Source organism: Streptomyces sp. NPDC001732, from assembly GCF_053596315.1.
The window spans coordinates 1-84880 of record NZ_JBSFFY010000033.1 but is presented as its reverse complement, the minus strand read 5'-3'; the positions used below and the strand labels follow the sequence as shown (position 1 = coordinate 84880).

Sequence of the window (84880 nt, the reverse complement as noted above, 5' to 3'; positions counted from 1 at the left end):
CTCCAACTCGACCTTCCAGCAATCGACTTCAGGTATCACGTCCATACCCGAACAACGATAACCAGCAGCTCAGGACACGAAATCTGACTGGAGTATTAGGTGACACGGCCCTCACGATCGGTGCGGTGTGGCTGGTGATCGGCATTGTCTACCTGGCGTTCCTCACCAGGGGCTTCCGCCGCCCGGCGCCGGAGATGACCTTCGACGACGATGCCGAGGGGCCGGCCGAGGACACGGCCACCGCGACCTGCTGATCTCCCACGCGACCGGGGTGGGCACGACAGCCGGCCACTGACTGGAGCCCGCACCCCGCGGGGAGGGTGCGAGCCCCAGTCCGTGGGGCACCGGCTGTCCGCCCAGCCCACAGATCACCACCGGCACGTGCCGAGTCGGCCGAGGTCGGCGTGCCACCGCGGGACCGGCCCGGCGGCGCGGAACCGAAGACCGAACAGGCCGCCGCGGGGCGAGCACGATCGCCCCCACGAGGAAGAAATCCCCTCGCCTTCCCTTCCGATTCCTCCACCGGCCGCCGCGCACCGGGCCGGCCGTTCGCTGCGGGCCGCGTCAGTCGTCCATGGCGCCCACCGCCTCCGGTGTGGTCTCCGTCAGCTCTCCCTCCTCCAGCAGCAGCCACCGGGTGATGCCCAGCGAGGCGAGGAACGGCAGGTCGTGGCTGGCCACCAGCAGCGCGCCCTCGTACGACTCCAGGGCCGTGGTGAGCTGCCGGACGCTCACCAGGTCCAGGTTGTTCGTCGGCTCGTCCAGCAGCAGCAGCTGCGGCGCCGGATCGGCCAGCATCAGCGCTGCCAGCGCCGCCCGGAACCGCTCGCCGCCGGACAGGGTCGCCGCCTTCTGGTCGGCGCGGGCGCCCCGGAACAGGAAGCGGGCCAGCCGCGACCTGATCAGGTTGTTGGTGGCGTCCGGCGCGAAACGGGCCACGTTCTCCGCGACGCTCAGCTCTCCGTCGAGGAGGTCCAGCCGCTGCGGCAGGAACCGTGCCGGCACATGCACCGTCGCCTCGCCCGACACCGGAGCCAGCTCCCCGACGATGGTGCGCAGCAGCGTCGTCTTGCCCGCGCCGTTGCGCCCGACCAGTGCGATGCGCTCGGGGCCGTGCAGGTCGTACCCGCCGGCCACGCGCGCACCGTGCACCAGCTCCAGATCGCGCAGCGTCAGCACCGACCGGCCCGGCGGCACGGCGGTGTACGGCAGGTCGACGCGGATCTCGTCGTCGTCCCGCACGGCCTCCACCGCGTCGTCGAGCCGTTCCTTGGCCTCGGCCAGCCTCTCCTCGTGCATCACCCGGTGCTTGCCCGCGGACTCCTGCGCCGCGCGTTTGCGCAGCCCCATGACCACTTTTGGTTCGCGCTTCTGGTCCCACATCTTCTGGCCGTACCGCTTGCGGCGGGCCAACTTGACCTGGGCGTCGACCAGTTCGCGCTTCTGCTTGCGCAGATCGGCCTCCGCGACGCGGACCATGCGCTCGGCGGCCTCCTGCTCGACGGCGAGGGCCTCCTCGTACGCCGAGAAGCTGCCGCCGAACCAGGTGATGCCGCCCGCGCGCAGGTCGGCGACCTGGTCCACGAGTTCCAGCAGCTCCCGGTCGTGGCTGACCACGATCATGACGCCCGGCCAGGAGGCGACGGCCGCGTGGAGCCGCCGCCGCGCGTACAGGTCGAGGTTGTTGGTCGGTTCGTCCAGCAGCAGGACGTCCGGGCGGCGCAGCAGCAGCGCCGCGAGCCCGAGCAGCACGGATTCGCCGCCGGACACCTCGCCGACGGTGCGGTCGAGGCCGATGTGCCCGAGGCCGAGTTCCCCGAGGGCGGCGAGGGCGCGTTCCTCGACGTCCCAGTCGTCGCCGACGGTCTCGAAGTGCTCCTCGGCCACGTCTCCGGACTCGATGGCGTGCAGCGCGGCCCGCCGGTCGGCGACGCCGAGCGCCTCGTCCACCCGCATGGTGGTGTCGAGCGTGATGTTCTGCGGGAGGTAGCCGATGGTGCCGGCCACGCGGACGGTGCCGTCGGCCGGGGCGAGCCTGCCTGCGATCAGTTTCAACAGGGTTGATTTACCCGACCCGTTGACGCCGACCAGCCCGGTTCTTCCGGGGCCGAAGGCGGCGTCGAGTCCCTCAAGGACGGTTGTGCCGTCGGGCCAGGCGAAGGACAGGGACGTACAGGTGACGGAATGAGCCATACGGGGTCTCCACGGTTGCGTGATGTGGTCAGGGCAAACGTGTATCGAGACACCGGGAGGCGGCGACCCGCCGTCGGCAGAAGATCGACAGGAGCGAGGTGACGCCCGAGGAGCGCGGGACAATACCAAAAGCCCTGCTCCGCAAGGACGGCTCTGACGCCGAGGTCGCACGCGGCATCCCCACATGGACAGGGGGACACGGTGTCTCAGGACCTCAGACGAGCAACGTCCTTCTCCAATCGGCGGCAACAGAAGCCCCCACAACGTAGCAGGACGCCGGCTCGCACTGTCAACGTCCTTTTCGAGTGCCCCGCCCCGCCGATGCCCTGGACGCCGGGGCCCTGATCACGCTCCGCGGTGTCCAGGCCGTCGGCACCGGGGGCCGTCGGGACAGGCGAGGGCGAGTTCCCCCTCACTGGGTTCCAATACGTCTCGCGCTCCACCTCGTAGACCTCGCGGACGGGTTCGGGCGGGGCCTGGCGCCCGAGGTGGTGCGCGTCCCGCTCTGCGACCGGCATCCCCTCCCGGAAGCAATCGAGAACCGGCCCGCCATGCCTCGCCCCGGGTCCACGAGGAAACGATCACGCCTGCAGAGAGGTGCGGTTGCCCTTGCCTCTCCGGTGCGCCCGGGGCCGGGCGGCCCGGCGGGCTCGGCGGCAGGTCACGACCAGGACGCGGCCACCAGCGAACGTTCCGCAGCCGCCAGGTGCACGGCCGAGGCGAGCCAGGCCCTCGCGTAGGCGTCGGCCGAGGGGTCGGTCAGGCGGCCGAAGGCGTCGCGGGGGCGGCGGGTCGCCTCCGTTGTCAGGGCCTGGGCGAGGTGGGCCGCCACGCCGAGTTCCGCCCGGGTCAGGCGGGCGAGGAGCGAGGCCGTGTCCGTCCCCCGGCCCGCCTCGGCCACGGCACGGCGACCGCCCGCGACGCCCGTTTCCAGCAGGCGCCGGACACGCCACAGCGGTGCCTCCGCCAGCGGGTCGGGGCCCGCGGTGACCGGCCCCCGGTCAGCGGATCTTGCCGTCCCGCGGGGGAAGTGCTCGCCCTGGAGCCGGTCGTAGCCCAGGTCGGCACGGCCCTTCCACGCTTCCGGCAGCCGCAGCGTGGCGGCCTTCCCCGGCACCGGACCGACCGCCAGCGGCCGGAGCGTCGCCGCCCGGTCCAGGTCGGGGCGGCCGAGCACACGCAGGGCGAGCCCCGGGTGTTCGGCGATCCGGCGCAGGTTGGCGGCGTGCGGCAGCTCCGGGTGGGGGTGTGCGGGGCGAAGCCGCAGCAGCGGTCCCTCACCGACGACGCGGACGACGACGGAGTCGCCGGCCGCACCGATCACCTCGACGTCGCAGCCCAGCAGACCCGACCCCGTACCGCCGGGCCCACCCGCCTCGGGCGTGCCGTCGGCGAGCACGGCGGCCATCGCCTCCCGCACCGGTCGGGTGAAGAGGTCGGCGGCGGGTTCCTCGGACCAGTCCACCCCGCGCAGTGGCGTCGCGGCGACCCCCCGCCCTGCCCCGAGCCGCCCGTCCGCGGAGACGGTCGCGCCGACGATCCGCAGACCCCCGCGCGCCAGCCCGGCGTGGTCGAGGACGGCACCGCCGAGCGCCACGGACGCGGACCCCGCACCCTTCACGCGGGCGAGGCCACCGGGGCGCACGTCGAACACCGAGTAACCGGCGCCGTCCGAACCGACCAGGTGCGTGGTCACCCCGCCGTACCCCGTCGCGGACAGCACCGGCTCCCGGCACAGGCCGTACACCCGCAGGCTGCCGCCCCGTTCGTAGACCCGGCGCGCGGGGCCCGCCGCCTCCGTGTCGGCCGACCCGGAGGCGAGCAGGGCGGTGCCGGCCAGCAGCTCGCGGAAGGCTCCGGTGAGGTCGGCGAGACGTTGTCCCGCGCTCCGCTCCCGCGCGGCCCTCAGGCCCCGTACGACTCTCAGCGCGGCCGCTTCGGCCCGTGGCAGGCCGGCCAGCCGCGCAGTGTGGGCGGCGCGGAGCAGTTCGGCCTGCACCACGGCGCCGCCCGCCGTGACGCCGACGGACAGGGCCTCGGCGGCGGCGTCCCACAGCGCCGTGGCGGCCAGGACCTGCGCCGCGGTGAGGGCGGCCGGCGGGGCCGCCGTGGCCGCGACTTCGGCGGGGGCTGTGGGTGCGGCCTCCTCGGCGCCCGCGCCCGTGCCGGAGGCCGTGCCCGAGTCTGCGGCCTTGCCCGTTCCCGAGTCGTCGCCCCCGCCCGCGTCGCCCTCCCCATCGGCGATGGGTGCCGCGCCCAGGACCGCGGCCCGGTGCAGGCAGCGTGGGGCCAACAGGCAGGTGCACACGGCTTGTTCCGCGTTCGTGACCGTGCCGGACGGACCCGGGCGCAGCGTGACCGCGGCGTCCTCGCCGAAGTGGACCTCGACCGCTCCGTCGGCCGTGGCGGAGGCCTGGTCGGCGCAGCCCGAGATCGCCGCGTCGAGTTTCTTGCGCAGCCGTGCGCTGAGCTGCTCCACGGCGTCGGCGAGGACGTCGGGGGCGACGGGAGGCAGGAGTTCGGTACTCAACGGGTTTCTCCACGGAGGCGGTCGCCCACCCAGCGGGCGAGTTCGAGCGGGCTGAGGGCGGCCACCGGCATACCGGCCGCGACGAGTTGGCGCGCCACGGACACCGAGTAGCGCGGCGTGCCGGTGTCGTCGAGCGCGGCGCAGCCCAGCAGGTGGGCGCCGGAGGACGCCAGGGCACGGACCTCGCCCAGCAGCCCGCCGAGCGGTGCGCCCTCCTCGAAGTCGCTGACCACGACGACCAGCGTGCGGCTCGGCACGGTGATCAGCGAACGCGCGTGCGCGAGACCGGCCGCGATGTGCGTACCGCCGCCCACCCGGACCTCCAGCAGCAGCGACAGCGGATCCTCGACCCGGTCGGTCAGGTCGATCACCTGCGTGGAGAAGGCCAGGAAGTGCGTGGACAGTGTCGGAACCCCGCCGAGGACCGCGGCTGTCAGCGCCGACCAGATCACCGACGCCTCCATCGAGCCGGAGACGTCGACGACGAGGACCAGGCGCCAGTCCGCCTCCTTGCTCGCCCGCGTGCTGAACAGCGGGCGCTCCGGTACGACGACGAGCCGGCCGTCCGCCGTCCGCCGGGTGTGGGCGAGATTGGCCCGCAGGGTACGGGCGAGGTCGAGGCGCCTGCCGGGCCGTCGGGTCGGGCGCGGGGTGGCCAGACCGGTGAGTGCCGGGCGCAGGCGGGTGGCCAGCTGCCGGGACAGCTCGTCGACGAGCCGCTTCACCAGCGGACGCAGCCGGGCGAGCTGGGCCTCGGGCATGCCTCCGGCCAGGGACAGCACCGAACCGAGCAGCTCCACCGACGGGCGTACCGACGCCGGATCGAGCTGCGCGAGCACGTCGGTGCGACCCGTGTCGGCGGCCTCCGCGAGGACCTCCTCGCGTACGTCGGTGCCGAAGAGGGCCTCCAGTTCCTGTGCCCATTCCCGCGCGGTGGGGAAGGACGGGTCCTGGCCGCCGCCCTGACCGGGTGCGCCGCCGTCCAGGTCCTGGGCGCCCTCGCCGCGCCCGCGGCCGTAGAGCTCGTCCAGGGCGTGGGCGTAGCGGCGGGCGTCGGCGGTGAGGCGTTCCTTGTGGCGGCCGAGCAGCAGCCGCCAGCGGTCGGCACGGCCGAGCCGCCGGTCCGCCTCGTCCGCGGCGGTGCGGTCCGCCGCGGCCGGGGGTACGGGGCGGGGGTTGTCGGCCGGGTCCGGGCCCCGGTCCGTTCCTGCGTCGGTGTCCGCGCCCGGCAGGCCCAGGGCCTTCAGCGCTGCCGATCCGGCCGCGTCGGCCGCCGCCCACAGGGCCAGCAGCTCGGGCGGGGCGTCGAGTGACAGGTCGAGCCGGTCGCCGAGCCGCTCCGTCACGGTGGTGAGCAGCCTGTCGCGCGCGGCCGGGGCCAGCGTGTCGAAGCCGCCGCGCAGGGCCGGGAGCCGGTCGAGGAAGTCCTGGTCGGCCAGCGTGTCGACCCGGTCCATGAGCGCGGCGAGCGCGTCCGGCGACGCCTGGAGCAGGGGGCCTGCGGCCGTGAGCAGCCCGGCGAGGCGCTTCGCCAGCGCCCGGCGCGTGTCCGGAGCCGTGGCCCCGTCGATCCAGCCGGCCGTACGCTCGCCCAGCCCGGCCGCGTCGTCCAGGTCGAGCAGCACGCGTACGGCCAGGGCCGCGCCCTGGATGAGCGGGGAGCCCTCGGCCGCCAGCTCGGCGAGCGCCCTGTCCAGTCGCAGGCCCAGATGCCGGGCGGCCGTCCGGTCCGCCAGCGCCACCAGCGCCGCGGCGTCGGCGCCGCTGTCGCTCCCGGCGAGGCCGGGCAGGGACCGGACCGCGGCCTCGAGGAGTTCCTCCGTGAGCGCACCGGCCGTCGTGCGGGCGTCCTGCGTCGTGTCGGGGTAGTGGCCGCGCCGCAGTCCCTCCAGCAGGTCCAGGGCCTGGAGGAGCTCGGGCAGGTCGGCGCTGTCGGGCAGCACGGCGGAGGCCTCGTACAGGCGTGCGTCGACCAGTTCGGGCAGGCCGCAGCGCGCGGCGGCGGTCAGCCCGGTGAGGATCTGGGCGGGGGTGGGGCCGCCCTCGGCGGCCTCGTGGCGCGCGGTCGCGGCGAGCGTGCCGGCGGCGGCCTGGGCCGCGGTCACCCCGCGCACGCCCGCGAGGTCGAGGCGTGCGGGCACGGACGGCGTCCACGTCAGACGCCACTTGGTGCCGAGCGCGGTGCCGTCGCCCGTGCTCGCCACGTCCAGGGGTTCGCCGTACGAGGCGCCGATCACCAGCAGCCGCTGGAGCAGTACTTCGCGGCGGCCGTCCAGCGGTGAACGGAGCGGGTCGAGGCGCAGGTCGCGGCGGTCGGGGTCGTCCGGTCGGGGCAGCCGCAGTTCCGCGAGTTCGGCCTCGACCGAGGGGCCGAGACCGGACCGGGGGGCGTGCGGGCCGATCCGGCCGCGTGCGGTGCCGACGAACACGGCCTCCAGCGCGCGGGCCAGGGCCCGGCCCCGGCCGAGGGGTTCGCCCTGGCCGAGGACGGTGGTGACGGCCTCCAGGAGTTCGCCGCGGCCGGGCGCGGGCAGTCCGCGCAGTGCGGCCAGGTCGCAGGCCAGGCGCAGCGTCTCGGCGGCCTCGCCGGTCCCGGCGGTGTGACCGCCGCGGCGCATCTCGCGGCACAGGCCGGTCACCGCGTCGGCGGCCGCCTCCCGGATCCGTTCCGGGTCACCGGCGGCGGTGAGCACCGCCTGCTGCCACAACGGGTCGCGGATTCCGGCCGGGTAGCCGGACCGGGAGTCGAGCAGGTCGAAGGAGTACGGCACGAGGGAGGTCACCGCCGAGCCCTCGGTCGTTGCGGTGCCGCCCTCCCCGCCGCCTGCGGCGGGCCCCGGCCTTGCCGCGTCCGTACCGGACCCCGCCGCACGGGAGCCCGCACCGCCCGACCCGGCCCGGTCCGGGACGGCCGCTCGCTCCGTAGCGTCCAGGACGCCCTCCGGCCGCGCCTCCACGCCCGCGGACCCGAGCAGCGCGGGTGCGTGGAAGGCGCCGATCACGGCTGCCACCCGGCGCCCGCCCGCCGAGGCGGAGGCGATCACCTGCCGCATCCGTTCCTCCCGCGCCAGATCGGTGGCCGGTACGGCGGCGTCGGCGCGCAGGGCCCAGCCCACGCCCAGTGCTGCTCGGCGCACCGCCTCCGGAACACACCCCGGAGCCAGGACCTCCACCGCGCGGTCCCACAGGTCGTCACCGTCCCGGCCCGTACCGGCGGCGGTGAGCGCTTCGGCGTACGAGCGCCGCACCGGACCGTCACCGGGAGCCGCGCCGGGCCCTGCGCCGAGGGCGCCCGCAGCACCTGCGGCCCCCTCGGTCTCCTCGGCCGCATCGGTCTCCGGTCGTACATCTCCGCTCCCGTCCGGTTCCCGCACCGGACCGAGCGCCGCCGCCGACCAGCCGGGATCGCCCAGGGGAAGATCGCAGCACACGACCTCCACCCCGCGGCTCCTGGCCCAGCGGACCGCGGCGAGCTCCGGCGAGAAGTCCGCGAACGGGTAGAACGAGAGCCGTCCGCCCTCGCCCGCCCCGGCCAGGGCGACCGGGGCGACCGTCTCGGGGTCCGCCAGGTGCTCCAGCCAGGGCTGGAAGTCGGCCGGCAGCTCGACGCAGACCACCTCGGCCCGCGCCTCTTCCAGCAGGGCGGGTACCACCGCGGCCAGCGCCGGACTGTGGTGGCGCACTCCCAGCAGGTACGGCGCACGCGATGCGGCCAGTGCGTCCACGGCCGTCCGTGGATCGACGGTCGTCAACGCAGGCTCCCGCGCAGGTCCCAGAGCCGGCGCCACATCGCCGAGCCGTTCTCGGCGCGGCGGCGCACCGGGCCGTCCCAATAGCCGAGGAGTCGTGCGTGGTCGGCCGGGTCGTCCTTGCGGACCACGCCGAGCAGATGCCCCGGCAGCAGGTCGAGGACGTCCCCGCCGGGCAGATAGGCGGCCGCGACCCCCAGCGAGGCCGCCACCTGCACGGCCTCGGCGGTGGACATGACCGTGCCCGGCCGCTCCACGTCCCAGCCCTCGGTGGACCGGCCGGAGCGCAGGTCGCGGAAGACGGTGACGAGGGCGTCCAGGACGGCGTCGTCGACGGCGAAGGCCGCGCCCGCCCGCTGCACGGCGGCGACGGCCTGATGGCGGATCAGGACCGCTTCGGCGTCGGCGTCGGCGATCGGGTCGACGGTCTCGAAGTTGAAGCGGCGTTTGAGGGCGGCCGACATCTCGGAGACGCCCCGGTCGCGCAGGTTGGCGGTGGCGATGACGGTGAAGCCGGGGGCGGCGCGGACGACTGCGTCCTCGGTGGAGGTCAGCTCGGGCACGCTGATCCGCCGGTCCGACAGGATGGAGACGAGGGCGTCCTGGACCTCGGGCAGACAGCGGGTGATCTCCTCGACCCGCACCACCCGTCCGGCTCGCATGGCGGCGAGGACCGGGGAGTCCACCAGGGCCTGCGGGGTGGGGCCCTGGGCGAGCAGCAGGGCGTAGTTCCAGCCGTAGCGGAACGCGTCCTCGGTGGTGCCCGCCGTGCCCTGCACGGTCAGGGCGCTGGTCCCGCTGACGGCGGCCGCGAGCAGCTCCGACAGCATCGACTTGGCCGTGCCGGGCTCGCCGGTGAGGAGCAGCCCGCGCTCTCCGGCGAGGGTGACCACACAGCGTTCGACCAGCGCGCGCTCGCCGACGAACTTCGGGGCGATCGCCAGCTTCGACGGCAGACCGGCGCGGCGCCGGGGCAGGGCCAGCTCCACGCCGTCGCTGCCGCAGACGAACGTGACGACCGCGCGCGGGGTGAGCGCCCAGCCGGGCGGCCGCGGCCCGGGGTCCTGGGCGGCGAGGAAGGCGAGTTCGGCGGCGTGGCGCTCCTCGGCCGGCCGGCCCTGCCGGACGGGGGCGGTCTGTTCGGTGACGGTCATGCGGGTTTCCTTCGTCATGGTGCGACAGGTGCGTGCGTACGGGGACGGGAACCGGTGCGGCGCACCCGGGGCGGGTGCGCCGCACCGTGCTGACGACGGGCGGCCGGTCAGCAGCGGCTCGGATGCCGTTCGACGGCGGGTCGGTGACGGTGACTCAAGTACCGTTCGATGGTGGATCGGTGACGGTAGCTCAAGTGTTGTTTGACGGCGGATCGGTGACGGTGCCTCAGCGGCGGCGCCTCGTACGCCGCACCTTCAGCTCCTCGAAGCGCGGGAGGTCGCCGTCGAGGATCCGCTGCCAGGCCCGGGTGAACAGTTCCGCGGCCGGTTCGGTCGGCACCAGGGTGCCCAGCACCGGCCGGCCGCCCGCGGCCACCCCGTACATCGGCAGCTTCCACTGCTCGACGGGCAGAACGGGCGCCGACTGCTCCGCCCAGGCGCCCGGCAGGACCAGCGAGCGTCCCGCCCTGGCCCGTACGACCGACACCACCAGGTCGGTCTCGGCCAGTTCGGCCCGCGCCGCCTTGAGCCGGGCCGGCTTCCACCCCGTCCAGCGCGCGGTGTTGCGGTCCGTCGGGTCGGGCATGGCCAGCAGCATCAGGTACAGCGTCGCCGCATCGGCTCCCAGACCGCGCGCCTCGGACACCTCGGCCACCAGCTCGGGCACCGAACGCGACGGATCCTGCGGCCACCACAGGCCCTCGTCGTCCGCCGTGCCGGCCGCGGGCGCGCCCGGGTCGGCGAGGAGTCGTGCGAACGCCGGGTCGTGTGCCCGCCGCAGGGCCGTCTCGACCCCGGTCGGCTGCTGATCGGCGCCGCGCAGCGCCACCAGGTACGGGTCGGACCCGGTTGAGTCCAGCAGGGTGGGCCGGACGGCCGGCTGCGGCTGGCCGTCCTGCGTGGCCATGAGCACCGCGCCGTACCGCTCGTGGTCCGGAGCCGTCTCCGTCGGCGTGCCGGCCACCTTCCGGAAGTCCGCGAGGCTCGTGTAGTGCCCCACGGACAGCAGCAGTTCGGGGGCCGCAAGACGCTGACGCACGGCGGTCAGCGCACTCGGCAGCGCCGCCCGTACCGGATCGCCGGCGGGCAGCCGGTGGGCCAGCCAGCCCAGCAGGCTCATCGAGCCGGCCAGCACCGCCGAGGTGAACGGCGCATCTGCGGGGGTCGCCGTCGCCGGGTGATCGCCCTCGATGCGCCACGGCACGTCGACGCCGAGTTCCGGCGACCCCGCCGGGTCGAGCAGCGCCGGGAGCGCCCGGTGCACGGGCCAGCCGCTGCGCGCGGCGCGCGCGGCCTCCGTTGCCAGCCAGTCGGGCACCTGTCGGCGCCGTCCCACCTTCTCGTTCCACACGGCGGCTGCCGACGCCGCGTCCGGTCCCTCGCTCCACAGTCGTGCCGGGTCGTCGGGCAGGAGCGCCGCGAGCACCGCCCGGCGTACCTCGACCGGGAGCGCGCGCAGTTCGTCGCGGGCGTGTCCCGCCTCGGCCACCTTCAGCCCGAGCACCTTGCGCAGTTCGGTCGGCAGGAAGTTGTTCTCCCAGCTGTCCACGTCGGGCATGCCCGCGAGAACGATCCGGGCAAGCGCCCCTGACACACCGGTGAGGCGGCTGAACTCGTCGGCGGCCCCCGGCAGGAAGGGCGCCGCCTCGCGGGACCGCGCCTCCCCGAGGAAGCCGGTCAGCCAGTCGGCGCCGCGCACCCGGTCGCCCACCGGCGCGTCACTGCTCACGGTGTAGGGGCCGGGCGCCTCGAAACGGCCGCTCGGGTCGTGGAGCAGCGCGCCGAACTCCCATCCGTCGTCGATGCTGGAGTTGTGCTCGGTGATGCCGAGCACGGCACCGCCGCCCAGGGGCAGCACACTGCGGTGCGCGACATTGCGCCGCTGGCCGTCCGGCGTGTGCAGGTGGGGCGTGGCCAGGCGGACCAGGACCCGGCGCCAGTGACCGGCCGAGGCCGCCGTCGAGGCCAGCCCCAGCGCGTCCAACCGGTCGAGGACTTCGAGCAGGGCTGCCCGGTGTGCCGGGTCGCTGCCGGGCGCGACGGCCCGGTAGGCGATCGCGGCCGGCTCGTCCAGGAGCGAGGCGAACGGCAGGCCCGAGTAGGGCAGTGACGGCAGATCGAAGTGCAGCCGGCCCGGCAGCGCCGTGGCGGCCCTGTCCGCGCGCACGGACGCCAGCGTCTCCAGATAGCGGCACGTCACATCGCTGTCCGCGCCGTAGCGGTAGTAGCCGGTGTCGACGATGCCGTTCAGCGCCTTGGCGAGCACGTGGTCGCTCGGTCCCTGGACCCGGGCCTCCGTGGGCTCGGCGGCGGGGTCGAGCCGTGCGGCCACGGCGTCCAGCGCTTTCTGCTGTCGTACCGCGAAGCGCAGCACCTTCACCACGCCCGCGACCAGCTCGGGTGCCGAGATCTGCGGCAGCGCGGCGCTCACCAGCTCGGGCAGGTCCGCCGCCCGCTCCGCGAGCACGGCCGCCTTCAGCAGGACGCCGGCCGACTCCGCGTCGGCGCCCCGCAGCGCCGCCGACCCCTGCGGATCACGTGCGCGCAGCATGTGCAGGTACGGCAGCGGCGGCAGGGCCTGAGCCGCGGTCGCGTACAGCTCGTTGCGGTGGTCGCACCGGGCCGACGCCGTGACCGTGCCCTCCGGGTCGCTGAGGGACAGCTCGCGCCACTGCTGGGTCAGTGCCCGTGGCCGGTCGTCGCCGGGGAACGTCAGCGCGGCGACCGGCCGGTCGGCGCCCTTCGGCAGGGTGACGACCCGTCCGGTGGTGTCCTCGCCGTGGTGGCCGCCGTCGGGCAGCCGCACGACCCGCCAGCCGAGGAGGCCGTCCGCGGACGTCCCCCGGGCCGAACCCGCCACCTCCGGGGCGGGCCGCAGCAGGCACGAGCCGGCCACCAACTCGGCCCCGGGGGCGTGCCGCAGCAGCGCGTCGGCGAGGAAACCGGGCTGTGAGCGTCGGCCGTACGCACCGCTCACGGGGTCGTATTCGAGCCAGCCGCCCTTGTCCTCCCCGTCCCTGTCCTGCCACACCCAGTACGACGTGCCGTCGCACAGCAGCGCGCGCTCCGCGGGCAGCTTCGTGTCGCCGCTGTGGAGGACGCCGCCGCCGGTGGTGCGGCCGCCGCCGGGCAACTGCAGGCTGAGGTGATCCGAACGCATGGCCCAGGAGTCGGCTCCGGCGAGAGCGAACACCGTGTCGGGCGCGGTGTGCCAGTAGCCTTGCGACTCGCCGCGACCGTACGTGCTCCAGAACACCAGCAACGCGCCGTCCACGTAGTGGAAGCCCGTCCGCCACACGGATGTGGTGGGCACCCGCAGGTCATGCACGAGAACGGTGGAGTCGGCGTCGATGACGCGCACCTGCGTCGCGTTGGCCACGATCAGATACGGCCAGGCCTCGACGACCGTCAGACCCTCGGTGGTGTGGGGCCCCGGTGCCAGCTCCGTCAGCGCCTCCTCCCACGCCGGCCAGCGCAGCTCCTCCCACAGACCGCCCCGAAGCGTGCGGGCCAGGACCTCGCCGAGATCGGCGCCGGCCGCGGCCGCGACCTCCTTCGGCGCGAGCGCGAGAGCCTCGGAGGGCAGCCACGAAAGCCGCTCGATCGACTTCGGCAGTCCGGGCAGCCCGGCCGCCACCGACGAGGCGGCCACCTCGCGCATCCACTCGGTGAGCATCGGGCGACCGCCGGGCGAGGCGGCCAGCCGCCGCATCACGTCCGCGCCGGAGGACGCGCTGTTGTAGCTGTTCGCCCCGCGCCCGAAGGCGGGCCGAAAACGCGGGTCGGCCGCCAGCGCGACCAGGTCCCGCGGCTCCTCGCCGCGCGCCCAGTCCGACAGGTTCAGGGCGTTGTCGCGCCGGTGGGCGGACTTCTCCTCGGGGTCGGCGACCGCGATCTCCAGCGAGAGCAGGAGGTCCAGCAGGTTCACGTCCTCGACACCGATCCGCAGGAACCGCTCGCCCTCGGGCCGCGCCGCCAGATCGGCACGCAGCCGGCCGGCCGCCCGCTCGACCAGCTCCAGCAGGGCGGGCGGCGTCGGGCGCGGCCCCCAACCGCGGTGCCGGGCGCCGTGAAAGCGCTCCAGCCAGCCCGCCGCGCCGTCGGAGCACTGCTCCTCCTGCGGCAGGTCGGCGTCCACGAGACCGGCGTCGGCCCCCGACTCCGCCAGGATCCCCAGCCACAGCTCGGTCATCTCCCCGTTGTCCCCGGGCGGGATCATCGCCAGCAGCGTGCCCCGCACGGACGGAACGCGCCGGGCCAGCGCGACCAGCGCGCCGCGGTGCGACTTCCACCAGCCGGCGGCGGCCCGCAAGGTGGCCGGCAGCGGAAGGAGCTCGGCGAGGTAGTCCTGCTCCGCCTCGTTGCCGGACAGGGCCGCGGCGCGGGCGAGCCGCTTCAGCTCCACCGCGGCCTGGGCGGACGGCGCGAGACCGCCGGCGGTCCGGCGCACGCACAGCCGCCGGAACCGCTCGTACGCCTCGACGGGCGCGAGCCGGGCCGACAGGTCCTTGCCGTAACCGGTCAGGACCTTCACCGGCAGCGCGCCGGCCAGGGCGAACTCCAGGAACAGGGCGTCGAGCCGGTCCTCGTCGACCGTCAGCCCGTGCTGCGCCTCGCTCGTGCGGGCACGGCCGAACAGCTGGCCGGCGTACGTGCTGTTCTCGACGCCGAGGAAGACCCGCGCGGCCTGCTCGTAGAAGACGGGCAGGAAGTGCGGGACGGCCGAGGCGAGCCGCCCGGCCAGCTCGTGGCAGGCGTCCAGGGCGGCCTTGGGCTTGGTCTTGGCCTGCCGGGCCAGCCGGTCCAGCTCCGGCACGACCGCCAGGGCGTGGTGCCCGTCCTCGGGGTGGTGCACCAGCACCCACTCGGGAAAGCCGAGTTCCTGACGCCGGCCGAGACCGACCACGGCCGGTTCGCCCTGCGGTTCGAGTCCGAGGAAGCCGGCGGCGAGGTCCTCGGCGGGGCCCAGTTCGGCCGCGGCCAGCCGCACGACGACCCGATCCTCGCCGAGCACCGCGTGGCGATAGGCCCGCGCGGTCAGCTCGACCGCCGAGGGGCCCGCACCCCGTGCGTCGGCCGGGAGGACCGCGCCTGCCGCGAGCAGTTCCTTGTTGTCGTTACCGACCGTCCCGGTCATGCGTCCCCACCCTTTTCGATCGTGCGGCCGGCGTACAGCGCAGCGGCCATGCGCATCCCCTCGGACCAGGCCACCGGACCGACCTCGGTCAGCCGCACCGCGCGGCCGTCCTCGTCGTGCCAGCTCAGCCCGCCGGTCTCCGACTCCCCGTCCCAGTACGGCTCGCCGATCCACACCGACGCCTCCGTGCTGCGACCCCCATCACGCACCTTGCACGTGGCGTAGCCACCGGAGACCCGGTATCCGAGGGTCGTGGCGCGCGCCGCGAGACCGAACCGCGAGGCGAACTTCCCGCCCGCGTAGTCCCGTACCTCCGTCGCCGTCTCCGGACGCCCGGCATCCGGCCCGTCCGGCCTGGTCCAGGTCGCCCGGTGGATCTGCTCCACCTTCTGGGTGATGCCGAGGTCGGCCGCGAAGTCCCGTACGTCGTCCAGGTCCGGCAGGAGGACGGGGTGGGGAAGCGTCACCGTGCGCGGCGACAGCCGCACGGTCTCACCGTCGAGGTCGACCACCTTGAGCTCCCCGTCGCCGGTGACGTCCCGCAGGAAGCCGACCTCGTCCGGATCGTCGCCCACGACGGCCATGTCCCGCAGCGCCCCCTGCCACGCCTCGTCCGGCCACACCCGCGCGATCAGCTCGGTCGGAACCGGAAGCGACGACACCATCCAGGCATCCACCTGGGCCACGCACGAGGCCGCGTGCCGGTCCAGCCACTCGGCCAGCTGCCTCAGCCGGTCGACCTCGGGACTGTCGCGCAACGCCTTCGGCAGCGCCTTCAACTGCCGCCCCCCGACCCGCCGGGCGACCACACGCCCGTCCTCGAGGGTGGTCTCGTACCCCTCACCCGCTGCCAGCCACGCCATCAGCCGTGCCCCTCCGCCTGTCCATCAGATGTCAGCGCAGCCCGAACCAGGGGCCACGAAGCCCCTGAACTGCGATATGAGAGGGAGACTAACGAGGGCCACTGACAACGCAGGTCGGTCCGCGGTGCCCTCGCGACGGCCCGGCAGGGATCCTGGTGCTGCCGGGGGCGGCAGGCGTCGCGCCGGACTGCGGGAGGCGGGATGGCCGACAGCACGTCAGCGGGGCACTGCCCGGCTGCGAGCAGCCCGGATACAACCTTCGCGGCCCGCCGCGAGTCAGAAGTGCCGCGATGGGGTGAGGGCCTTCGCGCAACCGTGTCACAGGAATGTCATATGATGCGCGCAATCTTCATAAAGATCACTTAAAGAGGATGTACACGTCATGGCAATCCGTACCCCGCATCGTTCCCTTCGCGGCATATCCGCCATTGCTGCCCTGCTCGCGATCGGTGCAGCGGGATGCTCGGACGTCTCCGACGCCGTCGACAGCGCCAAGGACGGCGCGAAGAAGGTGGCTCGTCAGCGCTCGGTGTTCTCGCTGGACATCGGCGACTGCTACAACCCGAACGGCAAGGCCGAGGGGACGGCGTTCGCCGTCGAGATCGTGCCCTGTGACGAGGCGCACCAGGGCCAGGTCGTCGGCGAGTTCGCGATCGACAAGGGCAAGGAGTACCCCGGCGACGACGGAGTCTCGACGATCGCGGACAACCGCTGCCCGGTCGAGGCGCAGAAGTACGCCCCGGACACCTGGGCGCTCCCCAAGGGCGTCGCCCTCTTCTACTACACCCCGACCAAGGAGAGCTGGGTGACGGGTGACCGCGCGGTGAGCTGCACCTACACCGCGGAGAAGGGCACGTTCAGCGGCTCGCTGGGCACCGCGAAGTCCCTCAAGCCCGAGCAGACCACGTACCTCAAGGGATCGAACGCGGTCTACGAGGCCCTGTGGGCGAACCAGTCCGAGAAGGACACCGTCGAGGACGACCTGGCCGGCTACAAGGCGCAGGCCAAGGCCGTCGCGGCCGCCCTCGACGCACACCTCAAGGGGCTGGAGGGCATCAAGGGCACCGAGGTCGGCAAGCTCCGCGCGACGCTGACGAAGGCGGCTGCGAACTGGAAGAAGGCCGCGAACGCCGCCGATGCCGACACGTTCTACGTCTCCTACGACCCGGCGTTCACCGGCATCGACCCGAGCAAGTCGGTTGCCGCCCGCAAGGAACTGGGCCTGGCCACCACCGTCCCGGCCGACGAGGCCGAGGTCTGGGCGGGCTGACCCTCCGTCAAAGCGGCGGGGCCGTGTCCGTCGAGGATCCGGCCGGATGGCGGCCCCGGCACCGTCCGAACGGCGCCGGGGCCCCGTCACCGGGATCGGCCGTCTTCTCGGTCGGGATCCCGATGTCGCGGCCCGGCCCCTTCAGTCCCTGCGGAAGAACCGCGACACCGCCCTCGCCACCCCGGGGACGGGCGAGGGCGGCGCGGCCTCTGCCCCGGCCGTCGGCTCCGCGGCGTCGCGTCCCGATGTCGGTCATCGGCGCTTTTCCGCCCGAAGTTCGCCGGGGGCCCTTCCTCCGTGGTCCAGCACCCCGGTCACGACGGCGTGCAGGTGGTGACGGAAGCGGTCGAGTGCAGCCAGGTCGCGTGGGCCGAGGCGGCGTCCGGCGGGGTCGATGACTCCGGCCTGGCGGAAGGAATGAGTGGTCCAGACGATCGTGAAGACCAGCATCTCGACGTCGACCCCGGCGCCGATACCGGCGCGGTCCAGCACCGTGCGGACGCCGGCGGCGACCTCCGCGACGAGCGGGCCTGCGAACTCCGTCTCGATCTCCGCCAGTTCGGCTCCCTCGGAGAGCCAGCGGCGCATCCACAGCGCAGGGACCTCGGGGTGGCTCAGGCAGAAGGAGAGATACGTGTCGACGAAGCCGAGCAGCGCGGCACGGGTCTCGTCGACCGACGTGCCGCAGGCGCGCAGTTGCTCCAGTGCGGCGGTGGCCACGTCCCGCTGAGCGAGGTGGGCGCGGCGCATCACCGCGCGGTACAGCTCGAACTTCCCGCCCACGTGATAGGCGACCGTCGCGATGTTGAGGCCGACGGCCTCCCCGATCGCGCGGGTGCTCGTGGCGTCGTACCCGCGCTCGGCGAAGAGCCGGGTGGCCGCCTCCAGGATGCGTTCTCGGCTGGTTCCATCGTCGGCACGGGTGCTCATGTGCCCGAGGCTATCCGATGTGCTGGAGCGGTTTCAATCAGCTGCTGGAGGATGAAAGGGCAGGTCAGAGACGATTGCACTCTTCTCCATCATTCGATTGAATGAGCGCCCTCGCAGAAAGGTGGGCGCGGCATGGGTTCGACGAGGGTTGCGGTGATCGGCGCCGGGGCGGCGGGACTGGCCTCGGCCAAGGCGCTGCTCGACGACGGTCTGGACGTCACCGTTCTGGAGAGGGGCGACCGGCCCGGCGGCCTGTGGGCGCCGGACGACGACGGGACGCCCCCGGCGTCCTTCCCTTCGACGCCACCCGTACCGCCGACACCCTCTACTGGGACACCACGGCATCCGACGACCCCGACCAGTGGCCGGTCGTCATGCGCTGTCAGGACGACGAGAACGCGGGCCGCGACCCCTGGCGGCGCTTCGCGACCCCGCTCGTGCCGACGCTGGCCCGGCTCGTGGCCGACGGCGTGCGCCCGGTGGCCGCCCGAAGCGGTATGCAGACCGAACTGGAGCGCACCCCGTGGACACCGCCGCCCCGACCCCCGAGATGGCCGCCCTGGGCATCGCCATAGGTCTGTTCTTCTCCTTGCTGTGCTACCTCACCACCAACCTCTCCCCCGGTGGCATGATCACGCCGGGCTGGATCGCTCTGACCCTCATCGAGGACCTCCAGCGGGCGGCCGTGGTCGTCGGGGTCACGGCGCTGACCTATGCGGGCACCCGGGTCATGCAGCGCCTCGTGATCCTCTACGGAAAACGGCTGTTCGCCGCAGTCGTCCTGCTGGGCGTCCTGCTGCAGTCCACGGTGATGATCGTCCTGTCGCTCGAGTTCCCCGCTGCTGTACGGCAACCAGACCCTCGGCTTCATCGTCCCCGGCCTCATCGCTTACCAGCTGGTCCGACAGCCCAAGGGGCCCCTCCTGGCGACGGCCTCCGTCTCCCTCATGGCCTCCATCGTGGTCGCCGCCGGCCTGCTGCTCGGCGTCATGCCCGCCGTCCGAGAATCGAGGACACCAATGACCGCGAAGAAGAAGTCGCGCCCGCTCCTGTCGGGCCTCATGATCCTCGGACTCGTCGGGGTCTCGGGATACCTCACCGTGGAGCTGCGCAAGCAGGAGGACCAGGGCGTCACCGAGGTGCGCGACGTCGGCGTACTCGACGGGTTCGGCGGACGGGCCGATCCGACCCGGCACACGTCCGGGGAACGGTGGTCCCGGCTGGAGAACCCGGCGCGCAGCGTTCTGCGAAGTGCGGACGGTCAGATCAAGGCAGTCCTCACCGACGGGGCACAGACGGCGACTCTGACAGGCCCCGCCCGCACTTTCGCGGAGCCGACGTCGACAGCCTCCAAGGTCTCCACGACCGACTGGGTCCGCTTCATGCCCAAGCCCTGGTCCAAAGGCGCGGAGAACAAGCAGTGGTTCAAGGACTGGTACAAGAAAGCCACCGCGAGCAAGGAGGACGACATCTTCGCTTCGCGTTCCAGTACGTGGCCGGTGCACCGCAGCGCAAGGACGACCAGGGTGTCCCATACGCGGGCGACGCGAACTTCGGTCCCCTGAACAGTGCCGGGTCACTGGGCAATGACCTGCGCCTGGAACAGTCCGACTTCTACGACTACCTCGGCATTCCGTACCCGTTCCGAGACGGTGTCGTCGGCAGCCCCGAAACCATGCGGGCCCGTTCCTTGGACTGCTCCGGTTTCATCCGCATGGTCCTGGGCTACCGTGCGCGCTACCCGCTGATGTCGTCGGACAAGTCGGGGGACGGCCTGCCCCGCACCGCCAACGGCATGGCACGTTCCCGGCTGGGTGTGAACGTCCTGCCGCTCACCGGCATCACGGTCAAGGACCGCCCCACAGCCATCGACCAGCTGCAGCCGGGCGATCTCGTCTTCTTCAAACTCGACGCCCGGGGAAGCACGGGCCGGGAGGCTTCCCGGAACGTCTGTCCGGGCCCGTGCGCTGGATGCCATGAATGTCTGCACGCATTGCCAAGGACCGGAGAGCTCGCACGGGCCACAGTAGAGACGCATGAACTCCAGAGACCGCACACGGTGCGACGAGCAGGGAAGGGACTTTCATGATCTACCGGAGATGGGCAGGGGTTCTCGGCGGTGCGCTTCTTCTGGCAACTGCAGGGACGGTGGCTCCCGCAGCGGCCTCGGCAGCACCGAGCAGCTGTCCGCGGGAGCTCCTTTTCAACGGGGAGGGCAGTGCCGATGTCAGTGTGTGCGACGGCGTGCACGCGGTGGGATGGGTCCAGGACGACGCCGCGGACGGAAGGTGCCCGTTCGTCCGCTTCTGGATGTCGGACGGTCAGACCCGTATATCCAACTGGGCCGGCCCGAAGGGCGACTACAGCCCTATAGACGTCTGGGCCCCGCCCGGCACGACCATCATCAACTACTACCTGGATTCCATCAGTTGCTGAGAGGTGCTGCGCCATATCCCTCCGGCGCAGCTCTTCTTGCGGGCGGCCTGCCGGGTACGGACATCGCGGTCGGCATGCGGGGCGACGCCGAAGAAGACCAGGGGACGGGCGTAGCCGCTCCATGAATCGGGGTCGGTCGACGGGTGGCCATCGTCCGTCCGGCCGAGGGCGATGCCATCACTCTCCTGAACCCTGTGGTGGTCGAGGAATCATCAGGCACCGATGAGCAGTTCGAGGGGTGCCTGTCGTTCCTCGACATCCGCGGCGAGGTCCCCCGCCCGCGCATGCCGGGTGTGCGGCATCAGGACTTCGACGGGCGGGGGCAGACGGCGAGCTTCAGCGATGGGCTCGCCCGACTGGTCGCACACGAAGTCGATCACCCGGACAGGGTGCCGTATGTCGCGCGAGGTCCGGCGGGAGTGGGAGCCGGAGGACCCGGTCGAGGTCTGGACGTTGCTCAAGGAGTGCCAGGAGCGGCTGCGGAACAGGTCGGGGGCGAACGATTGGGGGCGCGGTCACCCATGCCGGTCGGCGCCTAAGCCTTCTTCCAACTTGCCGAGATTACTTGCCAGTTGGCTCGGCAACGCGGTGAAGGTCCCGGTAGAGGGGTTTCGACCCAGAAGAACCGTCTTCACCAGAGACTTCGTGTGCTCGTCCACCCATCGGGCATCGACGTGTCCGGCTCTGCCCCGCGCTTCCTCGCGGAACGACTCCGGCCCAGGTGGAGGCGGTCTCGTCGGGCAGATCCTCGGTGCAAGCGAGGCGCGTGTGATCGTCCGGGGCGGTGGGCGGGCAGGCGTACTCGGCACCCTCGCGGCGTTCCTTGTTCGGGCTGCCGGCCGCCCGGCCCAGTGGATCGGTGCCGGCGGTTACCCACCGGACCGAAGAGGCCGGGGGTCGCGTCGTCAGCAGCGGGCAGCATGGTTTGCACGCTGTACGCCACGGGGCGAAGCTGAAACTGTCGGGTGGAGCAGCGGGAGTGCCAGGACGGCAGGGTCACCCTGGCCAGACACTCGGTCCGTCCCTTGGTCATGGTCATGGCCCACCCGGTGGCCGGGGGCACCCTGCGGGCCGCGTACTCCCCCGGGAAGGTACGTGAGTGCGTCATGGGCAAGAAGAACGAGGCCGTGGTTCGGGCATTGCTCGATCGACACGGCCAGACCTACGCCGCGCAGGCAGGCATCAAGCTGCGGAACACTCCTGCGCCGCTGTACCAGCTCCTGGTCCTCTCGTTGCTGCTGTCCGCCCGTATCCGGGCGGACACCGCGGTGGCGGCGGCCCGCGCGTTGTTCGCCGCCGGGATGCGTGATGCCCGACGGATGGCGGAGGCCACCTGGCAGCAGCGTGTCGACGCGCTCGGCGAGGGCGGATACCGCCGCTACGACGAACGGACCTCCACCCAACTCGGCGACGGAGCAGAGCTACTGCTGGAGCGCTACAAGGGCGACCTGCGCCGCCTGCGCGAGGGTACGGACCCCGAGAAGCTGCTGCGAGAGATCCCCGGCATCGGCCCCACCGGGGTGAGCATCTTCCTGCGGGAGGTCCAGGCGCTGTGGCCGGAGTTCTCTCCCTACCTGGACCGCAAGGTTCTGGATGGGGCAGAACGGCTCGGGCTGTCCACGTCTCCCAAGACACTGGCCTCACTCGTAGAAGCCGCCGATCTGCCACGACTGGCCGCAGGACTTGTCCGAACGGCCCTCGACAAGCGGATAGCCGAGAAGGTGCGCTCCGCGGCTTCGGACTGAACGCATGTCGGGTACGGGGACGGCACGTTGCACAAACGTGGGAGCCGAACTGGTGGCCGCCATCGTCTTCCCCGCGGACAAGCGGGGGCACTTGTCGGCCCACTCCTGTGCGAGAGGAGTTGCAGACGATGTCCGGCAAGGCCGAGGACGCCCTGGAGAAGTACCGTTCCAAACGGCATGCCGACCGGACGCCCGAGCCGATGGGCGGCAGCTCGCGCAGAGCGGGCAGGCGGCGCTTCGTCGTGCAGAAGCACGCTGCGTCCTCCCTGCACTACGACTTCCGGCTCGAGGCGGGTGGCGTGCTGAAGTCCTGGGCCGTACCGAAGGGGCCCTCGACCGACCCGCGCGAGAAGCGCCTGGCCATGCGCACCGAGGACCACCCGGTGGGCTACGTGGACTTCGAGGGCGTCATCCCGGAGGGCGAGTACGGGGCCGGACCGGTCATCGTCTGGGACACGGGCACATACCGGAACCTGACCGAGCGCGACGGCAAGAAGGTTCCCGTGTCCAAGGAGGTGGACGAGGGGCATATCAAGGTGTGGCTGGAGGGGAAGAAGCTCCGCGGCGGCTACGCGCTGACGCGTACGGGGCGGCGAGGCGGGCAGGAGCGGTGGATTCTGGTGAAGGTTTCCGATGCGGAGGCCGATGCCCGTCGCAACCCTGTGAGTTCCCAGCCGGCGTTGGTGCAGTCCGGCCGTACTGTGGAGGATATCGCTGAGGACGCCTGACACATGATGACCGGGCAACCGCTTGCAGTCGGTGATCGACGGCGCCCATGGGGCAGTCGTGGAACCTGTTCTCGCGTTCCGCCCTCGGTGAGCCGTAGATCATGTCCACGAACTGCGCGAGCCTTCGCCCGGGAGCGCCGAGGGGAGCGCAGGCCGACGCAGTTCGCTGCATCCAGACTGCCCGGTCCTTCCCCCGGCCAACTCGATTTGCGGCACCGGCCGATGAGCCCGGCGCGCACGTCTCACCACAGGTGTGCCCGGCCTTCACGTACGGTGACTGGCCGGCCGGCTGGGGCGGACCGGCACGTGAGAAGCACCCTCAAGTCGCTTGCAGGGCTGAGGAGGGTCAGCATGGAAGGAGCAGATGGTTCTGCGACCAGGCGCGGAGGGGCGAGGCGCGATGACGCTACCCATACGACACCGACACGGCAGCATGACGGAGCGTGCATTCCCCTGGCGGGAGCCGTTGGCGTTCGACATGGAGGAACTGTTCGAGCGGATGAACGAGTACCTGGGTTCCAGCGCGGCCAGGTCGCCCCTGGCCGGGGCAATGGCCTGGGCTCCACTGGCGGACCTGCACGAGACCGACGAGTCATACGTGGTCGAATGCGAGGTGCCGGGCATCCGCCGCGAGGACATCGACGTCGAGATGTCCGAGAGCGAGCTGTGCATCTCGGGAGAGATGAAGGAACGCGAGCGTGAAGGCGTGACACGCCATCGTGGACGTCCCACCGGACGGTTCGAGTACCGGGCGACCTTGCCCACCAATGTGAAGGCCGAGGATGTCCATGCGAGCCTCAGCGAGGGTGTCCTGACCGTCGTCATCCCGAAGGCGCAGGGGACCAGGCCTCGACATATCGAGATCGAAGGCTGACCCCATACGGCCACGTCACCCCGCCCGCCAGGGCCGGCCGTCCAGGACAAGGAGCCTGCCGACGGCGGTGGGCCGACCCGCCCGACACGGTCCGCACCGGCCTTGCCGTGCTTCCGGCCGCCGGGCTGCGGAGCGCTGCACGAGCAGGAAGGGTCCGAGGCCGATGATCGCAGCTGGTTGGCAGGAGGATCTGTCCGAACAAGAGCGCACAGCGCTGCGGGCCGCCGCTCGGCCGCGCACCGTAGGGCCCATGCTCGCGACACTGACCAAGGACTACTTCTCCGATCCCGGATGGCTCTTCGAGCGCAAGCTGGACGGAGAGCGGTGTCTGGGATTCCGCGACAGCGACAGGGCACGGCTGGCGTCCCGCAGCGGAGAGGACCTTACGGACACCTGCCCCGAGGTTGCGGGGGCCCTCGCCGGTCAAGGCTGCAACGACTTCGTCGTCGACGGCGAGATGGTCGCCTTCATCGGCACCCGCACCAGTTTCGCCCGGCTGCAACAGCGCATGGACATCCACGATTTGGCTGAAGTTCAAGTGCAGCCAAGGGCAGGAACTGGTGATCGGCGGTTTCACCGAGCCGGCGGGCAGCCGTACCGGCTTCGGCGCGCTGCTCGTCGGCTACTACGAGGGTGACCAGCTTCGCTACGCGGGCAAGGTCGGCACCGGATACGGCCGCAGGACCCTGGCCGGGCTGCGTGAGCGCCTGGACGCGTTGGAGCGCGAGCAGCAGCCGTTCACCGGTGGCACGGTCCGCGAACGCGGCGTGCCCTGGGTGCGGCCCGAGCTCGTCGCCGAGATTGTCTTCACCGAGTGGACCGATGACGGCAAGCTGCGCCATCCCCGGTTCGTCGGCCTGCGCATCGACAAGCCTGCCGAGCAGGTGGTACGCGAGTGGCCGAAGGGGAAGCGGTGAGGAAGGAGAAGCGGTGAGTGCGAAGGACAGCATTCGCGTCGGGGACCGTACCGTCGCAATATCGAATCCGGACAAGGAACTCTTCCCCGACGACGGCATCACCAAGGCCGAACTGGTCGACTTCTACCGCACCGTCTCCCGTCCCATGCTGCCCCATCTGCGCGGCCGACCGCTGGCCATGGAACGCCACCCCGACGGGTACGGCGGGAAGTCGTTCTTCCACAAGGATGTTCCCGACTACTTCCCGGACTGGATCCATCGCCAGGAGGTTGCCAAGGAGGACGGCACTCTCTCCATGGTCGTGTGCGACGACGCAGCCACGCTGGCCTACCTCGCCGACCAGGCCTGCATCACCCCGCATCCATGGCTCAGCCGCATTGACAGCCTCGACTACCCGGACCGCCTGGTCTTCGACCTGGACCCGCCGGGTGACGGATTCGAGATCGTGCGCTGGACCGCCAAGAAGCTCGGTCATCTCCTCACCGAAGACCTCGGGCTGCGGCCCGCCGTGATGACGACGGGCTCGCGTGGCCTGCATCTCGTCCTGCTCTTGGACGGGCACACCGACTTCGACACCACCCGCGCCTTCGCCCGCCAGGTGGCCGACCTTCTCGCCGCCAGGCACCCGGACAGACTGACGACCGCGGCGCGCAAGAACAAGCGCCGCGGTCGGCTCTACCTGGACATCCAGCGCAACGCCTACGCTCAGACCTCGGTAGCTCCCTACGCCGTCCGGGCCCGCCCCCACGCCCCCATAGCCACCCCCCTCGACTGGGACGAACTCGACGACCAACGGATCGGCCCGCAGCACTGGACCCTGCGCACCCTCCCGGCCCGGCTGGCCGACCACGGCGACCCCTGGAAGGGGCTGAGCCGCTGCAGACGCTCCCTGGGTCCGGCCCGGCGCCGGCTCGACGGTCTTGTCAGGGAAGACACCTCATGAGGACGTGAGTTCTCCGTCGCAGAAGGCATGCCCGAGGCCGACCCATCGAGTGGCGCCGTACGTGTGTGCGCCGATCCGGCATCGCAGTTTGTCGGTGTACGAACGGAGCCGACGTCATCGGGACATGTCCGCAGACGGAGACCAGTGGCGATTCGTCGACATGCAGCCGGTCAACCGATCAGCTGCAGCGCCGGCTACCGGTCCTCAGCCCGATTCGCGGGAGCGGCGTGCGTCTTCAAAACCCCAGGTCCTTCTGACCTCCCCGGGCGGCAGGCCACCACCGAAGCTTGCCTCAGCGGGTCGACGTGGGTGGGCCCCGGGGCAGGTCTCACCTCGTTGAGCACCACGTGATCCGGTCGTGGACGGTGAGAAGAGCGGCGGCCCTCGCGGCGTCGAGGGGCATGAGGTAGCGGGCGCGGATCCTGCTCAGCTCTCGATGCGCGCGAACCATGCCGGCGAAGTCGCGTGGGTACACAGCAGCGTCGACGCCGCACAGAACGCCGGTCTTGCGTGCTCGCGCTGCCGTACGGCGCCACGCCTCACCACTGGCCAGGCCGATGGAGTCGGTGCCGTGGTTGAACAGCATGATCCGGATCTCGTCGTACGGATCGGTGGCGTCCAGGTAGGCATTCAGGCCGGCGCGGAACGTCTCGGTTCCGAGCACGGTCCAATAGGGGACCGAGCCGGTGCGCAGTGCCTGCCAGGGATCGAGCAGAAGGAATGGCCCGACGAGGAGACGGCTCGTGGGCAGGCCGCGGTCGGCGTACCAGGACCGGTCGGGGCTGAGCCTCTGCGGTGTGTCGATGCGCAGGAGGTCCGGGTCGATTCCGTGCTGCCTGGTGAAGGCGGCGACGTCGTCGAGGAGCGCGGGCTGCAGGCCCCACTCCGCCTCGGGACTCTCCCCCTCGGTTGCGGGCGGATCCCATGTGCGGACCGGGGCGTTGTAGCGGGCGAGCAGGTCGACGACACGTGCACTGCCCCGGTGATATTCCTCGGGCGTGGCGTCACCGAGAGCGCCGAACTGGAACACGTACCGATCATCGATTCTGGTCGTGGGCCAGCGCAGCATGCAGTCGACGTCACGGTCCGCGACGATCGCTGCGCATCCTTCGCCCAGTTGCAGAGGCCCGACAGCGAGTGTGGGCACCGCGCTTCCTGACCCGGTCGGCCGTCTCATGGCCGTCGTCGGCGAGGACTCTGTATGAGTGATTCCGGCAGAACGGTCAGTCGCAGTCCGCGCGCTGTCGGAGAATCGGTACGGTCCTTCGCTAACGTCCGGGGCGCCGCGCCTTCACGAACGAGCGAACGTGCAGGTGCCCCAACTCATCGATTCCAACAGCAAGGACTGATCACCATGGCCGTGTGCGAGGTGTGCCACAACGACTACGAGCTGGCGTTCGAGGTGCGAGCCGCGGGAGGGGCGGTCCACGTCTTCGACAGCATCGAGTGCGCCGCCCAGAAGATCGCCCCGACCTGCGTCAACTGCCAGTGCCGCATCCTCGGCCACGGCATGCAAGCCGACGGACAGTTCTTCTGCTGCGCACACTGCGCGCGTGCGAAGGGCTTGTCCCAGTCCCAGCTCGTGGATCACGCCTGAACCCCTCGGCCCGGTCGCCGGACCGCGGCCGAAGACTTCCCCGACCGGACAACCGTCGAACGGCTGTCGGCCAGGGGCAAGAACCTTACGCAGTCGGAGGCGAGGGCGCTCGCTTTCGTCCCAACAGATCCCGCGGGACCAGCGGCAGGAGAGCCCCCGTTGCTCGCCGCGTTGTCGGCCGTCGGCGCAGCCCGCTGCGCTCTCCTCCGCCTGCGATCGCACACACCGGACGCCCCCGGACCCGCCCTCCGGGCGGACGACGCCACTTTCGGAACACGCCCTGGATGTACATCGGGCTGTGGATTTCCCTCGGTGTGACACTCCTGGCCCTCCGGGCAGTTCCGGGGGCAGGGGGCATGCCTATGGCGAGGAGAGCGATGTCGTCGGTGCTTCCGGCGCCGAGGCCGTCGAGGATTGCGTCGCAGAAGGTGCTGAGCGATTCACGCGCGAGTGCGGCTGCCTCTTCGCGGAGGTGGTGCAGCCGGTCCTCGACGTTTTCTCCGGGGCGTTCGATCAGGCCGTCGGTGTAGAGGAGGAGGGTGGCCGCGGGCTTCAGGCTCTCCTCGCCCTGGCCCATCTGCGATGCGGTAACGCGTACGCCCGGCTCGCCGCGGGGTTCGGCATCGGCATCGGCATCGGCATCGCGACCGTATACCGCTACATACGCGAGGCGGTCGAGGTGTTGGCCGGCCTCGCGCCCGCCCTGGCCGAGGTGATGCACATCGCGCGGACCAATGCGTTCGTGATCCTGGACGGCACCCTGCTGCCGATCGACCGGATCGCCGCCGATGCCCCGTACCACTCGGGAAGTCCGCCGGCCCGGTCAAACTCCAGATGGACAACGGCAGGCCGTGCTCGCGCGGCTTCGACTTCGCGATCCTCATCACCGGCATGCTCTGCGCGGACAGCAGGCCTGTCCGGGCCCGCCGCCAGGTCACCATCGATCCGGTGCTCCTGCGGATGATCCGCAGGAGCCGACGATGCCGACAGGAAATACGTGATGCGCAACCGCATCGTGTGCCGTGCGGCGGAGCGGTTTTTCCTTGGTCAACTGCCATGCTTGGCAGTGGCGCAGGGAGGCAGTCGTTCACCTGCTGCACCGCGTTGACAGCACACTCCGACAGTGAAGAGGTTCGTCGATGGCGAAGCAAGGACGTGTATCCCGGCGACAGCGCGCTCACGGCGAGGCCACCCGGCGGGCTGCGGCGGCTCTTCGTCTCTCCCGTGGTTCGCAGACACACGTCAAGCTGCGCGAGGAGAGGGCCGGGCTCCCCGCACAGACCACTGCGTCCTGGCGGGAACAGAGCAAGGACACCGCAAAGGTGTCGGTATGTGCTGCCGGGTGCCAGGTCTGTGCCGGGGCCGAAGAACAGTTCAACACCATCCGTGCCTCGTCGATCGAGCAGAGGCACCGGTTCGACGAGCCCGACCGGTACCCGTATGCCGCCGGGAAGCACACCCTGCACCGCACCACCTGCCGAATGGTCGAACGGTCGGTTGGTCAGGTTGGCAGCGACGACTCGACGCGGATGCGCGGGGCCCTGACCACACTTGCCCATGAGGGCACCACCGATACCGGCTGGGCAACGCACATGCGCGTGATGGAGCCCGGCGAGGCAGCGGTCTGGGCCGCCGAGCGCATCGGGCCGCGTGGAGGCATCCGCTACCGGCTGTGCCGGATCTGCACTCCCACGCCGCCCGCAGCAAACTAAAAAGCCATCTCATCTGGTGAGTCGGCGGTAGCAGATGAGGGCAGTGGCGATGCTGGTGAGGGCGAGGAAGTGGTCGGCCTTGCGCTCGTAGCGGCGGTGGAGTCGGCGGCAGCCGGCGAGCCGGGCCAGGGTGCGTTCGATGGTCCAGGCGGTGGAGCCCGGCCCGGACCCGGGCCTTCGTCCACTCGGTGAACCTGCGGTGGGCCGTCGCTCCCGACGGGCCGAACGACGCCGCGGGCAACTGCCGCCCCGTGCAGCCCGAAATGACCACGAACACGATCGCCGCCAAAACCTCCCGATCACCATGACGCCGTCGGTCACCACCCTGAGGCCGCGACGGCGCCTCCGGCACCACCCGCTGGAACAGCTCCCACAACTCGTCCGACACCAGCCGCTCAACAATCCCCACCATGACCAGCAGCCCACCGAACCAATTGAGATGGCTTCTCAGGGGGAGCTCTGCGACTGGGCGGGCAGCTGCACCCCGTGGAGCAGCCGCACCGGCGGAAACCTGTGCGGCATCCTCATCCCAGCCTCTCACCGAGGCAACCTGACCGGGCATCAAATAGCCCATGCCCCACGTGCGGTTTGCACCTGATGAGACGGACCGCCGGGCAAGGGCCGGCCGCGCGGGACCGGCAGCCGATGCGGAACCGGGTCAGCCCCAGAACTCCCGCAGGACGGCGTTGACGACGGCGGGCTCCTGGGTGTGCGGGTAGTACCCGGGAACCCGCAGGAGGCGGCCCCCGAGGGAGTCCGTGAGGGACTCGGCCACGGCCATGAGGGGGAGCCCCACGTGCTCGCGGTACGCGGCCGGCGCGCGCTCCCAGGTTCCGCAGATCACCAGAATCGGCAGGGCGGCGCCCCGGATCACCTCCAGCGGGATTTCCGCCTCCCAGATGGGCCGCTCTCTCATGGAGGTGGCAACGGCACGGAGTCGGCGCGACGTGGGCTCGGGCATGGCCATCCCCAACCCCTCGGTGGACGCACGCAGATACTGCTCCGGCGTGACGCCCTCCGGGATGCCCGGGGCGCCGTCGCGCACCCGGTCGAGGAGGTCGGCGACGACTGGATGGTGCGCGGCGGCGGTGAAGGCGGAGGGCTGGATGAGGGCAAGGGAGCGGACGAGATCGGGTCGGCGCGCGGCGGCGATGAGCGCGGCGACGGCGCCGTTCCCGTGCCCCACGAGGTGGGCGCCGCCGAGCCCCGCGGCGGAGGCCCCGCCGTCGAGAACCCCCACGACGTCCTCGGCGTCGACGTCGAAGTCGCTGCGCGCGGTGTCCGGGCTGTCGCCGTAACCCCGGCGATCCATCAGGAGGAGCCGCCGGCTGTCCGCGAGGGGCCGCTGCCCGGCAAACCCGTACGTGGAGTCGCTGCCCCAGGTGAAGATGTTGTGGATGAAGAGGGCGGGGGCAGCAGCGGCCGGGCTCACTGGGACCGCCGAAGCTGTCGGGGCCCGGCCTCCTCCGACCCGATCGCGGTCATCCCACACAGTCACGTGCACGGTCACAGGACACCCTCCCGAAGCTGAGGCACACCAACCCTTGTGAGAGTAACTGGCGGTTTCAGAATGAGTTGTGATGGCTTGGGCACAGGCGTGACCCGACCTCCGTAGCGGATGTGGAGTGCGCCGTCCGCGGGGTCGCGCCACGGCCTGACACGAGCGCGCTGTTCGCCGTGGCGCCGACACGTCAGCGGCAATCGCTGTCGTCCGTGCCACGACCTCAAGTGATCATCTGCTCGACCTGATCCAGACCACCCCGAAGATCGATCTGCTGCTGCGGTCGTCGTTGGGCTTCGACATCCACCGGAAGCACAACGGCGAGGGCTTCAGGCTTGCCTCGGGTGCGCCACTGGAGGTGATCGCCGGGTAATCCGCCGGTGGGGCGTACTTCCTGTGCGCTGAGCAGAACGGTCGCCGACCGGTGGTGTTCGCGAGTTCCGAAGGGGAAGGCGGACTGCTCGCCGATGACCTCGCGGAGGCGCTGGAGATCATCATCGGGCTGGAGTGGCGGGACTGCCTCACATTCTCGGACGGTGGCGATGTGGAGGTCATGCAGATCTCCGCTCAACACCTCGAACGGTCCCGTGACAAGCACAGCCCGGACATCGACCACGAAGCTGCCCGGGTGGCCGCAGCCCTGTCACTGCGGATCACGCCTGTCACCGACCTCGTCATCCGGCTGCCCGCAGCCGCCTCGAAAACCGAACCGGACTACGTCGTGACCGACGGCGACGGGCAGGCGTTCGACCCACCGTTCGGCGAGTACGTGGAGCCTCGCCCCGGTGGCCGGCGCTGAACCCGACCGGCCGCTGCCGCCAGTCGCATCGACACCGGTATCTCGGCCAACGTCTGACAACGCGTCGAGCAGACTGGTTCCTCGTCTACGTGAGGTCAAAGGGGGCCGGGTCATGTCGCTCCCAGATCCGGCGAGAGGCCTCTTCTGGGTAAGGCAAGGTCTTCGACTCGATGTCCAGGATGCGAGTCAGCTGTCGCTCGGGCCGGTGGGCGGGCCACCCGGGGTCGCCGGCCGTGGCGAAGCGGACCCATCCCCGTTGCAGTTCCCGGGATACTGCCGAGACCTCCGGAGTTGGCCGGTCGCCGAAGAGTTGCCGGCCGGCGGGGCTGTCCAACGTGCCAAACGCCAGGGGAACGTCGAGGCTGTGGCAGGCGCCCAGGACTCCGCCGGACGCCGGAGCCGCCAGTTGCAGCTCGAAGAGAAACGACGTGCCTCCAGCCGCTTGGTTCGCCTGGGCCAGTTGCAGTGAGGGCATCCGGAAGAGGGCGTCGGAGTACACCAGTTCAATCAGTTCTTCAGGGGTGGCCCGTGGGTGGGCGGTGCGGTAGGCGTCGGCGCCGTCCGGTCCCGGGGCGAACAGATCCAGGGCGGTATGGGCCTCGTCCTCAGTGAAGGTGCCCAGACGCCCCATCATGACGCTGAACAGCCGGAATTCATCGCGGGTGTGGCCGACGAGGAGCTCGATTCCGCCTGTACGGCCGCCGGCCAGCGCTCTCCAGGGCGTTTCGGTGAGCACCACGCCGTCGAGGACCGGGCACACGGCGACACCGATCTGCGAGAGCCGACCCCAACTCTTGCGGTGGCCGGGAAGGCCGACACCAAGGTCGGTAAGCTCGCCGGCCAGGCGCAAGGGGTCGATGCCGGACAGGGATTCGGCGTCGGGTGCCGCACCGACCCGGCCCGCGAGCGCGGCGGCGACTTCTTCCGCCAGCGCACGGGTGCACAGCGATCCCGGCACCGAGTGCAGGATGGCCCTGCGGAACAACCCGTGCGCCCGTTTCATCGTCAGCAGGGCCGCGATCGACCCCGCCCCCGCGGACTGTCCCGCAACCGTGACCTGGTCAGGGTCTCCGCCGAAAGCAGCGATGTTGCGCTGTACCCATTCCAGGGCCGCGATCTGGTCGAGAAACCCGCGGTTGGCCGGGGCACCCTCGACAAGAGCGAAACCCTCGGCCGCCACTCGGTAGTTGATGCTCACCACGACCAGGCCCGCGCTGGTCAGGGCCGCAGGGTCGTACATCGGATCGCTGGATGCCCCCGCGATGTAGGCACCACCGTGGATCCACACCAGCACGGGCAGCCCGGTCGTCCCGAGGGCCGGTGTGCTGACGTTGAGCGTGAGCCAGTCGTTCCCGACTGAGCTCTCGGCCGTCGGTCCCGCCTGCGGAACCACGGGGCCGAACTCGGTCGCCCGCCTTGTCCCGTCCCACCCCTTGACCGGGGCAGGCGCCTGGAAGCGCAGCGGCCCGACCGGCGGCTGGGCATAGGGGATGCCACGGAACACCGCATGCTCTTCCCGCCAGCGCCCTTCGACGAGGCCCTCCGCGATCCGTGCTCTTGGCTGTTCGGACATGCCACATCCTTCCCCATGAGCGGTCTCCCAACTTTTACCGGTCAGGTGTAATATGTCAACCGTATGGAAAAAGGAGGCCGGCGATGCCCAAGCAGGTGGATCACCGCGAACGCCGCGAGACGATCGCCCGAGCACTGTGGCGCGTAGTGGAACGACGCGGCTTCGCGCACGCGAGCGTCCGCGAAGTAGCCCAGGAAGCGGGGATCTCCCACGGCGCGGTGCAGCACTACTTCGCCACCCGAGAGGAGATGTTGGTCTTCGCCATGGACTTCGCGTCCGAACAGACATCACTACGCGTCGCCGAAGGCGTCAGAGAACTCGGCAACCCACCACACCCCCGTGACATGCTCCGAGTGATGCTTACGGAGATGCTCCCTCTGCATCCCGACGCACGCGCGACGAGCCGGATGAGCGCCGCCTACGTCCTGGAGGCACTGCACAACGCGAACATCCATACACGCGCACGCGACGGGTTGACTCACGGCCGCGACCTCATCGAGCAGATCGTCCGCCAGGCAATCACCGATGGCCACATCGGCCCCGACCGCGACCCGGCGACAGAGACCAACCTGCTCCTGACACTCACCGGCTTGACCCCGCTCATCGAACTGAGCGTGATCGGGCCCCAAGAAGCCCTGACCGCCGTCGACCGGCACCTCGACCAACTGTTCACCAACAAGTTCTGACCGCACCCAACCGCCGGCGGTCACGTTCCGGTACGGACAGCCCGGAGACCGACGGAACCCGAGAACGCCGCTCCCACTTGCTGAGCACTGTCAGCCGTGGGGCCAGGTCCCGGCACGGCCGTCAGCCCGCGCGACGTGTGCGCGGACACCGGATCTGCCCGGCTGTCGTACGAGCAGGCCCGAGCGTTGCTGAATGAGCACACTGCCATGCGCGGGCCGGGGCCGGATGGGACCTGTACGAGTACCGCCGTTTTGTCTCTGCCCAGACCATGCAGAACATGGCCCAACTGATCATTTCGGAATGAGATCGGCGCATTGGCTTGGCGGTTGAGGTTGCGTCGGCAGGATCTGCCGGGTGCCTGCCGATCCTGTGCCTGGTGGCCGGCGGGAACGATTGGCCCCGTTACTGCCTGCTCGTCCGCCCCGGCGGCGCGCTTCGGGTCCACCTCCCCAGCAGGCGACAGCCCGCTCCACGTCGGCCAGTTCCCGCCAGGCCCCGAAGGCCCGCCCTCCGGGTGGACGACGCTACTTTCGAAACACGCCCCGGTGTCCGGCCGCCTGCATGCCCCTGGCGTGGGCTGTCCTGGACGCCGTGTCGGAGCCCAGGAGGTCGAGGACTTCGAGAGCACGGCTCGGCTGGGACGCGGAGGCCAATACACCTCCGCCGAATGTCGAACTGATGGCGGTGTCGCCCGGCAGCGGGCCGACGACGGCGACGCCCGGCAGGTCCATCAGCTCGCTGTGCTGCTGGAAGGCCAAGTCGGCCCGGCCGGACGCCAGCAGGCTGCCCACCGGAACCCCCGGCGGCGCCTGGACTCGCCGGTCGGAAAGCTCGTCGGCAAGACCCAGTCGGCTGATCAGATCGATCAGGGCCGTCCCACTGGGACCGGTCGAGTGGGCAATCCTCCTTGCGGACCTCAGAACGGCCCTCAGATCGGATTCCGAGCCGAGTACGGGGACCGGTGATCCCTCCGGTACGGCGGCGACGACCTGGGAGATCCACAGCGGTCGCACCGTGCCCGCCAGGAGGTGCCCGTCCTTCTCCAGCGCGGCCAGCGCTCCGTCGGCGAGCACGAGCAGGTCGGCCTCGACGCCCTCGCGCACCCGACGGGCGATCTCGACCCCGCCGCCGGCCTCGAAACGCACGGGAAGCCCGTGCGCGAGCCGGATGTGTTCGGACAGCTCGGCCAGTACCAGCCGCGTCGCCATCGAGGACAGTCCGGAGATCTCTCGGTCCACATCGCCTCCTTGATGTCCGGCAGATGGTACGGCGCTCGTTCGGGGAGCTCAACGCCGGTCTGCGAGACTGACCGCGTGAGCACAACCCGGAGCACGGCAGCTGGAAAGGTCCTTGAGGTCCTCTCGGTCTTCGACCGGGAGAACCCTTCGCAGACCCTGTCGGAGATCGCGCAGCGCACGGGCCTGGCCCTGAGTACGACGCACCGGGTGGTCGCGGAGCTGGCGGGATGGGGAGCGCTGGAACGCGGGGAGGACGGGTCCTGGCATGTCGGGCTGCGGCTCTGGGAGATTGCCTCGGGGTGCCCCCGCACTCAGATTCTGCGTGATGTGGCCCTGCCGTTCATGCAGGACCTCTACGAAGCGACCCACGAGAACATCCAGCTCGCGGTACGCGAGGGTACGGAGCTTGTATTCGTCGAGCGGATCGCCGGGCACCGGTCGGTGGAGCTGCTGACGATGGTCGGGACGCGGTTCCCCGTCGGCTCCACCGGGATGGGGCGGGTGCTGCTGGCGCACGCGCCGTCGGAGATCCAGGAGGAGGTCCTCGAATCGCCGCTGCGGGCCTGGACTCCGCACACCGTCACTGATCCGAAGACGCTGCGCACGCAGCTGGACCGTATCCGCCGTGAGCAGGTTTTCGTCAGTGACCGGCAGCTCTCGGAGAGCACCGTCGCGGTGGCCGCGCCGGTGAGGATCGGGCGGACCGGGCCCGTCAGCGCCGCTCTGGGGGTCGTGATCACGGCACGCGGTGCGGACCGCACTCGAGGACTGCGCGAGCCGCTGCTGCGGGCTGTGCGCGGCATCTCCGACGAGCTCGGCCGGCGCACCCGCCCCACGACCTGACATCCATGCGGGCTTCCGCCTGACGGAAACATCGGCGACCGGGTGCGGTCCCGGATGCCAACGTTCGGGGTGTTCCGAACGTCCGCAGTTGCTCAGGAGATGCCATGGCCGACGCCGCCGTCGACACCGTTGCCTCGGTTCCCGTCGCTGTCATCGGTGCCGGTCCAGCCGGCCTGATGCTGGCGCACCTGCTCGGGCGTGCCGGAATCGAGACGATCGTCGTCGACACCCGCACCCGCCGCGAGATCGAAACGACCCAGCGGGCCGGCATCCTCGAGGACGACGTGGCCCGGGACCTGGTCGAGACGGGCGTGTCCGACCGGATTCTGCGCGACGGCTGTGAGCACGAGGGGGTGGAGCTCCGCTTCGGCGGCCGGCCGCACCGCATCGACTTCAAGGAGCTGGTGGGCGCGTCGGTGTGGCTCTATCCGCAGACCGACGTGTTCATCGACCTGGCCGACGCCCGGGACCGCGACGGCGGCACGGTCCACTTCGGTGTCAAGGACACCGAGGTCCTCGACGTCACGACCGATGCTCCCCGGGTGCGCCATACCGCACCCGACGGGTCCCGCCACGAGATCCGGGCGCGGTACGTGGTCGGTGCGGACGGGTCGCGCAGCATGTGCCGCGATCTGGTGCCCGAGGGCCGGCGGGTCCGGTACGGCAAGGAGTATCCCTTCGCGTGGTTCGGCATCCTGGCCGAGGCTCCCACGAGCGCACCCGAGTTGGTCTACGCCCACTCCGAGCACGGGTTCGCGCTGATCAGCCAGCGCACCGAGACCGTGCAGCGGATGTACTTCCAGTGCAGCCCGGAGGAGTCCGTCGCCGCCTGGCCGGACGACCGCATCTGGGAGACGCTCCAGGCCCGCGTGGCCGGCCAGGACGGCTTCCGCCTCAAGGAGGGGCCGGTCCTGGAGAGGACTGTCCTGCGGTTCCGCTCGTTCGTCCAGGAGCCGATGCGCTGGGGCTCGATGGCGCTGGCGGGCGATGCCGCGCACACCGTGCCGCCGACCGGTGCTCGCGGACTCAACCTCGCCCTGCACGACGTGAAGGTGCTCGCCGATGTCCTGCTGAAAGCACTCGGCAGTGCGGGCGAAGCCGCGCTGGACGAGTACCAGCCGCGTGCCCTGCAGCGGGTCTGGCGGGCGCAGAACTTCTCCTACTGGATGACCCAACTGCTGCACACCGCACCCGGCAGCACGCCGTTCGACCTGCGACGCCAACTCGGCGAGCTCGACAACGTGGTCGGCACCCGCGCCGGTCGCACCTATCTCGCCGAGCAGTACACCGGCTGGCCCACCCGTCCCTGCTGACCAGGACGACCACCAGGAGACTTTCCAATGATCATCGACTGTCACGGTCACTTCACCACCGCGCCGCCGCAACTGGCGCAGTGGCGGGACCGGCAGGTGGCGGCGGTCGGCTCCCCCGAGGAAGCGCCCGACCCCGACGACCTGGCCATCACCGACGACGACCTGCGCCGGGCGATCGAGGGCAACCAGTTGCGGCTCATGAACGAGCGCGGCAGCGACCTGACGATCTTCTCCCCGCGGGCCAGCTTCATGGCCCACCACATCGGCGACTTCCAGGTCTCCTCGGTGTGGGCCCGGATCTGCAACGACCTGGTCCACCGCGTCAGTACGCTCTACCCCGACCGTTTCGCGATGGGCGCGATGCTGCCGCAGTCGCCGGGCGTCGACCCCGCGACCTGTCTGCCCGAGCTGCGCCGCGCAGTCGAGGAGCTCGGCGCGGTGACCGTCAACCTCAACCCCGATCCGTCGGGCGGCAGATGGACCGCACCGCCGCTGACCGACCGCAGCTGGTACCCGGTCTACGAGGCGATGTCCGAGTACGACATCCCGGCCATGATCCACGTCAGCACGTCGTGCAACCCGGCCTTCCACACCACTGGCGCCCACTACCTCAACGCCGACACCACGGCGTTCATGCAACTGGTGCAGGGAGACCTGTTCTCCGACTTCCCCGCTCTGCGGTTCGTGATCCCGCACGGCGGCGGCGCGGTGCCCTACCACTGGGGCCGGTTCCGCGGACTGGCGATGGCGCTGGGCAGGCCGGACCCCGAGACGCTGCTGGACAACGTCTTCTTCGACACCTGCGTCTACCACCAGCCCGGCATCGACCTGCTCACCGAGGTCATCCCCAGCCGCTCGGTCCTCTTCGCGAGCGAGATGATCGGCGCGGTGCGTGACGTCGACCCGCGCACCGGCCACCACTTCGACGACACGAAGCGGTACGTCGAGGCCACCGCGAACCTCTCCGCCGAGGAACGCGCCGCTGTCTACTGCGACAACGCCCTGCGCGTCCACCCCCGACTCGCCGCCCGCCTCACCACCGCCGGCCACTGACCCAGGAGAAGAAGCATGGAGCACACCGAGATCGGTGTCGTCCACACCTCGATCACCCGCGCCGCCCCCGAGGACGTCGCCGCGCTGTCGGCATTCGGCGTCGCCACGATCCACGAGGCCATGGGACGGACCGGGCTGATGCGCCCCTATCTGCGCCCCGTCTACCCCCGGGCCCGGCTGTGCGGCACCGCGGTGACCGTGCTGCTGCAGCCCGGCGACAACTGGATGCTCCACGTCGCCGCCGAGCAGATCCAGGAAGGCGACGTGGTGGTAGCGGCCTGCACGACCGAGAGCGAGGACGGGTTCTTCGGCGAGCTGCTCGCCACCTCGTTCCGTGCCCGCGGTGGCCAGGGGCTGATCATCGACGGCGGTGTACGCGACGGGGCGGACCTGGAGAAGATGGACTTCCCGGTCTTCTCCCGGGCGATCAATGCCAAGGGCACGGTCAAGGCCACCCTCGGCTCGGTCAACGTGCCGGTGGTCTGCGCCAACGCTCTTGTGCGGCCCGGCGATGTCGTCGTGGCGGATGGCGACGGTGTTGTGGTGGTGCCGCGCGAGCGGGCCTTTGAGGTCGCCGAGGCGGCGGCCCGGCGCGAGGCGGGCGAGGAGAGCAAGCGGGCACGGTTCCGCGCAGGTGAACTCGGCCTGGACATGTACGGCATGCGCGGCCCGCTGGCCGAGCTCGGCCTGCGCTACGAGGACTGATGATGACGACGGACTTCGAGAGGACTCCTGGCTGGCTGGACTGGTACGCCGGTCCGAGCCGGCCGCGATTCCAGATGCCCGAGGGCGCCGTCGACGCGCACTGCCACGTCTTCGGTCCGGGAGCCGAGTTCCCGTTCGCGCCCGAGCGGAAGTACACCCCGTGCGACGCGTCCAAGGACCAGCTCTTCGCGCTGCGCGACCACCTGGGCCTCACCCGCAGCGTCGTGGTCCAGGCGACCTGCCACGGCGCCGACAACCGCGCCATGACCGACGCTCTGCAGGCCTCCGGAGGGTCGGCCCGGGGCGTCGCCACCGTACGGCCCGGGATCTCGGACACCGAGCTGCGGGAGCTGCACGAGGCCGGTGTCCGCGGCGTGCGTTTCAACTTCGTCAAGCGACTCGTCGATGCGGCACCGCGGCAGGACCTGCAGGACGTCGTCGAACGGATCGCTCCCCACGGCTGGCACGTCGTCCTCTACTTCGAGGCGGCCGACCTCGTCGGCCTGCGTGACTTCTTCCTCTCGATCCCGGTACCACTGGTCATCGACCACATGGGCCGGCCCGACGTCACCGCGGACCCGCACGGCCCGGAGTTCGAGACGTTCCTGGACTTCCTGCGGGCAAGACCCGACATCTGGTGCAAGGTGACCTGCCCGGAGCGGCTGTCGGTGAGCGGCCCGCCGGCCGTCGGCGGCGAGCGGCAGGCCTACCGCGACGTCGTTCCGTTCGCCCGGCGCGTGGTCGAGGAGTTCCCCGACCGGGTGCTGTGGGGCACCGACTGGCCCCACCCGAACCTCACCGACCACATGCCCGACGACGGTCTGCTGGTCGACTTCATCCCGCACATCGCACCGACCGCGCAGCTGCAGCGCAAGCTCCTCGTCGACAACCCGATGCGCCTGTACTGGCCGGACGCCGACTGACCCGCCCACGACCGGAGGACACCATGTCACTGGACAAGACCTACAAGCTGGTGCCGGGAACCACCGTCTTCGACGCCGAGCAGTCCGCCAAGGGCTACCACCTCAACCAGTTCTGCATGTCGCTGATGACGGCGGAGAACCGCGAGCGCTACCTCGCCGACGAGCGCGCCTACCTGGACTCCTGGCCGCTGCGGGAGGAACAGAAGCAGGCCCTGCTCGACCGCGACCTCAACGCCGCCATGCGCGAGGGCGGCAACATCTACTTCCTCGCCAAATGGGGTGCGACCCTGGGGTTCTCGTTCCAGCAGATGGCGGGTTCGATGACCGGCATGACCGAGGAGCAGTACCGCGCCATGATGGTCGGCGGCGGCCGCTCCGTCGAGGGCAACCGCATCGATCACGCCGTCCTGGAGGCGGCGCACGCCGACCCGGCGCCCCCGGCCGAGCACGCCACGATCACCGGTGCGGTCTTCACCTCCCACGTGCCCGCGATCGGTGCGGCGATGGACCACGACAGGACCGACGAGCCGTATTGGCGGCCGGTCTTCGACGGGTACGAGTTCTCCAAGGAGTGGGAGAAGGAGAACCTCCCCGATGTGGTCTTCCTGGTCTACAACGACCATGCCTCCTCGTTCGACCTGTCCCTGATCCCGACGTTCGTGCTCGGTACGGGCGCGGCCTACGCCACCGCCGACGAGGGGTACGGGCCCCGTCCCGTCCCCGGCATCGAGGGCGACCCCGACCTGGCCGCACACATCGCGCACTCGCTCATCAGGGACGACTTCGACCTCACCCTCGCCAACGAGATGACCGTCGACCACGGTCTGACCGTCCCGCTGTCGCTGATGTTCGGCGACGTCGAGAAGTGGCCGTGCAAGGTGATCCCGTTCCACGTCAACGTGGTGCAGTACCCCGTGCCCTCGGGCGCCCGCTGCTTCGAACTCGGCCGGGCGCTGCGCCGGGCGATCGAGTCGTACGACCGGCCGCTGAAGGTCCAGGTGTGGGGCACCGGCGGCATGAGTCACCAGCTCCAGGGCCCCCGCGCCGGTCTCATCAACCGCGAGTGGGACAACGCCTTCCTCGACCGGCTGGTCGAGAACCCGGCCGGTCTGGCGCGGGTGCCGCATCTGGAGTACGTCGAGGAGGCGGGCTCGGAGGGCATCGAGCTGGTCATGTGGCTGATCGCCCGCGGTGCCCTGAGCGATGTCGACGGGACCGGGAAGATCGAGGTCAAGCACCGCTTCTACCATGTGCCGGCGTCCAACACCGCCGTCGGCCACCTGATCCTGGAAAACCGTCCGCGGGCCGAGGGGCCCGCCGTGAAGGAGTGACATGACTGACGACCGGACCCTCCGGGTCGCCCTGGCCGGAGGCGGCGCCTTCGGCGCCAAGCACGCCGCCGCGCTCCGGCGGATCGAGGGCGTCGAGGTGGCCGCCGTGGTGAGCAGTTCCCTGGAGAACGCCCGGAAGTTCGCGACGGAGCACAACGTCGGCCGTGGCGTCGCCACCCTCGACGAGGTGCTGGCCATGGACGACATCGACGCCGTCGTCCTCGCCACGCCCACGCCGATGCACGCCGAGCAGACGCTGGCCTGTCTCGAAGCGGGCAAACACGTCCAGGTCGAGATTCCGCTGGCCGCCTCCCTCGGCGACGCCGAGGCCTGCCTGGAGGCGCAGCGGCGCACCGGGTTGGTCGGGATGGTGGGGCACACCCGCCGCTTCAACCCCAGCCACCAGTGGGTGCGGCAGCGGATCCGGGCCGGCGAGTTCGGCATCCAGCAGATGGACGTGCAGACGTACTTCTTCCGCCGTACGAACCTCAACGCCCTCGGCCGGCCGCGGTCCTGGACCGACCACCTGCTGTGGCACCACGCCGCGCACACCGTCGACCTGTTCGCTCACCAGACCGGTTCACCGATCGTGCAGGCCAACGCCGTCCAGGGCCCGATCCACCCCGAACTCGGCATCGCGATGGACATGTCCATCCAGCTGCGCGCGGAGAACGGCGCCATCTGCACCCTGTCCCTGTCGTTCAACAACGACGGGCCGCTCGGTACCTTCTTCCGTTACATCGGCGACACGGGCACGTACATCGCCCGGTACGACGACCTCGTCACCGGCAAGGACGAGCCGATCGACGTCAGCGGTGTCGACGTGTCGATGGACGGCATCGAGCTCCAGGACCGCGAGTTCGTCGCCGCCGTCCGCGAAGGCCGCGAGCCGAACTCCTCCATCGCCCAGGTGATGGCCTGTTACCGGACTCTGGCCTCGCTGGAGCAGCAGCTCGACTCCTTCTCGCGCCCGTGACCGCGACGGCGGGGGCAAGGGCGGCCCCGGGTCGCGCGTCGCGCCGGATCGGCCCCTTCGAGGTGCCGTCGCTCGGCCTGGGCTGCATGAACCTGAGCCATGCCTACGGCGTCGCGCCCTCGGCGAAGGACGCCGAGCGGCTGCTTCTGACGGCGCTGGAGGAGGGCGTCACGCTCTTCGACACCGCCGCGCTCTACGGTTTCGGCGCCAACGAGGAGCTGGTCGGCCGGGTGCTCGCCGGCCACCGGGACCGGATCGTGCTGGCCAGCAAGTGCGGGATGACCGGTGTCGGTGGCCCGCTACAACGAGGCCACGCTGCCCGAGATCGACACCGAGCGCTGCGGCCTCGCCGGCTGAGGCCGTACTCGTCCACGTACGTTCGTGGCGGGACGGAAGGGGCGCGGTACCGGACCACTTCGGTCCCGGTACCGCGCCCCTTCCGTGCGGTTGGAGGACCGTCGGCCCGGGGCCGACGGCGGTTCCTCAGGCGTAGTGGCGGTAGACCGCCTCCGCGACGCAGGCCGGCTTCTCGCTGCCCTCGATCTCGACGGTGAACGTCAGAGGCATCTGCACCCCGTTGCCCTTGACTTCCTGCACGGTGCCGACGGCACCGTGCAGGCGGATCTTCGCGCCGACCGGCACGGGGCTGGGGAAACGGACCTTCTCCAGGCCGTAGTTGACGCTCATGGAGGTGCCGGTGATCTCCAGCAGCTCGCCGAAGAGCGGGATGACGAGGGAGAGGGTGAGGTAGCCGTGGGCGATCGGGCCGCCGAACGGGCCGTCCTTGGCCTTCTCCGGATCGGTGTGGATCCACTGGTGGTCGTCGGTGGCGTCGGCGAAGGTGTTCACCCGCTCCTGGGTGATGTCGAGCCAGTCGGTGCGGCCGAGGTCGGTTCCGGTGAGGGCCTTGAGCGCGTCGAGGCCGTGGGCGGTGGTGGGCATGGTGGATCCTTCCGATGGCGCGGGCGGCGAGGGGCGCCGCCCGCGGAGGTGGGCTGTCGGGTGCCTGTCAGGCGTGCGGACGGTCTCCCGGACCGTCCGCGTACGTGTCGCGCACGGCGGGCTTGATGATCTTTCCGGAGGCCGTGCGGGGCAGTTGCCCGGTCAGGACGAGGGACTTGGGGATCTTGTACTTGGCGAGCCGGCCGTGGAGGTGGCCGAGGACCTCGTCCTCGTCGGCACGGGCGCCGGGCCGGAGGACGACGACGGCGCGGCCGACCTCGCCCCAGACCGGGTCGGGTACGCCGATGACGGCGCACTCGGCGACGGCGGGGTGGGTGAGGAGCACGCCCTCGACCTCGGCCGGGTACACGTTCTCGCCGCCGGAGACGAACATGTCCTTGGCCCGGTCGACGATGTACGCGTAGCCGTCGTCGTCCAGCCGGGCGACGTCTCCGGTGCGCAGCCAGCGCCCGCCGTCGTCCTCGCGGGTGAAGGCGGCCCCGGTGTCCTCGGGCCGTTTCCAGTAGCCGGTCATGACGTGGGGGCCCTGGACCAGGATCTCGCCGCACTCGCCCGGTCCGGCCTCGCGGCCGTCCGGGAGCACGAGGCGGGTGTCGGTGAAGAAGTGCGGCACCCCGGCGGAGCCGGCCTTGGCCGAGGTCCGTTCCCGGTCCAGGAAGAGGACGCCGGGGGACGCCTCGGTCATGCCGTAGCCCTGGCTGAAGGCGAGGCCGCGGTCGAGGTACGCGGCGATGGTGCGGGCGGGCACGGGGGCGCCGCCGCAGTTGAGGGTGCGCAGGCTGGACAGGTCTGTGGTCGCCCAGCGGGGCCGGGCCGCCATGGCGTCGTACATCGTGGGCACGCCGAACATGTACGTCACGCGCAGGTCCTCGATCAGCTCCAGGACGCGCTCGGCGTCGAAGGCACCGAGGAGGACCACCCGGCCGCCCTTGAGCAGGGTCGGCAGGCAGGTCATGTTGAGCCCGGCGGTGTGGAACAGCGGGGCCACGACGAGGGTCACCTCGTCGCCGGACAGGTCGGTGTCGACAAGGACGTTGACGCTGTTCCAGGTGATGTTGGCATGGGAGAGGACGGCGCCCTTGGGACGGCCCGTGGTCCCCGAGGTGTACATGATCATGCACGGGTCCTCGGGCGCCACGGCCTCGTCCAGCGGACCGGTCCCGGCTCCGGCGAGCAGTTCCTCGTAGCCGAGGGCTCCGTCCCCGTCGGGGCCGGCGAGCGCGATCCGTTGCCGTACGCCCGCCTCGTCCGCCGAGGCACGGGCCGCGGCGGCCTGCTCGGGAGCGTGGACGAGGACGGCGCTGCCCGAGTCGGACAGGTTGTAGGCCAGCTCCGGCGCCGCGAGCCGGGTGTTGAGCGGGACGAAGACCGCCCCCAGCGTCCCGGCGGCGAACAGGGTCTCCAGGAAGGCGGGGTGATTGGGCCCGAGGTACGCGATCCGGTCGCCACGCCCCACGCCGAGCGCACGCAGGGCGTGGGCGAGGCGCAGGACGCGCAGGTGCAGTTCGCGGTGGGTCAGGGTGCGGTCCTCGTGGACGACGGCCACCCGGTCGGGGGTCTTGCGGGCCCGGCGCGCGGGCCAGGAGCCGATGCCTTGGTTCAACACGGCGTCCCCTTCAGCCCGTGGTCAGACCGAGCAGGCGGGCGGCGTTGTCCTTGAGGATCTTCGGCCGGACCTCGGGCCTGATGTCGAGTTTCTCGAAGTCGGCGAGCCAGCGGTCGGGCGTGATGACGGGGTAGTCGGAGCCGAAGAGCACCTTGTCCTTGAGCAGTGTGTTGGCGTACCGCACCAGCTGCGGCGGGAAGTACTTCGGCGACCAGCCCGACAGGTCGATGTACACGTGCGGCTTGTGCGTGGCAACGGCCAGGGCCTCGTCCTGCCACGGGAAGGACGGGTGGGCCAGGACGATCCGCAGTTCGGGGAAGTCGACGGCCACGTCGTCGATCAGCATCGGGTTCGAGTGCTTCAGCCGGATGCCGCCACCGCCCGGCACACCGGCGCCGATGCCGGTCTGGCCGGTGTGGAACAGCGCGGGCACGCCGAGTTCCTCGATGGCCTCGTAGAGCGGGTAGGCGAGGGGGTCGTTCGGGGCGAACGCCTGGATGCTGGGGTGGAACTTGAACCCGCGCACCCCGTGTTCCTCCACCAGGCGACGGGCCTCCCGTACGCCCGCCCGGCCCTTGTGGGGGTCGACGCTCGCGAACGGGACGAGCACGTCGGCGTGGGCTGCGCAGCTCTCGGCGACCTCCTCGTTGGAGATGCGTGGATGGCCCGTCGCGTGTTCGGCGTCCACCGTGAACACCACTGCGGCCATGCGGCGCTCACGGTAGTGGGCGGCCATCTCGTCGATGGTCGGCTGCCGGTGGCCGTGTGCCTTGAAGTACTCCTCGGAGGCGCCGAACAGCTCCGGGCTCAGGGCACCGTGGCCGTCCTTGGAGATCTCCGCGTGCGTGTGCACGTCGATGGCGGTGAGCCGGTCGAGGTCGAGCACGAGGTCGCTCATGTCACGCCTCCGGGGCCTGGGGCGCGGGGATGCCGTAGGTCTCGGGCTCGGCGCCGACGCCGTCCGGCCAGTGGGCGGCGATGGCCTCGGCGCTCCATCCGCCGTCGGCGAGGGCGACCGCCTTCTCCTTGGGGTGCGCCCACAGGGCGAGCCGGTCGCCGCCGATGCCGATGGCCTGGCCGGTGACCCCTTCGGAGTCGTCCGAGGCAAGGAAGGTGATCAGGGCGGCGACGTCCTCGACGGTGCCGAGGCCCTCGTCCTTGCGCAGCCAGTCCGGCAGCGGCTTGCCGGTGCGCTCGGACTCCTCGATGACCGGGGCGAAGGCCGGGACGGTCTTGGTCATCTCGGTGGCGGCGACCGGGACGACGGCGTTGACGGTGATGCCGGCGCGGCCCAGTTCCATGGCCCAGGTGCGGGCCATGGCGACGATGCCCGCCTTGGCGGCGGCGTAGTTGGTCTGGCCGAAGTTGCCGCGCTGTCCGGCCGGGGAGGAGATCAGGACGAGCCGGCCGCCGGTACCCTGTTCGCGCATCCGGACGGCGGCGGCACGGGCGCAGGTGAAGGTGCCGCGCAGATGGACCCGGACCACGTCGTCGAAGTCCTCGTCGGTCATCTTCCACAGCACGCGGTCGCGCAGGATGCCGGCGTTGGTGACGAGCACGTCCAGGTGCCCGAACTCCTCGACCGCCGCGTCGACGAGCCGCCCGGCGGCCTCGCTGTCGCCCACGGCCGCGACGACGCCGGTGGCCCTGCCTCCCTCGGACGTGATCGAGGCGACGGCGGCGTCCACCGTGTCCTTGTCGACGTCGTTGACGACGACGGCGGCGCCCGCGGCGGCGAGGGCCTGCGCGTATGCCAGACCGAGACCGCGTCCGCTGCCGGTGACGACAGCGACCTTGCCCTGAAGATCCATGGGAGGTGCCTCTCGTGAGTGCTGGAAGAGGAATGCCGAAAGAGCCGGCCCGAGCCGGGATCGACAGGAATCCTGATGACTGCCAGTCTGGGTAATCGGCAGGATTCCTGTCAATGCCCTAGGGTGGGACGGCTGCCGCCCCACGCGGACCGACACGACGGGAGGACGAACGTGAGCACGTCACTGCTCTACCTGGTCAAGAGGACGGAGCTGGCGGTGCGCGCCCGCCTGGAGGAACTGCTCAAGCCCGCCGGGGTCACGGCGCTTCAGTACACCGCCCTCACCGTGCTGGAGCGACGCGACGGGATCTCCGCGGCGCAGCTCGCCCGCGACTCCTTCGTCACCGCCCAGTCGATGGCCGACATGGTCCGCGCCCTGGAGAGCCGCGGCCTGATCCGCCGCGAACCCAACCCCGCCAACCGCCGCGAGCGCCTCATCCTGCTCGCGCCCCCCGGGCGGCAGCTGCTTTCCGAGTACGCCGAACCGGCACGCCGCCTCGAGGAGCGCATGACCGCCGGCCTGAGCGCCGAGAAGACCGACGCGTTCCGGGAGGCGCTGAACGAGGCGTGGCGGTCCCTGTCCTGACCGGGCGGACCCGGCCGGCGCGGTACGGCACGGTGACGGCGACGGCCACCACCAGCGCTCGGCCGACCGGCCCAACCACCCCATTCCTCATGCGGGAATGCCTTCTCAGCGCCTCGTGGCCAGGCGTCGGAGCAGGGCGACGTCCACGTCCAGCAGGCTGTGGACCACTGTCCGGTGCGGGGCCTGCCGGACGGGAGTGAGAGAGGGAACGGCGAGGACCGTGCACCGGGCCGCCTCCGCGGAGGCGATGCCCGTCGGGCTGTCCTCGACGGCCACGCAGGCGGTCGGTGAGGTGCCCAGGGCGGTCAGGGCCGCTTGGTAGGGGTCGGGGAAGGGCTTGGTGCGGGGGGTTTCACCGGCGGCGACGGTCGTGGTGAAGCGGTGGCGCCCCAGGGTGGCGAGGACGGTGTCCACGACGGAGCGGGGCGAGGCCGAGACCAGGGCCATGGGTACGCCTGCCGCGCCGAGCGCCGCCAGGAGGGCCTCGGCTCCCGGGAGGGGGGCCACGCCACCTCGTACGAGGTGTGTGAAGCGGCGTTCCAGGGATGCGGCCAGCCGGGGTGGCTCGGCTCGGCCGGCCGTGCGGGAGGCGAGGTGGGTGGCGGTGTCTTCGATCGCGCGGCCGATGACGTGCGGAAGGTCCGTCTCGGTGAGGGTGAGGCCGAGGCCCAGGGACTCCTCCTCGACCGCCTGTCGCCAGAGGCGCTCGGTGTCGACGAGTGTGCCGTCCATGTCGAAGAGGACTGCCTGGAGTTCTGCGGGCACGGGGTCCCCCTGGTTGGTGGTGGCGGTGTCGTGTGCGTCATTGGTCCCCTCGAAAGCCGATCCGCCGGGCATCGGTCACGAAGCGCACCAGACCGTCCCCGGCCGTGGCTCGGTCATTCCTCGGTGGCTCCGAGGGCGGGCGTGGCACGCAGATGGACCCGGCGGGTGGCGGCCGCGTGGAGTTCGAGGACGGTGATCTCATTGGCGCCGGAGGCGAGGACGGGTGCGGGGACGTACAGGCCGGTCTGGGGGCCTCGGGACCAGTAACGGCCCAGTGGGAAGCCGTTGACCCAGGCCATGCCCTTGGTCCAGCCGTCCAGGTGGAGGAAGGTGTCGGCCGGCTCGTCGGTGGTGAAGGTGCCGCAGTGGAACGCGGGCCCCACCTGCGGCCGAGCGGGATCTGCGGGTCGGTGGACGAGGGCGTCCAGACCGTCGAGGGGCAGGGCGCGGCTCCGCCAGGCGGCGGGTGGACGTCCGTTGACCGTGGTGCGGCCGAGCAGGCCCTTGCGGTCGTACAGCCCGGGTCCGTAGTTCACGCGGCCCTGGTTCTCCACGAGCACGGCGAGCCGGGTTCCCGGGCGGGGGACGGTGAAGGCGAGGGCGTGTTCGTGGTTCTCGCGTTCCAGGACGCCGACGGGTTGGCCGTCGAGAAAGACCTGGGCGCGGTCGTGGACCTGCTCGGCGTGCAGGAGGGCCGGTCCGGGCGTGGGCAGGTCGGTCTCGTAGAGGACGAATCCGAAGGGGTGGCCGAGCTCTTCCATGGTCAGCGGCCGGTCGGCCGTCACCGGGGTGCCGAGGGCGTCGGCGTGTTCGAGGAGACCGGCCGTGCGGGTCAGTTCCACCTGGCCGTACTCCGCCCTGGGCGCGGCGAGGGGCAGGGGTTCGTCGGGTACGGGCGCGTGGCGGGAGATGACCTCACGGAATGCGGCGTACTTGGCCGTGGGGGCGCCGGCCTCGTCGAGGAGTGCGTCGTAGTCGTAGGAGGTGACGGTGGGGCGGTAGGTGCCCTTGTCGTTGGCTCCGTTGGTGAGACCGAAGTTGGTGCCGCCGTGGAACATGTAGATGTTGACGGAGGCACCGGTGGCGAGCAGGCGGTCCAGGTCGGCCGCCGCGTCCGCGGCGTCGCGGGTGGTGTGGATTCCGCCCCAACGGTCGAACCAGCCGATCCAGAATTCCGAGCACATCAGTGGCGCGGCCGGCTGGAGCCGGCGCAGCCGGTCGAGGCCCGCCTCGACGCGACTGCCGAAGTTCACCGTGCGCAGCACGCCGTCCAGGCCGCCGCGGGCGAGGTCGGCCGGCTGGTCGCAGGTGAAGAGGGGCACGTCGACGCCGTGGGTGCGCAGCAGGCCGACGAGGTCCGCGAGGTAGCCGGTGTCGTCGCCGTAGGCCCCGTACTCGTTCTCCAGTTGCACCGCGATGACCGGCCCGCCGGCGCTGGACAGGTACGGCTTCACCGGTGGAAGGAGCGCGGCGAGATAGCCGTCGACCGCTTCCAGGAAGCGTGGGTCGCGGCTGCGCAGCTCGATGCCGTCCTGGGCGAGCAGCCATGCGGGCAGGCCACCGCCCTCCCATTCGGCGCAGATGTAGGGGCCGGGGCGGAGGAGGACATGCAGGCCCTCCGCGGCGGCGAGGTCGAGGAAGCGGGGCAGGTCGAGACCTCCGTCCAGCCGGAATTCACCGGGCCTGGGGGCGTGGAGGTTCCAGGGGACGTAGGTCTCGACCGTGTTGAGTCCCAGCAGCCGTGCTTTGCGGAGCCGGTCGGCCCACTGCCCGGGGTGGACGCGGAAGTAATGCAGTCCGCCGGAGATGATGCGGAACGGGTGGTCGTCGAGACGGAATTCGTTCTCGACGATCTCCAGTCGGGGCATGCCGGGGTGCTCCTGAGGGTGGGTGCGGAGGAGGGGGATCAGACGAGCGGGCGGCAGAGCAGGGCGTCGGGGACGCCGCCGTGGTTCCACTTCCAGGTGTGGGCGACGCCGGCGAGGTACTCGTTGTCGGCGCACTGGCCCTTGTAGTGGCCGGGTGCCCAGTCGCTGGCGTTCGAGCCTCCGGTGGCGGGCCGGTTGTCGCCGTGGTCGAACCAGAGCACGCGGCCGGAGGCGGGCAGAGCGGCTGTCGCGGGGGCGCAGAGAAGGGCGGCCATCGCGTTGCCCTTCACGCTGTAGCCGACGGCGAAGGTCCGGTCGGGGCACTGGAGCTTGTTGTAGCCGCTCGCCCAGTCGCCCCCGGTGACATACCGTTCGTCCGTGACGACGGTCCAGGCTCCGCTTCCCTTTGCCGGCTGGCCCGAGTCGGTGCACAGGCCGCGGCTGTCGCTGCGGCCGAGGCCGACGAGCCGCTGGCTGTCCGGGCAGTTGCCCTTGCGGTTGCCCGGGGACCAGTCCGGCTTCGCCAGCATGGTGGCGGAGACGTTGTAGTCGGCGTGGTCCAGGTTGAGCATGTTCCAGCGGGGCGCGGGGGCGATCCGGCCGGTTTTTCCGGGGGCGTTGACGAGCTTGTTCCAGTCGGTGGCGCGCCAGTCGCCGGCGTCCATGACACCGAGCCGGGTGCCGTTTGCGCTGTAGTTGACCATGGCCCAGTTGTCCTGCGGGGTGCCGTTCGTGTCGGTCCAGCCGACCAGGGGCCAGATGGCGAAGTCGGTGTCGTTCTTCACGAGGATGTCGGTGAAGTTGGCGAACCAGGCACGTTCCTCGGCATCGATGCCGCCGCGGCCGGCGGCGCCGAACTCGCTGATCCACACGGGTGCGGTGAAGTGCTGGCCGGACCGGGTGACGAACAGGGCCTGGTCGTCGACGACCTGGGCGAGCTGCGCGGGAGTGAATTCCTCGTAGCGCGGGTCGTGCGTCTCGCCCATTCCGGTGGCGCCGGTGTGGTTCGGGCCGGTGTAGCCGTAGAAGTGGGCCGCGTAGACGAGTTTGTCGGAGCGGACCAGGGTGTTGGACAGGGTGGCGACCGGGGTGAGTGTCGGGCGGCCGTGGGGGGTCAGGTCGGTCGGTATGCCCTGCCAGTTGATGCCCTCCATGATGACGAGCAGGTCCGGGTTGGCCTGGAGGATCTTGTTGCCCGCTTCTTCCAGGGCCTTGTTGAGGTCGTGGTCGTCGCCCCAGCCCCAGTTGGGGTCGTCCCAGGTGTCGCGGCGGACCTCGTTGCGCAGATCGGCTCCGACGACCCGCTTGTCGTTCTGGTAGCGCTTCGCCAGGAACACCCAGTCGTCGATCCACTGCTGGGTCGACTGGCCGCTGTTCCAACGCTCGTTGCCGTCCAGACCACAGCAGAAACGGTAGCTGGTGGTGTGGTTGTTGAGGACGACGGCGAAGCCGTCCGCGGTCAGGGCTCCGACGACGGCGTCGAGCACCTGCAACGGGGTCTTGCCCTTGAGCTGCGGGTTGGCGGCGACGGCCGAGTCCGGGACGGCGCTCGTGTCGTGGACGAGTGCGTTGGCGAACGGGAGCCGGATGCTGTTCAGGCCCAGGGCGTGGAAGTCGGCCAGGATCCGGTCGATCGGTTTCCGGTCGAGGCCGAGCGGGATGTTGTGCGACATCTGCCTCGCCTGGTGGTTCGCCGCGTCGTTGACGTCGCCGCTGCCTTCCCAGGTGCCCTGGGCGCCGGCCCAGTTGCCGGACTTGAGCTTGAACCGGTCGCCGTCGGCGTCGACGACGTACCGGTCCCGGGTGGACAGCGGGCCGGTCCACGAGGCGGCGAGCTGTGCACCGGTGAGGGCCGGGGGCGGCGGTGCCGTCCCCGTGTCCGCCGCGGTGGCGGTGGGGACGAGGGTGCCGAGGAGGAGCGCGGACGATGTGGCGAGGGCCGCGGTCGTGCGTCGGAGCAGGGTGCTGCGAGGTGTCACGGAGACTCTCCTTGCGAGGGGGGTGTGCCTGCCTTGTGAGTGGTGCGGGCCGGTGAGGTGCGGTGGGTTCAGCCCTTGAGACCGCTGGTGGCGATGCCTTCGACGATGTGGCGCTGGGCGACGAGGAACATGACGACCAGGGGGGTGATGGTGACGACGGCGCCGGCGAAGAGGCCGGGCAGGTTGATGGTCTGGGAGGTGAGGAAGGTGGACAGGGCGATCTGCGCGGTCCAGGCGGAGGGGTCCTGGCCGATGACCAGCGGCCAAAGGAAGGAGTTCCAGCTCTCGATGAAGGACAGCGCGCCGAGCGAGGCGAGCATCGCTCCGGAGCTCGGCAGCGCGACCCGGCGGTAGAGGCCGAGCCAGCCGAGGCCGTCGAGTCGTCCGGCGTCCTCGATCTCACTCGGGAACTGGAGGTAGAAGTTGCGGAACAGCAGGACTGCGAACGGGTTGAACAGACCGGGCGCGATGATGCCCCACAGTGTGTTGACGCCGCCCATGGAGCCGACGACGACGAAGGTCGGTACGAAGGTGACCGAGCCGGGGATCATCAGGGTGGCGACCACCAGGCCGAGCATCGCACCGCGTCCCGGGACGGGAATCCGGGCGAGGGCGTAGCCGGCGGCGGATGCCAGCAGTGTGGAGACCGGTGCGGTGACGGCGGCGATGAGCAACGAGTTGCCGAGGGCCGGGCCCATGGAGACGGCGGGGTCGTCGAACAGGGCGGTGAAGTTCTCGAAGTGCATCGTCGAGGGCCACCACGTCCACTCCGGCGCCGTGAGGCCCTGCGAGTCCATGAGGGAGTTGCGGAGCATCAGGTAGAAGGGCGCCAGGAAGGCCGCGGTGAGGAGGCCGACGAGGAGGCCGCGGGCGAGGGTGCGCGCGGCTCGGGACAGTCCGGGCAAGGTGGTCATGCGTTTCTCACTCCCCGCTCCTGCCGAATCCGGTGATCCGTCCCTGGATCAGGGTCACTCCGACGATGAGGATGGTGAGCACGAAGGCTCCGGCGGAGCCGAGGCCGTAGTTCTGGTTTCCCATGGCGGTGTTGTAGAGGTGGACCAGCGGGGTCTGTACGGGGGCTGCGCCGGTGCCGGAGAGCCCGCTGTTGAACAGGTTGTAGAACTCGTCGAAGGCCTGGAAGGCGGCGATGAACAGCAGCATCAGTACGGCGACGGAGGTGTTGCGCAGCATGGGCAGGGTGATACCGGTCAGCAGGCGGCGGCCCGTGGCGCCGTCGAGTGCGGCGGCTTCGTAGAGTTCCTTGGGAATGGCCTGGAGTCCGGCGAGGAAGAGCACCATGTAGAAGCCGACCTGGAGCCAGAGGCGCAGTGTGACGAGGACGATCCAGTAGAGCGGTGGTGAGGTGGACTGCAGCCAGGCCACGGGTTCCGCTCCGAACCAGCCGCCGATGGTGTTGGCGATGCCGCTCGGCAGGCCGTTGAACAGGCACATCTTCCACAACAGTGACGCGGCGACGTACGAGACGGCCGCCGGTACGAGGAAGGTGGTGCGCAGCAGGGCCCGGCCGCGCCGGACACGGTGCACCAGCAGGGCGAGTCCGAAGGACGCGGCGAAGGTGACGGGCACGATGAAGGCGGTGAACAGCAGGATCTGGAGCAGTGAGTCGCGGAATGCCTGGTCGGCCAGGAGGGTCCGGTAGTTGTCGAGTCCGACCCAGTGGTCGAGGGCGATGGTGCCGCGTGCGTCGCTGAAGCTGAGGAGGAAGCTCCAGCCGATCGCGACGTACTTGAAGACGCCGAGTCCGATCAGCGTCGGTGCGGTCAGCAGCACGAACGCGATCCAGCCGGACCGGCCCACGCGGGGCCTGCCGGTGCGGGGGCGGCCGGTGCGGGCGGCACCCTGCGGGACTGTCGCGGAGTGCCGGGCCCGCTCGGGTATCGGCGTGGCGTCGGTCGCCGGAGTCATCGGTTTCACCGGCCGAGCTGCTTGTCGATCTCGCGCTGTGCCTTCTTCGCCGCGTCGGCCAGGAGGGCGGCCGGGTCGCCCTGCCCGCCGACGATCTTCGCCACGGCCGCGTTGAAGGTGCTGCTGACCGCGGAGTCCCAGGTTCCCGGGTAGTGCTTCCCGTACTTCGCGGCCAGTTCCACGGTCTCCTTGGCGGCTCCGGTGGACAGCTTCTTCGCGGTCGCCGCGACGGAGGTACGTGGAGGGACGTGGAGTCCGTAGCTCTCGGCGAAGTCCTTCTGGAGGTCGGACTGCTGGATCCACAGCCACTGGACGAACTTCTTGGCTGCCGCCACGTTCTTGCCCTTGGCGTTGACGCAGCTGGTCCAGCCACCGACCCGGACGGCCGGAGTGCCACCGGCCCTGTGCGCGGGCCAGGGCAGCACACCGAAGTCGTCGCCGAGCGCGGACGAGACGGCGGGCATCGACCACAGGCCGCCCCACTGCATCGGCACGACGCCCTGGTTGAAGGCGGCGGGGTCCCACCAGTCGGTGGTGAAGCCGAGCAGCAGCGACTTGTCGTCGTGCAGGCGCTTCAGGCCCTTCAGCGATTCGAGTGCCCGGTCCGAGGCGAACGCCGCCTTGCCGTCCGGGGTCACGAGGTCGCCGCCGTTGGACCAGACGGAGAGGATCCCGGAGTCGCCGACGCCGTCGTTGCCGAGGAACAGGCCCTTGTTCTTCTTGGTGGACAGGGCCTTTGCCGCGTCGGCCAGTTCGTCGAAGGTCGTGGGCGGGGTGATTCCGGCCTTCGACAGGGCGCTCTTGCGGTAGTAGAGCATCATGACGTCGTCGACCATCTTGATGCCGTAGGGCTTGCCGCCGACGGTGACCGACTCGACGGCGTTGGGGTTGAAGCCGCTCCTGGCGCTGCCGTACACGTCGTCCAGTGCGGCGATCTGGCCGTGGTGGGCAAGGCTCTCGCTGAAGTCACCGATCTCGAAGACGTCGGGGGCCGCGTCGGTCAGCAGGGTCGCGTGGAGCTTGCCCGAGTAGTCGCCGGGGACCCAGGTCACCTTGACGGCTATATCCGGGTTTGCCCTGGTGAACGCCTTGGCGTAGCGGAGCACGGCCTGCTGGGTGCCGGCCTCGCCGTAGGCGTGGTACCAGATGTTGAGGGTGGTCTTCGCGCCGGAGGCGGAGCCGCCGGTCGGGTCGGTGCTGCAGGCCGTCGTCAGGACGGCTCCGGCGGCCACGAGCAAGGATCCGGTGAGGAAGCCCCGTCGGCTAAACTCGACTCTGCGTGCGTTCATGTCACATTTCCTTAGATGAGGGCATGTGGAGCGGATGTGCTCCCTGGTCGGCGCCTTCGTCAGTGCTTGCCGGCAGAGGAGGGCGGCGGCCGGGGAGTCGTACACGGTGGCTGTGCGCGGGTACGGCGGTGTGGCCGGAGGGTCAGCCGGTGCCGGTCGTGGGTTGCGGGAAGAGGGCCTGGATCGCCACTGCGGCGCCGCCGCGGGCCCATTCCTCCCAGGGCAGCGGGCGCAGCAGGAGGGGGCAGCGGGCTGCCGCTCCGAAGGCGTGTGCGGCGTAGGCGTCCTGGATGTGGCTGCCGAGCAGGTCGTACACGTCCACTCCTTCGCCGCTGACGACGACTCGCTCCGGACCGACGAGGTTGACCAGGGCGGCGATGCCGACTCCGATGGCGTGTCCGGCTCGGGCGAAGGTCTCGCGGGCGACGGGGTGCCCCTCCCGGGCCATCGTGACGATCTCCTCGAAGCTCGGACGCGGGTCGCCGGTGGCGCTGCGGACCGCCGCGAGGATCGCCTCGGTCGACGCGATCGCTTCGACACAGCCGCGCGCGCCGCAGCGGCAGCGCGGTCCGGTGGGATCGACGCAGAGATGTCCGACCTCGCCCGCGACGCCGTGGGCGCCGCGGAGCAACTGCCCGTTGACGACGAGCGCGGAGCCGATGCCTGCGCCGATGGTGATCAGGGCGAAGTGGCCGGTGCCGATGCCTTCGCCGAACCAGTGCTCGGCGACGGTGAGGGCCCGGACGTCGTTCTCCACGGTGGCCGTCAGGCCGGTGGCGGCGGTGAGCAGTTCGGCGAGCGGGATGTCCCGCCAGCCGAGCAGGCCGGAGTGGCGGACTCTGCCGGTGTCGCGGTCCACGTCCCCGTTCACAGCGACGCCGAGGTGGCGTGTGCGCTCGCGGAATCCGGGTTCGGCGTCGAACAGTTCGTCGACCAGTTCGGCGACCAGGGTGGCGACGGCTTCCGGGGTGCATGCGCCGAGCGGTCGTCCGGCCGTTGCACGGATGCCGGCCTGCAGGTCGCAGACGGCGCCGAAGAGCTGGTCGGTGCTGATCTTCAGCCCGACGAAGTACTCCCGGTCGGGGGCGACGGCGAGCGGGTTGACCGGCCGGCCGGCACCGGGTGCAGTGCGTTCCGGCGGCAGTTCGTACAGGTAGCCGTCGTCGATGAGGGGCCTGGCGGCCTTGGTGACGGCTGTCGAGGAGAGTCCGGTCCGCCGGGCCAGCTCCACTCTGCTGAGCGGTCCTTCCGCGAGGAGCAGTGCGAGGACCGCGGTCTCGGCGGGCGCACTGACCAAGGGCCGACCGGCCGAGGGCCGGGAGTGATGTCGAAGCACGGGTGCAACGTAGAGGAAATAAATAACTTCTTCCAGTATTGATTTGGGAGTTGAGCTCGCCCTACGCTCGGGGCCGCCTCCATGCCTGTTCCCGGGGCGCCGGATCGCGACGTCTGCCGCGCTCCTTCCGTCTCGCTCCGCACACGACCCCGTTTCTCTCCGCACGTCAGGGGATGCATCCGTGCTCGCCACGTTCCCGCTCGTCACCTTCGATCCCGATCCGGGCCTCGCGGTCCTGCGTACGCCGAACAGCGTGTACGCGCTCCGCATCGGCGCCGACGGCAGCCCCCGGCACGTCCATTGGGGCGCCCCGCTCGACGTCGCCGACCCGGCCGCGGCGCCGGAACCGGTGTCCCCGGCCGCGAGCAGCTTCGAGGCGGACGCCGCCGCCGACGAGCTCGCGCCGCAGACCGGGGCGCGTTTCGGACCCGCCGGCCTCCAGGTCCGTTCCGCCGACGGCACCCGGGGAACACAGTGGCGTTTCGCAGGTCATCGCATCGACGGCGGTGAACTGCGGCTGCGCCTGGAGGACCGGCACCGTCCGCTGCGGGCGGAGCTGTGCTACCGCGTACGGTCCGACACCGATGTCGTCGAACGCTGGACGGAGCTGACCCACACCGGGGCCGTGGACGACCCGGCCGGTCCGGTCACCGTCGACCGGCTCGACTCGGCGTCCTGGACCGCTCCGCCGCTCGCCGACTACCGGCTCAGCCATCTGGTCGGCGGCTGGAACAGCGAGTTCCAGCTCCGGCGCGACCGGCTTCCCGTCGCCGAGACCGTGCTGACGAGCCGCCGGGGGCTGACGAGTCATCACGCCTCCCCGTGGCTGGCCCTCGACGACGGCACCGCGGCCGAGGAGCGGGGCGAGGTGTGGAGCACCGCACTCGCCTGGAGCGGGAGCTGGCGTGTCACGGTCCATCGCGACCCGGTCGGCCGCACCGTCTGGACCGGGGGCTTCGGCCACGAGGGGTTGACCTGGACCCTGCGTCCGGGCGAGAGCCTTCGTACGCCGGTCTACGCCGGCCTGTACACCCGGCACGGCTTCGGCGCGGCGAGTCGTGCCTGGCACCACTATGTGCGCCGGTACGTGCTGCCGGAGCCCGACCGGGACCGGCCGGTGCTCTACAACTCGTGGGAGGCCACCGGCTTCGAGGTCCATGAGGCCGGTCAGATGCGGCTGGCGCACCTGGCCGCGCGGCTGGGGGCCGAACTCTTCGTACTGGACGACGGCTGGTTCGGCACCCGTCGCGACGACCGGTCCGCGCTCGGCGACTGGACGCCCCGCCCCGAGGCTTTCCCCCGCGGGCTGCGTCCGCTCGCCGACGAGGTGCACCGCCTCGGCATGGAGTTCGGCCTGTGGGTGGAACCGGAAATGGTCAACCGCGACAGCGAGTTGTACCGCGCCCACCCCGACTGGGTCGTGCACTCCGCCCGGCTCGACGCGACGGAGCTCCGCAACCAACTGGTGCTGAACTTCGCCCGGCCCGAGGTCGAGGCGTGGGCCCAGAAGACCCTCGACCGCCTGGTGCGCGATCACAATGTCGACTGGCTCAAGTGGGACGCCAACCGGGCCTTCACCGAAGCCGGTTGGGACGGTCACCCCGACCCCGACCGCCTGTGGATCGACCACACCCGGGCCGTCCACCGGATCATGGACCGGCTGCGCGCCTCCCACCCCGGACTGCGCATCGAGGCGTGCGCGGGCGGCGGCGGACGCGTCGACCTCGGTGTTCTCGCCCGCACCGACCAGGCGTGGACCTCGGACAACACCGATCCGATCGACCGGATCGGCATCCATCACGGGTTCAGCCAGCTCTTCCCCGCCCAGGCCATGGCCGCATGGGTCACCGACAGCCCCAACACCACCACCGGCCGCCACACTCCGCTGCGCTTCCGCTTCCACGTCGCCATGGCCGGCGCGCTGGGTCTCGGCGGGGACCTGACGTCCTGGTCCGATGCTGAGCTGGAGGAGGCCGCCGCGCTCGTCGCCGAGTACAAGAAGATCCGCCCGCTGGTGCAACGCGGTCACCAGCATCGTGTCGCCTTCGACGGCCCCGTGTCCGCGGTCCACTACGCGGCGCCGGACGGCAGCGAGCACGCGCTCCTCGTATGGCGCCCCACGACCCGCTTCGGGCACGCGCCCGCCCCGGTGAAGCTGCCCGCCCTCGACCCCGGGGCGCGATACCTGGACCCGGACCTGAACCGCGTGTACGACGGCGCCTTCCTGGTCCACCGGGGCATCGACCCGCGACTTCCCGTCGGTGACCACGCCAGCAGCCTGATCCGGCTCAGCCGCGTCGGCCCCTGAACGTCACGCCCCACACCCCCGTCGCCCCTCCCGCCCACGAAACCTCTGGACCGAACCCATGGAAAACGCCCAGAACTCCGCTCGCGTACTGGTGGTCGGCATCGACGGCGTACGCCTCGACCTGCTGCCCGAACTCGACACCCCCCACCTCGACGGGATAGCCCGCACGGGCTTCCTGGCCCCCGTCGAGGTGGACTCCGCGACGCCGACGATGTCCGGCCCCTGCTGGACCAGCATCGTCACCGGAGTCGGCGTCGCCAAGCACGGGGTGTGGGCCAACCGCCTCGACGGCAACCGTCTGGACGCCTTCCCCGACTTCACGACCCGCCTCGCCGCCGACTGCGGACTGCGGACCTTCGCGGTCGGCGGATGGGAGCCGCTCTTCCTCGCGCGGCAGGGCGGCCCGCTCTTCGTCTCCCCCACCCGGCTCGGCTATGTCGCCCCGTACGCGGACACCCCCGAGGCATGGGAGGAGGTGGACGACCGGGTGACCGCCGAGGCGGAACACCTTCTCGGTCTGGACGAAGAGCTCCACGCCGGTTTCGTCTACCTGGGCGCCGTCGACGAGACCGCCCACTTCCTCGGCTGCGGCCAGGAGTACCGGCGTTCGATCGAGGCCGCGGACCGGCGGCTCGGCCGCGTCCTCGAAGCCGTGCGCCGCCGGCCCGGTCGCGCGGCGGAGCAGTGGACGATCATCGTGGTGACGGACCACGGCCACCGTGACGAAGGGGGGCACGGAGGGCGCAGCCCGCAGGAGCGCACGGCCTGGATCGCCGCATCCGGGCCCGGCCTGCCCGCGGGCACGACTCCGTCAGGCCTCCGCCACACCGACGTCGCCGCCCAGGTCTACGCCGCGCTCGGGATCGTCCCCGACTCCCACTGGACCCTGGAGGGCAGGCCGTTCACGGCCGTCGTCGCCGCCACCTGAACCACCGCTACGAGCGCAGGGTTCAGGGAAGGACGGTCACGCGCAGAAGGAACTGTATGAGAGGAGGGTCACCCGCCACCCAGAGACACTGGATGTAGGTCCTTTGGCCCTGCGACGCGAAGTATGCCTTGTAGTAGTTGCCGTAGGCGACGCATTGCGGGTAGAGGTACACGCCCACGTCGTATGTGCCAGGTGCGGTGGCTGTTGTGCTGGACGCGGCCACGGCCGCAGGAGCCGAGGCGACGGCTCCTGCGAACGCGATGGAAAGCCCGGCCAGTGCGACGATCGTCCCCCTGGCCCACGTTCGCTTGATGCTCATGAGGGTGCCTCCAACGCTCTTGCACGCCATGGCATTCCGACCGTGTGCCGCCCGGCAGCACACTCCCCTTCTGCCATGGGTGATCGGCAACTGCGACAAGTGAGGACGAGCCGGGCTCCGCCAGGTGGCGGAGCCCGGTTCTCCCCGTCCCGACATCGTGACGTGCGGTGGCAGCCGCGAGTTGGCGATACGCGCACCGTTATTTGTCGCTCGGCGCGGCCCGTTCCGTATCGGGCACACTGCCCAGTGCCCTCTGCCTGAACTCTCTGGGCGCCACCCCGTATCTCGCACGGAACGCCCGGCTGAATTCCGGCGGGCGCAGGAACCCCCACCGGGCGGCGACGGCGCTGATCGGGTGTCGACGCCGCCCGGGAATCCGTTGAGCTTGCCCGAGCCGAGACCGCTCTCGACGCCCCACTGGAGGAAGAGCGCGCCGAGCGCGCTGACCTTGCCGAGGCCGTCGTACACGTACTGACGATCGGCCGAGGCGTCTGGGCCGAGGATCTTGCCGTCGAGCGAGACGAGCCCGACGTCGCTGGTGTCGACGTCCCAGAACCGCTGGAGGTTCGTGAACGTGCGGGCGAGCTCGTTGGTGTTCGCTCCGTCGGGTCCAAGCGCGGTGTCATGGGGGTTGGTGGGCTTCTTCATCAGGGCCCAGTACTGGACCAGAAGGTCGGGCGACATGCCCAGGAAGCCGTTCCGGTACCAGTCCCACGAGGCGGGGGAGATCGCGTTGGCTGCCGTCGCGCCGGTGAGTGACATGGTTGCAAGCGACGCGACAGCCAGGGTCGCCAGGATGGGGCGCTTCATCCGTACTGACTCCTCAATGTCGCCAGGCTCGGTGTGCCTGGGCGTGATCGGCATTCAAACGACGCCGAGCAGGTCAGTGGAAGGCTTGCGCGGTGGCTGGGACCGGACATGTCCGGTGCCGGACAGACCATGTGACGGTTCACCCGATCTGTCGGTTCCTGGGTACTGATCCACCGACATGCCCGAAGATGATCTCTGGATCGTTCTGTGAGCCGATCTCGGTCGGCGGCGGTGGATGGACAGGCCGTTTCTGTCGGCCCGCCCGGCTTTGCCACGGGTTTGAGGTTCCCCCGAGACACGGGGAAGGGTGACAGCGGGTCAGGTGGGGCTCACGGGAGGAATGCAGACGATGCCCGCACCAGTACCGAGAGGCGGCGGCTCCGCCCCTGACGGGGACCACGAAGGCGCGGCAGGCACAGGCGGCTCCCTTGGGCCAGGAGGTTGAGGCGAGCACCTGTCCGTATTGGAACGTACTATCATCTATTGATATGAATGTGTCGTGCGAGGTGCGAATTTCATTCCGCAGCAAGCCCCGACACGAGGTGTGAGCAGAACCCAGCCGAAGGAGCCAGCTCAAAGTGAAGGCTGCACGCTACTACGACCGCGGTGACATCCGTATCGAGGATGTCCCGGAACCCACTGTGCGGCCGGGCACGGTGGGCATCGACGTCGCGTACTGCGGGATCTGCGGCACCGACCTGCACGAGTACCTCGACGGACCGATCTTCGTTCCGTCGGCCGGTCACCCGCACCCGGTCTCGGGCGAGTCCGCGCCAGTGACGCTCGGGCACGAGATGTCCGGCGTTGTGTACGAGGTGGGCGAGGGCGTCGAAGGTCTGAAGCCGGGCGACCGCGTCGTCGTCGAGCCCTACATCCTGCGCCCCGACGTCGATACGAGCGAGAACAACCCGACCTATCACCTCTCGCCCGACATGAACTTCATCGGGCTGGGCGGTCGCGGCGGCGGGCTCGCGGAGAAGATCGTCGTCGAGCGCAGGTGGGTCCACCCGGTCGGGGACGTCCCGCTGGACCAGGCGGCACTCATCGAGCCCCTGTCGGTGGGATACCACGCCTTCCAGCGCTCGGGCGCGAAGGCGGGTGACTTCGCCCTCGTCGGTGGCGCCGGCCCCATCGGGCTGCTCACCTGCGCGGTGCTCAAAGCGATGGGCGTCGAGGTTGCGGTCACCGAGCTCAGCTCGCTGCGTCGGCAGAAGGCACTGGACACCGGGGTCGCCGACCATGTCATCGACCCCGCCGTCACCGACGTCGCCGAGGAGGTCCGACGTCTCACTGACGGCAAGGGCGCGGACGTCGCATTCGAGGCCACGTCCGTCAACGCAGTCCTCGACACGCTGCTGGACGCCATCAGGCCCGGCGGCGTCGTCACCGTCATCTCGATCTGGGGCAAGCCGGCATCGCTCGACATGCAGAAACTCGTTCTCAAAGAGGTCGACCTGCGCGGCACGATCGCCTACGTCAACTCCCACCCGCAAACCATTGAGCTCGTACAGGAAGGGCGCATCGACCTGGCGCCGTTCATCACCAGGACCATCGGCCTGGACGACCTCGTGACCGAAGGCTTCGAGACCCTGATCCACCACAACGAGACGGCCGTCAAGATCTTGGTGAACCCCCGCTCCTGACGTGTCGGCAGGCCCGGCCACAGTGGTGAGCGTGACGGAACAGGCGTGCAGCGCGATCCTTTCTCGCAGACGGTGCGGGGAAGACCGACCAGGGGAACCTGCACAGCAGGACAGTCAGCCGGGCCACTGCTTCCAACGGGCACGGGGCGGATCACAGCGACCTGAGTCAAGGGCCTGCTGGTGGGCACGGTCGGCGAGTTCCGCGTCCGACCGGACTCGACCGTCGGCATCGGGGGGAGTGCGCCCGCCTCGGGTGCTCCGGCCTGCCAGGGCTTCGAACGCCGCCTGCCGGCAGGCAGGGTCCACGCTGTGACCTGCAGCCACCGCTGCTCTTCGGTCCTCCCGCACCGATGATCAGCGGTGGCCGTCTTCACCCCGTCGAGGTCGAAGCCCTCCGCCCCGGGCGGGAGCTGCTGCGCGCACTGCAAGGCGTGGTGAAGAAGACCGTCCGGGGCGAGTCGCCGATCGCGAACGAGCAGGGCGGTCAGCCCCGGACTCCGGCGTCCGGTCCTCGCCGTTCGAGCGGTCACCCGGCGATGAGTACCTCATGAGGATCAGCCACGCGAGGAAGCGTGATGAGCGGCCCCGTCGGCCGCCGACGGTTGTGCGCCCGCCGGGGGCGCATTGCTCGTTCGTGCGCCCCCGGGCCTGTCCTCCGCCGTCAGCGAGCCCGACAACGCGGAGGTCCGGAACACCACAGCGGCCGTACGCCGGCTCGGCAGGACGCAGGAGGAGGCCGAGCCGCTGAGCGAAAGCGTCGTGGCACAGCCGGACGTAGCGGTGGAGCTCACCCCCACCCCGTCGGTATGCACCACCCCGACCTGCGATGCCTCCGTGACCGTGACCAACCAGGGCACGAGTCCGGCCAGCGGCACAGTGATGGTGAACGTCGCGGGTCAGACGGCGCTGAACAGTCCCGCTTCGGTGCCTCCCGGCGGGCGCCGCGCGCTGACGGCGACAGCGAGGAACGTGGCGTCACCAGGCCAGACGGTACCGGTGACTTGGTCCGTGGTCTTCTGCACACCACACGTCATGGGCGACGACGTGGCGCTCGTCAAGCGGCTGGCGGGCCGCGGCTTCCGGCTCAACGAGTCGGTGAGCACCGGGAGTACCAACAGCGGCCCCGCCAACGGCAAGGCCGTCCTCCAGCTGCTGGACGCGATGACACCGGACATCGGTCCGCGGACCAGCCCCCTGCTCCGCAACGACCGAATCAGAAACGTCACACAGACGGTGGCCAACCTGATTCGGCAAGGTGCCTTCGAGCAGTTCTACGAACTGGCCGTGAACACCGACAACCTGAAGGTCTCTTCCGGGAGCGGCTTCGGCGAACTGACGGCGAAGACCGACCAGCTCAGCACCTCCGACCTACGGACGCTCCACCATGTGACCGACCTTGCGCGAGGTCGTCTGGGGCACCACCTACAAACCCGAGGGTTCGTCGGACGGGCACAAAGCCGATATCCAGGACCTCACCCGCCGGCAGACCATCCAGGAAAAGACTTTGGCCGGGAACACACGCACTGTCGTGGACGGCTTCGGGCAAGCGGTCGGTGAACTCGCCGGGGACAAGGTGGTCCCACCCGGCTTCGACAAGCGTCCGTGGATCTCACCACCGCGGAACAGAAGTTCAAGAAGAGTGCCACCGTTGCCGATCAGCAAAAACTCGACGATGCGCGGAAGGCATACCGAAAGGAACTCGGCGGTAAGCCCAACAACAGTTCCATACCCGAGCGGCTCGGCGAGAGCGCGGCCAGGTACCACGTCGTTCCGGAAAAGTTCCCGGGTGCCGAGTGGGTCAATCTGCCCAGCACCTCCAATGGAGCGGACAGGTTCGACCAGTTGTACCGACTCGCCGACGACGGCCTCCTCGTCGTCGAGGCAAAAGTGCCGTCGAGCGACCTCGGCCGGCGACAGGGGAAGGGCCGCCACCAGGGCGCACTGGTCCAGCAGGGCACCAGGGAGTACGTGGAGACGATCATCGAGCTGATGAAGGAGCGCGCGGCGAAGTCCCCGCAGGACGGCCGGATCGCGCACGAGCTGGAGCAGGCGCTGAAGGACGGGAAGCTCCGCTACGTCCTCGTGAAGGCGAAGGACGGCTCCGGCTCCTACGCAGGTGCCACGCTGCAAAGCTTCGACATTCATCAGCAGGGCTTTGTCGGGTGGTGTCGTGGGGCTGCCACGGGGTGGGTTGTCGGCAGGTGGCCTGCCCCCGGGGCCGTACCAGCCGCGCCTGGTACGGCCCGGATCCGGCCTCCTCGCCACGGGCGGCACCGCTGATCGTGGTCGAGCGAGAAGAGCCGGTGCCAATGTGAACGGGGCAGGGCGGGAGGCTGGACGCGCTTCAGAGGAAGGAGGAAAGGCCGTCGAGGAGCCTGTCCACCTCGTCAGTGGTGTTGTACGGCGCCAGGCCGACCCGGAGGGCAGGATCCTCCAGCTTCAGGGCGGCGAAGGGTTCGTACGCGTAGAACGAACCGGCAGGGGCCAGGACATCGCGTGCGGCCAGATGCACCTGGGCCTCGCGGGCGTCGCGGCCTTCGAGCGTCATCAGGAGGGTCGGGGTGCGGTCGGCCGCCTTCGAGTGCACGGTGACAGCGTCGCCCAGGGCTCGCAGCCCGTCCTCGAGCCTTGTGCGCAGCGCCCGCTCGTGCTCGTGGAGGGAAGCCAGCGAATGCGCGAGGCGCTCCCGGCGCGTGGCTCCCGTGCCCGGGGCGAGGGCGGCGAGGAAGTCCACGGCTGCGGTGGCGCCCGCCAGGATCTCATAGGGCAGGGTGCCGAACTCGAATCGCTCCGGCACGGTTTCGGGGGACGGCAGAAGCTTGTCCGGGTGGAGGGTTTCGAGGAGTTCGGGTGCTCCGGCGAGCACACCGCAGTGCGGTCCGAGGAACTTGTACGGCGAGCAGACGAACAGGTCGGCGCCGAGGGCGGACACGTCCACCAGGCCGTGCGCGGCGTAGTGGACTCCGTCCACGTACACCAAGGCGCCGACCTCGTGCGCCCGGTCGGCGATCTGGCGGACGGGCGGCTTGGTACCCAGCACGTTCGAGGCTGCCGTGACCGCGACCAGCCGCGTCCGGGGCGACAGCGCCCGCTCGAAGGAATCGAGGTCGAGCTCCGCCGTCCTGCTGTCGATCTCGATCCAGCGGACCGTCGCCCCGACGCGCTCGGCCGCATGCACCCAGGGGCGGACGTTGCAGTCGTGGTCCAGACGGCTGAGAACGATCTCGTCGCCGGCCTTCCAGTTCTTGGCCAGATGACGGGAGAAGTCGTAGGTGAGCTGGGTGGCACTGCGCCCGTGGACGATGCCGCTCGCGGGTATGCCGAGCAGATCGGCGTAGGCGGTGCGGAAGTCCGTCACGGCGCGCTCCGCGTTGAGCTCGGACGGGCTGACCACCCCCCGGTTGGAGAGGGGGCCGGTCAGTGTCGCGGCGATGGCGTCGGCGACGGGGCGGGGGGTCTGGGTCCCGCCAGGGCCGTCGAAGAAGGCGAGGCCGCTGTCGAGGGACGGGAAGTGGGCCCGGAGAACGGTCGGGTCGATGGCCATGGCCTCAGCTTTCGGGAGAAGTGCGCGGTCGTACGGACGGCCGGGGAGGGCGGCGACAGCGCAGATGTGCTGCGTGCATCTGGCAGGTTTCCTAAGGGCTGTCCCGTAATCCCCGGCGGGCGCGCGACGACAGCCACAGCACCTCGCTGCGTTGTCGGAACGTCCGAATACATCCGGTATGCGGACGCCCCTCCGCCTTGCGATGCACCGCATCTGACGCCGCGCGCTGATCCACCGGGGATTACGGGACAGCCCTTAGACTCTGGCACCTGACGGCAAGACACGTAAAGCGATGGATCGAGAAGAGAAAGTTCACGGCCCATGAAGCCTCAGCCCGACCTGAAGCTCCTCTCCACGTTCATGGCCGTGGTGAACCGCGGCTCCATGGCAGAAGCGGCAACAGCCCTCGGCTACGTACCCTCCGCGGTGTCCCAGCACATCGCCGCGCTGGAGCGCGACATGGGCGTCGAGCTGCTCGTCCGCCGCCCGGGGAGCCGACTGATCCTGACCGCTGCCGGCCGCTCCCTCGCACAGGCGGCGGAAACGCTCTTCGAGGCGACCGCCCGGTTCCAGGACACCGCCAACGGCATCTCGAACCATGAGATCGCCGAGTTGCGTGTCGGTGCCTACCCCAGCGCGGTGAGCCACTTGCTCCCCGAGGTTCTGTCCGCTCTCGGGCCCCGTGACTGCGGTGTCCGCATCCGCCTTGTCATCGTGGAGACGCACGAGGGGTTGCCCAAGGTCAAATCGGGAGACCTCGACCTGCTCATCGCCTACCGGTACCTGCCCGAGGACCCACCGGCCGCCTCCCCCGAGTGGGCCGTCACCTCCCTGGGACATGAGCCGCTGGTCCTCGTCGCGGGCTCCCGGCCGGGCCGTCACCCGTTGAAACTGGCGGAATGCCTTGAGCTGGGATGGACCTCGGGCCAGGCGCACAGTCCTGATCGGCGGTTGTTGCATCGTTGGGCCGGAGAGCTGGGGATCTCTCCGGATGTGACGCTGGAGACCGAAGACCTGCACAGCATGCTCGCCATGATCAGAGCCGGATTGGCCGTGGGGCTGATCCCGGTCACTCTCATCAGCGAAGAGAACGGCCGGCCCGGAGTCCAACGGGTTGCTCTGCCGTCCGGAGCCACGCCGCTCCACCGCGAGGTGCTTGCCGTGAGCAGACCTGGCACCCGCCTCCCGGTCATCAACGAGTTGGTCGCACTGCTGGTCGAAGCTCTGGAGAGCATCCCGCCACAGCGCCCGCAACCGGTGGTTCCGCGCCCGGCCGGCTGAAGGTGCGGGGCACCGTTCCCGGGCAGGGCGGCGGTGCGTGAGGTGGATGGGTCCGCGGTCCGCTTGTTCGTGGGTCCGACCGGAGAGGGGTTCCGCTGGAAGCCGTTGCGGGATTCGGCGGTGGGCAGGAGTCGCCGGCCGGGATGGGCATGGACGATGAGGACCTTCACGTCGTACTCCGGTGGCGGGTGGGACGGTTTGCGGTGGAGACCACGGCGGCGTTCGCGCCAACGATCACGGCGATGGCGAGCCAGGCGAGGGCATCGAGGTGCTGGCCGAGGACGGTGAGGCCGGCGAGGGCCGCGAAGACGGGGTTCACGCTCATGAACACACCGAAGAGGTGTGCCGGAATGCGTCGCAGCGCCAGCAGGTCGGCCAGGAACGGCACCGCGGAGGAGAGCACCCCGGCCGCCAGTGCGCACCCCAGCGCCGCTGCCGTGGGCGGGCGGTGCCACAGCATCCACGCGCCGACGGGCAGATAGAGGACGCCGGAGACGGTTGCTGCGGCGGCCGGGCCTTCCAGGCCGGGCAGGCGGGCACCGACGGTCCGGTTGAGCAGGATGTAGCAGGCCCAGCATGTCGCGGCCAGCAGGGCCAAGCCGATGCCCGGGTAGTCGGTGGAGGGCGTGGGGCGGGTCAGGGCCACCACCGCGCCGGCAGCAGCCACCGCGGCGACCAGGTCGGTACGGCGCCGGGAACAGGCCAGGGCCACGGTCAGCGGGCCGAGGAACTCCAGCGTGACGGCCAGCCCGAGTCCGATCCGTTCGATCGCCGAGTACAGGGAGAGGTTCATCCCCGCGAACACCGACGCCAGGCCCAGCACGGGACGCCACTGCGCCGCGGTGAAGTGCCGCAGCCGCGGCCGGCCGACGGCCCCGAGTACCGCGGCCGCCACCCACTGGCGCACCGCCACCACCCCGACCGGCCCGAGCACCGGGAACGCCAGCGCCGCGATCGAGGCCCCGGTCTGGTTGGACAGGCCGCTGCCCAGCATCAGTGCCACCCCGGCCCCGCGCCCGGCCTGCGGGTAAGGGGCGGTTCCATCGGCTGCGGTGGCCCGGGACGACGCGGCAGGAGAGGAATCGAGCTTCACGTCCTTCACGATCAGCACACCAGCGGCATACGCAAAATGCATCCACCTGCCCATCCATACGCTGGACGCATGGATGAGACCCTGAAGAAGGCGGCTGCGCTGGAGCTGAGGCACCTGCGGTGCCTGGTCGCCATCATCGACACCGGCAGTTTCACGGACGCGGCCATCGAGCTGGGCATCTCCCAGGCCGCTGTCTCCCGCAACCTGCTCGCCCTCGAGAAGATCCTCGGGGTGCGGCTGCTGCATCGCACCAGCCGCACCATTGCTCCGACCACCGCGGGCGTGCAGGCCCTTGCCCGCGCCCGCCTGGTGCTGTCCGGCGCCGAGGAACTCGTTGCCGAAGCCTCCACGGGCCACAGCCGTCTGCACATCGGCCACGCCTGGTCCGCCTTCGGCGGTCACACCACCGAGTTCCAGCGCCGCTGGCACCACGACCACCCCAAGACCGAACTCAGGCTCATCCGCCACAACTCCCCCACCGGCGGGCTCGCCGAGGGGCTTTGCGACCTCGCCGTCATCCGCGCCCCGCTCGACCTCACCCCCTGGTCACACGCCCTCGTCGGCCACGAGCACCGCTACGTGGCCCTCGCCTCCGACGACCCCTGGGCCCGCCGCCGCACCATCCGTATGGGCGAGATCCCTGGCCGCACCCTCGCCATCGACCGCCGTACCGGCACCACCACCCTCAGCCTGTGGCCCGAGGACGAACGACCCGCCGTTGAATACACCCAGGACATCGACGACTGGCTCGCCGCCATCGCCACCGGCCGCTGCGTCGGTATCACTCCCCGGGCCACCGCCGCCCAGTACCGGCGCGACGGCATCACCTACCGCCCCCTGCGCGACACCGACCCCGCCCCCGTCCATGTCATCTGGCGTCGGCAGGACCCCCACCCCGCCACCCACGCCGCTGTCGCCCTCGCCATCGACCTCTACCGCGAGGACCGGCCTGCCTGATGGCCGGTTGTGAGAGCTCTGCGGGACCTTTGAACATGTCCGGTTGCCCAGCTCTCCGCCTGCAGGGAACCTCTCAAGGCTCCAGCTTCCCGAGAAGCGCTTCCACGGGAATCCGGGCATGTACCTGCCCCCTAGGACGTTTCGCTGTCGGCTGGATCGCTGCGGGCACGGTGGACTCCCTCAGGCCCGCGACGGCGTATCGGGAGCCGTCATCGGCTTCGGCATCGCCCGCGCCCTGCACGCCGTTTCCGGCCACGGATTCCGTACCGGCACCGGCGTCGTCATCGGCTCGCCCGGCTTCATGTCGCCCGAGCAGGTGCGGGGCTCGAAGTCGGCCCGCAGAGCGACGTGTTCAGCCTCGGCACTGTCCTCGCGCACGTGTCCCCGGCGGCGCCCACCGCTCGCGCGGCCACGGCGTCGGCCGCGGCACCGTCCGCACTGCCGTCGCCGGCCTTCGTCGACGGCGGTGCACATGTGCCCGGCGAGGGCAGCGGCTACGGGGCCGACGGACCGGTTCGCCGGAAACCAGTTGCGACGAACCTCTTGCCGGGGCGATCCGGCCTCCCTAATGTGAACCTTCAAATCCACGGAAGTACATGCAGCAAGCGCCGTTAGGGCATAATTTTGAACGATCAAATCAGTCGAGCACCTGCCCCCTCCATCCCCGGCCCGGACCTCGTCCGCGGCCCGGCGGTGGGTTACCTCGACTACGCCAGGGTCGGTCCGCTCTCCTGCCCGGCCGCCGCGGCGCTGGCCGCCACGACCGCGCTCGCCGCCCGTCTCGATCCCGCCGACCTCGACCGGTTGTTCGCGCTCAGCGACGCCGCCCAGAGCTCGGCGGCCCGGCTGCTCGGCGCCCGGCGGCACGAGATCGCCCTCGCCCCGTCCACCAGCAACGGCCTGTTCACCGTGGCCGCCGCGCTCCAGGGCCCCGGCACGCTCCTGGTGCCCCGCGACGAGTTCCCCGCCAACCTCTATCCCTGGCTGCGCTTCGCCGCCCGCGGCGGCCCCGCGGTCCGCCTCGTCGAACCGGACGGACAGCGGCACATCACCCCCGACCTGCTGCGTCGCCACCTCACTCCCGACGTCGTCGCCCTCGCCGTCAGCGCCGTCGACTCGCTCACCGGCCACCTGGCCCCGCTCGCCGCCCTCAAGGAGATCCTCGGTCCCGGCCGGCTGCTGATCGTCGACGCCATCCAGGGCCTGGGCGCCGTCCCGCTCGAAGCGGACGCCGCCGACGTCCTCGTCAGCGGCGGGCAGAAGTGGCTGCGGGCCGGCTGGGGGGCCGCGCTGCTGCTGATCCGCGACCGGTGCGCCGAGCGGCTGGCCCCCGGGCTCGGCGGCTGGGCCGGCGTCGTGGAGCCCTTCGCGTCCCGGCACCCGGCGGAGCCGTTGCCCGGGGCCGCCGCCCACCTCGCCACCAACCCGGACTTCCCGGCCGCCGCGGCCCTCGGCGCGGCCATCGACGACCTGCTCGACCGGGGCGGCCCGGCCGCCGCCGGAGCCCGTATCCGCGCCACCCTCGCCGACCTGCTCGACCGTGCGCGGCGGGCCGGCGCCGACGTCCTGCTGGACGGGCTCGGCCCCCACGAGCGCGCCGGCATCGGCACCTTCCGCCTGCCCGGCCACGACCCCGTCACCGTCCACCGCACCCTCGAAGCGGCCGGCCTGATCACCACCCGCCGCGACGAGTGGATCCGGCTGTCCCCCCACACCTCCACCCCGGACGCCGCGGCCGGCCTGTTCGCCGAGGCGTTGCGCACCCTCGCCCGTCCCACCACCACCCACTACGCCCAGGAGCCGACATGTCCCACCAACTGAGCCGCCGCCGACTGTTCCAGCTCGCCACCGCCTCCGCCGCCGGACTCGGCCTGACCGCCTGCGGCAACAACGGATCGGGCGGCGACAGCGGCGCCGACGGCGACAAGGGCCGGATAACCGTCTGGAGCTGGACCACCGCGGCCGAGGCCCTGCGCGGCGTCGTCCCCTCCTTCGAACGGGACAACCCTGGCATCCAGGTGGACATACAGGACGTCGGCAACCCGGCCATCTGGGACAAGATCACCGTCGGCCTCGCATCGGACGGCAAGGGCCTCGCCGACGTCCTGCACATCGGCGTCGACTACCTGCCCGGCTACCTGGAGAAGTTCCCCGACGGGCTCACCGACCTGTCCCGGTTCGGGGCCGACCGGTACCGGAGCGACTTCGTCCAGGGGCTGTGGCCGACCGTCATGGGCAAGGACAAGGCCGCCCACGCCCTCCCGTGGGAGGTCAACCCGCTCGGTCTGTTCTACCGGCAGGACTACTTCGACAAGGCCGGTGTCGACCCCGCGGACATCGGCAGCTGGGACGACCTGATCGCCGCCGGACCGAAGATCCTCGCCGCCACCGGCGCCCAACTGCTCGGGCTCGACAAGCCCGGCACCACCCCGGACATGGATTTCTTCCAGAACCTGATGCAGCTCCAGGACGCCTTCTACTTCGACCAAAGAGGCAGGATCACGCTCGCCTCCACGGAAGCCGTCCGCGCCCTCACCATCATCAAACGGCTCAACGACGACGGCCTGCTCGCCGACACCGCGGGGCAGGGCACCAGGAAGCGCCTGCTCGGCCAGGGGAAGCTCGCCACCTCCCCCGACCCCGCCTGGGCCGTCGAGTACCTGGCCACCAAGTTCCCCGGCCAGAAGGGGAAATGGCGCGTCATGCAGCCTCCGGCCGCCATTGCCGGGGGAGGCCGCAGCGCCATCGTCAACTCCACCTACCTGGCTGTCTCCGCATCGAGCAAGCGCCGCCGGGCCGCCTGGCGATTCATCGAGTACGCGCTCACCAAGCCCGCCGAGATCAACCGGATGTTCACCTCCGGCGGCGTCTTCCCCGCCCTCGGCACGGCGTACGACGACCCGAGGTTCAGCGCGCCCCACCCCTACTACGGCGGCCAGAAGGTGCTGAAGACCTTCGTCGACTCGCTCTCCTCCGGCTCCGAGGCCACCAACTTCACCGGCGACTACACCCGAGCTCTCAAGCTCGCCGGCGACGCCCAGAGCCAGGTGCTGGTCAAGGGCGCCGATCCGGCCAGTGCCCTCGGGGACGCCGCCGAGCGGCTCGCCCAGCAGACCGGTCGGCAGCAGGCGGCCTGACCACCATGTCCTCCGTCCTGCCCGAACGCCTTCCCGCAGCCGCCCCCGCAGCCGCCCCCGCCCCGCCCGGCCGCGGCACCCCCGCGCGCACCGGCCACGCCCGCCCGCGCCGACGCGGGCTGCTGACCCGCGGCTCCGTCCCGTACCTGCTGATCATGCCGGCCGTCCTGGGCTTCGCGGTCTTCAAGGCGTACCCCATCGTCTCCTCTCTCTGGATCAGCCTCACCACCGGCAGCGGCGCCGAGCGGCACTTCGCCGGACTCGCCAACTACCGGCGCCTGCTGGGCGATCCGCTGTTCTGGACCGCACTGAAGAACACCGCGCTGATCCTGGTCGTCCAGGTGCCGTTGATGCTCGGCCTGGCCCTGCTCGTCGCCCTCGCACTCAACTCCGCCAAGGTCTGGCTGCGTCCGCTCTGGCGGCTGGGCGTCTTCGTACCCTCGCTGACCGGCCTGGTCGCCGCGGGCGTGATGTTCTCCGTGATCCTCAACCGCGACGCCGGGCTGCTGAACTGGGTCCTCTCCCTGTTCGGCGTCGACCGGGTGAACTGGCTCGGCAGTCCCTCCTGGGCCCGCGTGGGCGTCGTCCTCGTCATCACCTGGCACTACACCGGCTACAACGCGGTGATGTACCTCGCCGGTCTGCAGGGCATTCCCAGGGAGCTGTACGAGGCCGCGATGGTCGACGGGGCGGGGCCGATCCGCCGCTTCGTCTCCATCACCCTGCCCCAGCTGCGGCCGATCCTGCTCCTCACCGTGGTGCTCTCCACCATCGGCACCCTGCAGCTCTTCGACGAGCCGTACGTCCTCACCGGCGGCGGCCCCGACAACGCCACCCTGACGGTCACCATGTACCTGTACAACAACGGCTTCAAGTACTTCGACTTCGGCTACGCGTCGGCCATCGCCTACGTGCTCGCGCTGATCGTGTCCGTGCTCGGCATCCTGCAGGTCCGCCTGATGGGAGAGCGCCGATGAAGTCCCGTCGGGGTCCGCTGCTCACGCTGCTGCTCGCGGGCGCCTTCGCGCTCTGCGTCGGTCCGTTCTACTGGCTCGCCGTCGCCGCGACCCAGGAGGACAGGGACGTGTTCTCCTGGCCGCCGAAACTGCTGCCCGGCGGCCACTTCCTGGAGAACCTCCGCGGACTGGAGGAGTCCATCGGGCTCACCCGGGTCCTGCTCAACACCCTGGTGGTGGCGGGCACCCAGACGCTCGGTGCCGTCATCGTCTCGGTACTGGCCGGGTACGCCTTCGCCAAGTTCGAGTTCCGCGGGCGCAACCTGTTCTTCGTCCTGCTGCTCAGCACCCTGGTCATCCCCGACACGGTGATGCTGATCCCGATCTTCCAGATGATGATGGACCTGGGCCTGATCGACTCCTATCAGTCCATCGTCCTGCCCGGTCTGGTCACCCCGTTCGGCATCTTCCTGATGCGGCAGGCTCTGCGTTCCATGCCCGACGAACTCCTGGACGCGGCCCGCGTCGACGGCGCCGGTGAACTACGGGTGCTGTGGCGGATCGTCATCCCGGTCAACCGGCCGATCATCGCGGCGCTCGCGCTGTTCGTCTTCCTCAGCAGCTGGAACCAGTTCGTCTGGCCGCTGATCGCGCTGCGCAGCCCCGAGATGTACACGCTGCCCGTGGCCACCGCCACCCTGCAGGGGCTGTCGACCACCAATTACGCGCAGGTCCTGCTCGCCGCGGGCATCGCCGCCGTCCCCGTGATGGCCCTCTTCCTCGTCCTGCAACGCCAGTTCATCTCCGGCCTGCTGGCCGGGGCCACCAAGGAGTGATCACACCATGACCACCGAACCGCGCCCCGCCGCCGAGAGCGCGTCCGTGCCCGCCGAGCCGGACGCCGATCCGCAGCAGTCCGCCCCGCAGCAGCTCGCCCCGGTGTGGCGCCCGAACGCGTCGGCCGGGGCCCTTCCCGGCGCCGTCGGCCACCGGCAGCTCGACACCGGTCTGTCCCTCTCCGCCGGGGCCCCGCTCACCGTCCACCTCACCGGGCTCGGCTGCGACCGGCTGGAGACCGCCGTCACCCCGGCCGGTGACGGCGTGGCCCTGATCGAGGTCACGCCGGCGGTCGCGGCCACCGTCCGTGCCGAATGGCGGGTCCCCTGCCTCGGGGCCACCGCCTACTGGACCCCGGACACCAACGCCTCCCGCTGGCTGCCGCCGTCCTGGATCGCCCCCCGGACCGTCTCGCTCGCCCTGGGCGCCCCCGTCGCCAGCCTGGTCGGCGCCGACGACCGCGCCCTGTGCACCGCCGCCGCGGCCGAGACCTCCGCCCCCGTGCGCGTCGGCGCCGGTGTGGTGGAGGAAACCAACGAGTTCGCCTTCACCGTCGAGCAGGACCTCACCCCGGACGGGCCGCCGCTGCGGCTGCGGATCGACATCGGCGGCCGCCACTTCGCCGCCACCCTGCGAGACGTCACCGCCTGGTGGGCCGAGGGTCTGGACCACCCCGGCGTCGCCCCCGCCGCCCGGATGCCCGCCTACTCCACCTGGTACAGCCTCCACCAGAACGTCGACACCGCCGCCGTCGAACGCCAGGCCGCCCTCGCCGCGGCCGTCGGCTGCGAGAGCATCATCGTCGACGACGGCTGGCAGACCACCGACCGCGCCCGCGGCTACGGCCACTGCGGCGACTGGGAGCCCAACCCGGTGGCCTTCCCCGACCCCGCGGCCCACGTCGCCGAGGTCCACCGGATCGGTCTCGCCTATCTCCTGTGGTACGCACTGCCGTTCATCGGCCGGCACAACGACGCCTGGGACCGCTTCAAGGGCATGGTCCTGCGCGAGGAGCCCCACCTGGACGCGGCCGTGCTCGACCCCCGTCACCCCGAGGTCCGTGCCTACCTGATCGAGAAGGTCTCCCGCGCCGTCGAGCAGTGGGACATGGACGGTCTGAAGCTCGACTTCATCGACCGCTTCGCCGTCACCGACCCCCCGCCCGCCCCGGCCGGCGCCGACCGCGCCACCGTCCACGAGGGCGTGCTCCAGCTGCTCGCCGACCTCGACGCCCGCCTGCGCCGCACCCGGCCCGACGTGATCGTCGAGCACCGCCAGCCGTACGTCGGCCCCGGGCTGTGGCCGTACGCCACCATGGTCCGCGCCACCGACTGCCCGCTCAGCCCCGCCGAGAACCGCCAGCGCACCGTCGACTGCCGCCTCACCGCGGGCCCGCTCGCCGTCCACGCCGACATGATCACGTGGAACTCCGCCGAGACGCCCGAGTCCGTCGCCGTCCACCTCGTCAACGCCCTGTTCTCGGTGCCGCAGATCTCCGTCGACCTCGCCGCCCAGAGCCCCGGCCAGCTCGCCACCCTGCGCTTCTGGCTCGGCGTCTCCCGCCGGTACGCCGACGTCCTCCAGCTCGGCGTCCTGGAACCCGCCCGGCCGGACCTGGGCTACCCCCTGGTCCGCGCCCGCGACCACCGCACCACCGTGGTCGCACGGTACGCGCCGCTGCCCGTCGCCCTTCCGGACCGGCATGTCACGGACGGTCCGCAGACCCTGCTCGTCGCCAACGCGGACGGCGACCCCGTGGTGCTTCTGACCGCCACCCGGCCGGAGAAAGCCCTCACCCGCGTACAGGACTGCCGAGGTGAGATCCTGTCCGAGACCGTGTTCGACCTCGTCGCCGGGGTGAACCCGGTGACCGTACCGACCGGTGGCCTGCTCACCCTGACCCGCGAGCACTGAGAACCGCGGGCCGGGGGCGGGTGGCCGCCGCCCCCAGCCCGCCGACGACCGCCCGCAGAGGAACGATGACCGCTCGACAGGTGACCATCGAGGAGGTCGCACGCGCGGCCGGAGTCTCCCGACAGACCGTCTCGAACGCCCTCAACGCCCCCCACCGGCTGCGCGAAGCCACTCTGGCCCGGGTCACCGCCGCCATCGACGAACTCGGTTACCGGCCCGACCAGTCCGCCCGCAGTCTGCGCACCGGCACCCGCAAGGTCATCGGCTATCCCGCCCCCGTCGACAACCCCGCCGACCCCAATCCCCTGATGGGCGGCTTCCTCCAGGCACTGGTGACCGCCGCCGACGACGTCGGCCACCGCATCCTGCTGTTCCGCTCCGACCCCCAGCAGGGTGCCGGAGCGGTCGCCAGGTCCTTCAACGACCTGATCGCGGCCCGCCAGGTAGACGGGTTCATCCTCTCCGACGTCGTCCACGACGACCCCCGCGTCGACGTGCTCTCCGAGGCCGGCTTCCCGTTCGCCGCCTTCGGCCGGACCGCCCCCGGCCGCCCGCAGAACTGGGTGGACATCGACTCCACCGCCACCACCGCCGCACTGGTCGGTCTCCTGCTCGACCAGGGCCACCGGCGGATCTGCTACCTCAACTCCGCCGCGTCCCTGCCCTGGCTCGCCGACCGCAGGGCCGGCTTCCTGCAGGCCGCGGCCGCCGCCCCCGCCGGAGCCTTCGAGGTCGGCGTCCCCGACGACGACCCGGCCGCACTCTCCCACGCCGTCCAGCGCCTGCTCACCGGCCCCGACCGCCCGACCGCCCTGGTCTGCGCGACCGACTGGCTCGCCCTGACCGCCTATCAGGCCGTCCGCGCCGCAGACCTCGCCGTCGGCAGCGACGTCGCCGTCACCGGCTTCAACGACATCCCGCTCTGCACGCTGCTCCAGCCCGCCCTCACCAGCGCGCGCCTGCCCCTGGCCGCCATCGCCCATGCCCTCGTCGACCGGCTGATCATCGCCGTCGAGGACCCCGCCGCCGCTCCGGCGAGCGGGCTGCTGCTTCCCGCGGAGCCGATCGTTCGCGACAGCACGCCGGGGCGGTAGAAGCCGTCGCACCGCCTTTGTGACGTGACGGGGGCAGTGTCTGCCGGGAAGGGATCGCCGCCCGGACGCCGCGGGTGTCGACCGCCTTCGGCCGGACCCGGAGCACGTGCGGAATCCGTGCGAGTCCGGCGGGCGGCTCAACCGCGCTGAGCGCGAATGAGGTCGCGATACCACGCGAAGGACGCCTTCGGGGTGCGGACCTGGGTCTCGTGGTCGACGTGGACGAGACCGAAGCGCTGGTGGAAGCCCTCGGCCCATTCGAAGTTGTCCATCAGGGTCCAGGTGAAGTAGCCCCGCACGTCCACGCCCTGGGCCACGGCGGCGTCGACGGCCTGGAGGTGGGTGTCCAAGTAGTCAATGCGGTCGAGGTCGGGAACGGTGCCGTCCGCGGTGACGACGTCCTCGACCGAGCAGCCGTTCTCGGTGATGTAGACCGGCGGGAGGGCCGGGTAGCGCTCCTTGAGACCGACGAGCAGTTCCCGTAGGCCGTCGGGGACGACGGGCCAGTCGAAGGCGGTGCGGCGGTAGCCCTCGATGGGAGCCTCTTCGAACGGCAGCCCCTCGGACGTCGGCGCCTGGATCCGGGTCGGGTTGTAGTAGTTGATGCCGAGCGCGTCCAGGGGGGCCGAGATCAGTTCGAGATCGCCGTCCCGGACGGAGCCGCCGAGGGAGGTGTCCGCGCCGAAGGCCGACAGGTCGGGGTAGGTGCCCGTGAGGACCGGGTCGTTGAACAGGCGGTTGTGCAGGTTGTCATAGGCCTGCGCGGCGGCGCGGTCGGCGGGAGCCTCCGAGGCGGGCCAGACCGGGGTGCAGTTGTTGGCGATCATCACCTGGAGGCCCCGCGCCCGCAGCTCTCTCAGCGCCAGGCCGTGGCCGAACAGCTGATGGTGGGCGACCGGCAGGCAGTCCAGGAACAGGGTGCGGCCCGGCGCGTGGATGCCGAGGCCGTAGCCCCAGACCATGTGGATGAACGGTTCGTTGAGTGTGATCCACTTCTGGACGCGGTCGCCCAGCTTGTCGGCCATGACGGCGGCGTACTCGGCGAAGCGGTGCGCGGTGTCGCGGTTCAGCCAGCCGCCGCCGTCCTCGAGGCCCTGTGGGAGGTCCCAGTGGAACAGGGTCGGGACGGGTTCGACGCCCCGTGCGAGCAGGCCGTCGACCAGCCGGTCGTAGAAGTCCAGGCCCTGGGGGTTGACCTCGCCTCCACCGGTCGGCTGGATCCGGGGCCAGGCGATGGAGAAGCGATAGCCGGTGAGGCCCGCCTCGGCCATCAGCGCGAGGTCCTCCTCGTACCGGTGGTAGTGGTCGCAGGCCACGTCACCGGTGTGCCCGTCGCGGACTGTACCCGGGCGGGAGGTGAAGGTGTCCCACACCGACGGTCCGCGGCCGTCCTCCTTGGTGGCGCCCTCGATCTGGTACGACGCCGTCGAGGCGCCCCAGACGAAGTCCGCGGGCAGATGGTCCAGTGTCACACCCAACCTCCTGAAACATGAGTAGTGCTCATGTTAATCCGTCCGATGGGATGATGGAAGCGTGAATCAAGATCGCACCGCAGGGGCCCTGCGCCGGCTGCCGGTCCAAAAGCGCAGCGCCGAACGCTTCGAACGGCTGCTGGACGCCTGCGCCGAACTTCTGGACGAGGTCGGCTATGCCGCGCTGACCACCAAGGAGGTGGCCCGCAGGGCCGAGGTGCCCATCGGCACCCTTTATCAGTTCTTCTCCGACAGGGAGGGGCTGATCGGCGCGCTCGCCGCCCGCAACCTGGAGATCTTCCTGGAGCGGGTCGCGGTTCGGCTGGAGCACGAGAAACCCGAAGGCATCCCGGGCATCGTGGATGTGACCGTCGACGAGTTCGTCACCATGCGCCGGACGATCACCGGTTTCGGCGTGGTCGACTTCGGCGCGGTGGGACAGGACCACATCCTGGAGCCGGCCCTGGACAACAACACCGCGGTCGCCGAACGGCTGCGCGCACTGACCGCCACCCTGACCGGGGTCCGGGGCGACGCCGAACTCGAAATCGCTGTGCGGGTGGCCCTGGAGTGCGCGGACAGCGTGCTGAAACTGGCTTTCCGTACCGATCCGCAGGGCGACCCCCAGCTGATCTCCGAGTGCAAACGAGTTCTCAACAGCTACCTGGGCGGTCTGATCCGGCCCCCTGGCGACTAGAGCGTGCTCGCGACCGAAAGCGCGAACGACCGGGGCCGCTCGGGCGCTGTCGTGGTCACGTCGAGCGAATCGCCGACGTGCTGCCGGAGGACGCCGCCGCCCTCCTGAGCGCTAACGGACGCTCCTGACCTTCCAGACCAGTACCGCGCCCAGCACGGACATGGCCGCGGAACAGAGGAAGAGCGAGCGGTAGCCCCCCGGGCTGCCGAGCACGACCGAGGCGATCGGGGGAACCAGAACGTACGGCAGGGAAGTCATCAGGTTGGCCAGGGCCATGTCCTTGCCGCGGTCCGCCGAGGCAGGGAGGACCTCGGTGACCAGGGCGGTGTCGACGGCCAGGTACACGCCGTAGCCCAGGCCCAGGGTGACGGCCGCGACCAGCGTCATGGTCCACGTGGGCGACAGCGCCAGTGGAATCGCGGCGACGGCCATCGTGACGCCGCCGAGGAAGACCAGCATGCGGCGCTTGCCCAGCCTGTCGGACAGCCAGCCGCTGAGGACGACCGTCGAGATCGTGGCCAGGCAGTTGACACCGATCACGATGAGCAGCCCGTCCTCGGTGGACTGGCCGGGGAACGACTGCTCGTAGTGCAGGACGTCGTCCAGGAAGTACGGCATGTAGAGCGTGCCCAGGCCGTAGCCCAGCCCCATGACGAACCGGGAGCTCATCGCCCAGACGAAGTCGGGGTGCTCGCGCGGGTTGATCCGGTAGCCGGCCAGGAAGGCACGCAGCGAGAACGGCTCGCGGTGCCGGCGGGGAAGCGGCGGGTCCTTCATGGCGGTCGCGAACAGCAGTATCAGGAGCGGCAACGAGGCCATCAGCAGGTACTGCGCGGGGAAGCCCGTGACCAGCCCGAGCAGTAGGCCGCCCGCGATCATGCTGCCGGCCTGCGGGACCATGGCCCAGCCCAGCACCACACCGCGTTGTCCGACCGGGACCCGGTCGGGCACCACCGGGGAGAGCCCGGCACCGATCACCATGAAGGAGGCGGACAGCACGAGGGAGCCGAGCGCGACCCCGACGACCGTCGTCTGGACGCCGGTGCAGGCCAGCGCCGCCATGCAGACCAGCGAGCCCGCGATCAGCCACGGTCGGCGGCGGCCGAACCGGCTGGTGGTGCGGTCGCTGAGCGCACCGGCCAGCGGCGCGATGACGATTCCCGAGATCGCGCCCATCATGCTGACCCAGGCATAACTGCCGACCTTCCCCGCCGGGTCGATCCGAGCGATCTGCTCGGGCATCAGAAACGTGGTCGGCGCCTGCATCGGGACGAACAGCCCGATGTTGGCCAGGACGTACAGGGCGATCCAGCCGGAGCCGACCTTGCGGGTCGGCTCGGCGAGGGCCTCGGGCCGTTCGGGGGCGAGGGTCATCGGGGCACTCTCTTGAGGTGGATGAGCTCGCTCGTCCAGTCGAAGGACAGCAGCGGCGGGAGACCGTGGCTGAGCAGGACGGCGCCCTCGTGCACGGCGCCGGTGGCCTCGTCCCGGTAGCGGGCGTCGGGGTCGAGGGCCTTCAGGCGGGTACGGGCGGCCGTTCGGGTCAGCGCGGACGGCTGGAACTGGAAGACGACGACCGCGTCCTCGGTGAGGTACTGCACGGCGTGGTGCTCCAAGCGGTACTGGACGCCGCCGTGCACCACGGGCCGGATCCGCTTGTACTGCTCGACCAGCATCCGGGACCACGCCAGGTCGCCCTCGCTCCACTTCCGCAGGTCGCCGCCGATGCCCATCGCCCCGGCCATCGAGACGTGGAAGCGGTACCGGACCGAGGTCGGGCGGGCGGTGAAGCTGTTCGGGCTGTCGGTGACCCAGGCGCCCATGGTCCGGGCGGGCAGCAGCTGGCAGTGTCCGTGCTGGATCGCGACCCGGTCGGCGGCGTCGGTGTTGTCGGAAGTCCAGACCTGGTCCGCGCGGGCCAGCACGCCCAGGTCGGCCCGGCCGCCGCCGCCCGCGCACGATTCCAGGTACAGGCCGGGACAGGCGGCGCGCAGCCGGTCCATCACCTCGTAGACGCCTCGGGTGTGCCCGATCCAGACCCGGTCGGGATCGGTGGCCCCGGGCTGCCCCGCCTCGCTGAAGGGCCGGTTCATGTCCCACTTGAGGAAGACGACGTCCAGCTCGGTGACGGTCCTGACCAGCCATTCGACCGCCCATTCACGGACCTCGCGGCGGGCGAAGTCGAGCACGTGCTGATTGCGCCGCTGCGTGCGGGGACGGCCGTTCTGGCAGAGGATCCAGTCGGGGTGGGCACGGAAGAGGTCGCTGTCGGGGTTGACCGCCTCGGGCTCGACCCACAGGCCGAAACCCATGCCCAGCGCGCGGACGTGGTCGGCGAGCGGGCCCAGGCCGTCCGGGAAGCGGTCGGGGTTGGGCCACCAGTCGCCGAGCCCGGCCATGTCGCTGGTGCGGGCGCCGAACCAGGCGTCGTCCACGACGAAGACCTCGACGCCGAGACCCGCGGCCAGCTCGGCCAGCTCGGTCTGCTGCTGCTCGGTGATGTCGAATTCGGTCGCCTCCCACGAGTTGAAGATCAGTGGGCGTTCGGCCGGCCGGGCGGGCAGCACCTGGTCTTCGACGTAGGCGTGCCAGCGGCGGCTGGTGCCGCCGAAGCCGTCGGGGGCGTACAGCCCGGTGAAGACGGGGGTCTCCAGACGCTCGCCGGGGAGAAGCTTCCAGACCAGGCCCTCGTGGCCGAACCCGCCCGTCCAGGAGGCGCGGCCGCAGGGGTCGCGGCGCAGTGTGATCCGGCGGCTGCCGCTCCAGGCCAGGGCCGCGCTCCAGACCTCGCCGTGCTCCTCGGCGGCGTCATGCGCGTCGAGCATCAGCCAGGGTCCGGCGTGCTGTCCCGTGATGCCGAGGCGGCTGGTGAACACGGTCTCCCCGACGGGCACCCGGTCGCGCCGGAGCTGGAACTCCCGGCCCCATTCCCCCACCACATGGCTGACCCGGTAGTCGTCGCGGGCGGGCAGCGTCCAGGCGGCGGAGTCGAACCGCAGGACGTCCACCGGCTCCTCCGCGGTGAGAACGGCCCGGCGCTCGATCTGGTCGTGGCCGTCCCGGATCCGGTAGTGCAGGTCGAGGCCGAGGGAGCGGACACGGTCGGTGAAGGAGAGCGTGAGCCGGTCGTCCTCGGCCGTGTGCGAGACGAACCGCCACTCGAAGCCGCGGACGCCGTCGTCGAACCGGACGGTCAGCGAGGGCGCCCCGAAGCGCAGCCCGCCCTCGACCGCGTACTCCTCACCGCCGGGGTCGTCGCCGCCGGGGTCCTCGGCGGGCAGGTCGGCCGCGATCGCGACGGCCTGCTCCAGGGTCAGCGGCCGGCCCCAGTGCACGTGCCGGGGGACGTCGTCGGCGTCCAGCCGGAAGGCGTAGGAGGTGCCGGGAGTACTCAGGAGCCAGAGGCGGGCTTCGGAGTGGTGAGTGATCACGCAGATCCTTAAATGTGAGCTCGGCTCATGTTCTGTTCATACGTTAGGCAAGCGAGCCCACGACGCCAACCCCCCTGACGGGGTTGTCGAAGATCGCTCCAGCGGGGCCCTCGCACGTCCGGGAGGAGGGACGCGGTTGATTCCGGCCGTCGGGCGCGAGGACCTCCCGGGGACGGACGGCGACCGGGTTCGCGGCGCACGGTTCCCTGCGCTCTGCGCGGCGCGGGCGGCGAACGCGCCGGGAAGCCGACCGGGGTCGGCCGGATCTGGAGAGCCGATCCGGCCGACCCGGCCCCGGACACCGCCGCACCGGTGCCGTCAGTCGCTGTGGACGCCGACCTCTCGGAGCGAGTAGCCCCACTTGGTGCCGCGCTCCAGTCCCTGGATCCGTACGTGGCGCGCGCGAGTTCCGGCGAACCGTACCGTGTCCAGGCCGCCGTCACCGGCGGTCGTGGACCACACCGTCTTCCAGTTCGTACCGTCTTCCGACAGCTCGACCCGGTACGACTTCGCGTACGCCGCCTCCCAGTCGAGGGTGACGCGCTTGACCGGGTTAGTGGATCCGAGGTCGATCCGCAGCCACTGGTCGTCGTTCCACTCGCTGGCCCAGCGGGTGCCCGGGTCGCCGTCCACGGCCCGGCCGGGCGCGAAGCCGACGAACGGGTTCCACCACTCCGACGAGGACGCCGAGGCTGCCGCGCCCGAGGCCAGGTTCCCCCCGGACTTGTGCTTCTCGGAGTTCCCCCAGGTGCGGAGGTAGGACTCGGCGCCCGCGAAGAGGTCGTCCACGACCTCCTGACCGCCGACGATCCGGATGTCCTCGATCCAGTCCGGGACCATGCCGTAGTGCACGGCGCCAGTGGTGTTGAAGTCCCACGTGCGCTCGCCGGTGGTCTGCTTGTCGATCACCGAACCGCCGTCCGTACTGCGGAAGGGGTACTTCACCGGGTTCGGGGTGTCCCCGCCCCGCGGGCCCGGCCAGCCGCCGACACCGTTCATGTCGGTGCCGTAGCCGTAGCCGACCCCGTACTTCTCGCGCAGTGCGTCCGTGCGCCTGGCCTCCGCGCTGAACGCCTCGGAGCCGCTCATGTACTGGCCCGCGAATCCGCCGAGCTTGTAGAGCCGCTCGGTCCAGCCCATGTCCATCCAGCTGTGCGAGGAGATGACGCCCGGGTACGACTCGGATTCCAGGATGTCCAGGGCCCGACCCGCGGCCTTGACGCTCATGTGGTCGAGCTCCAGCATCATGCCGCGTTTCATCATGCCGCGCACCGCGTACTCACCCAGGTCGGTCAGCCCGCGGGTGTTGCACTGCGCGTCCGAGGCGTACGTGGGGACGGACACCCCCGCAGGCAGCAGCTTCTCCGCCTGGGGCGCCGCTGCGTTGCCGATGGGGTTGTCGTGCTGCGGGCCGCGACAGGTCTCCGTCTTCCAGAAGGTGCCGGTCGACAGGAACTGGCCCGCGTTGATGGCCGTACCGAGGGCGCCGGAGTCGTAGCGCACCCCGCACAGGGCGTTGTCGAACTTGTGGCACAGGAACATGCTGCGCACCCCCAGTTCGTACAGCTCGTCCAGGCCGCGGTCGACGTCCTCCTTGCCGCACTGCGCGACGTCCAGGATCTGCTTGCAGCCGAACGGCTCGGAGGTCTCGACCCCCAGGACGACGGCCAGCTTGCCCTGCTCGATGACCTCGCGGGCCTGCGCGCTGTCGGTGACGATCCGGAACCAGCCCTTGCCCGGACCGCCGTACATCTTGTCGACGAAGGCCTGCATGTCGTACGACTTCTGCGCCTCAAGACGGATGGCGGTCATCTCGTCGCAGCCGCGGTCCTTGAAGAAGTAGACCGAGCAGATCACGCCGTTGGTGACCAGGTCGTTGACCAGCACCCGCTGGCCACCGCGCCACGCCCGCTCGATCCAGGCGTAGTAGTTCTGCTGGTGGGTCAGCGAGTCGGGGGCGGGCCAGTCCTTGAATGTGGGCCACCCGTTGGGATCGTGCTTGCCGTCGCCGCCCTTGGTGATGAAGTCGAAGACGGCGAACGTGCCGTCCGGGTAGTGCTCGGGACAGTCCTTGAGCGCGTCGGCGACACCCTGCTCCGAGAACGGCTTGCCGCAGATCAGCCGGCCGCCGAAGCCCTCGTTGGACATGATGTGGTCGTGGACGTCGGCGAAGCCCCTGACACGTCCCTGGGCGTCGGTGCCCTTGAAGGGCTCGCCCGTGACGTTGATCTGCGAGTCGGGCGCGGGCCGCGTGGCCGGATTCCACCAGCCGGGCTCCGCCGCGGAGCTGGGCATCGGGCCGAGCACCAGGGCCATCACGGCGAGGAGCAGTGACACCACCGTGAGGGATCTGAGCCTGTGGCGCGGAGATTGAACCGTGGTCATCACATGAATCCTTAAATGTGAGTTGGGCTCATGTTTCGCTCATACGTTAGGCACCCGAGCCCGCGAGGCCAACCCCCTCGACGAGGGCCACCGCCGGAAAACGGCAAGAAGCGCGCCGCCGGGGCCGGGCCTCTGCTCCCGGGAGCAGCCGCCCCGCCCCCGCGGGCCCCATTGTTGGGGCCCAAAGAAAAAAAAAAAAAAAAAAAAAAGAGAATGCGGGCGAAAA

At 70.8% G+C, this 84880-nt stretch carries 67 protein-coding genes and 9 pseudogenes; 43 read left to right on the top strand and 33 right to left on the bottom strand.

Going from position 1 to position 84880, the window contains the following annotated elements; translation table 11 throughout:
* Positions 1-254, top strand: a pseudogene (locus tag ACWCXX_RS26565) (hypothetical protein); the annotation flags it as partial.
* Positions 255-564: 310 nt separating this feature from the next.
* Here the strand turns inward: ACWCXX_RS26565 and ACWCXX_RS26560 are convergent.
* The 6 genes from ACWCXX_RS26560 to ACWCXX_RS26535 all read right to left on the bottom strand — a co-directional run bounded on the left by ACWCXX_RS26560 (position 565) and on the right by ACWCXX_RS26535 (position 15626).
* On the bottom strand, positions 565-2193 hold the full coding sequence (locus ACWCXX_RS26560) for an ABC-F family ATP-binding cassette domain-containing protein (RefSeq protein WP_451131399.1): 1629 nt from the start codon (positions 2191-2193) through the stop codon (positions 565-567).
* A 661-nt stretch (positions 2194-2854) separates the two neighbouring features.
* The gene (locus ACWCXX_RS26555; protein WP_451131397.1) at positions 2855-4723 is read right to left on the bottom strand and encodes a hypothetical protein; all 1869 of its coding nucleotides are present in this window, start codon (positions 4721-4723) and stop codon (positions 2855-2857) included.
* Positions 4720-8475, bottom strand: coding sequence for a DUF5682 family protein (locus ACWCXX_RS26550; protein WP_451131395.1), 3756 nt, complete (start codon positions 8473-8475; stop codon positions 4720-4722). The genes ACWCXX_RS26555 and ACWCXX_RS26550 overlap by 4 nt, the downstream gene beginning before the upstream one ends.
* Positions 8472-9626 (bottom strand): ATP-binding protein, encoded by a 1155-nt coding sequence (locus ACWCXX_RS26545; protein ID WP_451131393.1) that lies wholly within the window; start codon positions 9624-9626, stop codon positions 8472-8474. Before ACWCXX_RS26545 ends, ACWCXX_RS26550 begins: the two co-directional genes overlap by 4 nt.
* Before the next feature lie 226 nt (positions 9627-9852).
* Entirely contained in the window at positions 9853-14763 is a 4911-nt protein-coding gene (locus ACWCXX_RS26540; protein WP_451131391.1) for a DNA-binding protein, read from the bottom strand.
* The gene (locus ACWCXX_RS26535) at positions 14760-15626 is read right to left on the bottom strand and encodes a DUF4132 domain-containing protein (RefSeq protein WP_451131389.1); all 867 of its coding nucleotides are present in this window, start codon (positions 15624-15626) and stop codon (positions 14760-14762) included. Before ACWCXX_RS26535 ends, ACWCXX_RS26540 begins: the two co-directional genes overlap by 4 nt.
* 382 nt (positions 15627-16008) lie before the next feature.
* Between ACWCXX_RS26535 and ACWCXX_RS26530 the strand changes: the two genes are divergently transcribed.
* A complete protein-coding gene (locus ACWCXX_RS26530; RefSeq protein ID WP_451131387.1) occupies positions 16009-16896 on the top strand; it encodes a septum formation family protein in 888 nt (295 codons plus the stop codon).
* A 252-nt stretch (positions 16897-17148) separates the two neighbouring features.
* Here the strand turns inward: ACWCXX_RS26530 and ACWCXX_RS26525 are convergent, their stop codons facing one another.
* Entirely contained in the window at positions 17149-17826 is a 678-nt protein-coding gene (locus ACWCXX_RS26525) for a TetR/AcrR family transcriptional regulator (protein ID WP_451131385.1), read from the bottom strand.
* A gap of 132 nt (positions 17827-17958) precedes the next feature.
* Between ACWCXX_RS26525 and ACWCXX_RS26520 the strand changes: the two are divergent.
* From ACWCXX_RS26520 to ligD, 12 genes and pseudogenes are all read left to right on the top strand, one after another.
* Positions 17959-18063: pseudogene (locus tag ACWCXX_RS26520) on the top strand (FAD-dependent oxidoreductase); the annotation flags it as partial.
* Between the two features lie 17 nt (positions 18064-18080).
* On the top strand, positions 18081-18401 hold the full coding sequence (locus ACWCXX_RS26515) for a hypothetical protein (protein ID WP_451131383.1): 321 nt from the start codon (positions 18081-18083) through the stop codon (positions 18399-18401).
* Positions 18350-18827 (top strand): annotated as a pseudogene (locus ACWCXX_RS26510) (poly-gamma-glutamate biosynthesis protein PgsC/CapC); the annotation flags it as partial. The gene ACWCXX_RS26515 and the pseudogene ACWCXX_RS26510, both read left to right, overlap by 52 nt.
* Positions 18828-18845: 18 nt before the next feature.
* Positions 18846-19915 (top strand): annotated as a pseudogene (locus ACWCXX_RS26505) (hypothetical protein).
* A 143-nt stretch (positions 19916-20058) separates the two neighbouring features.
* Complete coding sequence (locus ACWCXX_RS26500) at positions 20059-20262, top strand: hypothetical protein (protein ID WP_451131381.1); 204 nt, start codon at positions 20059-20061, stop codon at positions 20260-20262.
* Positions 20263-20405: 143 nt separating this feature from the next.
* Positions 20406-20801, top strand: a complete 396-nt coding sequence (locus ACWCXX_RS26495) for a peptide deformylase (RefSeq protein WP_451131379.1) — start codon at positions 20406-20408, stop codon at positions 20799-20801.
* Between the two features lie 567 nt (positions 20802-21368).
* The gene (locus ACWCXX_RS26490) at positions 21369-22007 is read left to right on the top strand and encodes an endonuclease (protein ID WP_451131405.1); all 639 of its coding nucleotides are present in this window, start codon (positions 21369-21371) and stop codon (positions 22005-22007) included.
* Positions 22008-22135: 128 nt separating this feature from the next.
* The gene (locus tag ACWCXX_RS26485) at positions 22136-22735 is read left to right on the top strand and encodes a DNA polymerase ligase N-terminal domain-containing protein (RefSeq protein ID WP_451131377.1); all 600 of its coding nucleotides are present in this window, start codon (positions 22136-22138) and stop codon (positions 22733-22735) included.
* 433 nt (positions 22736-23168) lie between these two features.
* Positions 23169-23609 (top strand): Hsp20/alpha crystallin family protein, encoded by a 441-nt coding sequence (locus ACWCXX_RS26480; RefSeq protein WP_451131375.1) that lies wholly within the window; start codon positions 23169-23171, stop codon positions 23607-23609.
* Positions 23610-23772: 163 nt separating this feature from the next.
* The gene (locus ACWCXX_RS26475; RefSeq protein WP_451131373.1) at positions 23773-24246 is read left to right on the top strand and encodes an ATP-dependent DNA ligase; all 474 of its coding nucleotides are present in this window, start codon (positions 23773-23775) and stop codon (positions 24244-24246) included.
* The gene (locus tag ACWCXX_RS26470; RefSeq protein ID WP_451131371.1) at positions 24170-24526 is read left to right on the top strand and encodes an ATP dependent DNA ligase; all 357 of its coding nucleotides are present in this window, start codon (positions 24170-24172) and stop codon (positions 24524-24526) included. The genes ACWCXX_RS26475 and ACWCXX_RS26470 overlap by 77 nt, the downstream gene beginning before the upstream one ends.
* A 13-nt stretch (positions 24527-24539) precedes the next feature.
* Positions 24540-25469, top strand: a complete 930-nt coding sequence (gene ligD / locus ACWCXX_RS26465) for a non-homologous end-joining DNA ligase (RefSeq protein WP_451131369.1) — start codon at positions 24540-24542, stop codon at positions 25467-25469.
* Positions 25470-25797: 328 nt separating this feature from the next.
* Here the strand turns inward: ligD and ACWCXX_RS26460 are convergent, their stop codons facing one another.
* A complete protein-coding gene (locus tag ACWCXX_RS26460) occupies positions 25798-26616 on the bottom strand; it encodes a hypothetical protein (RefSeq protein ID WP_451131367.1) in 819 nt (272 codons plus the stop codon).
* Positions 26617-26823: 207 nt separating this feature from the next.
* Between ACWCXX_RS26460 and ACWCXX_RS26455 the strand changes: the two genes are divergently transcribed.
* Positions 26824-27066, top strand: a complete 243-nt coding sequence (locus ACWCXX_RS26455) for a hypothetical protein (RefSeq protein WP_451131365.1) — start codon at positions 26824-26826, stop codon at positions 27064-27066.
* Positions 27067-27151: 85 nt separating this feature from the next.
* On the opposite strand, the gene ACWCXX_RS26450 is transcribed toward ACWCXX_RS26455, so the two are convergent.
* On the bottom strand, positions 27152-27643 hold the full coding sequence (locus ACWCXX_RS26450; RefSeq protein WP_451131363.1) for a SpoIIE family protein phosphatase: 492 nt from the start codon (positions 27641-27643) through the stop codon (positions 27152-27154).
* Between ACWCXX_RS26450 and ACWCXX_RS26445 the strand changes: the two are divergent.
* Positions 27620-27874, top strand: a pseudogene (locus ACWCXX_RS26445) (transposase family protein); the annotation flags it as partial. The gene ACWCXX_RS26450 and the pseudogene ACWCXX_RS26445 sit on opposite strands and share 24 nt — an antisense overlap.
* Here ACWCXX_RS26445 and ACWCXX_RS26440 read toward each other — a convergent pair.
* Positions 27873-28061, bottom strand: a pseudogene (locus ACWCXX_RS26440) (hypothetical protein); the annotation flags it as partial. The pseudogenes ACWCXX_RS26445 and ACWCXX_RS26440 overlap by 2 nt on opposite strands.
* Positions 28062-28388: 327 nt before the next feature.
* Here ACWCXX_RS26440 and ACWCXX_RS26435 point away from each other — a divergent pair.
* Positions 28389-28778 carry a hypothetical protein gene (locus ACWCXX_RS26435; protein ID WP_451131361.1) on the top strand — a complete coding sequence of 130 codons (390 nt, stop codon included), beginning with the start codon at positions 28389-28391 and terminating at the stop codon, positions 28776-28778.
* A 9-nt stretch (positions 28779-28787) separates the two neighbouring features.
* Here the strand turns inward: ACWCXX_RS26435 and ACWCXX_RS26430 are convergent.
* The 3 genes and pseudogenes from ACWCXX_RS26430 to ACWCXX_RS26420 form a co-directional block, all read right to left on the bottom strand.
* Positions 28788-28925 (bottom strand): annotated as a pseudogene (locus ACWCXX_RS26430) (IS5/IS1182 family transposase); the annotation flags it as partial.
* Positions 28924-29190, bottom strand: a pseudogene (locus ACWCXX_RS26425) (transposase); the annotation flags it as partial. The pseudogenes ACWCXX_RS26425 and ACWCXX_RS26430, both read right to left, overlap by 2 nt.
* Before the next feature lie 246 nt (positions 29191-29436).
* Entirely contained in the window at positions 29437-30288 is an 852-nt protein-coding gene (locus tag ACWCXX_RS26420) for an alpha/beta fold hydrolase (protein WP_451131359.1), read from the bottom strand.
* 418 nt (positions 30289-30706) lie between these two features.
* On the opposite strand from ACWCXX_RS26420, the gene ACWCXX_RS26415 reads away from it, so the two are divergent.
* On the top strand, positions 30707-31078 hold the full coding sequence (locus ACWCXX_RS26415) for a hypothetical protein (RefSeq protein WP_451131357.1): 372 nt from the start codon (positions 30707-30709) through the stop codon (positions 31076-31078).
* A gap of 85 nt (positions 31079-31163) precedes the next feature.
* On the opposite strand, the gene ACWCXX_RS26410 is transcribed toward ACWCXX_RS26415, so the two are convergent.
* Positions 31164-32651, bottom strand: a complete 1488-nt coding sequence (locus ACWCXX_RS26410; RefSeq protein WP_451131355.1) for a carboxylesterase/lipase family protein — start codon at positions 32649-32651, stop codon at positions 31164-31166.
* 83 nt (positions 32652-32734) lie between these two features.
* Here ACWCXX_RS26410 and ACWCXX_RS26405 point away from each other — a divergent pair, with 83 nt between their 5' ends.
* Together ACWCXX_RS26405 and ACWCXX_RS26400 are read left to right on the top strand one after the other, a co-directional pair.
* Entirely contained in the window at positions 32735-33337 is a 603-nt protein-coding gene (locus ACWCXX_RS26405) for a TetR/AcrR family transcriptional regulator (RefSeq protein ID WP_451131353.1), read from the top strand.
* A gap of 102 nt (positions 33338-33439) precedes the next feature.
* A pseudogene (locus ACWCXX_RS26400) lies at positions 33440-33585 on the top strand (site-specific integrase); the annotation flags it as partial.
* Between the two features lie 277 nt (positions 33586-33862).
* Here the strand turns inward: ACWCXX_RS26400 and ACWCXX_RS26395 are convergent.
* Positions 33863-34576: a substrate-binding domain-containing protein gene (locus ACWCXX_RS26395; protein WP_451131351.1), complete on the bottom strand. Its 714-nt coding sequence runs from the start codon at positions 34574-34576 to the stop codon at positions 33863-33865.
* 75 nt (positions 34577-34651) lie between these two features.
* Here ACWCXX_RS26395 and ACWCXX_RS26390 point away from each other — a divergent pair, with 75 nt between their 5' ends.
* From ACWCXX_RS26390 to ACWCXX_RS26355, 8 genes are all read left to right on the top strand, one after another.
* Positions 34652-35419: an IclR family transcriptional regulator gene (locus ACWCXX_RS26390; protein WP_451131349.1), complete on the top strand. Its 768-nt coding sequence runs from the start codon at positions 34652-34654 to the stop codon at positions 35417-35419.
* A 104-nt stretch (positions 35420-35523) separates the two neighbouring features.
* On the top strand, positions 35524-36732 hold the full coding sequence (locus ACWCXX_RS26385; RefSeq protein WP_451131347.1) for a 4-hydroxybenzoate 3-monooxygenase: 1209 nt from the start codon (positions 35524-35526) through the stop codon (positions 36730-36732).
* A 27-nt stretch (positions 36733-36759) separates the two neighbouring features.
* Complete coding sequence (locus tag ACWCXX_RS26380) at positions 36760-37785, top strand: amidohydrolase family protein (protein WP_451131345.1); 1026 nt, start codon at positions 36760-36762, stop codon at positions 37783-37785.
* Between the two features lie 15 nt (positions 37786-37800).
* Complete coding sequence (ligK, locus tag ACWCXX_RS26375) at positions 37801-38490, top strand: 4-carboxy-4-hydroxy-2-oxoadipate aldolase/oxaloacetate decarboxylase (protein WP_451131343.1); 690 nt, start codon at positions 37801-37803, stop codon at positions 38488-38490.
* A gap of 2 nt (positions 38491-38492) precedes the next feature.
* Complete coding sequence (locus ACWCXX_RS26370; protein ID WP_451131403.1) at positions 38493-39413, top strand: amidohydrolase family protein; 921 nt, start codon at positions 38493-38495, stop codon at positions 39411-39413.
* 23 nt (positions 39414-39436) lie between these two features.
* Complete coding sequence (gene ligA / locus ACWCXX_RS26365) at positions 39437-40744, top strand: protocatechuate 4,5-dioxygenase subunit alpha (protein WP_451131341.1); 1308 nt, start codon at positions 39437-39439, stop codon at positions 40742-40744.
* 1 nt (position 40745) lies between these two features.
* A complete protein-coding gene (locus ACWCXX_RS26360) occupies positions 40746-41720 on the top strand; it encodes a Gfo/Idh/MocA family oxidoreductase (protein ID WP_451131339.1) in 975 nt (324 codons plus the stop codon).
* On the top strand, positions 41717-42274 hold the full coding sequence (locus ACWCXX_RS26355) for an aldo/keto reductase (RefSeq protein ID WP_451131337.1): 558 nt from the start codon (positions 41717-41719) through the stop codon (positions 42272-42274). Before ACWCXX_RS26360 ends, ACWCXX_RS26355 begins: the two co-directional genes overlap by 4 nt.
* On the opposite strand, the gene ACWCXX_RS26350 is transcribed toward ACWCXX_RS26355, so the two are convergent.
* The 4 genes from ACWCXX_RS26350 to ACWCXX_RS26335 all read right to left on the bottom strand — a co-directional run bounded on the left by ACWCXX_RS26350 (position 42204) and on the right by ACWCXX_RS26335 (position 46100).
* Positions 42204-42662: a MaoC family dehydratase gene (locus tag ACWCXX_RS26350; RefSeq protein WP_451131335.1), complete on the bottom strand. Its 459-nt coding sequence runs from the start codon at positions 42660-42662 to the stop codon at positions 42204-42206. The genes ACWCXX_RS26355 and ACWCXX_RS26350 overlap by 71 nt on opposite strands.
* 67 nt (positions 42663-42729) lie before the next feature.
* A complete protein-coding gene (locus ACWCXX_RS26345; protein ID WP_451131333.1) occupies positions 42730-44289 on the bottom strand; it encodes an acyl-CoA synthetase in 1560 nt (519 codons plus the stop codon).
* Between the two features lie 10 nt (positions 44290-44299).
* Positions 44300-45187 (bottom strand): amidohydrolase family protein, encoded by an 888-nt coding sequence (locus ACWCXX_RS26340; RefSeq protein ID WP_451131331.1) that lies wholly within the window; start codon positions 45185-45187, stop codon positions 44300-44302.
* A gap of 1 nt (position 45188) precedes the next feature.
* On the bottom strand, positions 45189-46100 hold the full coding sequence (locus ACWCXX_RS26335; protein ID WP_451131329.1) for an SDR family oxidoreductase: 912 nt from the start codon (positions 46098-46100) through the stop codon (positions 45189-45191).
* Positions 46101-46271: 171 nt separating this feature from the next.
* Between ACWCXX_RS26335 and ACWCXX_RS26330 the strand changes: the two genes are divergently transcribed.
* Positions 46272-46685, top strand: coding sequence for a MarR family winged helix-turn-helix transcriptional regulator (locus ACWCXX_RS26330; protein WP_451131327.1), 414 nt, complete (start codon positions 46272-46274; stop codon positions 46683-46685).
* A gap of 105 nt (positions 46686-46790) precedes the next feature.
* Here ACWCXX_RS26330 and ACWCXX_RS26325 read toward each other — a convergent pair whose 3' ends face one another.
* The 7 genes from ACWCXX_RS26325 to ACWCXX_RS26295 all read right to left on the bottom strand — a co-directional run bounded on the left by ACWCXX_RS26325 (position 46791) and on the right by ACWCXX_RS26295 (position 55848).
* The gene (locus ACWCXX_RS26325; RefSeq protein ID WP_451131325.1) at positions 46791-47450 is read right to left on the bottom strand and encodes an HAD family hydrolase; all 660 of its coding nucleotides are present in this window, start codon (positions 47448-47450) and stop codon (positions 46791-46793) included.
* 113 nt (positions 47451-47563) lie between these two features.
* Positions 47564-49318 (bottom strand): glycoside hydrolase family 35 protein, encoded by a 1755-nt coding sequence (locus tag ACWCXX_RS26320; RefSeq protein ID WP_451131323.1) that lies wholly within the window; start codon positions 49316-49318, stop codon positions 47564-47566.
* Positions 49319-49356: 38 nt separating this feature from the next.
* On the bottom strand, positions 49357-51297 hold the full coding sequence (locus tag ACWCXX_RS26315; RefSeq protein WP_451131321.1) for a glycoside hydrolase family 5 protein: 1941 nt from the start codon (positions 51295-51297) through the stop codon (positions 49357-49359).
* A gap of 68 nt (positions 51298-51365) precedes the next feature.
* On the bottom strand, positions 51366-52211 hold the full coding sequence (locus ACWCXX_RS26310) for a carbohydrate ABC transporter permease (protein ID WP_451131319.1): 846 nt from the start codon (positions 52209-52211) through the stop codon (positions 51366-51368).
* A 7-nt stretch (positions 52212-52218) separates the two neighbouring features.
* A complete protein-coding gene (locus tag ACWCXX_RS26305; protein ID WP_451131317.1) occupies positions 52219-53223 on the bottom strand; it encodes a carbohydrate ABC transporter permease in 1005 nt (334 codons plus the stop codon).
* A 5-nt stretch (positions 53224-53228) separates the two neighbouring features.
* On the bottom strand, positions 53229-54512 hold the full coding sequence (locus ACWCXX_RS26300) for an ABC transporter substrate-binding protein (RefSeq protein WP_451131315.1): 1284 nt from the start codon (positions 54510-54512) through the stop codon (positions 53229-53231).
* A 142-nt stretch (positions 54513-54654) separates the two neighbouring features.
* Positions 54655-55848, bottom strand: coding sequence for an ROK family protein (locus ACWCXX_RS26295; RefSeq protein WP_451131313.1), 1194 nt, complete (start codon positions 55846-55848; stop codon positions 54655-54657).
* Between the two features lie 181 nt (positions 55849-56029).
* Between ACWCXX_RS26295 and ACWCXX_RS26290 the strand changes: the two genes are divergently transcribed.
* Both ACWCXX_RS26290 and ACWCXX_RS26285 read left to right on the top strand, forming a co-directional pair.
* Positions 56030-58156 carry an alpha-galactosidase gene (locus ACWCXX_RS26290; RefSeq protein WP_451131311.1) on the top strand — a complete coding sequence of 709 codons (2127 nt, stop codon included), beginning with the start codon at positions 56030-56032 and terminating at the stop codon, positions 58154-58156.
* A gap of 58 nt (positions 58157-58214) precedes the next feature.
* Positions 58215-59084: an alkaline phosphatase family protein gene (locus ACWCXX_RS26285; RefSeq protein ID WP_451131309.1), complete on the top strand. Its 870-nt coding sequence runs from the start codon at positions 58215-58217 to the stop codon at positions 59082-59084.
* Between the two features lie 22 nt (positions 59085-59106).
* Here the strand turns inward: ACWCXX_RS26285 and ACWCXX_RS26280 are convergent, their stop codons facing one another.
* Positions 59107-60213, bottom strand: a complete 1107-nt coding sequence (locus tag ACWCXX_RS26280; protein ID WP_451131307.1) for a hypothetical protein — start codon at positions 60211-60213, stop codon at positions 59107-59109.
* 578 nt (positions 60214-60791) lie between these two features.
* Here ACWCXX_RS26280 and ACWCXX_RS26275 point away from each other — a divergent pair.
* From ACWCXX_RS26275 to ACWCXX_RS26265, 3 genes are all read left to right on the top strand, one after another.
* Positions 60792-61856: a 2,3-butanediol dehydrogenase gene (locus ACWCXX_RS26275; protein ID WP_451131305.1), complete on the top strand. Its 1065-nt coding sequence runs from the start codon at positions 60792-60794 to the stop codon at positions 61854-61856.
* 834 nt (positions 61857-62690) lie between these two features.
* Positions 62691-63413, top strand: coding sequence for a hypothetical protein (locus tag ACWCXX_RS26270; protein ID WP_451131303.1), 723 nt, complete (start codon positions 62691-62693; stop codon positions 63411-63413).
* Between the two features lie 45 nt (positions 63414-63458).
* Positions 63459-64136 carry a hypothetical protein gene (locus tag ACWCXX_RS26265; protein ID WP_451131301.1) on the top strand — a complete coding sequence of 226 codons (678 nt, stop codon included), beginning with the start codon at positions 63459-63461 and terminating at the stop codon, positions 64134-64136.
* 64 nt (positions 64137-64200) lie between these two features.
* On the opposite strand, the gene ACWCXX_RS26260 is transcribed toward ACWCXX_RS26265, so the two are convergent.
* Positions 64201-65400, bottom strand: a complete 1200-nt coding sequence (locus ACWCXX_RS26260) for a cysteine desulfurase-like protein (protein WP_451131299.1) — start codon at positions 65398-65400, stop codon at positions 64201-64203.
* Between the two features lie 321 nt (positions 65401-65721).
* On the opposite strand from ACWCXX_RS26260, the gene ACWCXX_RS26255 reads away from it, so the two are divergent.
* Positions 65722-66681, top strand: coding sequence for a LysR family transcriptional regulator (locus tag ACWCXX_RS26255; protein ID WP_451131297.1), 960 nt, complete (start codon positions 65722-65724; stop codon positions 66679-66681).
* A gap of 166 nt (positions 66682-66847) precedes the next feature.
* Here ACWCXX_RS26255 and ACWCXX_RS26250 read toward each other — a convergent pair whose 3' ends face one another.
* Positions 66848-67675 carry an EamA family transporter gene (locus ACWCXX_RS26250; protein ID WP_451131401.1) on the bottom strand — a complete coding sequence of 276 codons (828 nt, stop codon included), beginning with the start codon at positions 67673-67675 and terminating at the stop codon, positions 66848-66850.
* 168 nt (positions 67676-67843) lie between these two features.
* Here ACWCXX_RS26250 and ACWCXX_RS26245 point away from each other — a divergent pair, with 168 nt between their 5' ends.
* The 7 genes from ACWCXX_RS26245 to ACWCXX_RS26215 all read left to right on the top strand — a co-directional run bounded on the left by ACWCXX_RS26245 (position 67844) and on the right by ACWCXX_RS26215 (position 76669).
* Entirely contained in the window at positions 67844-68731 is an 888-nt protein-coding gene (locus ACWCXX_RS26245; RefSeq protein WP_451131295.1) for a LysR family transcriptional regulator, read from the top strand.
* 624 nt (positions 68732-69355) lie between these two features.
* Positions 69356-70552 carry an aminotransferase class V-fold PLP-dependent enzyme gene (locus tag ACWCXX_RS26240; protein ID WP_451131293.1) on the top strand — a complete coding sequence of 399 codons (1197 nt, stop codon included), beginning with the start codon at positions 69356-69358 and terminating at the stop codon, positions 70550-70552.
* Positions 70537-71868 (top strand): extracellular solute-binding protein, encoded by a 1332-nt coding sequence (locus tag ACWCXX_RS26235; RefSeq protein ID WP_451131291.1) that lies wholly within the window; start codon positions 70537-70539, stop codon positions 71866-71868. Before ACWCXX_RS26240 ends, ACWCXX_RS26235 begins: the two co-directional genes overlap by 16 nt.
* Positions 71869-71873: 5 nt before the next feature.
* Positions 71874-72845, top strand: a complete 972-nt coding sequence (locus ACWCXX_RS26230; protein WP_451131289.1) for a carbohydrate ABC transporter permease — start codon at positions 71874-71876, stop codon at positions 72843-72845.
* The gene (locus ACWCXX_RS26225; protein WP_451131287.1) at positions 72842-73660 is read left to right on the top strand and encodes a carbohydrate ABC transporter permease; all 819 of its coding nucleotides are present in this window, start codon (positions 72842-72844) and stop codon (positions 73658-73660) included. The genes ACWCXX_RS26230 and ACWCXX_RS26225 overlap by 4 nt, the downstream gene beginning before the upstream one ends.
* A 7-nt stretch (positions 73661-73667) precedes the next feature.
* Positions 73668-75575 (top strand): glycoside hydrolase family 36 protein, encoded by a 1908-nt coding sequence (locus ACWCXX_RS26220; protein ID WP_451131285.1) that lies wholly within the window; start codon positions 73668-73670, stop codon positions 75573-75575.
* A gap of 65 nt (positions 75576-75640) precedes the next feature.
* On the top strand, positions 75641-76669 hold the full coding sequence (locus tag ACWCXX_RS26215; protein ID WP_451131283.1) for a LacI family DNA-binding transcriptional regulator: 1029 nt from the start codon (positions 75641-75643) through the stop codon (positions 76667-76669).
* A 137-nt stretch (positions 76670-76806) separates the two neighbouring features.
* On the opposite strand, the gene ACWCXX_RS26210 is transcribed toward ACWCXX_RS26215, so the two are convergent.
* Complete coding sequence (locus ACWCXX_RS26210; protein ID WP_451131281.1) at positions 76807-78141, bottom strand: GH1 family beta-glucosidase; 1335 nt, start codon at positions 78139-78141, stop codon at positions 76807-76809.
* A 61-nt stretch (positions 78142-78202) separates the two neighbouring features.
* On the opposite strand from ACWCXX_RS26210, the gene ACWCXX_RS26205 reads away from it, so the two are divergent.
* Positions 78203-78838: a TetR family transcriptional regulator gene (locus tag ACWCXX_RS26205; RefSeq protein WP_451131279.1), complete on the top strand. Its 636-nt coding sequence runs from the start codon at positions 78203-78205 to the stop codon at positions 78836-78838.
* 111 nt (positions 78839-78949) lie between these two features.
* Here the strand turns inward: ACWCXX_RS26205 and ACWCXX_RS26200 are convergent, their stop codons facing one another.
* The 3 genes from ACWCXX_RS26200 to ACWCXX_RS26190 all read right to left on the bottom strand — a co-directional run bounded on the left by ACWCXX_RS26200 (position 78950) and on the right by ACWCXX_RS26190 (position 84654).
* Positions 78950-80212, bottom strand: coding sequence for an MFS transporter (locus ACWCXX_RS26200; protein WP_451131277.1), 1263 nt, complete (start codon positions 80210-80212; stop codon positions 78950-78952).
* Entirely contained in the window at positions 80209-82269 is a 2061-nt protein-coding gene (locus ACWCXX_RS26195) for an alpha-galactosidase (protein WP_451131275.1), read from the bottom strand. The genes ACWCXX_RS26200 and ACWCXX_RS26195 overlap by 4 nt, the downstream gene beginning before the upstream one ends.
* 318 nt (positions 82270-82587) lie before the next feature.
* Positions 82588-84654 (bottom strand): discoidin domain-containing protein, encoded by a 2067-nt coding sequence (locus tag ACWCXX_RS26190; RefSeq protein WP_451131273.1) that lies wholly within the window; start codon positions 84652-84654, stop codon positions 82588-82590.
* Between the last annotated feature and the right edge of the window lie 226 nt (positions 84655-84880).

What these genes read in the sequence shown, in the direction of transcription:
- ACWCXX_RS26540 (WP_451131391.1), bottom strand. Translation starts at nt 14,763, where the DNA reads ATGACCGGGACGGTCGGTAACGACAACAAGGAACTGCTCGCGGCAGGC.
- ACWCXX_RS26485 (WP_451131377.1), top strand. Translation starts at nt 22,136, where the DNA reads ATGTCCGGCAAGGCCGAGGACGCCCTGGAGAAGTACCGTTCCAAACGG.
- ACWCXX_RS26245 (WP_451131295.1), top strand. Translation starts at nt 67,844, where the DNA reads ATGGATGAGACCCTGAAGAAGGCGGCTGCGCTGGAGCTGAGGCACCTG.
- ACWCXX_RS26200 (WP_451131277.1), bottom strand. Translation starts at nt 80,212, where the DNA reads ATGACCCTCGCCCCCGAACGGCCCGAGGCCCTCGCCGAGCCGACCCGC.
- ACWCXX_RS26560 (WP_451131399.1), bottom strand. Translation starts at nt 2,193, where the DNA reads ATGGCTCATTCCGTCACCTGTACGTCCCTGTCCTTCGCCTGGCCCGAC.
- ACWCXX_RS26310 (WP_451131319.1), bottom strand. Translation starts at nt 52,211, where the DNA reads ATGACCACCTTGCCCGGACTGTCCCGAGCCGCGCGCACCCTCGCCCGC.
- ACWCXX_RS26450 (WP_451131363.1), bottom strand. Translation starts at nt 27,643, where the DNA reads ATGGGCCAGGGCGAGGAGAGCCTGAAGCCCGCGGCCACCCTCCTCCTC.
- ACWCXX_RS26190 (WP_451131273.1), bottom strand. Translation starts at nt 84,654, where the DNA reads ATGACCACGGTTCAATCTCCGCGCCACAGGCTCAGATCCCTCACGGTG.
- ACWCXX_RS26280 (WP_451131307.1), bottom strand. Translation starts at nt 60,213, where the DNA reads ATGAAGCGCCCCATCCTGGCGACCCTGGCTGTCGCGTCGCTTGCAACC.
- ACWCXX_RS26370 (WP_451131403.1), top strand. Translation starts at nt 38,493, where the DNA reads ATGACGACGGACTTCGAGAGGACTCCTGGCTGGCTGGACTGGTACGCC.
- ligK (WP_451131343.1), top strand. Translation starts at nt 37,801, where the DNA reads ATGGAGCACACCGAGATCGGTGTCGTCCACACCTCGATCACCCGCGCC.
- ACWCXX_RS26545 (WP_451131393.1), bottom strand. Translation starts at nt 9,626, where the DNA reads ATGACCGTCACCGAACAGACCGCCCCCGTCCGGCAGGGCCGGCCGGCC.
- ACWCXX_RS26305 (WP_451131317.1), bottom strand. Translation starts at nt 53,223, where the DNA reads ATGACTCCGGCGACCGACGCCACGCCGATACCCGAGCGGGCCCGGCAC.
- ACWCXX_RS26235 (WP_451131291.1), top strand. Translation starts at nt 70,537, where the DNA reads ATGTCCCACCAACTGAGCCGCCGCCGACTGTTCCAGCTCGCCACCGCC.
- ACWCXX_RS26250 (WP_451131401.1), bottom strand. Translation starts at nt 67,675, where the DNA reads ATGCTGGGCAGCGGCCTGTCCAACCAGACCGGGGCCTCGATCGCGGCG.
- ACWCXX_RS26220 (WP_451131285.1), top strand. Translation starts at nt 73,668, where the DNA reads ATGACCACCGAACCGCGCCCCGCCGCCGAGAGCGCGTCCGTGCCCGCC.
- ACWCXX_RS26405 (WP_451131353.1), top strand. Translation starts at nt 32,735, where the DNA reads ATGCCCAAGCAGGTGGATCACCGCGAACGCCGCGAGACGATCGCCCGA.
- ACWCXX_RS26530 (WP_451131387.1), top strand. Translation starts at nt 16,009, where the DNA reads ATGGCAATCCGTACCCCGCATCGTTCCCTTCGCGGCATATCCGCCATT.
- ACWCXX_RS26225 (WP_451131287.1), top strand. Translation starts at nt 72,842, where the DNA reads ATGAAGTCCCGTCGGGGTCCGCTGCTCACGCTGCTGCTCGCGGGCGCC.
- ACWCXX_RS26535 (WP_451131389.1), bottom strand. Translation starts at nt 15,626, where the DNA reads ATGGCGTGGCTGGCAGCGGGTGAGGGGTACGAGACCACCCTCGAGGAC.
- ACWCXX_RS26360 (WP_451131339.1), top strand. Translation starts at nt 40,746, where the DNA reads ATGACTGACGACCGGACCCTCCGGGTCGCCCTGGCCGGAGGCGGCGCC.
- ACWCXX_RS26340 (WP_451131331.1), bottom strand. Translation starts at nt 45,187, where the DNA reads ATGAGCGACCTCGTGCTCGACCTCGACCGGCTCACCGCCATCGACGTG.
- ACWCXX_RS26385 (WP_451131347.1), top strand. Translation starts at nt 35,524, where the DNA reads ATGGCCGACGCCGCCGTCGACACCGTTGCCTCGGTTCCCGTCGCTGTC.
- ACWCXX_RS26285 (WP_451131309.1), top strand. Translation starts at nt 58,215, where the DNA reads ATGGAAAACGCCCAGAACTCCGCTCGCGTACTGGTGGTCGGCATCGAC.
- ACWCXX_RS26525 (WP_451131385.1), bottom strand. Translation starts at nt 17,826, where the DNA reads ATGAGCACCCGTGCCGACGATGGAACCAGCCGAGAACGCATCCTGGAG.
- ACWCXX_RS26230 (WP_451131289.1), top strand. Translation starts at nt 71,874, where the DNA reads ATGTCCTCCGTCCTGCCCGAACGCCTTCCCGCAGCCGCCCCCGCAGCC.
- ACWCXX_RS26480 (WP_451131375.1), top strand. Translation starts at nt 23,169, where the DNA reads ATGACGGAGCGTGCATTCCCCTGGCGGGAGCCGTTGGCGTTCGACATG.
- ACWCXX_RS26490 (WP_451131405.1), top strand. Translation starts at nt 21,369, where the DNA reads ATGGGCAAGAAGAACGAGGCCGTGGTTCGGGCATTGCTCGATCGACAC.
- ACWCXX_RS26335 (WP_451131329.1), bottom strand. Translation starts at nt 46,100, where the DNA reads ATGGATCTTCAGGGCAAGGTCGCTGTCGTCACCGGCAGCGGACGCGGT.
- ACWCXX_RS26215 (WP_451131283.1), top strand. Translation starts at nt 75,641, where the DNA reads ATGACCGCTCGACAGGTGACCATCGAGGAGGTCGCACGCGCGGCCGGA.
- ACWCXX_RS26455 (WP_451131365.1), top strand. Translation starts at nt 26,824, where the DNA reads ATGGCCGTGTGCGAGGTGTGCCACAACGACTACGAGCTGGCGTTCGAG.
- ACWCXX_RS26475 (WP_451131373.1), top strand. Translation starts at nt 23,773, where the DNA reads ATGATCGCAGCTGGTTGGCAGGAGGATCTGTCCGAACAAGAGCGCACA.
- ACWCXX_RS26300 (WP_451131315.1), bottom strand. Translation starts at nt 54,512, where the DNA reads ATGAACGCACGCAGAGTCGAGTTTAGCCGACGGGGCTTCCTCACCGGA.
- ACWCXX_RS26320 (WP_451131323.1), bottom strand. Translation starts at nt 49,318, where the DNA reads ATGCCCCGACTGGAGATCGTCGAGAACGAATTCCGTCTCGACGACCAC.
- ACWCXX_RS26255 (WP_451131297.1), top strand. Translation starts at nt 65,722, where the DNA reads ATGAAGCCTCAGCCCGACCTGAAGCTCCTCTCCACGTTCATGGCCGTG.
- ACWCXX_RS26350 (WP_451131335.1), bottom strand. Translation starts at nt 42,662, where the DNA reads ATGCCCACCACCGCCCACGGCCTCGACGCGCTCAAGGCCCTCACCGGA.
- ACWCXX_RS26380 (WP_451131345.1), top strand. Translation starts at nt 36,760, where the DNA reads ATGATCATCGACTGTCACGGTCACTTCACCACCGCGCCGCCGCAACTG.
- ligA (WP_451131341.1), top strand. Translation starts at nt 39,437, where the DNA reads ATGTCACTGGACAAGACCTACAAGCTGGTGCCGGGAACCACCGTCTTC.
- ACWCXX_RS26410 (WP_451131355.1), bottom strand. Translation starts at nt 32,651, where the DNA reads ATGTCCGAACAGCCAAGAGCACGGATCGCGGAGGGCCTCGTCGAAGGG.
- ACWCXX_RS26260 (WP_451131299.1), bottom strand. Translation starts at nt 65,400, where the DNA reads ATGGCCATCGACCCGACCGTTCTCCGGGCCCACTTCCCGTCCCTCGAC.